We start from the raw sequence: 113,430 nt of genomic DNA, 5'->3' as shown, positions 1-113,430 counted from the left end.
TCCTGACCTCTCTACGTTTGATCCCGAGGTTAGCATGGTCAACCTCAATAAATCCTCAACGGCCTGCGGCTAGAGCTTCTCCACCAACGCTTTCAGCTGCGCCAGGGTCTGCTGCCGGTCCTCCGGGGCGGCGAGCGGCCACGCCGACTGGCGCACGATGAGCCGGGTCGGCAGCAGCTCGCGGATCCGCAGCTGCGGGGCCGCCATCAGAGCAATCAGCCGCTCCACGGCCCGCTTGCCCAGCAGATCGAAGTCCTGCGCCACCGTGGTGAGCGGCGGCTGAAAGTAGAGACTGTCGGCGGTGTCGTCATAGCCGGTCACCGATACCGCCTGGCTGCCGCTGCGATTGAGCTGGGCCAGCGCGCTGAGTACCCCGAGCGCCATCTGATCGTTCGCCACCACAATGGCGCTGATCCGCGGCTGCAGGTGCAGCAGTTCAAAGGTTTTCTGCCAGCCGCTGGCGGCGCTCCAGTCACCGAACACCGTGGTTGAACGGGCGATATTCAGACTGTGCAGCGCCTCGCGCCAGCTGGCGAGACGCAGACGGGCGGAAACCGAACTTTCCGGCCCTGCCAGCAGGCCAAATTCGCGATGCCCCAGCTCCCACAGATGGCGCACGCACGCCCCACAGCCGTCGCGATGATCGAAGCGCACGCAGCAGACATCGGCCTCCGGGGAGACGTCCAGAAACAGGCAGGCCATATCCGGGTTCTCTTTAACCAGTCGCTCGGCGGTAGCGCTTTCCAGCGGCAGACTAACGATCACTCCGCGAATATGCTGGGCGCGCAGTTCGTCCAGCCGGGCCTGCAGCGCGGCGAAGTCGGCCTGCGCCGGCATCGCTATTGCCACCTCCAGCTGGTGCAGGCTGGCATGGCTCTTTACCGCGGCGGCGATCTGCGAGGGAGCATGCAAGGTCAGCGAGGCAGTGATAAGCCCAATGGAGGGCGCTGCTTTGCCGGCGAGCAGCTGCGCCGAGCGGTTAGGTACGTAGTGCAGCGCCTGCATCGCGCGGATTACCTGCTCGCGGGTGCGGGCTGACACCACTTCAGGACGGTTCAGGACCCGGGAGACGGTCTGTTGGGAAACCCCGGCCGCGCGAGCGACATCCTCCAGGGTAGCGGTACGACGCGGCATTTTTTCTCCTCAGCAATAACAATGTCGTGCGCTAACATTTTATGTTTAACGCGCGACAAAAAACAGCGCTTTACCCTCGCTTTCGTGATCGTCTGTTAATTTCATTTCCGCCGTCGTTGCTGGACAAAACAAATTATCCGATAACGTTCTTTATCCTGTTTAGCGATCGACATTTTCTGACTTACCGGGGATTACTATGCCAATAAGCGATACCAGTCGCCGCCACGCGCCTGACTTCCACGCCGTCCTCGCCCGCGAAGACTGGCAGAACCAGACCATTACCCATCTCAACCGCCTGCCAGCGCATCCCGCGTTCGCCAGCTGGCGCGATGAGCTTGCCGCCCGCGATAATCGCCCTTCGCCTCGACGTCGTCAGCTGGACGGCGAATGGCAATTTGCTTACGCCCGCAGCCCGTTTGCCGTCGATGCGCAGTGGCTGACGCAGGACCTGCCAGGCAGCCGCGGGACGCCCGTGCCCTCCAACTGGCAGATGGAGGGCTATGACGCGCCGATCTACACCAACGTCCGCTACCCCATCGACACCATCCCGCCGCGGGTGCCGGAGGATAACCCAACCGGCTGTTACTCCCTGCACGTTGCGATCGATGACGCCTGGCGCACGGACGGACAGACGCAGATTATTTTCGACGGCGTCAACTCAGCGTTTCATCTGTGGTGCAACGGCGCCTGGGTCGGTTACTCCCAGGACAGCCGCCTGCCAGCGGCGTTCGATCTCAGCCCCTTCCTGCGCCCGGGCGGCAACCGCCTGTGCGTGATGGTCATGCGCTGGAGCGCCGGCAGCTGGCTGGAAGACCAGGATATGTGGCGAATGAGCGGTATTTTTCGCTCGGTGTGGCTGCTGAATAAGCCGCACCAGCGGCTATGCGACGTGCAGCTGACGCCGACCCTTGACGCCCTCTGCCGCGACGGCGCTCTGCAGGTTCAGGCGACCGTCGAAGCGACAGAGGCGGCGCTTGCCGGGCTCTGCGTCGGGGTTAGCCTGTGGCGCGGCGAGCAGCCTGTCGCCGCCCATCGTCAGCCGTTAGGCACCCCGGCGGTGGATGAGCGCGGCCACTATGCCGAACGGGTCGATTTCTCCCTGGCGGTAGCGGCGCCGGCGCACTGGAGCGCGGAAACCCCGAACTGTTATCGCGCCGTGGTCACCCTGTGGCGTGGCGACGAACTGCTGGAGGCCGAGGCGTGGGATATCGGTTTTCGCCGCATCGAGATCGCCGACGGTCTGCTGCGCCTTAACGGCAAACCGCTGCTGATCCGCGGCGTTAACCGCCATGAACACCACCATTTGCGCGGTCAGGTGGTCAGCGAGGCGGATATGGTGCAGGACATTCTGTTGATGAAGCAGAACAACTTTAACGCCGTCCGCTGCTCACACTACCCCAACGCGCCGCGCTGGTATGAGCTGTGCAACCGCTACGGTCTGTACGTGGTCGATGAAGCCAATATTGAAACCCACGGCATGGTGCCGATGAACCGGCTGTCCGACGATCCGGCGTGGCTGCCAGCCTTCAGCGCCCGCGTCACCCGGATGGTACAGAGCAACCGCAACCATCCATGCATTATCATCTGGTCGCTGGGTAACGAATCTGGCGGCGGCGGCAACCATGAAGCGCTGTACCACTGGCTGAAGCGCAACGACCCGAGCCGTCCGGTGCAGTACGAGGGCGGCGGCGCGGATACCACCGCTACCGATATTATCTGTCCGATGTACGCCCGCGTCGAACGCGACCAGCCGATCCCGGCGGTACCGAAGTGGGGGATCAAAAAATGGATCAGCCTGCCCGGCGAGCAGCGGCCGCTGATCCTCTGCGAGTACGCCCATGCGATGGGCAACAGTCTCGGCAACTTCGCCGATTACTGGCAGGCCTTCCGCGAGTATCCGCGGCTGCAGGGCGGGTTTATCTGGGACTGGGCCGACCAGGCGATCTGCAAAACCTTTGACGACGGCAGCGTCGGCTGGGCCTACGGCGGCGACTTTGGCGATAAGCCGAACGATCGCCAGTTCTGTATGAACGGCCTGGTGTTCCCCGATCGCACGCCGCATCCGTCGCTGATCGAGGCGAAGCACGCCCAGCAGTATTTCCAGTTCGCCCTGCTGTCGACCTCGCCGCTGCGCGTGCGCATCGCCAGCGAATACCTGTTCCGCCAGAGCGATAACGAAGCGCTGCGCTGGCAGGTGCAGGCGGCCGGTGAAACCCTGTATCACGGCAACCTGACGCTGGCGCTTCCCCCGGAGGGCAGTGACGAGATAACGCTGCTTGATGACCTGATTATACCGCCAGGCGCCCGCGCGGTGTGGCTGACGCTGGAGGTGGTCCAGCCCCGGGCGACCGACTGGTCCCCGGCGGACCATCGCGTCGCCTGGCAGCAGTTTCCCCTGCCCGCCCCGCTGGCGCTGCCGGCGCCCACGGTGCCTGCCGGCGCCCCGGATCTGGTCGTCAGCGAGGAGGCCTGGCAGATCCGCGCCGGCACGCAGTGCTGGACCGTCGATCGGCGGACCGGTTTGCTGAGTAGCTGGTCGCTTGCCGGTCAGGAGCAGCTGCTGACCCCCCTGCAGGATCAGTTTATCCGCGCGCCGCTCGACAATGACATCGGGGTCAGCGAAGTGGAGCGCATCGATCCCAACGCCTGGGTGGAGCGCTGGAAAAGCGCCGGCCTGTTCGACCTTGAGGCGCGCTGCGTGCAGTGCGATGCCCAGCGCCTGGCGAATGAGACCCTTGTCGACAGCCGCTGGCACTACCTGCGCGGCGACGAGGTGGTGATTGTCAGCCACTGGCGCATGCGCTTTACTGCGGACGGAACGGTACGGCTGACGGTGGACGGCGAGCGCGCGGAAACGCTGCCGCCGCTGCCGCGGGTCGGACTGCATTTCCAGGTGGCGGATCAGCAGGCGCCGGTGAGCTGGCTGGGGCTGGGACCGCATGAGAACTACCCCGACCGGCGGAGCAGCGCCTGCTTCGCCCGCTGGGAGCAGCCGCTGGCGGCGATGAGCACGCCCTACATCTTCCCGACGGAAAACGGCCTGCGCTGTGATACCCAGGCGCTGGACTGGGGACGCTGGCACGTCAGCGGTCATTTCCACTTCTCCGTTCAGCCATGGAGCACCCGTCAGCTAATGGAGACCGACCACTGGCACAAGATCCAGGCCGAAGACGGGGTGTGGATCACCCTCGACGGCCTGCATATGGGAGTGGGGGGCGATGACTCCTGGACCCCAAGCGTGCTGCCGCAGTGGCTCCTGACCCAAACGCGCTGGCAGTACGAGGTCTCATTGCGTTGCCTTTAATCCGTGGGGGCGGCAGCCCCCACCCTACAAACAGAATAACAAGGGATCATGGTGATGAAATTCTCTGAACTGGCGCCGCGAGAACGGCATAATTTTGTCTATTTCCTGCTGTTCTTTTTCTTTTACTATTTCATTATGTCGGCCTATTTTCCTTTTTTTCCGGTGTGGCTGGCGGACGTTAACCATTTAACCAAAACGGAAACCGGGATCGTCTTCTCCTCCATCTCGCTGTTCGCGATTATTTTTCAGCCGGTATTTGGTCTGATGTCGGATAAGCTTGGCCTGCGCAAACATCTGCTGTGGACCATCACGGTACTGTTAATTCTGTTCGCGCCGTTCTTTATTTTCGTTTTCTCCCCGCTGTTGCAGATGAATATTATCGCCGGTTCGCTGGTGGGCGGGATCTACCTGGGGATTGTTTTCTCCAGCGGCTCCGGGGCCGTGGAAGCCTATATCGAGCGCGTCAGCCGGGCAAACCGCTTTGAATATGGCAAAGTGCGGGTCGCTGGCTGCGTCGGCTGGGCGCTGTGCGCCTCGATAACCGGCGTGCTGTTCGGCATCGACCCCAATATTACCTTCTGGATCGCCTCCGGCTTTGCGCTGGTGCTAGGTCTTCTGCTCTGGCTGTCGCGCCCGGAAAGCAGCAACAGCGCCCAGGTTATTGAGGCGCTGGGAGCCAATCGCCAGGCCTTTTCGCTGCGCACAGCGGCCGAGCTGTTACGTATGCCGCGTTTCTGGGGCTTTATCGTCTATGTGGTGGGAGTCGCCAGCGTCTACGACGTGTTTGATCAGCAGTTCGCCAACTTTTTCAAAAGCTTTTTCGCCAGTCCGCAGCGCGGTACCGAAGTGTTTGGCTTCGTCACCACCGGCGGCGAGCTGCTCAACGCGCTAATTATGTTCTGCGCCCCGGCCATCGTTAACCGCATCGGCGCCAAAAACGCCCTGCTGACCGCCGGGATGATCATGTCAGTGCGCATTCTCGGATCGTCGTTCGCCTCATCGGCGGTAGAGGTGGTGATCCTCAAGATGCTGCATATGTTTGAGATCCCCTTCCTGCTGGTCGGGACCTTTAAATATATCTCCTCCGCCTTTAACCCGCGGCTCTCGGCCACCCTGTTCCTGATCGGTTTTAACCTGTCGAAACAGCTGTCCGGGGTGGTCCTTTCCGCCTGGGTGGGCCGGATGTATGACACCGTCGGCTTCCATCAGGCCTATCTGATCCTCGGCTGCATCACCCTGAGCTTCACCCTGCTCTCGTTCATCACCTTACGCGGCGGCAAAAGCCTGCTGCCAGCAGCGGAGACGCAGACCCCCGCCTGATCCCGGCGCTCCCGTCAGGGATGACGGGGTTTACGCCACAATGCGCGTTTCTCCGCCGCTATTCTCCAGCGCATAGCGCTGACAGGGCGCCCCAGCGGCGATAAGCTCCGCCAGTTCAGCCGAGTGGCTGGTCAGCCAGATCTGGCTGTAGCGGGAAGCCTCGATTATCAGCCGGGCCAGCGCCGGGAGCATGTCGCGATGCAGGCTGTTCTCCGGCTCATTGATCGCCAGAAACGCCGGCGGGCGCGGGCTGAGCAGCGCGACGGCGAGACAGAGAAAGCGCAGCGTGCCATCGGACATCTCCGCCGCCAGCAGCGGACGGCGGATCCCCTCCCGGCGCATTTTCAGGGCGAAACGCGAGTGCTCGTTTTCACAGTAAAACTGGCAGCCGGGAAAGGCGTCGGCGAGGATCTCGTGCAACATCTCCTCCGCGCCAATCTCGACAATGGTCTGAAAGGCGGCGGCCAGATTATGGCCATCGCTGTCGAGCACCGGCGAACGATACCCCACGGCCGGCTGGCGCAGCGGCGAGTGGCGACCAATGGCGAACTCATGGTAAAACCGCCAGCGGCGCAGGGTCTCCCGCACCCGCGACACTTCGGGAAAACGGTGCGGCTCGCCAAGCTGACCGAACACCGACTCGTTTTCATAAATACTCTCGGTGAAGGTGCTTTTCTCCCCGGTGACATCGACGAGGAACGCCGCCTGATTCTTGCGCTGCAGTACGCGGGAGGAAGGCCGACGGGAGTAGCCTGCCAGCCAGATGTGCTCTTCTTTGACGATGGGATCGAGCATGAACTGCGTCGGATAGGGTAATTTTTCCGGGAAACCTACCTGCAGTTCATAATCAAAGCTCTCCGTCCGACAGGCGATTTGCAGCCGGCGGGGATGGCGATCGAGGGGGGAACGATCTCCGGACCACATCATATTTTCCAGGCCGCCCTCTGCGCTGATAAACCCCGACAGCCTGCCGTCGGCAGCCGCGGTCAACAGATGGATGGCGTTGTAAATATTGGATTTGCCGCAGCCGTTAGGACCGAAGACAATGTTCAATGGCCCCAGCTCCAGTTCGATATCCCTGACTGAGCGAAAGTTTTGTATATGGATGTACTGAATCATGATGCGTCCTGGCCCGGAGAGAGAAGGCTGCCACAGTAGCAAAGCCGCGGCATGGATACTATCGCATCCCCTCACTCCGCCCGGGTTCAACAGAACATTTTTTTCATTCCACGGGTCAGCGCCACCCGCGTCAGCTTATCGCTATCCTGATGGGCGTCACTAAAGACGCCAAAGAAATAGCGTTCATCGTCAATGGTTTGACTTACGATACGATAGCTGAGCGGTTGCCCGGACGGCGCACCGTATTGCGCAGGCGTCACCGAGACCTCGGTCGCATCGTCGGCGACGCTGACCAGCAGTCCATCCGCCTTACCGCCCACCAGCATGACCTTAATTATCGGGTGCACCAGTTCCTCCCGGGATGGCATAGATCATTGGCAAACCGCGCAGCGCGGCGGGCGTATCGTCAGCAATCAGCGGCGCCAGCCAGCGTGCGGTCTTAAGTACTTTCTTATAGTTCATTGCGGCCTTGAGTCAAAAAATAGCGTGCTTAGGCTGAGCTAAATATTGATTATTCGAAATAAAAGATGACAAATGATGAAGGAAAAAAGAGGAATTGTGAATCAGCAAAATACCGGGTTATTCTTATTCGTCACACCTTTTCTCGCCTTTATCGGCCCTTACACAAGGAAGTATTACGGTTATGCGTTATGTTCGTCTGTGCCTTATCTCCCTGATTGCCGCCCTGCCACTGGCGGTATTCGCCAGCCCTCAGCCGCTTGAGCAGATTAAAATCAGCGAAAGTCAGCTGGCGGGCCGGGTGGGCTATGTTGAAATGGATCTGGCCAGCGGCCGCACGCTGGCCGCCTGGCGCGCCAGTGAGCGCTTTCCGCTGATGAGCACCTTTAAAGTGCTGCTCTGCGGCGCGGTGCTGGCCCGGGTGGATGCCGGCGACGAACAGCTGGATCGGCGGATCCACTACCGCCAGCAGGATCTGGTGGACTACTCCCCGGTCAGCGAAAAACACCTTGCCGACGGGATGACCGTTGGCGAACTCTGCGCCGCCGCCATCACCATGAGCGACAACACCGCCGGCAATCTGCTGTTGAAGATCGTCGGCGGCCCCGCGGGATTGACCGCTTTTCTGCGCCAGATCGGTGACAACGTCACCCGCCTTGACCGCTGGGAAACGGAACTCAATGAGGCGCTTCCCGGCGACGTGCGCGACACCACCACCCCGGCCAGCATGGCCACCACCCTGCGCAAGTTGCTAACCACCCCCTCTCTGAGCGCCCGTTCGCAGCAGCAGCTGCTGCAGTGGATGGTGGACGACCGGGTGGCCGGCCCGTTGATCCGCGCCGTGCTGCCGGCGGGCTGGTTTATCGCCGATAAAACCGGGGCCGGTGAGCGGGGCTCACGCGGCATTGTCGCCCTGCTCGGCCCGGACGGCAAAGCGGAGCGTATCGTGGTGATCTATCTGCGGGATACCGCGGCGACCATGGCCGAACGTAACCAGCAGATCGCCGGGATAGGCGCGGCGCTGATCGAGCACTGGCAGCGCTAGCCCGGCGAAGGCCGCGCGCCTTACCCGGCGCGCAGCACCTCGCAGGCGTGCCGGGTGATATGGGCGGCGGCGGCATCGGAGAGATGCCGGTCGGTAATGATGGTGGTAAAGCGAGTCAAGGGCAACGCCATAAACGTGGCCACCTGATTGTATTTCGAACTGTCGCACAGCAGGATGCTTCTGGCGCTAACCTGGCTGACGGTCTCCTTGACGGTGACTTTGTTCTCATCAGGGGTGAAAATTCCGCGGCTGTCCCAGCCGCTGGCGGAGATAAAGGCCGTATCGATAGCCAGGTGGCGCAAGGTGCGCGCCGCCGACTCGCCGACGCAGGAGCGGTTCTCCCGGCACAGGGTGCCGCCGGTGTGGATCACCCCGCACTGGCTGGCATCTATCAGCAGCTGGGTTATCTCAAAATCATTGGTGACCACCTGCAGGTCGTCCCGGTCGAGGATGGCCCGCGCCAGCGCCAGAGTGGTGGTGCCGGCATCGAGATAGATGCAGCTGTTTTTGGCAATGAGACTGGCCGCCAGCGCGCCGATGGCCTGCTTCTCTTCACTCTGCAGGGTGCTTTTCACCAGATGACTGGGCTCTGCGGCCAGCCGGCTGACGGCGCGCACGCCGCCCGAGACGCTGACCAGCAGCCCCTGTTCTTCCAGCTTACTGACGTCCCGACGGATAGTCATATGGGACACGCCGAGGATCTCCGTCAGCTCATTAATGCTTACCGCCCCACGCTGCTCCACCAGGGCTAAAATACGCTGATGACGTTCAATTGGAATCACCGCTCTCCCCTTACCATTTTTTCACACCAGACCACACCTCTTACGCCGGTAGCCTGACGATACCCTGTACTGTTATTGCGCTTGACCGCTGTTTTTACGCTATTTTAGGGCAAGAATCGCCGTCGCGCAGCCACTTTCCGCCTGTGAATTATTTATATTCATGTGGGTTATTCGTGATAACTCTCACATAATTTCACATGATAACGCTTTATTCTATCATTAAATCACATTAATTAACGAATATTCACAAGGAGACCATCATGACTGCACACACTAACGTCTGCGTGATTGGACTGGGTTCGATGGGCATGGGCGCCGCTCGCGCCTGCCTGCAGGCGGGCCTGAACACCTGGGGGGTGGACATCAACCCCGACAACTGCCGCGCGCTGCTGGAGGCGGGCGCCCAGGGCGCAGGCTCCAGCGCGGTGCCTTTCGCCGCTGAGCTGGATGCGGTCGTACTGCTGGTGGTCAATGCCGCCCAGGTGCGGGGGATCCTGTTCGGCGAGAGCGGCCTCGCCGCCCATCTGAAGCCGGGCACCGCGGTGATGGTGTCGTCAACCATCGCCGCCTCCGATGCCCAGGCGATAGCCGTAGCGCTGGCAGAATACCAGCTCTTGATGCTCGACGCGCCGGTATCGGGCGGCGCAGTGAAAGCGGCCGCCGGCGACATGACGGTAATGGCCTCCGGGAGCGATGCCGCCTTCGCCCGCCTCGCGCCGGTGCTGGATGCGGTGGCCGGCAAAGTCTACCGCATCGGGAGCGACATTGGCCTCGGTTCGACGGTGAAAATCATCCATCAGCTGCTGGCCGGGGTGCATATCGCCGTCGCCGCCGAAGCGATGGCCCTCGCCGCCCGCGCCGGCATCCCGCTGGAGACGATGTACGACGTGGTGACCCACGCGGCGGGTAATTCGTGGATGTTTGAGAATCGTATGCAGCACGTCCTGGATGGCGATTACTCGCCAAAATCCGCCGTCGATATTTTTGTCAAAGATCTCGGTCTGGTGAATGACACCGCCCGGGCGCTGACCTTCCCGCTGCCGCTCGCGACCACCGCGCTGAATATGTTCACCTCCGCCAGCAACGCCGGATTCGGCCGGGAAGATGACAGCGCGGTGATCAAGATTTTCAACGGCATTACCCTGCCGGGCCATAAACAGTGAGGAGAGACAAGATGCAGCTTGGTGTCATTGCCGATGACTTTACCGGCGCCACGGATATCGCCAGCTTCCTCGTGCGCAACGGCATGCCGACCGTGCAGCTAAACGGCGTACCGCCCCACGAACTGCCGTTGACCAGTGAAGCGGTGGTGATCAGTCTGAAAACGCGATCCTGCCCGGTGGAAACCGCCGTCAGCCAGTCCCTGGCGGCCCTGCGCTGGCTGCAAGCCCGGGGCTGTCAGCAATTTTATTTTAAGTATTGTTCCACTTTCGACAGCACCGCGCAGGGTAACATTGGCCCGGTACTGGATGCGCTGCTGGCAGAGCTGGGCGAGACGCGGACGGTGATATCACCGGCGCTGCCGGTGAACGGCCGCACGGTCTATCAGGGGTATCTGTTTGTCGGCCAGCAGTTGCTCAATGAGTCCGGGATGCGCCACCATCCGGTGACGCCAATGGAGGATGCCCACCTCGGCCGCTTAATCGAACGCCAGGGCGGCGGTAAAGCGGCGCTGATAGCCTGGCCGATTGTCGATCAGGGGCCGGAAGCGGTCGCTGCCGCGCTGGCGGCCATCAGCGATCCGGCGGTGCGCTATGTGGTGCTCGATGCCCTTAGTGAACAGCATTTGCTGACCCAGGGGGCGGCGCTGCGGGAGATGAAGCTGGTCTCCGGCGGCTCTGGTCTCGCCATCGGCCTCGCCCGCAACTGGGCGCAGCGCCACGGAACCCAGGGTGAAGGATCCCTGGCGGGCATGCCGCTGCCCGGCCCGGCGGTGGTGCTCTCGGGCTCTTGTTCGCTGATGACCAACAGCCAGGTGGCGGCCTATCGTGAACAGGCTCCCGCCCGCGCCGTTGACTTAAGCGCCTGCTTTACCGATCTCGAAGGCTATGTCGGGACGCTGGCAGCCTGGGTGGACGCAAACCGCGATGCGCCGCTGGCGCCGATGGTCTATGCCACCACCGAGCCGCAAACGCTGCAGCGGATCCAGGCGCAATATGGCGACAAGGCCAGCAGCGAAAGGGTGGAACAATTGTTCGCCGCCCTCGCCGCCGCGCTGAAAGCGAAAGGATTCACCCGCTTTATTGTGGCCGGAGGGGAAACGTCGAGCATCGTGGCGCAGACGCTGGGGGTAGAGGCGTTCCATATCGGGCCGACGATCTCTCCTGGAGTTCCCTGGGTGCGTGACACCCGCCAGCCGCTCTCCCTGGCGCTGAAGTCAGGGAATTTCGGCGATATCTCGTTTTTTGCCCGTGCCCAGCAGGAGTTTTGTCATGACTGAGCAACAGCTGCGAGATGAGATGGTGCAAATTGGCGCCTCGTTGTTTAACCGCGGTTATGCCACCGGCTCCGCCGGCAATCTGTCGCTGCTGCTGCCGGACGGCAACCTGCTGGCGACGCCGACCGGCTCCTGCCTGGGCGAGCTGCAGGCGCAGCGGTTGTCGGTGGTCACCCTGCAAGGCGAATGGCTCGCCGGCGACAAACCGTCGAAAGAGGTCGCTTTTCACCGGGCGGTCTATTTGCATAACCCGGCCTGCAAGGCGATCGTCCACTTGCATAGCCACTATTTGACCGCGCTCTCCTGCCTGCAGGGGCTCGATCCGCACAATTGTATTCGCCCCTTTACTCCCTACGTGGTGATGCGGGTCGGCGACGTCCCGGTGGTTCCCTACTACCGACCGGGTGACGACCGCATTGCCGAGGCGCTGGCCGGGCTGGCGCCGCGCTATAACGCCTTTTTACTGGCCAACCATGGTCCGGTGGTCACCGGCTCATCGCTGCGCGAAGCCACCAACAATACCGAAGAGCTGGAAGAGACCGCGCGGCTGATGTTTACCCTCGGCAATCGCGAGATCCGTTACCTGACCGCTGACGAAGTGGATGAACTGAGATAAAACCATGCCAAAATTCGCTGCAAATTTATCCATGCTGTTTACCGAGCTGCCGTTCCTGGACCGCTTTGCCGCCGCCGCCCGCGCCGGTTTCGAAGCCGTGGAGTTTCTGTTCCCCTATGAGTATGCCGCCGGGGAAATTAAACAGCGCCTGCAGGAAAACCAGCTGCAGCTGGTGCTGTTTAATACCCCGCCCGGCGACGTTAATGCCGGGGAGTGGGGTCTCGCCGCCCTGCCGGGCAGGAGCGCCGAGGCCCGGCGTGATATTGAGCTGGCGCTGGAGTATGCCTGCCAGCTGGATTGTCCGCAGGTGCATATCATGGCCGGCGTGGTGCCGCCGGGGATGGATCGCGCGGCCTGCGAGGCCGAGCTTGTCGATAACCTGCGCTACGCCGCCGAGTGCTTTGCCCGCCACGACAAGCGAGTGCTCATTGAAGCCCTGAATCCGCAGACCAAACCGGGCTATCTCTACCACAGCCAATATCAGACGCTGGAGATAGCGAAGCGGGTCGACCGGCCAAACATCGCGGTGCAGTTAGATCTGTTTCATGCGCAGAAAGTGGACGGTAATTTAAGCCATCTTATTACTGAGTATGCCGGTCAGTACCGCCATATTCAGATAGCCTCCCTGCCCGACCGCCATGAACCGGACGAGGGCGAGATTAATTATTCATGGATCTATGCGTTACTGGATAAAGCGGGCTATGACGGTTGGATCGGCTGCGAATATATCCCCAGGGCGGATACCCTTTCCGGACTGGAATGGTTTTCGCCCTACCGGAAAAAATAAAGCGCGGTTCTAAAAATATAACTCTCTGTATACCTGTTAATACCCGAGGCAAAACTATGTCGACATCGGCGCTGTTACTTATTGCGTTAGCCAGCGTAGTGCTGTTGCTCCTGCTGGTGATCAAAGCTAAAGCGCATCCTTTTGTGGCGCTCCTGATCGTCAGCCTGCTGGTGGCGTTCGCCACCGGCATTCCGGCGGATAAGATCATTACCACCATTGAAAAAGGGATGGGCGGCCTGCTCGGCCATATCGCCAGCATTATTATTTTGGGATCAATGCTGGGGGTGCTCATTGAAATATCCGGCGGCGCCGAATCGCTGGCGAAAACGCTGACCGGCGTGCTGGGTTCTAAACGGACGATTGCCGCCTTAACCATCGTCGCTTTTATTCTCGGCACGCCAGTCTTCTTTGAAGTCGGCTTTATTATCATCATTCCGTTAATTTACGGCTTCAGTAAAGTCGCTCATATGTCGCCGTTGAAGTTTGGCCTGCCAATGGCCGGAGTGATGTTAACCGTCCACGTGGCATTGCCAACCCACCCTGGCGCGGCGGCCGCGGCAGGTATTCTGCATAGCGATGTCGGCTGGCTGATGCTGGCGGGGATTGGGGTGTCGGTCGTGGTGGGTATCGTGGGTTATTTTGTCGCCCGGTCGATCAATCAGCGCCATTATCATCTGTCGATTAACGTGCTGGAACAGCAGCAAACGGCCGAGGTGCCCGACCTCTCCGTCAACGCGCAGCAGACCCGACTGGCGCCGCCGAATGCGCTGGTTATCGGCGGGCTGATCGTGGTGCCCATCGTGCTGATTGTTTCCGGAACGCTCTGTCAGGCCTTGCTGCTGCCGGAAAACGCGATTCGCCAGCTGATGACCGTCATTGGCACCCCGCCCGTCGCCCTGCTGATCTCCCTGGGGCTGGCCAGCTGGACGCTGGGCATCCGGCGGGGTATGAACCTGAAAAAACTGGGAGAAGTGACCGGCAGCGCGATCCCCTCCTCGGCGGACGTTATCCTTGTCGCCGGCGCCGGCGGCGCCTTTGGCGGGGTGCTGGTCGCCTCCGGCATCGGCAATGCCTTAGCCGAGGCGCTGGAGACGATTCATCTGCCGCTGATGCCCGCCGCTTTCCTGCTGTCGCTGGTGCTTCGGGCCTCGCAGGGCTCGGCCACCGTGGCGATCCTCACCACCTCCGGCCTGCTGTCACAGGCGGTTGCCGGGCTGGAGCCGCTCCAGCTGGTGCTGGTGACGCTGGCGACCTGCTTCGGCTCACTCGGATTGTCACACGTCAACGATGCCGGATTTTGGGTGGTCACGCGCTATCTGGGGCTCTCGGTGCCGGACGGACTCAAAACATGGACCGTACTGACAACCATCATGGGGGTGACGGGCTTCCTCATTACCTGGCTGCTGTGGTTTTTACTGTGAAGTTTATTTGGGTGGCTCCGGCCACCTTATTGGGTCCCCCTCGCGGGGACTGACTCATTATCGCTGCCCGGCTGCTGAGCCGCCGCTTTCAGCGTCACCGGTATAAAATAGCGTACGTGATAGCACCTCTCTTCTGTATCTCCGCCTTCCGTATGGCGTGCCATGAAACATTCTATGTCATACCCGTCGCGACGGCTTACCCCCAGCGTTGGCAGCAGATCCAGATAGAGATCGCTGGACAAACGGGCATAGCGTGACCAGCTGCCGTAGAAATCAACTCCGACATAGAGTCCCGACCGGGCGGTCAACGTGGACGATGGCTTTCGCGTCTCATGACAACCAACAAAGGCGTTAATCTCGACGTTAAGCTCATTTTGACGCGCCGCGGCGTAATCAGAGAGTATGGAAAGCGAGCCTTCTCCGGTGGTAAAAAAACGGTCAACCTTTTGTCTGATAGCCGTCTTGGCGGTGCGTTGCAGCACCATATCCGACAGGCGCAGTTCATACTTCATCGGGTAGCCATAATAGACCCGCTCCGGCAGGGAACAGATCCGCGCCAATGGCAGACGTTCATCATCAGGGGAGAATTTTTTTAACAGTTTTGCCGTATCCCAGTGCGCTGCGCATCGGTATTCCCGTGGCGAAAGCGAGAACCGTTTCTTAAACTCGCGGGAAAAGGTCTGCGGCGAATCGTAACTTAACTGCCAGGCTATAGCGGCGATCGGTTGCCGCGTTAAGCGCAGACTGACCGCTGCGATGGTCAAGCGCCGCAGGCGAATATACTGCCCGATGGGTAACCGGCCGTATTGATAAAACACCTCGTACACAAACCGACGGGAGTAGCCCATATACTGTGCCAGGTCATCGATCGCCGGGTTACAGTAGATATTATCCTCCAGCCACGCCAACATTTTTAAATAGAGTTTCTGCTTCATAAGCACTACATACTTCCTGTAATCTTGTCCTCCGCTAATTCTAACAACAGATACTGGCTATCACTAAGCTTTTTATGCATCGCAAAAATAAAAAATCATCAAAACGCTTAAAACGCTGATCGATATATCCTTAACATTTTGTTTATTAGGAACTTTCGCACACCAATACACCGATATCTCACTTTTCCAGGCAGATATTGCATTAATGAAAAACATCCCTTAGATTACCCCGGCTAAAAAACGTCTGCACCTCACCATTATATTCTTTAATTTATTCTGACACCTTTTTTAATACCCAACAGGGAAGTTATATGACGAATTTTTTGATCAATATAAAAAATCACTATTTGCGGGTTGCTATTGCGGAACTGGTGGATGAAGCGATGAAGACCTACGGGGGATCAGAGTATCAGTTTTCTCAACAATGGAACGCGGATGGGATGGCGCAAGCTAATGTGATCTTCACGGAAATGGTGGCGGGAGAATGGTACCTGTGTCATGACCTGTTTCAGCATGCCCCAGAGCAATACACGCTTTTTATTTTTCAGGATAATGAACAAGCTACCGCCGAAGAGGGTTTACCCAACTGTCTGCGGCAGGCGGTGTTTATGCCTCCCCACGCTCCCGTTCAGCTTCTTAAAGATGAGATAGCCAGCGCGATTCAGCGCTCCCTGCCACCTCATCATGACCCATCCTTCAATCGCCTGCGGCGTTGCATCAATTGCGCCTGCAAGACGGTCAGCGATGCGCAAACCAAAGTCATTTACGCATTTAGTATTGGATTAAGTCCGCATGAAGTCGCCGCGGCGCTTAAAATTAGCCATAAAACAATTCATTCGCATAAAAAGAATATTATGTGCAAGTTCAATTTAAACAGCCGCCAGCAATTTAACAACCTCGTAAAACTACTCGCAAGACGTTAATACAATCGCCATTGTATTACCTCTGCAGATTATCTTCTGGAGCGGAAGACGTAGCGTCTTTTGCGTCTTTCCCGAATGTAAGAAACACCACTCCACAAAGAAATAACGGGACAGAGAATCAGGCATAAAATAATAAACAAGTCACTCATAGCAGACCTAAAAAAAGAAATTTAACTTACGTTGATAATATGCATTTGCTTTTAATCAGGCAAGACCAGCATCTCTTTTTGAGAGCGGGCAATATAATGGCAGGATAATTCCTGGTGGCGAATGTTAACCGATAATTTAAGGCGGTGGACCAATACCGCAAGCGGAATGAGCGGCCTGTTTGCCCTTTTTTGCATTGGGAATGAGAAAATGATAGCTAAACCTCAGATTCCCTGTAGAGTGAAGGTAATCACAAAGTGAAGCTCCCGTTCCGCGTAGCGGACATCACGGTTGGTTAAATGTCATAAAAAACAGCCTCCCTTCTCCGAGGGTCTGGCCATACCTCCCTAAATACGCGCTGTGCGGACCATTACGCGCTGCCGCAGCGACCGGAATGATTATGCTAACCACCCTGATATACCGCAGCCAGGTTAATCCTGCCCGCCCGCTCACCGATCTCGACGCTTTAATTCATCGCGCCTGCGGGAAAAATACGCCCCTTGGCATCACCGGCATTCTGTTGTTTAACGGCCTGCAGTTCTTCCAGGTGCTGGAAGGGAGCGAGGAGAGTCTGGAGTCGTTATTCCACGAAATACAAAGCGATCCGCGCCATCGCGATGTGGTTGAGCTGATGCGCGACTATTCGGCCTACCGTCGCTTTCGCGGCACCGGGATGCGCATGTTGGATCTCCGTCTGTACGATAACGATGGCGCGCTGGAGGAGATCCTGCGCATTAGCTCGTTCGGGGTCACCGAGCCAATCAACGACCGGATGTTCCGACTGATTAACGCCTTTATCGCTAACGGTGGGCGCTATTGTCTTCCCGAGCCGTTGCAGCCTTCTCGCTGGACGATGAAGGCCGCCGCGGGCACAGCCACGCCGCGTCATCTTCCCGATCAACCGTGCCAGTTTGCCTTGCAGGCTATCGTCGAACCAGCGAAAAAGCGAATCTCCTCCTTTGAAGCGCTGATCCGCAGCCCCACCGGCGGATCCCCTGTGGAGATGTTTGCCGCCATCCCGGCGGAGGATCGTTACCGTTTCGACCTCGAGAGCAAAGCATATGCCTTCTCTCTCGCCGGTCAGCTACCGATTGGCAAACACCAACTGGCCATTAACCTGCTGCCCGGTTCGCTGTATAACCATCCTGACGCCGTCGGCTGGCTGATGAACAGCCTGCTGGCGGCCGGCCTCAGGCCGGACCAGGTGCTGATAGAGGTCACCGAAACGGAGGTGATCACCTGCTTCGACCAGTTCCGCAAGGTGCTCAAAGCGCTGCGCGTCGCGGGCATGAAGCTGGCCATCGATGACTTTGGCGCGGGTTACTCCGGCCTGTCGTTACTGACCCGCTTTCAGCCTGACAAAATTAAAGTGGACGCAGAGCTGGTGCGCAACATTCATATCAGCGGCACCAAGCAGGCGATTGTCGCCTCGGTCGTCCGCTGCTGCGAGGATTTAGGCATCACGGTCGTGGCGGAAGGCGTTGAAACCCTGGAGGAGTGGTGCTGGCTACAGTCGGTTGGCATTCGCCTGTTTCAGGGCTTCCTGTTCTCCCGGCCTTGTCTGAATGGCATCGGGGAGATTCTCTGGCCGGTAGAGCGCCAGGCTGCGGATCTGTAAGGGCGCAGCGTCCGGTAGCGTCACTGCCAGTGGGCGAGTTTTTCGCCCAGCGCTGCCATGGCGAAGCGCACCGCTTGTGCCACCACTGCCTCGCAGTCACCGGTAAAGCGCATCCGTTGGGTTTCGATCTGGCCGCGAAAGTTCCATGCAAACCATACCGTCCCGGCGGGAGTTCCATCCTCCCCTCCTTCCGGCCCCGCATAGCCGCTGATGGCGATGGCGATATCGGCCCCGGCTAACGTCAAAATACCGGTCGACATTTCCTGAACGCACGCTTCGCTGACAGCGCTATGTACCGCCAGGGTTTCCGCGCGGACCTGGAGCACGTTGCGCTTGGCTTCATCGCTGAAGGTAACCACGCCGGTATCATAAAAGGCCGCGGTATCAGTCTGAGCACAGAGCGCCGCCGCCAGATTGCCACCGGTGCAGGATTCCGCCGTGGTCAATCGCCAGCCTCTCGCAATAAGCGCCCGGGCCACCCGAGCGGTCAATTCATGGGTATTTTGTGCGTCTTTATCGATTTGGTCCGTCATTCTGACACCTCGCCGACTTTTAGAAGGAACACAGCCTCACAGGCCCTGTTTACAGGATAGCATATCGATTTCTCTGATCGCCGGGAGGCCGTTTACGCCTCCTTTAGCGGATAATATAAAGGCCCGCAGCGCGGGCCTTGAAATGAACAACTTTAGGACAGAGACGCAATCAAACTTTATGCTCGATCACCCTGCCTTGATTCTCAATCGCAATTTTGCGCGGTTTTTCGCTCTCGGGTATTTCCTGATGGATAGCAATTTTTAAGATCCCGCTATCCAGCTGCGCCTGATTAATCTGGGCGTGTTCAGGAAGCGAGAAACTGAGCTGGAAATCAGCCCGACGAATGCCTTTATAAATCCAGCCCTGGCTGCCGCCGGAATGATTTTCGGTTTGCGCGCGTTTGCCGGTAATATGTAAATTACCGCCTACGGTCTCAATTTCCAGTTCATCATCTTTCCAGCCTGGTACGCTAACGCTGAGCAGAAAATTACTGTCATCCACTTTCTGTAAATCGTAGGCAGGTAAGGTACCCACCGGCGTATCGCCAGTTAACTGGCTGAAAAGACGGTCAATACGATTAAAGCGATCGGCAAAAAGGGAATCAGCAAATACCGGGAGTGCTGACAAGGTTTTGAGTGCCATCATTAACCTCCTGAATATCCATTCAAAAGCTCAACATAAAGGCAAGCATTGCTTGTCCGCTATATAAAATAATAGCTAAAGCGCGTTTTTCAAGACCTGAAATAAAAATTTTCTTCGTCAGTCACCGTGAGAAATAACCAGGTCAGGTGGCAAAGTAACCCCCGCCCGACGGCGGGGGTGTGGTGCTTCTGAGTCCCATAACTGATGCTGTTTAACATTCAATAAACAGAAGCGACATGTATATATAACTTGTACAATGGGATGTCAACGCCCGAAACACGACGCATCCCCCTGCCAGTGGCTTCCTGCAACAGCGCAGGGAGAAACACGGCTCCCCGCATTATCCCTCCGTCAAGAGCGGTGCCTCGATATGACATCCGCCTCGCTGGCGCCAGACGGAAAGACGCTGGTGAAAAGATAATCCGCCAGGTAAGGAACCTTTCTCGTCCCCCCGTGCCTAATAATCTGCATACGCACTTTCAGAGGCATCATAATGACCAGCATTTTTATCTCTACCACCCTGTTCGCCCTCTTCGCGTCGATGTTGATCGGTCTGGGGATGGTATGGAGAGGCATCTCCAACAACCCGGATAACTAATCTTTTTCTACGCCGTTGCCTTTCGTCTGTTGCAGCGGCGGGTAAACACCCCACCTTCAACTCCATCTACACGCCTTGTTCAGGCGACATATACTCAGTACTTGCGCCTGCGTACATTTTTCGCAATAGCAATTCACATAGTGAATACGTAACTTCAATTAATATATTTCAGGCCAGAATTATGGCCTGCAATATCGGCAACTTAAACAGTATGTGCCCAGGCGTCAGCCATACGCCTGAGGGAAGGGATCACAATCACATGATTTCAAAATCATTTCTCACAACGCCCCCTCCCTGATGAACTATACTTTCCTTTAGACATTATGCTGGAGGTGGCGATGTGCGGACGTTTTGCGCAAGCACAGACGCGGGAAGAATATCTGGCTTATCTTGCCGAAGAGGCTGAATACGATATCCCTTGGGACCCGGCGCCGATTGGGCGGTATAACGTGGCACCCGGGACAAAAGTGTTACTCCTGAGTGAAAGGAATGCGCAACTCCACCTCGATCCCGTTTACTGGGGTTATGCGCCAGGATGGTGGGATAAACCCCCGCTGATCAACGCCTGCGTTGAGACCGCAGCCACCAGCAGGATGTTCAAACCGCTGTGGCAGCACGGGCGGGCGATCTGCTTCGCCGACGGCTGGTTTGAGTGGAAAAAGGCCGGAGAGAAAAAGCAGCCCTACTTCATCCAGCGCAAGGATGGTCAGCCGATATTTATGGCCGCTATTGGCAGCACGCCCTTCGAACGCGGGGATAGCGCCGAAGGATTTTTGCTGGTGACCGCTGCCGCCGATCGCGGTCTTGTCGATATTCATGACCGCCGGCCGCTGGTCCTGGCGCCGGAAGCCGCCCGGGAATGGATGAGGCAAGAAGTCACCGGCGCGGAAGCGGTGGAGATTGCCAGGGACGGAGCCGTCACCGCCGACGATTTCATCTGGCATGCGGTATCGCGGGCGGTCGGCAATGTCAACAATCAAGGGCCAGAGTTAATTGAGCCAGTAGAATGAACGCATGATTCTGTGAGCGATCCCCACCTGATGCGCCGGCTGCGGTGCGATCCAGCCTTGCGAATAAGCGCCCGCGGGTTACCCCGACTGGCTTAACCACTCGCTTAAGGTCAACGAATAGAGCAGACTCGGCGGCGCATCTTTTACATCAGCAATATCGTTAATGTACCTCATCCCGGCTTTCTCGAGAACTTTCTGCGAAGCCAGATGGTTAGCCCGGACAACCGCTGACATCTCGGCAAGTTTAAGCGCCTCGAAGCCATATCTTATCGCGCCAATCGCAAACTCGGTGGCCAGTCCTTTTCCCCATGCCTCAGTGGAAAACCGATATCCGAGATTGTTAATGGTGACATCGTTATAACTGCGTAGACTTACGCCGCCAAAGCCAATGATTTTTTCCGGGGTATCACGCGCCGATATGGCCCAGTTGCCAAATCCGCGATCGTGCCAGTGCGCAAGCCAGCGCTGGAGAACCGTACTGGCATAGTCAATATCCGGATAGGGCCCTGCGGGGTTAAAGGTATTTGTCGCCGGATCGCCATAAATTCGGTATAGATCGACAACATCTTCAGCCATGACAGGGCGAAGACGCAGGCGATGAGTCTCAATATGCAAACGTATCTCCTTGACGAATGAGGTGGGCAGTGCTCCTCCCTGCCGATTAAAACCCCACGATGAGCTCAACCAGTGATGAGGAGCGGTCGAGGAACAGACCCTCGACAATTCTACAATAGTATCTGCCCGGCGATACGCCCAATCCCCATCGAAAAAAGCATGGCCAGCGAGCTCCAGAACGTAATTCTGATGATCGCCCTGACAGGCGGTGCGTTACTCACAACGGAAGAGAGATAGCCCAGCGCAGCCAGTGAAAAAAGTGTAGAAAAGAAGATAGAGATGGATATCAATTTTGCTGGCGATAACAAGGCAACGATCAAAGGCAACCCCGCCCCGGCGGAAAAACTCACTGCCGAAAAGAGAGCCGCCTGCAAAGGTCGCGCAGAAAGGACATCCGTTAACCCCAGTTCTTCGCGGGCATGAGCCTCCAGGGCGTCTTTAGCCATAAGCTGCTCTGCTACCTGCCGGGCAAGCGCTGGCTCCACACCACGTTGGATATAAAGTGATGTCAACTCCCGCACCTCTCCCTGATAATCGGCGTCAAGCTCGCTTTTTTCCTGGGCAAGCGCCGCGGCTTCGGTATCCGCCTGGGATGATACCGAAACATATTCTCCTGCGGCCATAGACATGGCGCCAGCAACCAGCCCGGCGACCCCCGCCAGTAGTACACCCGAAGAGCCGCTGTTTGCAGAGGCGACGCCGAGCACCAGGCTTGCGGTTGAGACAATCCCGTCATTTGCTCCCAGAACCGCAGCCCTTAGCCAGCCGACGGTTTCGATGCTGTGTCGTTCAAGATGCATGTCGTTTCCCTTTAAATACGCATCCTCATCGGAATTAGAAAGTGCAGAACATTAATCAATAATCGCTTGTTTCCTTTGACGGCGAAAGGAGAGAAAGATATGCAGCACTCCCATCGCACCATGTGCCCAGAAATATGTTTCAATGAACACCGTCAGAAACTTATGCCAATGAAGGACTGTTTCCGCCAGCGACGGTGACGCCCATGACGCGGTGTCCAGTACAAACCAGAGTCCACCACAGAGTGCGACCGCTAACAGTGCCAGTACGCCAAGCCCCTGGATCATTGCCGCTATGCCCCCGGCATGGGCTTCAGGAAGACGAAATGTCATCAGCTGTTTACTGTCTTCAACCACACCACGAAAATCAAACGTCGACCAGGCAAAATAGTATCGAAACCCGCGCGTATTAAGCATCCAAACCAGCATCACCGCACCAAGCGCAATCAGCGCTAATCCCGAGACAATATGAAACCATGTGACGACCCCGGTAATATTCAGGTCGCGAAGCGCCTCACTTTCAGTGAAATTAGAGCTAATAATCTGCAGCAGAATCAGGGTGGCGACAATAATATGCAGCATGCGGAAAAAAGGGGTGTCTTTATGCGGTAGTGCATTACGTAACTGTTCGTTCATGATTTGGCCATTTTATGAGAGGATTGGCGAGGTCAGTATCCTGCCTGTTTGTTAATTAAACCTTAACACCCGTGTTTGCAGGGAAATAAGTGGCGCCTGATGTCCTCTTTTTCTGTGTTTGGAAAACGGACAAAGTCGCTGTCACCTGTGCCGCCCCGTTACTGCGACGGAAATATCGCCGGTATAGTTTTTTCTCAGAATTTGAGGGGGGACTGGGGAGAACAGTGTGGAGACATTTGAGGAACAAAAAGGGGTCAATAAACCGGGCATCGCGCCCGGTTATCGTGTCAGCCCGAAATGACCCTACGCACTCAGCCCACGGTTTTCCAGCATCGGCTCAATCTGTGGATCGTGTCCGCGCCACTGGCGATAAAGTTCAGCTAAATCAGTGCTATTGCCGCGCGACAGAATCGCTTCCCGGAAGCGCTGACCGTTCTCACGGGTCAAACCGCCCTGCTCCACGAACCACTGATAGCCGTCATCGGCCAGCATCTGGGTCCACAGATAGGCGTAATAGCCTGCCGCATAGCCCCCGCCGAAGATATGGGAGAAGTAGCTGCTGCGATAGCGCGGGGGAACGGCCGCCAGATCCAGTTGCTCATCCCGAAGTATTTTCTGTTCAAACGCATCCACCTCTTCCGGTAACGAAGTGGTCGACAGCGTGTGCCAGCGCATATCGAGCAGCGCGGCGGCTAGCAGCTCGCTCATGTCATATCCTTTATTGAAAGTTGCCGCACGCAACATATTGTCGCGCAGCGCCTCCGGCATCGGCTCTCCGGAGCGATAATGCTTCGCATAATGGGCAAATACCTGCGGATGGCTGGCCCAATGTTCGAAGATTTGCGACGGGAACTCGACAAAATCCCGCGGGGTATTGGTGCCGGAGAGGCTGGCATAACGCTGGTTGGCGAACAGCCCGTGCAGGGCGTGGCCAAACTCATGGAACAGGGTGATCACCTCATCCCATGACAACAGCGCGCTCTGCTCGCTCTGCGGCCGGGTGTAGTTGCAGACGTTATAGATAACCGGGCGCCGCTCCCGCAGGGTCGACTGTTCGACAAACACGTCCATCCAGGCGCCGCCGCTCTTTGAATCGCGCGCGAAATAATCACCATAAAACAGCGCCATCCCTTCGCCATTGTGGTCGAAGATCTCCCAGACCCGCACATCCGGGTGGTACACCGGGATGTCAAAGCGCTCCACGAAGCGGAGCCCAAAGAGCTGCGATGCCGTCCAGAAGACGCCGTCCTGCAGCACGCGCTCGAGGGCAAAATAGGGTTTAAGCTGCGCGTCATCAATGGCATAGGCAGCCCGCCGCACCTGCTCGCTGTAGTAAAGCCAGTCCCATGCCTGCGCGTGAAACGCCCCGCCTTCGTTGTCGATCACCTGCTGGATGTCCGCCAGCTCACGTTCCGCCCTCGCCCGCGCCGCCGGCGCGATCTGACGCATAAAGCCCAATGCCTCCGCCGGGGAAGCCGCCATTTGATCGGTCAGCGCCCAGCTGGCGTAATCTGCCGCCCCCAGCAGTTCCGCCTGCTGCGCGCGGATCGCCGCCAGCCGCAGCACCAGACGACGGGTATCATGCTCATCGCCCTGCTGATTGCGCGTCCAGCCGGCGGCGAAAAGATTTTCCCGCGTTTGCCGGTCGCGCAGCGCAAGCAGCTGCGGCTGCTGGGTGGTGTTGGTCAGCGTCAGCAGCCAGCGATCGCTGAGCCCTTTTTCGCGCGCCGCCTCGGCAGCCGCCGCTATCTCCTCATCGTTCAGGCCATCCAGTTGATGCCGGTCATCGACCACCAGGCCGCCGCTTTTCGCCGCCCCCAGCAGCCGCTGCTGGAACTGACTTTGCAAAGTGGCCGCTTCAGTGTTCAGCGCGCGCAGCACCGCCTTCTGCGCCGGGTCCAGCGTTGCCCCGGCGTGAACAAAACGTTGCCATGTCAGGGTCAGGAGACGCAGGGATTCGCCGTCAAGCGCGAGCGTCTCGCGCTGTTCGTAGACGCGGTTCACCCGCTGGAATAAGGCCTCGTTGAGCCAGATGTCATTCCCCAGCCCGGCGAGCTCGGCGGAAAATTGTTCATCCAGTGATTGAAGATAAGGGTTGGTATGGGCGCCGGCCATGGCGAAAAAGACCCGCGTCACCCGCGCCAGCAGCTGTCCGCTCTGCTCCAGCGCCTCGAGCGTGTTAGCGAAACTGGCCGGCTGCGGATTGTCGATAATGGCGCGGATCTCCTCGCGCTGCTGCCGAACGCCCTCATCAAACGCCGGCCGATAGTGACTGTCTTCGATCAGGTCAAACCGCGGCGCCTGGTAAGGCAACAGACTGACGCTAAAAAAGGGGTTTTGTTCGGACATCTTTCTCTCCTGCACAGGCTAATCCTGTAAGATTAGGCTTCTCCTTAAGGGGTCGCAATGATTTCCGTTACCGGTCGCCGCCTGTGCGTGCTATGGTATGAAAACACAAAAAGCGTTGAGGAACAGTAAGATGATTATCATGGTCACCGGCGCCACTGCCGGTTTTGGTGAAAGTATTACTCGCCGTTTTGTCGCTAACGGTCATAAAGTGATTGCCACCGGACGTCGCGAAGAGCGCCTGAAGACGCTGAAAGACGAGCTGGGCGATAATCTTTATATCGCGCAACTGGACGTCCGCAACCGCGCCGCTATTGAGACGCTGATTGCCGACCTGCCCGCCGAGTGGCAGGCTATCGATGTGCTGGTGAACAACGCGGGTCTGGCGCTCGGCCTGGAGCCGGCGCACCGCGCCAGCGTGGAAGACTGGGAAGATATGATCGACACCAATAATAAAGGGCTGGTGTACATGACCCGCGCCGTCCTGCCGGGCATGGTGGCGCGCAATCGCGGCCATATCATCAACATCGGCTCCACGGCGGGCAGCTGGCCTTATGCTGGCGGTAACGTCTATGGGGCGACCAAAGCCTTTGTGCGCCAGTTCAGCCTCAATCTTCGCACTGACCTGCACGGCACCGCGGTGCGCGTCACCGACATCGAGCCGGGCCTGGTGGGCGGCACCGAGTTCTCTAACGTCCGCTTTAAAGGCGATGACGCCAAAGCCGGTAAAACCTACGAGAACACCGAAGCCCTGACGCCGGAAGATGTGACCGAGGCGGTCTGGTGGGTGGCCACCCTACCGAAACACGTCAACATCAACACCCTGGAGATGATGCCGGTGAGCCAGAGCTTTGCCGGGCTCAGCGTTCACCGCCAGGGCTAACCGTCAGCCACCCGGCCTGATGGCCGGGTATGGGCGGAACCGCAAAAAACGCGTAAAATAGTGCGCATAACCCCATAAAAAGTAACCATCAATGGCCGCAGAATCGCAACTGAATCCGACGCAACCCGTTAATCAGCAAATTTATCGCATCCTCCGCCGGGATATCGTTCACTGCCTCATCCCGCCTGGCACGCCGCTGTCGGAGAAAGAAGTCTCCGTGCGTTTTGCGGTATCTCGTCAGCCGGTGCGCGAGGCCTTTATTAAGCTGGCGGAGAATGGACTTATCCAGATCCGTCCCCAGCGCGGCAGCTACGTCAACAAAATCTCCCTGTCTCAGGTGCGCAATGGTTGCTTTGTCCGCCAGGCGATTGAGTGCGCGGTGGTCCGCCGTGCCGCTGGCATGATTAACGATGAGCAAGTCTATCAGCTGGAGCAGAATCTCCATCAGCAGCGTATTGCCGTCGACCGCCAGCAGTTAAACGATTTTTTCCTGCTTGATGATGAATTTCACCAGAAGCTATCGGTTATTGCCGATTGTCAGCTGGCCTGGGATACGGTGGAAAACATCAAAGCCGCCATTGACCGCGTGCGCTACATGAGCCTTGACCATGTCTCCTCCCCGGAGATGCTTCTGCGCCAGCATCACGAAATTTTTACCGCGCTGGAAAAACGCGACGCTGAGGCAGTCGAGAAAGCCATGAGTATTCATTTGCATGAAATCAGCGAATCTGTGCTGCTGATCCGCCAGGAGAATCGCGACTGGTTTAGCGAAGAGTAAGGACCAGACGGCTGCGAAATAAGGCTGACGCAGCCGTCGTGACGGAGGGGATTATCTGACCACCAGCACCGGCGTTTTGGCGTAGCGCAAAATGGACTCGGCGTTGGATCCCAGCAGATGGGTGGAGAGCCCCGGTTTGCGGGAGCCAATCACTATCACATCGAACGCTTCGTTGTTACTGATAGCCAGAATTTCATCGCGCACGTTACCAAACACGACCCGGGTATGGATCCGTGACATTGGCAGGTCGAACAGTCGCGCCACCTCGCGCATCTTTTTCTCTGACTCTTCCTGCATATAGGCTTCGAATTTACGAATATCCGCCGTAAATCCGCGTAATAACGAACGGCTGCTGTTCGGCAGGACGTTGAGCAAGGTGATCTCGCCATTTTCCGCCGATGCGAGAAATTCCGCGTGACGCACTGCCTTATCGCTTAAATCCATTTCAAAAACATCAACAGGCAATAAAATCTTTTTATACATGGCCCGCACTCCTTTTCCAGAGAAAATGATTTTTCAATAACTTAACTATGCCATTTTTGCGGTGAATGACCAGCCATTATTCGGAAAAATAACAGCTAATTATCTTTAGTAAATCAGGGAAATATAGAGTTATGTAAGGACATTGCGTTCGATCATATTTTTAGCCTGCTAAAAGCGATCAACAGCAAAAAAGATTTATCAGCGGAACCGTGCAGAAACAGCAGAAGAGCCGGTGTCGACCCCATGACCGACACCGGGAACGAATGATTATTGCGCCTCAGCCCATGCGGCAACGGTGGCTTTCGCCCCCTGACGCTGTAGCGCTACATAGGCGCGGGTCACCGCCGAGACGAACCGCGCTTCCTGCGGCAGCTCCCGGCCAAAGATGGCCTCAATGCCCAACAGCGCTTTGACGCGCGCTTCGCCATCGGCGCTGGCGGCTACCGCCTGCTGGATCACCGGCAGCAGCGGATCGCAAATTTCGATTGCCTGGCCGGCGTCGTCAACACCGCCGACATAGCGCATCCACCCCGCCACGCCCAGCGCCAGCAGCGTGAAGTCATGCTGGTGCGCCAGATGCCAGCGTACCGAGTCCAGCATGCGCTGCGGCAGCTTCTGGCTACCGTCCATTGCAATCTGCCAGGTACGGTGTTTGAGCGCCGGATTGCAGTAGCGGTCAATCAGCAGACTGGCATAGTGTGACAGATCCACCCCCTGCACTTTTAAGGTCGGGGCCTGCTCGTCCAGCATCAGCGCCAGCGCCGCGCGGCGGTAGTTGTCATCCTGCATACAGTCGTTGATATGCTGATAACCGGCCAGATAGCCGAGATAGGCGAGGAACGAATGGCTGCCGTTAAGCATCCTCAGCTTCATCTCTTCGAAAGGCACCACATCGGCGACCAGCTCCGCCCCCGCTTTCTCCCACTGTGGACGTCCGGCGACAAAATTATCCTCAATCACCCACTGGCGGAACGGCTCACAGGCCACCCCAGCCGGGTCGCGCACGCCGGTCAGCTGTTCAATTTTATCGAGGGTTTCCGCGGTCACCGCCGGGACAATGCGGTCCACCATGGTCGACGGAAAGGTGACGTTCTGTTCTATCCATGCAGCGAGGTCCGCGTCCAGCGCCCGGGCGTAGGCGCAAACAACGTTGCGCATCACATGACCATTTTCCGGCATGTTATCGCAGGACATCACGGTAAAGGCAGGCAGCCCTGCCGCCCGGCGGCGCGCTAAAGCCTCCACCACCACGCCCGCTGCCGATTTCGGCTGGCGCGGGTTAGCGAGATCGGCGGCGATCAGCGGGTGATCGAGCTGCAGCTCGCCGCTGGCGGGCGAATGGCAATAGCCTTTCTCGGTAATGGTGAGGGAGACAATGGCCACCTGTGGCTCACACATCGCCGAAAGCACGGCCTCGAGACCATCGACCTGGGCATGCAGCGCCTGCTTCACCACCCCGACCACGCGCGCGGTCCACGCGTCGGCGGACATTTCGGCCACGGTATACAGCAGATCCTGCTGCCGGAGATCGGCGATCTGCTGCTCGCCGCCAATCAGGTTGACTTCAGTGTAGCCCCAGTCACTGCCGTACTCGCTGGCCAGTATATCGGCGTATACCGCCTGATGGGCGCGGTGAAACGCGCCAAAACCCAGATGGACGATACGGGGGACCAGCGCGTGGCGATCGTAGCCGGGCAGGATGGCGTTAGCGGTTAAGAGGGTGTTTTCCATGGTAACTCTCGTTGTTATGTGGCTCATCAACCATTCTCTGGGAGAACTCTCGAGGAGAATGCCTTTGTGCCTCAACCATCTCACGCAATTGGTATAACATCTTTGATTTCTGTCAACTACCATACAAGAAGCTTTTGCCGGGTTGTGCTCGCTGGCGAGCGGTCACAAAATCTCTGAGATGGCAGGAGAAAATCCGCCACGAAGCGGTAAGAGAAGACGGATCATGGCGCAGGCCACGCCTCCCTGCGGGCCTGTTGCATAACGACCGGTTAATCGATGCGGGTTTTGACGATAAAGAAGTAGCACAGCGCCCCGGCGAAGGTCACGCCGGCGGCGATCACCAGCGCCAGATTGAAAGAGTGGGTGGTATCCACAACCCAGCCGGTGACGATCGGCGCGAAGGAGGCAAACACAAAGCTGCCAAAGTTCTGGATCGCCGCCACCGACGCCACTTTATGTTCCGCCACCAGCACCTGTACCAATCCCCAGGCCGAGGTGCCAGCGAAATGGACGCAGAACAGCGCCATGGAGATAAACGCCACCGCCTGGGTCGGCGAGTTTGATTGCACCACCAACAGCGTGCCGAGCGCGGAAAGCACCAGTCCGGCTACAATCGCCGTTTTGCGGGTTTTCGCCAGATCGTAGCCTCTGCGCGCCAGCGCATCGACCACCAGCCCATTGACCCACATGCCCACCGCCGCAGCGAGAAACGGGATCGCCGCCACCCAGCCGGTTTTAGCAAGGCTCAATCCCTGCTGCGCCTGCAGATAACCCGGCAGCCACGCGATATACAGCCAGCCGGTATAGTTCACCCCGGAGAAGCCGAGGATCATCCCCCAGGTGGTACGTCGTTTAAACAGCGCCAGCCATTCGCTCAGTTTCAGCGCCGGTCGGGCCGCCTCCTCGCTGGCCAGATAGCGTTGCTCCTCCTCCTGCAGGGTGAATTGCCGCCGGTTACGGTATCCCACATACCAGCACAGGCCGACCAGGATACCGGCTAAACCAATCACCACAAACATTGTCCGCCAGCCCCAGGCCAGCTGCATGATGACCAGCGCCGGCGGGGCGATGGCCTGACCCAGCACCGTCGAGGAGTTAAATATCCCCACCGCCGTGCCGCGCTCTCGTTGCGCATACCAGTCGTTGATCGATTTCACGCCGGCGGGCATAAACGGCGCTTCGCCGATCCCGAGGCCAATGCGCAGCAGAATAAAATGCGAGAACGAATTGACTATCCCGGTCAGGGCCTGCATCGCAGACCAGAATATTAGCCCGGCGCCCAGCACAACCCGCGGCCCGAGGCGATCCAGCAAAATGCCCGAGGGCAGTTGCGCGAAGCCGTAGGAGAGCGAAAAAGCGGAGAGCAGCACCCCGAACTCGGTGGCGCTCAGACCCAAATCGGCGCGTATCGCCTCCCCGGCGACGCTCAGGGAAGAGCGGTCCAGAAAGTTAACGATACCGGCGATAAACAGCAGCGTCAGGGTGATCTTCTGCACCCGACGGATGCGCAGCGGCGTTGCACCCGCCTGTGGGGCAAATGTCTCAATAGCCATCGTTGTTCCTTACAGAGTCATAACCCAATATGATGTCTGATAAGTAAGGCAACAGGTCGACTACCATACAAGAATTAGGGTTTAAAAAAGTGGCAGGGATCACATTAGACGGGCTTATGCCCGTCCCCAGCCCGCCACGATGATCAGCATCCCGCACAGCGCGATGGCCGCCCCCGCCCAGTCATAATGGGTTAATTTGACTCCGTCAACGACCCGCAGCCAGAGCAATGCGGTACAAACATACACGCCACCGTAGGCGGCATATACCCGCCCGCTGGCGGTTGGATGGAGCGTCAGGAGCCAGACGAACAGCCCCAGCGCCAGGCCGGCGGGGATCAGCAGCAGCGGCGTGGCCCCGCGTTTTAACCATAGCCACGGCAGATAGCAGCCGACGATTTCACACAGAGCGGTGGCAAAGAACAGCAGCGTGGTTTTGAGCATTAAAAGATTCGTAAAAGAGACAAAGCGTTGAACTATTCTACGCGATAATAGCCCTTTCCCTACGCTGTTTTGTCGGCTATGCCCGGCAAAACAGCTGTAGTAAACTTAACCTGAGGGTTAACCCATCACCTAAAGGAAATCGTGATGAACATGACACTGAACAAACGCTGGTGCCTGACCGCCATTCTGGCGTTAAGCGCCGTGGTCTATACCTCCAGCTCATTCGCAGCCACCGACCGGCTGGTGATTGAGTCAGGCGACAGCGCGCAAAGCCGTCAGCAGGCGTCGATGGAAAAAGAGCAATGGAACGACACCCGCAGCCTGCGCCAGAAGGTGAACAAACGGGCGGAAAAAGAGTGGGACAAAACCGATGTCGCCTTTGACGCGCAGGATAACTGCCAGAAGAGCGCCAACGTCAATGCCTACTGGGAACCAAACACCCTGCGCTGCCTTGACCGCCGTACCGGCCGGGCGATCAATCCCTGAGCACGCTGGCGCCTGCGGGCGCCGCCTTTCCGTCCCCTCTTGTCCGCTTTGACCACAGGAATTCCCATGACCGACGCGCTACACGTCAGACTCCGCCCCCTTGAGCGCGAAGATTTGCGCTTTGTTCACCAGCTCGACAACAACGCCAGCGTGATGCGCTACTGGTTTGAAGAGCCCTATGAAGCCTTCGTTGAGCTTTCCGATCTGTACGACAAGCATATTCACGACCAAAGCGAGCGTCGCTTTGTGATCGAATGCAATGGCGATAAAGCCGGACTGGTGGAGCTGGTTGAAATCAACCATGTGCACCGCCGGGCCGAGTTCCAGATCATCATCTCGCCCGACTTCCAGGGAAAAGGCCTCGCCACCCGCGCCGCGCGGCTGGCGATGGACTATGGCTTTACCGTGCTCAATCTGTATAAGCTGTATCTGATTGTCGATAAAGAGAATGAAAAAGCGATCCATATTTACCGCAAGCTCGGCTTTATGGTCGAGGGTGAACTGATCCATGAGTTTTTCATTAACGGCGAGTATCGCAACACCATCCGCATGTGTCTGTTCCAGCATCAGTATCTGGCGGAACACAAAACGCCGGGGCCGTCCCTGCTGAAGCCGACGGCTCAGTAATAATCAATGCGGTTTTTAATCGTGTAGTGGCGGGTCAGCGGCGGCTGGACGCTTTCATCGATCACCTGCAGCTCACAGCTCAGCGGATTGTCATGGCGATCGTAGTCGCAGGTCTGGCGCACTGTGCCCAGCGTGCGGTCGTTGAAGGTGCTGATGGCGGTATAGTCCATTTTCTTGCGCGGATCCTTCGACGGCGTTGAGGCAACGGTAAATCGCTCCTCTTTGGCGGTGGTGGTTTTCCCCAGCGGATAGCCATCGCTGTCGTAGCGGTAGGTGGCGGTGGTCTCTTTGCCGCGGGCGCTGATAATAAAGCCGTTATCATCCGTTTCCCAGCTCACGCCGGTGGCGGGCATCTCCGCCAGCTGACATTTCCCCTGCAGACGCAGCCGCTTCTCATGGGTGCGGCCATCGACGTAATAGTTGGCGTCCAGCAGCAGCGTCGCGCCGGTGTTATTCTCCACATCCTCCAGCGTCAACAGATCGAAACATCCCTCTTTTGACAGCTGCGCGCTCACCTTTTTGACCACCACATCGTGTTCGTCCAGTAGCGTCTGGCTAAAATCTTTCACCGGTCCGCGCAGCGGATCGAACTCAAACTCATTGGAAAAACTCGCCATCTCCGGGGTGAAGGCTTCCGGGACGCTTTCGCGGTCGCACGCCGTCAGCAACAGCGCGGTCGGGATCAGCCAATACAGTCTTTTCACAGGTGATTCCTTTTGTGTACATCCAATCATATTAGCAAATACAATTGTTTACACCAGTTCTGCTATGCTTAAATCTGGATAACATCGATAAGGAGCGTAAGATGAAACTATCCCTCAGGACAGGCGCCGCGCTGCTGCTGTGCTCCACGACCGTACTGGCGGCCCCCGACTCCTGTGAACGGGTCAAAAATGATATTCAACAGAAGATCATGAACAATGGCGTACCAGAAACGGCCTTCAGTCTGGCCATTGTGCCCAACGACCAGGCGGACCAGCCCGGCGCTCAGGTGGTCGGTCATTGCGCCAATGACACCTTCAAAATCACCTATACCCGTAACAGCGACAGTCCCGCCGAAAACGACGCTCAGTAAGCCCACTTCGCTTTCAAACGAAAGATCTTATCCCTGCATTGACCAGGGATAAGATCTGCCGGCTACCCATAACGTATTATCGCTCACCCCGGCGTCTGTTAATGACGCGGCGGCCCTTCTCCGCCCAGCATAACCATCATGGAGTGAGCAATGTCGAATCAGGAATCTTCCGGCGGCGTCACCCGACGCGCGTTACTTAAATCCACAGCCCTCGGTTCTCTGGCGCTGGCCGCCGGCGGGCTTCCCCTCCCCTTTACGCTGCGCAGCGCCGCGGCGGCAGTACAACAGGCTGCCGGCGACAACACCCGCATTGTCTGGGGCGCCTGTTCGGTCAACTGCGGCAGCCGCTGCGCCCTGCGGTTACACGTGCGTGATGATGAAGTGGTGTATGTCGAAACGGATAACACCGGCGACGACCGCTATGGCGATCACCAGGTCCGCGCCTGCCTGCGCGGGCGTTCGATTCGCCGGCGCATCAACCACCCGGATCGCCTTAACTATCCGATGAAGCGTGTGGGAAAACGCGGAGAAGGTAAATTTGAGCGTATCAGCTGGCAGGAAGCGCTGGATACCCTTGCTGACCGCCTGAAGCGCGTCGTCGCGGAATATGGCAACGAAGCCGTGTACATTAACTACTCATCAGGAATTGTCGGCGGGAACATCACTCGCTCCTCGCCTTCCGCTTCGCCGGTGGCGCGGCTGATGAACTGCTACGGCGGCTCGCTTAACCAGTACGGTACCTACAGCACCGCGCAGATCGCCTGCGCCATGCCCTACACCTACGGCAGTAACGACGGCAACAGCACCTCAGATATTGAAAACAGCAAGCTGGTGGTGATGTTCGGCAACAACCCGGCGGAAACCCGCATGAGCGGCGGCGGCATTACCTGGTATCTGGAACAGGCCCGCGAGCGCTCCAACGCGCGGATGATCGTTATCGATCCGCGCTACACCGATACCGCCGCCGGTCGCGAAGATGAGTGGATCCCCATTCGCCCCGGCACGGACGCCGCGCTGGTCGCCGGTATCGCCTGGGTGTTGATTAACGAGAATCTGGTGGATCAGCCGTTCCTTGATAAATACTGCGTCGGCTACGATGAGAAGACGCTGCCGGCCGGGGCGCCTGAGAATGGCCACTATAAAGCCTATATCCTCGGCGAAGGCGACGACGGCGTCGCCAAAACGCCGCAGTGGGCCTCGCGTATCACCGGCATCCCAGCCGATCGCATCATTAAACTGGCGCGCGACATCGGCATGATCAAACCGGCCTATATCTGCCAGGGCTGGGGGCCGCAGCGCCAGGCCAACGGCGAGCTCTCGGCCCGGGCAATCGCCATGCTGCCGATCTTAACCGGCAACGTCGGCATCAACGGCGGCAACAGCGGCGCCCGCGAATCGACCTACACCATCACCATCGAGCGTCTGCCGGTGCTGGAAAACCCGGTGAAAACCGCCATCTCCTGCTTCACCTGGACCGACGCTATCGCCCGTGGTCCGGAAATGACCGCCACCCGCGACGGTGTGCGTGGCAAAGAGAAGCTGGATGTGCCAATCAAATTCCTGTGGAACTACGCGGGCAACACCATCATCAACCAGCACTCCGACATCAATAAGACGCACGATATTCTGCAGGACGAGAGCAAGTGCGAAACCATCGTGGTCATCGACAACTTTATGACCTCGTCGGCGAAATACGCCGACCTGCTGCTGCCCGACCTGATGACCGTTGAGCAAGAGGATATCATTCCCAACGATTACGCCGGCAATATGGGCTATCTGATTTTCATCCAGCCCGCCACCTCGGCGAAGTTTGAACGCAAACCGATTTACTGGATCTTAAGCGAAGTGGCGAAACGGCTCGGCGACGATGTCTACCAGCGTTTTACCGAGGGGCGCACGCAGGCGCAGTGGCTGCAGCATCTGTACGCCAAAATGGTGGCGAAAGATCCGGCGCTGCCGGCCTACGAGGAGCTGAAGCGAATGGGCATCTACAAACGCAAGGATCCGAACGGCCACTTCGTCGCCTATCGCGACTTCCGCCGCGATCCCGAAGCGCATCCGCTCAACACCCCGTCCGGCAAAATTGAGATCTACTCCAGCCGGCTCGCCGAGATTGCCGCCCGCTGGCAGCTGGAGAAAGACGACGTCATCAGCCCGCTGCCGGTCTACGCCTCCACATTTGAAGGCTGGGACGATCCGCTGCGCAGTCAGTATCCGCTGCAGCTGTTTGGATTCCACTATAAGGCGCGTACCCATTCCAGCTACGGCAACGTGGATGTGCTGCAGGCCGCCTGCCGTCAGGAAGTGTGGATCAACCCGCTTGACGCAGAAAAACGCGGGATTAATAACGGCGATCTGGTGCGGGTGTTCAACCAGCGCGGCGAAGTCCGGCTGCCGGCGAAAGTGACGCCGCGCATCATGCCGGGCGTGTCGGCGATGGGCCAGGGCGCGTGGCACGACGCCAATATGGCCGGCGACCGGGTTGACCATGGCGCCTGCATGAATACCCTGACCACCCAACGCCCGTCGCCGCTGGCGAAAGGGAATCCGCAGCATACCAACCTGGTCGATATCGAGAAGGTTTAAGGAGTAAACCATGAGCACGCAATATGGATTCTTTATCGACTCCGCTCGCTGTACTGGGTGCAAAACCTGCGAGCTGGCCTGTAAGGACTATAAAAACCTGACCCCGGAAGTCAGTTTCCGTCGCATCTACGAGTACGCCGGCGGCGACTGGCAGGAGGACAACGGCGTCTGGCAGCAGAACGTTTTTGCCTATTACCTCTCCATCGCCTGTAACCACTGCGCCGATCCGGCCTGCACCAAAGTCTGCCCGAGCGGGGCGATGCACAAGCGCGAAGACGGTTTTGTGGTGGTGGATGAAGAGGTGTGCATCGGCTGCCGCTACTGTCATATGGCCTGCCCGTACGGCGCGCCGCAGTACAATGCCGACAAAGGCCATATGACCAAGTGCGACGGCTGTCATGAGCGCGTCGCCGAGGGGAAGAAGCCGGTCTGCGTCGAGTCCTGCCCGTTGCGGGCGCTCGATTTCGGGCCGATTGCTGAACTGCGTGCTAAGCACGGCCAACTGGCGGCGGTAGCCCCGCTGCCCTCGGCGCACTTCACTCAGCCGAGCATCGCGATCAACCCTAACCGCAACGCCCGGCCGTGTGGCGATACCACCGGTTATCTGGCAAACCCGAAGGAGGTGTGAGATGGGAAGCGGATGGCATGAATGGCCGCTGGTGCTGTTTACGGTACTGGGGCAATGCGTGGTGGGCGCGACACTCTTCAGCGGTCTGGTCTGGCTCGAGCTGGCGGACCAGCGCGAAGCGCGGCAGCGTCTGGTGCGCAGCATGTTTTTTATCTGGCTACTGATGGGGATCGGCTTTCTCGCTTCAGTTATGCATCTCGGTTCGCCACTGCGCGCGTTTAACTCGCTGAACCGCGTCGGCGCCTCGGCGCTGAGCAACGAAATCGCCAGCGGCGCCTTGTTTTTCGCTGTGGGCGGATTCTGGTGGCTGCTGGCAGTGCTGGAAAAAATGCCGGCGGCGCTGGGCAAAATCTGGCTGGTGATCACCCTGCTGTTGGGGCTGCTGTTTATCCTCGCGATGACCCGGGTTTATCAAATCGATACTGTACCGACATGGTACACTGGCTACACCACCAGCGCCTTCTTCCTGACGGTACTCCTTAGCGGGCCGCTGTTCGCCGCCCTGCTGTTGCAAATGGCGAAAGTCGACGTTAACGGCTGGTTTATTGCTGGGTTGAGCATGGCCGCGCTGGTCATCAGCGCCGCGGTGATCGTCATGCAAAGCACCGGGCTCAGTACTATTCACAGCTCCGTTCAGCAGGCGGCCAGCCTGTTGCCGAATTACGGCAGACTGCAGGCCTTACGCCTGATCCTGCTGGCGCTGGGACTCGGCTGCTGGCTGTGCCCGCTGATCCGTCGCCAGCCGCCGCGCGCGGTGGGGCTACTGGCCGGTCTGGTGCTGGTCTTGATTGCTGAATGTATTGGCCGCGGCCTGTTTTATGGGCTACATATGACCGTCGGTATGGCGGTTGCCGGTTAATGAGACGGCGCGCCGGCGCGCGCCGCAGAAAGGAATAAGTGATGATGCCGTTCCCACACCGCGACGCCGTCGCGTTAAGCGCCCGTACCCTGGGCGCGTTGTTCTCTTATGCGCCGAATAACGCGCAAATCGCGCCGCTGGTCGCCGCCTTCCAGGACGGCAGCTGGCAGCAACAGTGGCCCTACCCGGTTGCCGCCCCGCTGGCATCGGGGTTTGCCGCGTCGGCTGAAGAGTCGTTGCCGGAAGCCTGGCAGCGCCTGTTTATCGGACCATGGGCCCTGCCGGCGCCGCTATGGGGATCCGTCTGGCTGGATAAAGAATCGGTGCTGTTCGGCGAATCCACGCTGGCCCTGCGCGAATGGATGCGCGCGAACGGCATCGCACTGGACGCCGATCGCAACGAGCCGGAAGACCATTTCGGCACCCTGCTGCTGCTGGCGGCGTGGCTGTGCGAAACGGAGCAGGAGGTGTTGTTTGGCCAGCTGCTGGCCTGGCATCTGCTGCCGTGGTCCGGACGCTTCCTGAGCGTCTTTGTCGAACGCGCTGCCCACCCCTTCTACCAGGCGCTGGGTCAGCTGGCGCAGGCGACCCTGGCGCAGTGGCAGGAGAATCTGCCGATCGCCGTGGCGGAAAAGCCGCTCTATCGCTAATCCCTTTACCGCGCCGGTAGTCGGCGCGGTTTCCTTATTTGCACGCCTGACCGTGACCCGCACTTATCGCTTTTGCATATAAGGTTATTCCCTATCACAATAAGGCCATGTTTTCCGACTCTCGCCATGACCGATGCACCGTCTTCATCCCTATCCTGACGTGCAGGTGATGTTTCGTCGCCTGCTGATCGCCACGCTGATTGGCCTGCTCGCCGCCCTGGCGGTGGCCCTGTTTCGCCATGCCATGGTGGTGCTGGAAACGCTGTTTCTCGGTAACGACAGCGGGAGCCTGGTCAACGCCGCGCAGTCGCTGCCGGCGTGGCGGCGGCTGATTACCCCGGTGCTGGGGGGACTGGCGGCAGGGACACTTCTCTGGCTCTGGCAGCGGCGCAGCATTGCCCGCCCGCACGCCGCCACCGATTATATGGAAGCCCTGGAAACCGGGGACGGTTGCTTCGATACGCCGGCAAGCCTGGTGAAGTCGCTGGCCTCGCTGCTGGTGGTGGTCACCGGCAGCGCGATTGGCCGGGAAGGCGCCATGATCCTGCTGGCCGCGCTGGCGGCCTCGCTGTTCGCCCGCCGCTTCACGCCGCAGGCAGAATGGAAGCTGTGGGTCGCCTGCGGCGCCGCCGCCGGGATGGCCAGCGCCTATCATGCCCCGCTGGCCGGCAGCCTGTTTATCGCTGAAATTCTCTTTGGCACGCTGATGCTGGCCTCGCTTGGGCCGGTTGTCATCTCGGCGGTGATCGCCCTGCTGCTCACCCAGTTTCTCAACGGCGGCGCCGCGCCGCTGTACCATGTCGTTCTGCAGAAGGACCTCAGCGCGCTGCACTATGGCCTGATGCTCGCCACCGGACTGCTGGCCGGGTTGTGCGGGCCGCTGTTTATCTGGCTGATGGACTACAGCCACCGCGGGTTCGTCAGGCTGAAGCTGGCGCCGCCCTGGCAGCTGGCGCTGGGCGGGCTGATAGTCGGCGGCTTATCGCTCATCACTCCGGCGGTGTGGGGCAACGGCTACAGCGTGGTGCAAAGCTATCTCCTGCTGCCGCCGCCCGGCGCGCTGCTGGTGGCGGTATTCCTGTGCAAACTGCTGGCGGTGCTGGCCAGCAGTGGCTCCGGCGCGCCGGGCGGGGTGTTTACCCCCACGCTGTTTGTCGGTCTGGCGATGGGCATGCTGTTTGCCCGCTTCAGCGAGCTGTGGCTACCGGGGGATCAGGAGATGGCTTTGATGATGGGACTGACCGGCATGGCGACGTTTCTTGCCGCCACCACCCATGCGCCCATTATGTCGACCCTGATGATTTGTGAGATGACCGGGCAGTATACGCTGCTGCCCGGCCTGTTGATCACCTGCGTGGTGGCGTCGGTGCTGTCGCGGACGTTACGCCGGGATTCGATCTATCGCCATCACGTTGCCGAGCATGTCTAAGTCGACGTAGCGGCTTAGCTCACGCTGCTCGGCGCGCGGCAGATACGGCAGCTCGCCAATGAGCGGCGCCGGCAGCTTTTTGCTGAGCACATCGATGATTTCGGCGTAGTGCGCCAGACCGGGGTTAATGCGGTTGGCCACCCAGCCGATCAGCGGTAGCCCGTCATTGGCGATCGCCTGGGCCGTCAGCAGCGCATGGTTGATGCACCCTTCCTGGATCCCCACCACCATCAGCACCGGGAGCTGCTCCTGTACCACCCATTCGGAGAGCGGTCGCAGGTCGTTCATCAGGCTGCGCCAGCCGCCGGTGCCTTCAACCACCACATGTTCAACCTGCCCGGTCAGCCGCTGCAAACCATCCGACAGCAGACCGTAGTTGATCGGGCAGCTGTGCGCCACGCTGCTTTCGTCTTCGCTTAAGGCGATGGGATTGACAGCCTCATAGGGTAACGCCAGCGTGGAGACGCTCTGCAGCACCAGCGCGTCTTTGTTACGCAAACCGTCCGGCGTCTCTTTGCTGCCCTTCGCCACAGGCTTGTACCCGGCCACGCTTTTGCCTCTGGCAGCAAGTGCCTGCAACAGCGCACGGGAAACCACTGTCTTCCCGACAGAGGTGTCTGTACCTGTAATAAAGAAACGCTTAAACATCACTAACCCCACAGTTTTGTCGATGAAATATACGGGAGAGAAATAATCAACAGTGGGCAAAGTCTACGTGAAGCCGCTGGGGGTCAGCTTGAGATAGCGCAATTTTTGGTGTGACTATGAAAAAATGTTAACCCTGTAACAGTCGTATGAGTAAGGATCCGTTATAGAGCGCATCCTTGACCAACGCCGCGCCAGCCATCGTTCCGCGGTTGGAGAACTGGGTGCTTTCAACCGCGATATGCTGGCTGTAGGCCGGGAGTGATTGTTGCCGAATGCAGCTGGAAATTGCCGGAAAAAGAATGTCTGCCGCCAGGTTAAACGGCGAGCCAATCAGGATTTTCTGCGGGTTAAACAGATTGACCATGATCGCCAGAATGCGGCCGACGTGATTACCGACGCCGCTGATAATGTCCCGGGCCAGCAGATCGCCCTGCAGCGCCGCCTGACATAGCCACTCCACGCTCAGCGGACGCTGATGCAGTAGCGAGCTCATCGACTGCGCCATCCGCATCTGCGCCAGCTCCAGCACGCTCTCCACGCTGGCGATCGTTTCCAAACAGCCATGGTTGCCGCAGTAGCAGCGTTTGCCGTAGGGGTCGACCTGGGTATGACCGATCTCCACGAGACTGCTGCTGCCGGCGTGCAGCAGACGTCCATCGGTGATAACCCCGGCGCCAACGTTGTGATCGATCACTACCTGAATGACATCCCGGGCGCCGCGCGAGGCGCCAAACAGCGATTCCGCCATGGTCCAGGCGCTGATGTCATGCTGAATATAGACCGGCACCCCGGTATGGTTGGCCAGCGTTTCGCCCAACGGGACGTCTTTGACTTCTTCATAAAACGGCATGCGATGAATAATGCCGTTTTCAGTATCAATGATACCCGGCATCGTGATGGCGATGGAGGTGAGACGTTCCAGCTTTTTCTGGTGGCGAATAAAGAAGCGATCGATATGGTCGATAATCCGCGTCAGAAACGGCGTGCTGTCGGCAAGCGCCAGCTCCAGCTGCTCCTCCACCACCAGCTGGCTGCTTAAATCACGCAGCGAAAGGTGGATCTCGCCGCGGCTGATGCGCACCGCCAGATAGTGCCATGCCTCGGTTTCCACCATCAGCCCCACCGCCGGCCGCCCGCGGCTGCCGGGCTCCTGAATTTCGGTCTCCTGCACCAGGTGCGCTTCCAGCATTTCGCGGACAATTTTGGTGATGCTGGCGGGCGCCAGTTGCGCAAATCGGGAGAGGTCGATACGCGATACCGGGCCGAGCTGATCAATCAGGCGATAGACGGCGCCCGCATTGGTCTGCTTGATTTGATCGATATGGCCTGGTTGACTATCCGCTACCACCATTGACTCCCTTTATTTTCGCGCTTCGAAATAAACTTTCGGCTATGGTGAAGCACTTCGATGGTGAACGTCAAATTTTTGCTTAGCCTTGTGATTTACCGCACATTTCCAGCCCATTTTTGCTTCAATTGCGCTCGCTTTTCCAGGCCAGCAGCGTGTCACGAAAGCGTTTTGCCAGCGCTCCCTGATCATGGTGTTTCGACCACACCAGCCACATCTCTGACACCGCATCCTGTTCGTCGATCGGCAGCCAGCGCATTTCGCTGAGCTGCACGCGCTGAAAGGAGGCCGGCAGGATCGACACCCCCAGCCCGGCGGCCACCAGGCCAATAATGGTCATCGCCTCCCCCACCTCCTGGGCAATCACCGGCGTATGGCCGTAGCGGCGCAGCAGGCCAAGGATATCGTCATACAGGCCGGTACCGACATGCGGGTCGAAAAAGACGAACGGCTCCCGCGCCAGCGCCGCCAGGCTGACCGAGGGCAGGCGGGCCAGCGGATGGTCCGCCGGGACCATCGCCAGCAGCGGCTCACGCAGGACCCGCTGCCACGCCAGGGTGTCCGGCAGTTGAGTATTACGCAACAGGCCAAGGTCGAGGGCCCCCTCGCTCAGCGGGACAATCTGTTCGCGGGTATTGGTCTCGCGGGTGAGAATATGCACATCCGGGTAACGCTGACGAAACAGCGACAGCGTATCGGATACCGCCTTGATGAAAGGGGCCGAGGAGGTAAAGCCGATACGCAGTTCGCCCGTTTCCCCATGGTGCAGGCGGGCGGCGCGGGCGGCGGCGTCCTCCACCTGGGCGAGAATTTGTCGGCTGTCGGCGAGAAACTGTTTGCCCGCCGCCGTCAGGCTGACGCTGCGGTTGGTGCGGGCGAACAGGCGGGCGCCGGTCTGCTGCTCGAGGATCTGAATTTGCTGGCTTAACGGCGGTTGAGAGATGTTCAGTCGCGCCGCGGCGCGGCCAAAATGCAGCTCCTCGGCGACGGCGACAAAGTAGCGCAGATGACGCAACTCGATATTCATATTTAAAACGTCTTATTTGAGATTATTAATATATTAGACAGAATATTTACATTTTCATACCCTAAAAATGTGAGCTGAATGGTCACAACACTCTGTTGGTAAGCAGCAACTTCTATCCAAGGAATTCTCTGTGAGTCGTACAACAACCGTTGACACCGTGCCGGCGGACGAGGTCAGCGTCGCTGGTGCATCCCGCCCGGATCAATTTATTAAGCGCGGCACCCCGCAGTTTATGCGCGTCACTCTCGCGCTGTTCTCCGCCGGTCTGGCCACCTTTGCCCTGCTCTACTGCGTGCAGCCGATCCTGCCGGTGCTGTCGAACGAGTTCGGCGTATCGCCGGCCAGCAGCAGTATCTCTCTCTCCATTTCCACGGCGATGCTGGCGGTGGGCCTGCTGTTTACCGGCCCACTATCGGACGCCATTGGCCGCAAGCCGGTGATGGTCACCGCCTTGCTGCTGGCCGCCTGCTGCTCGCTGTTGTCGACCATGATGACCAGCTGGCACGGCATCTTGATTATGCGCGCCCTGATCGGCCTGTCGTTGAGCGGCGTGGCGGCGGTCGGCATGACCTACCTGAGCGAGGAGATCCACCCCAGCTTCGTGGCCTTCTCCATGGGACTCTATATCAGCGGCAACTCCATCGGCGGCATGAGCGGCCGCTTGCTCACCGGGGTCTTTACCGATTTCTTCGGCTGGCGCGTGGCGCTGGCGGTGATCAGCGGCTTCGCTCTGGCAGCGGCGATTATGTTCTGGCGTATCCTGCCCGAGTCGCGCCATTTCCGCCCGACCTCGCTGCGGCCAAAAACGCTGCTGATTAATTTCCGCCTGCACTGGCGCGATCGCGGCCTGCCGCTGCTGTTCGTCGAAGGTTTCCTGCTGATGGGGGCCTTTGTCACTCTGTTTAACTACATTGGCTACCGTCTGATGATGTCGCCGTGGTCGTTAAGCCAGGCGGTGGTGGGTCTGCTGTCGGTGGCGTATCTCACCGGAACCTGGAGCTCGCCGAAAGCGGGCGCCATGACCGTACGCTATGGCCGCGGTCCGGTGATGCTCGGCTTTACCGGCGTGATGCTTTGCGGACTGCTGATGACGCTCTTTTCTTCCTTGTGGCTGATTTTCATCGGCATGCTGCTGTTCTCCGCCGGCTTCTTCGCCGCGCATTCCGTCGCCAGCAGCTGGATTGGCCCACGCGCGCGCCGCGCCCGCGGTCAGGCGTCATCGCTATATCTGTTCAGCTATTATCTTGGCTCAAGCCTGGCGGGGACGTTAGGCGGGGTGTTCTGGCACCGCTACGGCTGGAACGGCGTCGGCGGATTTATCGCGCTGCTGCTCCTTGCCGCGCTGTTGACCGGCACTTGCTTGTATCGCCGACTAAAATAATCGCCCGTGACGTGACCTGCGGGCCACGTTTCACCACATGCCCATGATAGATGACAAGCCCATCAGCTCTCTGACGGCATCAACGGACAGTAAGGCAATAAACAGCCAGGTGAACGGATTCATAAACCACCCCCGAACCTCCAGACCTGTGTAATCGATCACAGTTTAGTCACGATACGTTACCGATTTCTGCAATACCGCTCACAGAGCCACGCTTTTTTTCCTGCTATCACCCGGCTGATGCTATACCACGCCTCCTGCGCGCAACGCTCGACCCGCCAGGCGTATCAGGATAGTGTAGAGGCATACCGATAATCTGTTCATTCACCTGTCACGGACCGAACGCTACTATGACTGAAAATACGCCTTATCAGCAGCTTACCCGCACCTTTCAGCGCCTGTCGCGCTTTTCGCATCTCTCCGCCATCGCCGGCTGGGATATGTTCGCCATGATGCCTCCGGGCGGTAGCGCCGCCCGCGGCGAAGCGCTGGCGGAACTCGGCGTGCTACAGCATCAGATCCTGACCGATAAAAAAGTGGGCCAATGGCTGCAGGCGGCCCGCCAGCAGGATCTCAACGACCTCGAACAGGCCAACCTCCGGGAAATGCAGCGTCAGTACGATCAGGCGGCGCTGCTGCCGGAGAGTCTGGTGGAGGCCAAATCACTGGCCGGTAGCCGTTGCGAACATGCCTGGCGCAGCCATCGGCCGGCTAACGACTGGGCTGGCTTTGCCGAAAATTTGCGCGAGGTGGTCAGACTGAGCCGCGAGGAAGCGCAGATCCGCGCCGACGCCCGGGGAGGCTCACGCTATGACGCGCTGCTTGATATTTTCGAACCGGATATGACCAGCGCCCGGCTGGACAGCCTGTTTGCCGACCTCAAGTCATGGCTGCCGTCCCTGCTGCGGCAAGCAGTCGACAAGCAGGCGACGCGAACCTTGATCGCCCCGCAGGGGCCGTTCCCGATCCCTGAGCAGCGCGAGCTGGGTCTGCAGGCGATGCGTATCCTCGGCTTTGACTTTGACGGCGGGCGTCTGGACATCAGCGCCCACCCGTTCTGCGGCGGCGTCCCTCAGGATGTGCGCATCACCACCCGCTACAACGAAAACGACCTGCTCAGCGCCCTGTTCGGCGTGATCCACGAGACCGGCCACGCCCGCTATGAGCAGAACCTGCCCCGCCCTTGGATCGACCAGCCGGTAGGACTGGCCCGCTCTACCGCCATTCACGAGTCGCAAAGCCTGTTCTTTGAAATGCAGCTGGGACGCAGCGAGCGCTTCCTCAACCGCCTGTTGCCGGCGGTGCGCGAACGCTTTGGCGATCGGCCGGCCTTTAGCGAGGAGAATTTTGTCGCCTGGAACCAGCGGGTGAAACCAGGCTTTATTCGCGTTGATGCCGATGAGGTCAGCTACCCGGCGCATGTGATCCTGCGTTATGAAATTGAACGCGCGCTGATCGACGGCGAGATCGAGGTGGAAGATATTCCGTCGCTGTGGGATGAGAAAATGCAGCACTGGCTGGGACTGTCGACCACCGGCAACTACCGGGACGGCTGTATGCAGGATATTCACTGGACCGACGGCGGCTTCGGCTACTTCCCTTCCTATACGCTGGGGGCGATGTACGCCGCGCAGCTGATGGCCGCCGCCCGCCGCGCGCTGCCGACGTTAGACCGCGATATCGCGGAAGGGGATTTCAGCGCCCTGTTTGACTGGCTGCGGCAGAATATCTGGCAGCATGGCAGCCGCTTCACCACCTCGCAGCTGATCCAGCAGGCCACCGGAGAGGATCTTAACAGCCGCTACTTCCGCGACCACCTTACCGCCCGCTATCTGTAATCGTCCGCGCCGGGCTGCCCGGCGCGTCCTTCGCTCCTCGCCTTGTACATTCGGTTACACGCCGATACCAAACACTCACGGAAAGCCCGAAAAGACAAGCATATAGTAATTTCACCGGCCCCGCAGTGGGGTTGAAATTAAGAAAACTTTTCGAGGATATCAGAATGAAAAAAGTATTAGCTCTGGTCGTTGCCGCTGCTATGGGTCTCTCTTCCGCCGCTTTCGCTGCTGACGCAGTAAGCACCACTCAGGCGCCTGCTGCTACCCACAGCACTGCTGCCAAGACCACCCATCACAAAAAACACCATAAAGCCGCAGCAAAACCAGCTGCAGAGCAGAAAGCTCAGGCTGCCAAAAAACACAAGAAAGCAGAAGCGAAACCAGCCGCTGCCCAGAAAGCCCAGGCCGCTAAAAAACACAAAAAAGCAGAAGCTAAACCAGCCGCTCCGCAGAAAGCCCAGGCCGCTAAAAAGCACCACAAAGCTGCCGCTAAACCGGTAGCCCAGAAAGCCCAGGCAGCGAAAAAACACCACAAAACCACCAAACACCAGGCCGCTAAACCTGCTGCACAGCCGGCAGCATAATTCCTCCCGGTGAACCAACCTTCTTAAATAATCGGCGCTGTTTCAGCGCCGTTTTTTCTGGAGAGCACTATGCTGCGGCGCTATCGTTTTGAGCTCATCCTGATCCTGTTAATCATTTGCGCAGTGGTTGCGACCCGCTTTTTCCTCTATTAATTGTTTCGCCCCCTCTCCCTTTTTGCCGCCTGGCGCAGACTTCCCGGAAGGTGAATGTCGCGTAAATATTATTGCCTGCCTCTTACCACTCTCTGTACCCTGCCGCTGCCAGCGGCGCAAATAATGCCCGGCGCCCGAAGACGCCAGACACGTTAGCAAGAAACCATCGCGCGCCTGGCTCCCACGCGGCGGCCAGACTCATCACAAAGCACGTACCGCTTCCATCACCAGATAGCCGGTTGCGCCCCAGATGGCCACGGAGACCAGGGAAACATACACCAGTGCGCGAATACCTTTTTTAGACATATACCCTCCGAACGCCGGGGAAATAGAATTCAGGCTATCATCGCCGGTATTACCTCTCTATTTACTCAACGGCGGGGTGACGATAACAATGTTTTCGGTGAGAAAATGTTTCGCATTGAAAATTATTACGTGAGGCGTAAAGAAGTGCGAATTCTGGTGAAGTTCTGGCGGGTAAACGTATTATTTTTGCGCATTCCGCTGACAAACCAGGAATAACCTTAAAGAAGTGTTGCTGCATTATTCGCCAATTTCAGTACGTTCTGATACACGAATGTTCTTGCGCCAGACCGCGCTTTCTGCGGAAATAGCAGCAGAAGGTTACTGGTATTAACCGATTGAAATCAGACGGTTTTACCCGCGCCAGGGCCCGCCGCGCGCAGATGAGACATGCCGTTTGGCCTGATAAGAATTATTGTTTACTTTCATAAACTTAAATCTCCTGCTACTGTCAATAGACATCATAGCCTCCCCAGAGAGTGATATGTGTAGAAACGTTCTGTTATTACTGTGTTCATTTTATCTGTTACCTCTGGGCGCACATGCCGATGATAACGGACTGAGCGCCAAAGATATTAAGACGTTGTTTTTCGGTCACGATGACCGTAAAGCGGTGAGCCGTCCGGAGGAGAGCCCGTGGGACGCGATTGGCCAGCTGGAGACCGCCAGCGGCAATCTGTGCACGGCGACGCTCATCTCCCCCAACCTGGCGCTGACCGCGGGCCACTGCCTGTTAACGCCCCCGCGCGGCAAGCCGGACAAAGCGGTCGCTCTGCGCTTTATTTCCCGCAAGGGAAACTGGGTGTATGAGATCCACGGCATTGACGGACGAGTGGATCCCGGGTTAGGCAAGCGCCTGAAAGCCGACGGCGACGGCTGGATCGTTCCCTCCGCCGCGGCGCCCTCGGATTTTGGCCTGATCGTGCTGCGCTATGCTCCCTCGGGCATCACGCCGATCCCGCTCTTCCCCGGCAGTAAGGCCGATTTAACCGCGGCGCTGAAGGCGGCGGACCGGAAAGTGACCCAGTCAGGTTATCCTGAAGATCATCTGGATAATCTTTATAGCCACCAGGACTGCATCGTCACCGGCTGGGCGCAAAACAGCGTCCTGTCGCACCAGTGTGACACCCTGCCCGGCGACAGCGGCTCGCCGCTGCTGCTGAAAACCGCAGACGGCTGGCAAGTGATCGCCGTGCAAAGTTCGGCTCCCGGCCCGCAGGATCGCTGGCGAGCGGACAACCGTGCCATCGCGGTGACCGGCTTTCGCGATAAGCTGGAGGCGCTGGCCGGAGAGTAATTACCCCTGCTGCTGGCGCCGCTGCAGCAGGTCGGCGATCGGCATCGGTTTACTGAAGTAAAAGCCCTGTAGCCGGTCGCAACCGGCCCGCCGCAGCAGCGCCAGCTGTTGCGGATCTTCAACCCCCTCAGCCACGACCGTCATCCCCAGCGCGCGGGCGATGCGCACCGTGCCGCGCACCATCTCCGCCGCCTGCGCATCACAGTCCACCCGCCCGGCGAGGGATTTGTCAATCTTCAGGCTGTCAAAACGAAAGCGGCGTAAATAGCCGATGCTCGAATAACCGGTGCCAAAATCGTCCAGCGCCACGGCGATGCCCTGGGCCTTCAGATTCTCCACCACCGCCTGCGAACGTTCCGGATTTTCCAGCACATAACTCTCCGTCACCTCCACTTGCAGGCGCGACGGCGGAAATCGGCAGGCAGCGACCGTCTCCATCACCCGGCTTTCAAAAGCCGGATCGCGAAATTGCGCCGGGGAGATGTTCACCGACAGCAGCAGATCGCTCACCGGCTGCAGGTCGCTGCAGGCACGTTGCAGAACGAACTGGCCGAGGGTGTCAATCAGGCCGCTGCTCTCGGCAATGGCGATAAATGCATCCGGCGCCAGCGCACCCTGCGGGCGACGCGGCCAGCGCAGCAGCGCTTCAACACCGGTCATCGTCAGGGTATCGGCATCGACTACCGGCTGATACCAGACCTCAAATTCATCCTGCTCCAGCCCCTGACGGATGCCATTCTCGATCATCAGCTGATGACGTCGCACGGCATCCAGCGCATCGTCATACCAGGCCGTCTGCCCCTTGCCGCTCTTCTTGGCGTGGTACATGGCGATATCCGCCCGGCGAAACAGTTCGGTACTGGAGCATTCCGCCGGGGTTCCGCTGGCGATGCCGATGCTGGCGCCGATATAAATTTTGCGTTTGCTCAGTGCCACCGGCGCTTTCAGCAGCTCCAGCGCCGCCCAGGCGAACGCCGCCGCCCGGTCGATCGCTTGTTCGCCGCTCACCGCCATGGCGAATTCATCCCCGCCCATTCTCGCCAGCATGGCCTCCGCCGGCACCCGTTTTTGCAGCGCGCTGGCGATATGGCGGATCAGGGCGTCGCCCACATCGTGGCCATAGTTATCATTCACATCCTTAAATCCGTCCAGATCGATAAACACCACGCACTGCATGTCGTGCTTACTCGTGTCGCACACCTGGCTTAACCGCAGCAGCAGCGCTCGTCGGTTGGGCAGCCGGCTGAGCCAGTCAATCAGGGCGATCTCCCGCGCCTGACGTTCGCCGCGGGCCAGCTTATACATGCCGAGGCTGCTGAACAGAATAAACAGCAGGATCAGGCTGGCGGCCACCCCGGCGATCAGCCGCATACTGCCTGATGAGGCCAGGGCCGCTTCGGCGCCGGGCAGACGCGGCTGCCACGCCAGATAGCCCAGCACCTCGCCTCCCTGCGTGCGCAGCGGAATACGGTGTTCGCCGGGGCTGTCGCTGAGATGGAGATGACTTATCTGGAAGGTGTCGCCTAAACGCTGCAGCAGCTGAGGACTGATGTGCCGGGTAATGACCAGATAGCGCCGGGTATCGTCAGCCACCTGCAGCCGGCCGGTCGTCGGCCGGATCAGGCCGATGCCGACGAAAGCGATCCCTGCCTCGGTGCGCGTGACGCCGGCGAAGGCGTTTTTGCCCTCGCGCAGAGCCTTTGCATGATAACGGATCAGGCTGGTCAGCCCGGCGCCGAGAAATGAAAGGTCTGTCCGGGGCATCACCTGACTCTGAAAGGCGCCCCACAGAATGTGATAATGTTCATCAAGGACAAAGGTGCCGTCGTACAGGTTATTGATTTTGAAGCCCGATCCCCAGGTGTCGTACAGCCATTTTTGATCCAGTCTGGGGGCGTAAGTCTGTGTCACCGCATCGTCCCAGATGGCATTGTCCAGCACCAGGGACAGCACCCGGTTGACCGATGTCTGCACCGCCCCTTCCACCGACAGGACCGAACGCTGCTGGTCAATTTCATTGGATTTGCTGGCAATGAGGTGTTGCGACAGGTAAAGCAGGGAGATCACCGACGCGGTGAGGCCGAGCCCGGCGAGAAAAATCATTATTGACAACGTCCTGGCGGAAGGAATTTTCCGCCAGCCGAAAGCTGTGAACATGCGCAGTCCTCATCGTCACCGGGCACAATAACTGCGGGGCCGGTCTTGAGGTAAGCATACTACAGCGGACCCGTTTTGCCGCCTGGCTTTGCAGGCGGCGCGACGTCAGGCGAGTTTAATTAACACCATGCCGGCAACCAACAGGATGACTCCCGCCCAGCCTTTGTTATTCAGGCGCTGGCCAAACAGCACCCAGCCGGCGGCGATGGTCGCCGCGATACCGAAGCCGCCCCACAGCGCATAGGCAACCGACAGATCGATGCCTTTTACCGCCTGCGAGAGGGCGCTGAATGCGCCCAGCACCGCCGCCAGCGACAGGATGCCATAGACCTTGCGGCGGAAACCGTCGGAAAACTTCAAAAAGACGTTGGCAATAATCTCCAGAACAATGGCGATAGCCAACCAGGCGGCGTGGATCCACTCAAACTGCTGCATGAGCCACCTCCTGCTTCGACGACGCTTTTTTCTGGGTGCCGGACTTAATCAGGACGATCCCCACCACCAGTGTGGTCAGACCGGCTATTTTCAGCAGCGACAAGCTTTCATCAAATAACAGAACGCTGAACAGGGTGATCAGCAAAATGCCAATCCCTTCCCATAACGCGTAAGCCACGCCGAGGGCAATTTTTTTAACTGCAAAGGCGAGAAAAATATATGACAGAGCTATCATGGCCAGCATTAAAATATAGCCGGTATGCCCACCGCTGATGCTTGCCCATTTCATCGACAACGTGCCGGTAATTTCAGCAACAATAGCTAAAGCTAATAAAATCCAATAAAACATGATCCCTTCTCCTGCTTGAGAATATAATCCATTACCGTTTACGCGACGCGTAAACCGGAAAATTTCTGACGTAGATTTCGCTGTGCGCTTGGCGCCAGCTCAGGCAGAAAGAAGGTGACTATAGGGCCGAATGCCAGTGCTGTTCGCCGGCAAAACGGGAAAAAGTGAGGGATACTGCGGGGTGATTTAAAATATACATCCTGAACTGATTGTCCATAAAATTACAATTATCCGCGGTGTTGCTTCTCGTCCGGTGCGGATGGAAATTGTCCTCAGTAGTTAAACACAGGTAGATTTGTAGCATAGTGCTACATTTAATTCAAAGACTTTGCAATTCTTTACGCCGCGGTTTTGCAGCAATGCGTTTTTTCTGAAAAAAAACGTCATTATGCTAATGTAACGCAACCTGTTAACAGGCAAGGAAGATTGAGGACGGGATCCTATGGCTAAACCTATTATTACACTTAACGGACTAAAGATGGTCATCATGCTGGGCATGCTGGTGATCATCCTGACCGGCATTCGCTTTGCGGCAGACATTATTGTCCCGTTTATTCTCGCGCTTTTTCTGGCGGTGATCCTTAATCCGCTGGTGCAGCTGCTGGTCCGCTGCCGAGTGCCGCGCGTGCTGGCGATCTCACTGCTGATAGGCCTTATCGTGATGTTAGCCGTTGTGCTGCTGGCCTCGCTGGGGACCTCGCTTAACGAGCTGGCGCGCACCCTGCCGCAGTACCGCAACTATCTCTACGAACCGATGCAAACCATCGCCCCCTGGCTGCAGCGCCTGGGTTTTACCGTCTCGGTGGTGGAGCTTAACAAATACATCGACCCCAACGCCGTGATGACCCTGGTCACCAGTCTGCTCACTCAGCTGTCGAACGCCATGTCCTCGATTTTTCTGCTGCTGCTGACGGTGGTGTTTATGCTGCTGGAGGTGCCGCAGCTCCCCGCAAAACTCCAGCAGCTGATGTCCCGCCCGGTAGAAGGCATGGGGGCTATCCAGCGCGCTATCGACAGCGTGTCGCATTATCTGGTGCTGAAGACCGCGATTAGCCTGGTCACCGGGCTGGTGGTCTGGGGAATGCTGGTTCTGCTGGACGTGCGCTTCGCCTTTATGTGGGGGCTACTGGCTTTCGCGCTGAACTATATTCCCAATATCGGTTCCGTACTGGCTGCCATCCCGCCGATCCTGCAGGTGCTGGTGTTCGGCGGCCTGTACGAGGCGCTGGTGGTGCTGGCCGGCTATCTGATCGTTAACCTGGTGTTCGGCAATATTCTCGAACCGCGGATCATGGGGCGCGGCCTGGGGCTCTCCACCCTGGTGGTGTTCCTGTCATTGATCTTCTGGGGCTGGCTGCTGGGTCCGGTCGGTATGCTCCTGTCGGTGCCGTTGACGATTATCGTCAAAATTGCCCTTGAGCAGACCAGCGGCGGGCAGAGCATCGCCTTCTTACTAAGTGATGTGAGCAAACAGTAACCCTTCCCCGGGCCGGTGGCTGACCGGCCCTCCTCTCCTTGTCAGCTGCCGTAGACCACTACGCCTTTTGTATTATTGATCCTCATCACAAAGGGCCACTCACCATTGTTACTCTGAGGCTAACGATTGGCCGCCGTGCTTAATTGATGCTCCGCGCCCCGCGTCGCACACTACCCTCCACCAGGACAAACAAAACGATTTGTCGAATCAGGAGGTTAATAATGAATGCCGAACAAACGACGGGGCGGGTCTGGAACCGTCGCCGGACGGAAAAGCAACGGCGGCTGGCCGAGGCCAACATCCCGGGCAAAGTCATCCCCACTGACCAGCTGGTCAGCGTACTGGAAAACCTGCTCGCCCCCGGCGACCGGGTGGTGCTGGAAGGCAACAACCAGAAGCAGGCCGATTTTCTCTCCCGCATGCTGGCGGAAGTCAATCCGCAGAAAATCCACGATCTGCATATGATCATGCCCAGCGTCGGGCGCAGCGAACACCTTGACCTGTTTGAAAAAGGCATCGCCCGTAAGCTCGATTTCTCCTTCTCCGGTACCCAAAGCCTGCGCATTTCGCAGCTGCTGGAAGATGGGCTGCTGGAAATCGGCGCCATTCATACCTATATCGAACTCTACTCCCGCCTGTACGTCGATCTGTCGCCTAACGTCGCGCTGATCGCCGGCTACAAAGCCGACCGCAAAGGAAACCTCTATACCGGGCCGAGTACCGAAGATACCCCGGCACTGGTGGAGGCCGCCGCCTTCCACGACGGCATTGTTATCGCTCAGGTCAACGAACTGGTGGACGACGAGTGCGATCTGCCCCGCGTCGATATTCCCGGCTCGTGGATTGATTACGTGGTGGTCGCCGACAAGCCGTTCTTTATTGAACCACTGTTCACCCGCGACCCGCGCCTGATTAAGCAAGAACACATTCTGATGGCGATGATGGCGATCAAGGGCATCTACGCAGAGCATCAGGTGCAGTCCCTCAACCACGGGATCGGCTTCAACACCGCCGCCATCGAACTGCTGCTACCGACCTACGGCGAACAGCTCGGCCTGAAAGGCAAAATCTGTAAACACTGGACCCTGAACCCGCATCCGACCCTGATCCCGGCGATCGAGAGCGGCTGGGTGGAGAGCGTGCACTGCTTCGGCGGCGAGCTGGGGATGGAAGAGTACATCCGCGCCCGCCCGGATATCTTCTTTACCGGCCCGGACGGCTCCATGCGTTCCAACCGCGCCTTCTGCCAGCTGGCGGGTCAGTACGCGGTGGATATGTTTATCGGTTCGACCCTGCAGTTGGATGGACTGGCTAACTCCTCGACCGTCACACGCGGCCGCCTTTCCGGCTTCGGCGGCGCGCCGAACATGGGCCACGATCCGCACGGCCGCCGCCACGCTACCCCTGCCTGGCTCAATATGATCACCGAGCCGGACCCAATGCAGCGCGGTAAAAAACTGGTGGTGCAGATGGTCGAAACCTTCCAGGCCGGCGTGAAACCGACCTTCGTTGAGACCCTCGACGCGGTCGACGTGGCCAAAACCTCCGGCATGCCGCTGGCGCCGGTGATGATTTACGGCGATGACGTCACCCACGTGCTGACCGAAGAGGGTATCGCCTATCTGTATCGTGCGGAAAGCCTGGAAGAGCGCCGGGCGATGGTCGCCGCAGTGGCCGGGATCACCGATATTGGCCTCGGGGTGGACGCAAAACGCGTGGCTGCCCTGCGTCAGAGCGGCAAAGTGGTCTACCCGGAAGATCTGGGTATTCGCCGCAGCGAGGCAACCCGTTCACTGCTGGCCGCCGGCAGCGTCGCCGACCTGGTGGAATGGTCCGACGGACTGTACAACCCACCGGCAAAATTCCGGAGCTGGTAATGAAAATTTTCTCTCCCCTGCACGCCGAAAGTCTTGTCAGCTGGCTGGCGGACACCGCCAGCGCCTGCCTGATTGACGAAGCCCGTCTGAGCCCGAAACCGGGTCTGGTCGACAGCCGCGGCAGTGGCGCGCATCAGGACCTCACGCTGGCGCTGATGGAACGCTCCGCCCGCAGCCTGCAGCCGACCTTCCACGCGCTGGCCCAGCAAAGCTGGCGCCGCCCGGCGGATATCGCGCTGCGCGAAACCGTCGGCCGCCTCGGTCGCGAAGGCGAAGCGCAGATGATGCAGGCCACCGGCGGGGTCAATACCCACCGCGGCGCCATCTGGGCGCTGGGGCTGCTGGTCAGCGCGGTGGCGATGTTGGGTGGAGAGGGTCAATCACAGACGATCGCCGACACCGCCGCCGCCCTCGCCCGCCTGCCCGACAGCCTGGCGCCGAAAAGCTTCAGTAAAGGGCTGCGCGCCAGCCGCCGCTGGCAGGTGCCTGGCGCGCGCGAAGAGGCGCAGCGCGGTTTCCCGCATATCACCGCCCTGGCGCTGCCGCAGTTACAGCAAAGCCGCGCCCGGGGCGCCAGCGAGCCGCAGGCGCGACTTGACGCGCTGATGGCCATCATGACCTCGCTGAGCGATACCTGCGTGCTGTCGCGCGCCGGCATGAGCGGCCTGCAGACCATGCAGCAGGGCGCCCGCGAGGTGCTGGCGGCCGGCGGTTGCGCCAGCGTCGCCGGACGCGCCGCCCTGGCGCGACTTGACGCGCAGATGCTGGCGCACAACGCCTCGCCGGGCGGCGCCGCCGATCTCCTTGCCGCCACCCTGTTTCTCGACCGGGTTGCCGGCTAACGCATTCAGAGGATGTTATGGAACAGATTACATTGTCATTTCCTGCCAGCCGCGCCCTCAGCGGCAGAGCGTTGGCAGGGGTTGTAGGTTCAGGCGATATGGAGGTGCTCTATACCGCCGCCGGGAGCGATACGCTCCGCGTGCAAATTACCACCTCGGTGGATAACAGCCAGGCGCGCTGGCAGGCGCTGTTCGACCGGCTGAACCTGATCAACGGCCTGCCCGCCGGGCAGTTGGTTATTCACGACTTCGGCGCCACGCCGGGCGTCGCTCGTATTCGTATTGAACAAGTATTTGAGGAGGCCGCTCATGCGTAACGATCGCAGCTTTATCGAACTGCGCGCTCGCGAACGCGCCCACGCCCTGCTGGACGACGGCAGTTACCGCGAACTGCTGGATCCGTTTGAAGGCATTATGTCGCCGTGGCTCGGCGCGCAGGGCATCGTCCCACAGTCCGACGACGGTATGGTGGTCGCCAAAGGCACGATCAACGGCCAGCCGGCGGTGGTGATTGCCATCGAAGGCACCTTCCAGGGCGGCAGTATGGGCGAAGTCTCCGGCGCCAAAATGGCCGCCGCGCTGGAGCTGGCGGCGGAAGATAACCGCAACGGTATCCCGACCCAGGCGGTGCTGTGCCTCGAAACCGGCGGCGTACGTCTGCAGGAGGCCAACCTCGGTCTGGCCGCCATCGCCGATATTCACGCCGCAATTGTCGACCTGCGCCGCTACACCCCGGTGGTCGGCATTATTACCGGTACCGTCGGCTGCTTCGGCGGTATGTCCATCGCCGCGGCGCTGTGCAGCTACCTTATCGTCACCCGTGAAGCCCGTCTCGGCCTCAACGGCCCACAGGTTATCGAGCAGGAAGCCGGCATTGAAGAGTACGACTCACGCAACCGGCCGTTTATCTGGAGCATGACCGGCGGCGAAATTCGCGCCGCCAGCGGCCTGGTCGACGCGCTGGTTAACGATGGCGTCAACGCGGTCAAAACCGCGATGAACGAGGCGATCGCCAAAGGCGTACCGGCGCAGCACCGCAGCGACAATTATGACGATTACCTGCGCCGTTTAAGCCAGTTCGACACCCGCCAGCAGGCGGATACCGCGCAGATTAAACAGCTTTTTGCCCGGGAGGAGAAATAATGAGCCAGTTCCCAAACCGCGCCGCGCTGTGGCTGAACAAACTGGCGCCCGACGCGCCGCTGATGAGTGGTCTGTGCCCTTCGGTGCAGGTCGCAGATGGCCAGATTGATGGCGAAAGCGTCCGCTTTATCGCCGTGGTACCTGACGCTAACAACCACTACCCGCGCGCCGCCGGCGGCGAAGTCGGCCTGCTGGAAGGCTGGACGCTGGCGAAAGTGGTCAACGAAACCATCGCCGCTGACGCCGATCAGCCTGTCAAACGGCCGATCGTCGCGGTAATTGATGTCCCGAGCCAGGCCTATGGCCGCCGCGAAGAAGCCTTTGGTATTCACCAGGCGCTGGCCGGAGCGGCAGGTGCCTACGCCAAAGCCCGTCTGGCCGGCCACCCGGTGATTGGCCTGATTGTCGGCAAAGCGATGTCCGGGGCGTTTCTGGCCCACGGCTATCAGGCCAACCGCCTGATAGCCTTTAACGATAGCGGCGTGCTGGTTCACGCGATGGGTAAAGCATCGGCAGCGCGCATTACGCTGCGTACCGTAGAGGCGCTGGAGAAACTGGCGGCGACCATCCCGCCGATGGCCTACGACGTCAGCAACTACGCTACGCTCGGCCTGCTCTCCGCCCTGCTTGATATCAACCATCCGGATGCGCCAGACGAAGGCGATCTGTCACTGGTCAGCCGTACCCTGCGCGACGCCATCGCTGACGCGCGCCAGGATCCCTCGCTGAAGTGCCGCCTGGGTGCGGAAAACCGCCGCAGTTCGCAGCAGGTCCGCGACCTTATGCGCGCCAGCTGGTAAGACGTTCGTTCGTACGTAAGTAGTAGAAGAAAACCTGCCGGAAGCCGTCCCCCGGAGCGCGTAATAACCGCGCCGGGCAGGGACGGCTTTTAGAAAAAATAACAATCGCGCCAGTACTCTATTTTATTTACAGGTGATTTATGACTTATGTGATTATTCATGCTCTTGCCCCGATTTTCGTCATTATGCTGCTGGGCTTCTGGGCCGGTAAGGCCGGGATGGTAGATAACAAAAACGTCTCGCTGCTTAATATTTTTGTAATGGATTTCGCCTTACCCGCCACGCTGTTTAGCGCGACGGTACAAACGCCGTGGGCCGGTATCGTCGCCCAGTCGCCGCTGGTGCTGGTGCTGACCGGGGCGATGTGGATCACCTATGCCGCGATCTACTTCCTCGCCACCAGCGTGTTCAAACGCACCCCGCAGGATGCCGCGGTGCTGACCCTCACCGTCGCCCTGCCAAACTATGCCGCGTTAGGTCTGCCGATCCTCGGCAGCGTGCTGGGTGAAGGCGCGTCAACCTCGCTGTCGGTGGCGGTCTCTATCGCCTGCGGCTCGGTACTGATGACCCCGTTCTGCCTGCTGATTCTGGAGCGTGAAAAAGCCCGCGCCGCGGGTGAAAACAGCGGTTCTACGCTGGCGATGCTGCCGGTGCTGATGTGGCGTTCAGTGAAAAAACCGATCGTCTGGGGCCCGCTGCTTGGGGTGGTGCTTTCCGCGATCGGCATTAAAATGCCGGACCTGCTGCTGGCCTCCATCAAACCGCTGGGCCTGGCCGCTACCGCAGCAGCGCTGTTCCTCACCGGGGTAATCCTCTCGGCGCGTAAACTGCAGCTCAATGCGCTGATCGCCACCTCCACCCTCGTAAAACTGCTGGTACAGCCGTTTATCGCCTGGGGTCTGGTGATGCTGCTGGGTCTGCATGGCTCCATCGCGATTACCGCGATCCTGATGATTGCCCTGGCCGCCGGCTTCTTCGGCGTGGTGTTCGGCAACCGCTTCGGCGTGCAGTCCCCGGATGCTGAAGCCGTGCTGTTGTTAAGCTCGGTTCTGTGTATCCTGTCGTTACCGCTGTTTATCTCTTTGACTTCAGGACTGTAAACCATGTCATCAACGCCGCGTCCCCACGATTTAGTTTGGTTAAACCACGCCAGCGCCCTGGAAGATATTGCCGAGCCGTGGGTGGTTCAGCAGTGGCGAGCCGCGCTGCCGGTGGTGGTGAGGCGCGACGTTGACGGCCAGGCCCGCATCCCGGTTGGGGTGCGGGGCATGAAGCGCGAGCAGCGCGCCGCCGGCTGGGTACAGGCGCAGAATATCGTGCGCAGCGTCACCCCGGAGATGCTGGTGGAGCGCGAGCGCCTGCTGGGCTCTCCTTTTGTTTCGCAGCCGCCGGTGCAGGCGGCTATCGCCCTGACGCTGGACGACTGGCCCTGGCGCTGGGGCGTCACCGGCAGCACTGGCTACGCGCTGGCGACCGAAATCCCGGTACTCCATGCAGCAAGCGATTTGGATCTGCTGATCCGCGCGCCGCAGCCGCTGGCCCGCGAGGCGCTGCTGGAATGGCAGTCCCGGGTGGCCAAGCTCCCGTGCCGCGCCGATACCCAGGTCGAAACGCCGTACGGCGCCTTCGCCCTCAATGAGTGGCTACGCGATGGGCGGGCGCTGCTGAAAACGTCACACGGTGCGCGCTTAACTACTGCGCCGTGGCGCAGGGAGGAATGATGAAGATTTTGTTTACTTTTCCCGGACAGGGCGCCCAGCGTCCCAACATGCTGGCGGCTATCCCCGACCGCGAAGCGATCCTCAGCCAGGCGCGCGCCGTGCTGGGGGATGAAGTCGAGACTCTCGATAGCGCTGATGCGCTAAAACACACCCGTGCGGTCCAGCTCTGTCTGCTGATCGTCGGGGTAGCCTGGGCGCGCGAGCTACAGCGCCAGGGCGTTAATCCGCAGATGGTCAGCGGCCTCTCCATCGGCGCCTTTCCCGCAGCGGTCATTGCCGGCGCGCTCGATTTCGCCAGCGCGCTGCGGCTGGTAGCCCTGCGCGGCGATCTCATGGAACAGGCCTATCCTGAAGGTTACGGGCTGACGGCGATTATGGGCCTGACCCGCCCGCGGGTTGAGGCGCTGATGCAGGGCCACGAGGTCTATCTCGCCAACCTCAACGCCGAAACGCAGATTGTAATCGCCGGACGCGATGAAGCCATGGCCGAAGTGGCACAGCTGGCGCTGCAGGCGGGCGCCAGCAAGGCGCAGCGGCTGGCGGTCAGCGTGCCATCGCACTGTGCGCTGCTGGATAAACCCGCCGCAGCGCTGGCAAAAGCCTTTGCCAACCTGACCTTAACGCGCCCGCAGTGCGCCTATTTAAGCGGCTCGACAGCGCGCGTGCTGTGGGAGCCGCAGCGGATCGCCGACGATCTGGCGATGAACATGGCGCGCACCGTCCACTGGCAGGAGGCGATGATCGCCGCCGATGAGCGCGACGCGCGCTTAGCCATTGAGATGCCCCCCGGCGGGGTATTGACCTGCCTGACCCGCCAGGCGGGCTGGCGCGGGGAGACCCTTTCGCTGGAACGCAGCGGCGTGGACGTTGCCCGCCATCTGGCGCAGCGGCTTAACGAATAAGGCTCCGGGCGTACATCCTTCCTTCCGCCGCCAGCGCCAGCAGGTCGGCATCGCGCTCGCGATGGTGTGAATAGACAATCGAGATCAGCTGGCGCATCTGGTACGGTTCCGCCAGCTTTAACAGCTGTACATCTTTTTCATAGACTTTCTTCATTCGCCCCGGCAGCAGCGCAAACCCGACGCCCGCCTGCACCAGGCTAATCATCGAAAAGATGTCATTCACCCGGGTGACGATCTCCGGCTCGAAACCAGCGATATGGAATGCTTCCCGAAATCCGGCATAGGTGGCGAACCCCTCCGCCAGCGACACAAACTTGCGATCGGCGTAATCGCGCAGGTCGGCGAGTTGTGAGGCATCCAGCTGCTCCGTCGCCGGGGCGGCGAGAAAAATATCGTCCTCAAACAGCGGCACCACGTCGAAAGCGGTATTATTGAATTCCCCTTCATTGGTGGCGATCAGGATAGCGTCGAGAGCGTCGTCTTCCAGCATATCCAGCAGCATCTGGTTAGAGCCCATGGTCAGATCCAGCTCCAGCTCAGGGCGCCGCAGCTTCATGCCCATGATAATGCGCGGGACGGTTTCCAGGGTCAGGGAATAAAGAGTGCCGATGCGCAGCCGCCCCTGGCCGACGCCGGCGACTTTGCGCGTCGCCTCAAGCCCCCGGCTCATCAGACTCATCACATCCTGACAATATTCCAGCAGCGTCCATGCCGCCTGCAGCGGCAGTAAATTGCGCCCTTTGTGAACAAACAGCGGGCAGCCCACCCCCTCTTCCAGCGTATGCAGCGCGCGGTGGACGCTGACGCTGCTGAGCTTCATCGCTTCGGCGGTTCTGGCGATATTGCCTTTCGCCATAAACATCATAAAGACCGACAACTTGCGGAAGGTGATCTCCTGGTTGATATCGTCTTGCATAGCCCTTCCACACTCCTGATTTGCTTTTCTTTTTCAATTCAAATCAGTATATCGTTTATGACGGCAAAGTTGCAGGCAGAGCGCGGCGCAGGCGGGGAATGGACGCAAAAAAGGGAAGACCGTGGTCTTCCCTTTTGTTCACTTTCAAGTTTGCTTTTACAGCGCCATATCATGCTGCGGCGAGGCGTCGCGCTGAGGCTCAACCGGCTCCGCGGTCGCGGTGGGCGCAGCCGCTGGCATCTGGATCACCGGCGGTTTCGTCAGCTGCAGGGTCGCGGCGGTATCATCCCAAACCTGCTGGGTCTGCGCCACGTTGCCGTTCAGCTTCTGGCCGTAGCTCGGCACGATCTGGTGGATACGGGTCTGCCACTCCGGCGAGTTAAACTGCGTCGGGAACATCTGCTTGAGCACATTGAGGGTGATCGGTGCAGCGGTGGAAGCCCCCGGCGACGCGCCAAGCAGCGCGGAAATGGTTTTCTGCTGATCGACCACCACTTCGGTGCCCAGTTTCAACACGCCGCCCTTCTCTGCGTCTTTCTTAATGATCTGCACGCGCTGGCCGGCCTGGATCAGCTTCCAGTCCTCTTTACGCGCGTCAGGGTAGTACTCTTTCAGCGCGGCGAAGCGGTCATCATCGCTGAGCATCACCTGGCTGACGAGATATTTCACCAGATCGAAGTTGTCGAGACCGACGTGGGTCATCGGCAGCACGTTGTCAGTGGTAGTGGTGCTCAACAGGTCGAAGAAGGAACCGTTCTTCAGGAACTTGGTCGAGAAGGTGGCGAAAGGCCCAAACAGCACCACGCGCTTGCCATCGAGGTAGCGGGCGTCAAGGTGCGGTACCGACATCGGTGGTGCGCCGACCGAAGCCTGGCCATACACTTTCTCGAGGTGCTGCGCGGTGACCGCCGGGTTCTCGGTCATCAGGAACGAACCACCCACCGGGAAGCCAGCATAGTTGTCCGCTTCCGGAATACCGGTTTTTTGCAGCAGCTTCAGCGCACCGCCGCCGGCGCCAATAAAGACGTATTTCGCATCGATGGTCTGCGCCTCGCCGCTCTGCACGTTCTTAATGGTCACGTGCCAGGAGTTATCGGCATTGCGTTTGAAATCGGTGACCTCAGAGGAGGTTTGCAGGGTGAAATGGCTGTTTTTCTTCAGGCTGCCGATCAGCTGCCGGGTGATTTCGCCATAGTTAACGTCGGTACCCACCGGCGTCCAGGTGGCAGCCACTTTCTGCTGCGGATCGCGGCCTTCCATCACCAGCGGCGCCCACTGTTTAATTTGCGCGTGGTCGGTGGAGAATTTCATCCCCTGGAATAAGGTGGTCTGCTGCAGCGCGGTATAACGCTTCTGCAGATAGTCGACATTATCGCCCCAGACGAAACTCATATGCGGCGTGGAATTAATAAAGGAGTGCGGGTCGTGCAAAATACCGCGCTTCACCTGTGCCGACCAGAACTGACGGGAAATCATGAACTGTTCGTTAATATCCAGCGCTTTGCTGACGTCAATCGATCCGTCCGCCCGCTCCGGCGTATAGTTCAGCTCCATATTCGCCGAGTGACCGGTACCGGCATTATTCCAGCCGTTGGAGGATTCCAGGGCCACGCCGTCCAGTTTCTCCACCATCGTCAGGTTCCAGTCCGGCTGCAGCGCCTGCAGCCAGGTGCCAAGCGAGGCGCTCATGATCCCGCCGCCAATCAGCAGGAAGTCGGTTTTTTTAGAGGTATCCGCTTCAGCATGCGTCGCCGCGCTGACGAACATCGCTAATGCGGTAAAGGAAATAATCGTTTTTTTCATTGCAGGCATAATAGAATTATCACGTAGCACACGGTAATAAGAGGCAGCATATTAACGCACTTTTACTTTATTTTAAAATATCATTTACACTCTCGCATTTTTAATCAAATAATTATTTAACTTAAAAAATCAGAGCGGCACTAAAAAATAAGCGTCGGCGTAAAATCTCACTGAAAATTCAGCGCAATTACCGGAATAAATAGAGGAGAGGAATTTCTTTAGTTAATAAAGTGCAGGCGCGCATACCGTTTGTGCGCGCCTGGCTAAAGGCTTAATGGGCGGGAGTGACAGCGCTGCGCTGGGCTTCGCGCAGGGCGAGACGCAGATGATCGTGATGTTTGGTCAGCAGCTCCCGCGCGTGCCAGGCGTCCAGCCCGCTGAGCAGCATCAGGATGGCGGTGCGGCACTGGTGGTGGCAGCTGGTCAGCGCGGCTTTCGCTTCGCTGCGCGTGCAGTCGGTGGCCGCCATGACAATCGCCACCTGCCGCTCCGCCCAGTGTGGACTGTCAGCCTGCAGATCCACTCGCAGGTTGCTGTACACCCGGCCGTCACGGATAGCGAGGCCCGTCGACACCATGTTAAGGATCTGCCGCTGGGCCAGCCGGGCCTTCGGATTGGTCAAGCCCGCCACCGCTTCCGGCCCGGTTTGCGGAGCAATAATAATATCCGCCAGCTGCGCCGCCTCGCTGGCCGCCTGCTGAGTCACCACCGCGATCGGAGCCCCCAGCGACCAGGCGTGGCGCATCGCCCCCCAGACCCATGGGGTCTTGCCGCTAACGGTAAGCGCCAGCAGCATATCGTGGCTGGAAAAGTCCAGCGACTGCAGCTCGAAGGCGCCTAGATCGTAATTATTCGCCGCGGTCTCCCGCTCGGCCATCGCCGGCGTCTGTCCACCTGCAATCAGCCCCACCAGCGCGTGTTTGCCTTCCGGAGAGTAGTCGCTGACCGCCTGGACAGCCGTGCGGCCTGATTCCCCGGCGCCGATAATAACCAGACGCCCTCCCCGGCTCATTGTCGCGGTGGCAATATCAATCAACCGGGCGATATCCGGCAAACAGGCGCCAACCGCCTCCGATATCTGCTTATCATCCTGATGCAGCATCGCCAGCATGTCGGCGGTGGCGAGGCGATCGATGTGGGTGGTATCCGGGTGACGACGTGCCTGCATTGACGCGGTTAGCGAACTGCTCATAACAACCTCCATTTACGACAGAAAAAGCGCATCTCGGCGAAATCAGCGGCCTGATGCATATCCTTATATTCATCAGGACTATTTAACCTCTGTCGCCACTATAAGGGGAATCTTCCGCGCTTTACCGCCGTCGGGGTCACAGTTTACCGTCCCGATCGCCCGTTCACGGGCAATTGCCGATTATCTGAACAATCCTGTCTCAGCTCTCATCTTCGCCGTCCGCCTGCATGGCCAGCCAGAAGGATTGCTGACAGAGGTTATAAAATTGTTTGCACATTGGCTGCACCACCAGGCCGGCGCTATCGATAACCTGCCACTCGATCCAGCACTCCGGGCAGGAGGCGGCATCCTGTTGCGGAAGTTCGAGTTCGTAGCGGTGCTGGATCACCACCCCGCTGCGATGTCGCCAGCGCGCGATCTCCCACTCTGCTTCCGCTTCATGGTCCTGTTCACGATGCTGCGCCAGTTGTTCAACGTGCTGTTGCCGGAGAATATCCCGGACCAGAGATGCCAGTTCCATCATGTCTGCCTTAAGCCTGTGGCGAAAAGCGACAGTTTATCGTGGACGGGACAGGGCTACCGTAGCAAAAGCGGCCTTTTGCTTTGATTACACGGCTTTATGAATGCCACGCTATCAGCGATAATAATCGTTTACTGACTCTATCCGGGATCGTCATGAAGGCATCAGAGCACCCGCCTCGCGTTCGTCAACGCGCCTTACCGCTAAAGCTGAGCACCGCCGTCTCCTTGATGATCGGCAGCGTGATCGGCGCCGTGCTGCTGCTGGTCTATGCCCTGTGGTATATGCAGATCAGCAATGCCACTCGCGATGGTCTGAAAGAGACCGCGCTGGCGGTGGCGCGCACCATGGCCGATATGCCGCAGGTGAAGCGCGGACTGGAGGCGCCGCCGCAGCAGCAGATAATTCAGCCGCTGGCGCAGGCCATCACCCGACGCAACGACCTGCTGTACGCTATCGTCACCGATATGCAGGGTATTCGCTATTCGCATCCGGACAGCTCAATTATTGGCAAACCCTTCATCGGCCACGATATCCAGCCGACGCTGCAGGGAAAAGAGAACGTGGCCATTAACCACGGCGTGCTGGCCCCGGCGCTGCGGGTGTTTACCCCGGTGTTCAACGATCAGCATCAGCAGATTGGCGTGGTGGTGGTCGGCATTTCGCTGAGTAAAGTGGACGAGCAGATCGCCAACAGCCGCTGGGACGTGCTGCTGACCATCCTGTTCAGCGCGCTGGTCTGCGCCCTCGGCACCTGGAGCCTGGTGCGCGGCCTGAAGCGCGTCCTGCTGGGACTGGAGCCGCACGAAATCTCCACTCAGTTTCAGCAGCGTCAGGCCATGCTTCACGCCCTCAAGGAGGGGGTGGTGGCCGTCGATGCCCATGGTGAGGTTAACCTGATCAACCCGGCGGCGCGCGAGATCCTCTTTTCCGGGCCGGACAAGACGCTCGCTCATACCCCGCTGCTCGCTGACCTGCAGACGGTTTTGCACAGCGGCGAGCCGATGTACGACCGCGAGCTGGGATGCAATGGCCTGTTGCTAATCAGCAACACGGTGCCTATCCGCAGCCAGGAGGCCGTGGTCGGCGCCATCTGTACCTTCCGCGATAAGACCGAAGTCAGCCAGCTGCTGCAGCGGCTGGACGGTATGATGAGCTATGTCGATGCCCTGCGCACCACCTCCCATGAATTTATGAATAAACTGCACGTGATCCTCGGCCTGCTGAATATTAAAAGCTATGGCAAACTCGAGGAGTACGTGCTGCAGACCGCCCATCGCTACCAGGCGGACATCGGCGATATTCAGCACCGCATAAAATCCCCGGTGGTCGCCGGCTTTCTGATAAGTAAAATGCAGCGCGCCACCGAGTGCGGCTTTACCCTTAAGCTGGCGGAAGAGAGCCTGGTGCCGGATTGCCCGAACGAGAAGCAGGTCACCGTGCTGGTGACGGTGCTGGGCAACCTTATTGAGAACGCGCTGGATGCCATGAACGGTCAGGCGGAGGGCGAGATCGGCCTGCTGCTGCACTATCAGGACGGCTGGCTAAGCGGTGAAGTGAGCGACGACGGGCCGGGGATCCCGGAAAACAACATCGACGCTATCTTTAACAAAGGCTTCTCCACCAAAGGCGAGAATCGCGGCGTCGGGCTGTTTCTCGCCAACCAGCAATTACGCGAGCTGGGCGGCACACTCGCCGTCGAGTCGGAACCCGGCGTATTTACTCAATTTTTTGTTCATCTCCCCTGGGATAGTAAAAGGAAACGTGCGTGATAAATGTGTTGATTGTTGACGATGATGCCATGGTGGCCGAACTGAATCGCCTGTACGTGGCAAGGGTTCCCGGCTTTCGTTGCAGCGGGAGCGCTTCGACGCTCAGTCAAGCCCAGGAGATGATTAACGATCCGCAACAGGAGATCGATCTGGTGCTGCTGGATGTCTATATGCAGCAGGACAGCGGGCTCGATCTGCTGCCGACTATCCGTCAATCGGGGCGCGCCATTGACGTCATCATGATCACCTCAGCGGCGGATGCCGCCACGGTGCAGACCGCCATGCATTACGGGGTAGTCGATTACCTGATCAAACCCTTCCAGTTTCCCCGTTTTGAAGAGGCGCTCACTACCTGGCGGGAGAAGCGCAAGCTGATAACCGGCCAACCCTATTACGAGCAGGCCGACGTTGACCGCCTGCTGCACGGCGGCACGCCGGAGGCCAGCGACGCGCGCAAGCTGCCCAAGGGGCTGACCGCGCAAACCCTGCGCACGCTGTGCCAGTGGATTGACGCCCACCCGGACGTTGAATTCTCTACCGATGAGCTGGCGGCGGCGGTGAATATCTCCCGCGTTTCCTGCCGTAAGTATCTGATCTGGCTGGCGCAGATCAATATTCTCTATACCACTATCCACTACGGCGCCACCGGGCGGCCGGTCTATCGCTACCGGCTGGTGGCCGAACAGTACAGTTTGCTTAAGCAGTACAGTCAATAACGCGGTAGCCGCTATCCAGCGCCGCAAAGCGCAATCGCTGCGGCGATGAAAGTATAATGTCGCGATTTTTGGTGACGAAAATCGCGTCGATATCCTGCCGTTGACGCAGCGCTGCACAGCCTTTCTCGACGCCGAGACCGAACAGCAGCGTGGTCCAGATATCGCCGTCTAAAGAATCAGTGGAAATCACCGTGACGCTGTCGAGTTCGTTATCCAGCGGGTAACCGCTGCGCGGGTCGAGAATATGGTGCCAGCGCCTGCCATCCTGCTCGAAATAACGTTCGTAGGTGCCCGAGGTGACCACCGACTGTCCGTTAACCGTCAGAGAGCCGATCAGCGCCTGCGCATCGGCAAACGGTTTTTTCAGGCCAATGGCCCATTCGCCAAGGGTATGCACGTTGCCGCCGAGGTTGATCAGCGCCTTTTCCACCTGCTGCTGACGGAGATAATCACGCACCCGGTCAGCGATATAGCCTTTGGCGATCGCCCCAAGATCCAGCTCCATCCCCGGCTGCTGAAGAAACACGCTGCAGGTTGCCTCATCCAGGATCACCTCTTGCGGGCGGGTCAGCGCCAGCCGGGCCCTGATTTCGCCGGCGTCAGGCACGCTGTGTCCCTGAAAGCCAATTCGCCACAGCTTCACCAGCGGCCCAATCGCGAGGTTAAAGGCGCTGTCGCGCACCATGCTGGCGGCTTTGGCGCACTGAATGAGCTGAAAGACCGGGCGGCTGACCGTCACCGGGTGACGTCCGGCGGCGTGGTTGATATCCATTACCTGCGACTCGACGCGGTTAACGGTAAGCAGATCTTCGTAGCGTTTGATTAACTGAAATACGCGGGAGGCCAGCGCCTCATCATGGTTGCAGAGTTTGAGCAGGATGGGAGAACCCATCAGAACGGTGGAGTAGCTATAGACGCGGTTATCAGACATCGGGCTCTCCTTAGAAGGGATAAGCCGGGCGGCGAGAGCGCCAGCCCGGCATCAGCAATTACGTCTTATCCTCTGGCGCGTTTCGCCGCCTGGCGACCCGCGAGGGTGCCGAAGATGATGATATCCGCCACCGCGTTACCACCGATACGGTTGCCGCCGTGGATCCCGCCAACCACCTCACCGGCGGCGTAGGCGCCGCGGATCGGCTGCCGGGCAACGTCCAGCACTTCGCCATCGGTGTTAATGGTCACGCCGCCCATGGTGTGGTGCACCCCCGGGGCGATACGGATGGCATGGAACGGACCTTCGTTAATCGGCGCGCGCAGCGCGGTGGTACGGCCAAACTGTTCATCATGCTGTTTTTCCACCGCCCCGTTGTAGCACTCGAGGGTGGCGAGGAAGGCATGGTAATCCATCCCCAGTTTATCCGCCAGTTCACGCGGCGAGCTGGCGCTGGTGACGAAGCCTTTGGCGATGTACTCATCGGCGGCTTTGTTTTTCGCCCGCACATGTTCGTCAAAGACGATGTACGCATAGTGTTCCGGTAGGGCGATAATCGCCGCGGAGACTTTATCGCGGGTCTCCATTTCGTTGAAGAAGCGGTTACCCTGCTGGTTGACGAGGATCGCCCCGCCGCCACGAATCGACTCGGAAATCAGATAGGAGGTCTGCTGTTCAACGGTCGGGTGGATTTGAATTTCGCCCATATCCACGGTACCGGCGCCAATGCGCTCCAGCAGCGCGATACCGCTCCCGGTGGCCCCTTTGTGGTTGGTGGTGACGAAGCCTTCGAGGTCAGGACGATACTTCACCACCATCGCGCTGTTGGCGCTGAAGCCGCCGGTGGCCACCACAATGCTTTTAGTCTGGACCTCTACGATCTCGTTTTCGTCGTTGATCAGACGCACACCGCTGACTTCATCGCCGCTCATCAGGATCTCTTCCACCGAGGTATCCAGCAGGACGTCGATGCCGCGTTTGGTGATGTTGCGCACCAGGCCGCTAATCAGATAGCCGCCGACCGCTGACCCGTCGCGCGGACGGTGGGTGCGGTCAATGCTCATCCCGCCGGTGGTAGTGATATCGTTGAGCATAATGCCGCGGTCCGCCAGCCATTCAATGGCTTGCGGGGCATTCTCCACAAAGCGGCGCAGCAGCTGCGGATTGTTTTTATTGTGCCCGCCCCTCAGGGTTTCCTGATAGAACAGCTCTTTGCTGTCCTGAATGCCTTTCACGCGCTGGAAGCGGGTCTCCGCGGCGTTCATCCCGGCGGAAGCCTTGATGGTGTTCCCGCCAATGGTCGGCATTTTCTCGACGATCAGCACGCTGGCGCCTTCGTCGTGAGCCTGAATGGCGGCCGCCAGGCCGGCGCCGCCGCTGCCGACGACCACCACATCATAGCTTTTCGGCGCAGCTTCATTGCCGCCCTCTTCCGCCGCCAGCGCTTTGCTCGATTTCAGCATCGCTTTGGCGACCGCTTTTTTCACCGCCTCGCTCTGGCTGGTGGCCCCGGAAATGGCGTCGACGTGCGGGGTATTGGCGGTGAGAATACGTTCGCGGATCTCTTCGAAGCTGGTGGTGAACTCCACGGTCTGCACCGGGCTCGCCGCCAGTTCGATATCGGCGATATGGTCATTTTCGAGGCTGACGTTGATCACCAGTTCATTGGCGTCATCCTGAACGGTTTCAACAAACATCCCCGGCTTAAATTTAGCGTCGCCCATGCTCATGTCGCGGATCATCGCTTCCACCAGTGAGAAGCGCCACAGCGGTTCCGGAATGTGCAGCGCTTCGCGCTGGGTGCTGTCGATAAACAGCTCCAGCTCTTCACCCGCGGCGATACGAGCCGCCCAGTCAGGATAGGCGATGCAGGCGCGGCCCACAGCGATCAGGTCATAGCCGTGATCGAGGCCCAGCTCGGCATCGGCAACGTTAACCACCCCGCCGACGCCCATCACCGGCACCTGAGCCAGAGTGTCAGAGCGCATGGCGCAGTATTTCTCGATCAGCGGCGTCGGGTCGCTGGTATCGACGATAGAGGGACGCAGGGTCGCGCCCACCGAGAAGTGCAGATAATCGACGCCGCGAGCGGCCAGTTTTTCCAGCAGATACATGGTGTCATCGAAGCGGATCCCCGGGACCTCCATCTCTTCTGGCGAGAAGCGGTAGCCGATGATAAAGGCATCGTCAGCGTACTGGCGGGCCATTTTATGGGTGATGTCGAGAACCGCCAGCGGGAAACGGGCGCGATTGTCGCGGCTACCGCCCCATTCGTCGTCGCGCTGGTTGGAGTTTGGCGAATAGAACTGCTGAATAAGGTAGGTGTTGGCGCCGTGAATTTCGACCCCATCGAAGCCGGCAAGGATAGCGCGGCGGACGCCCTCGCCAAACTTGGCGATCATCCCCTCCACTTCTTCTCCGCTCAGCGCCCGCGGCATCGCGGCGCCCTCACGCGGGGCGGCGATGGCGCTCGGCGCCACGGGCTGACGTCCGCCAATCAGCTGCGGGTCGACCATGCGGCCGCCGTGATAGATCTGCAGAATCGCTTTCGAACCTTCCGCTTTAATTGCTTCAGCGATTTTCGCCAGGCCGGCGATTTTTTCATCGTTATCGATACCGATAGCGCCCGGGAAGGCCAGACCGTAGTCATCAATAAAGCAGCACTCAACAATAATGGTGCCGATACTGCCGGCGCGGGCGCGGTAGTACTCCACCAGCTCGCTGGTGACAGTCCCGTCGAAATAACCGGTGCAGGTGGTCATCGGCGCCATCAGCAAACGGTTTTTCAGCTCCGTACCATTTGGTAAAGTAAATGGCTGCAAAATACGTTCGTTACTGGTCATAAGTTACGCTCCAGATTTTGAAATATTAAAAATTCAGAATGGGGTGACGGAATCATTAATGGTTGTGGTTTTTTAATTCCTGTTGTCATGCTAATAATATAGCGACTTTTTTAGTTACTAAATCAATTACGTTAGTTATAAAACTATTTAACCCCAGCAATAACATCGCCACCCCTATTGTATTATTAAAATAATAAATAGCATTTACATAATACAAATGAAGGATAACATTTTAGATACTTCCGTTAACATTCAAAGCGACCAGCCATCAAGATTATTTGTCTTTATTTCATATACATACACAGATATCGAGTAAAAACAGCATTAATTGTACATTTTTATTTTAACATTTATCGATATTTTCGCCAAAATAACACCTCATCAGATAGGGTTATATCGAAAATAAAAAAATAGTGAAATCACCTGCTTTTCTTGATCTCGATCAATTGCAACGACCATTGAAAGCGCAATATATAAATAACCAACAAATTTAATTTAACGCCCATCAAACCGCGTTAAATAATCGCCACGACGATACTCAGAAACGCAAAATAAAAACTAAAGTAACTTTTGTAATTAAAGAAGTCACTGAGTTCATCGCTGGCGGAAACGTTATTTTCAACAACTTGCAGATACTCATTATGAAAGAGAAAAAGACAACCATACCGCCTGCCGGTGCAGTCAATCCAACGACTGCGAATAAAAAACGTCTCCTGATGATGGCGCTGCCGATTATCGTTGCTGTGCTGTTACTTTTCGTCCCGGTCCCGGACGGCCTGCCGCCGTACGCCTGGCACTACTTCGCTATCTTCGTCGGGGTGATCGTCGGGTTGATTTTTGAACCACTGCCTGGCGCCGTTATCGGCATCACCGGCGTGGTGGTCATCGCCCTGTGCAGTCAGTGGCTGCTGTTCAGCCCGGAACAGATGGCCGCACCCGGCTTCAAAATGGCTGGCGCCTCCTTTAAGTGGGCGGTGAGCGGCTTCGGCAACTCCACCGTGTGGCTTATCTTCGGCGCCTTTATGTTCGCCGCCGGCTACGATAAAACCCAGTTCGGCCGCCGCCTGGCGCTGATTCTGGTGAAATATCTCGGCCGTCGCAGCCTGACGCTGGGCTACGCCATCACCTTCGCGGATCTGCTGCTGGCGCCGTTTACGCCGTCGAATACAGCGCGCAGCGGGGGCACCATTTACCCAATTATCGCCAACCTGCCGCCGCTGTACGGTTCAAAACCGAACGATCCGAGCGCGCGTAAAATCGGTTCCTATCTGATGTGGGTAGCGATCACCGCCGCCTGTATCACCAGTTCGATGTTCCTGTCGGCACTGGCACCGAACCTGCTGGCGCTGGCGCTGGTAAAAAGCATCGTCGGTATCAACATCTCCTGGGGCACCTGGTTCATCGCCTTCCTGCCGCTTGGCGTACTGCTGATCCTGACCATGCCGCTGCTGGCCTACTGGTTCTACCCGCCGGAAGTGAAAGTCAATAACGAAGTGCCGCTGTGGGCCGCTCGTGAACTGGAAAAACTGGGCAAACTGTCGCGCAATGAGATCCTGCTGCTGGTGTTCGTCTGCTTCGCGCTGATGATGTGGATCTTCTCCGCCGACTGGATTGAACCGGCCCTGGCCGCCCTGCTGGTTATCGTGCTGATGCTGTGGACCGGCGTGCTCTCCTGGAGCGATATCACCAACAATAAAGCGGCGTGGAACACCTTTGTCTGGTTCGCCACCCTGGTGGCGCTGGCCGACGGCCTCTCATCCACCGGCTTTATCGCCTGGCTGGGTAAAGAGGGCGGCGCGCTGATGAGCGGTATCTCCCCGGGGATGGCGACCATCGTCCTGCTGCTGGCGTTCTACCTGCTGCACTATCTGTTTGCCAGCACCACCGCGCACACGACCGCGCTGCTGCCGGCCATGCTGACCATCGCCGCCACCATTCCGGGAATGAATATGGAAGTGTTCGTTCTGCTGATGGTGACCTCGCTGGGCGTGATGGGGATCATCACCCCGTACGGTACCGGCCCGAGCCCGATCTACTACGGCAGCGGCTATCTGCCGACCAAAGATTACTGGCGCCTCGGCACCATCTTTGGCGCCATCTTCCTGGCCGCCCTGCTGCTGATTGGCTATCCGTGGATGTCCATGATGTTCTGATTCATAACCGCCGGGAGCACCCCGGCGGTTTTTATCTTTATGGAGTAAGTGATTATGTCGACTAAACCGTTTGTTTATCAGGATCCATTCCCGCTGGCGCACGACGATACCGAATACTATCTGCTCAGCAAAGAGCACGTCTCCGTCGCCGAGTTTGACGGCCAGGAAGTGCTGAAAGTGGAACCGCAGGCGCTGACCCTGCTGGCGCAACAGGCCTTCCACGATGCCGCCTTTATGCTGCGCGTCTCCCATCAGCAGCAGGTGGCCTCGATTCTGCTCGACCCGGAGGCCAGCGATAACGATAAGTATGTCGCCCTGCAGTTCCTGCGCAACTCGGAAATCGCCGCCAAAGGCGTCCTGCCCACCTGTCAGGACACCGGCACCGCCATCATCATGGGTAAAAAAGGCCAGCGCGTCTGGACCGGCGGCGGCGACGAAGCCGCCCTGGCGCAGGGCGTGTACAACACCTATATCGAAGATAACCTGCGCTACTCCCAGAACGCCCCGCTGGATATGTATAAAGAGGTCAACACTGGCACCAACCTGCCGGCGCAGATCGATCTCTACAGCGTCGACGGCGACGAATATAAATTCCTGTGCATGGCGAAAGGCGGCGGTTCCGCCAATAAAACCTATCTCTATCAGGAAACCAAAGCGCTGATCACCCCGGCGAAACTGAAAAACTATCTGGTCGAGAAGATGCGCACCCTCGGTACCGCCGCCTGCCCGCCGTACCACATCGCCTTTGTCATCGGCGGGACTTCGGCGGAAGCGACGCTGAAGACCGTCAAGCTGGCCTCCACCCGCTACTACGACGGCCTGCCGACCGAAGGCAACGAGCACGGTCAGGCGTTCCGCGATGTGCAGCTTGAACAGGAACTGCTGCAGGAAGCGCAAAACCTCGGCCTCGGCGCGCAGTTCGGCGGCAAATACTTCGCCCACGATATCCGGGTGATCCGCCTGCCGCGCCACGGCGCCTCCTGTCCGATCGGCATGGGCGTCTCCTGCTCCGCCGACCGCAACATCAAAGCCAAAATCAACCGCGACGGCATCTGGATTGAGAAGCTGGAGAGCAATCCGGGGAAATATATCCCTGAACATCTGCGTCAGCAGGGCGAAGGCAAGGTGGTCAGCATCAACCTGAATCAGCCGATGAGCGAGATCCTGGCGCAACTATCTGCCCATCCGGTTTCCACCCGCCTGAGCCTCAACGGCACCATTATCGTCGCCCGCGATATCGCGCACGCTAAGCTGAAAGAGCTGCTCGACAACGGCGAGGAACTGCCGCAGTACGTGAAAGATCATCCGATCTACTACGCCGGCCCGGCCAAAACGCCTGCCGGTTACGCCTCCGGCTCCCTCGGCCCGACCACCGCTGGCCGCATGGACTCTTACGTCGATCTGCTGCAGTCCCACGGTGCGAGCATGGTGATGCTGGCGAAAGGCAACCGCAGCCAGCAGGTCACCGACGCCTGCCACCAACACGGCGGCTTCTACCTCGGCAGCATCGGCGGCCCGGCGGCGGTGCTGGCGCAACAGAGCATCAAGAGCCTCGAGTGCGTGGCCTACCCGGAACTGGGGATGGAGGCTATCTGGAAAATCGAAGTGGAAGATTTCCCGGCGTTTATTCTCGTCGACGATAAAGGCAACGATTTCTTCCAGCAGATCCAGAACAAGCAGTGCGCTGGCTGTAAACAGCACGGCTAACACCCCCTTCTGGCGCTAACAGCAGGCCGTCGCCGTTCAGGTGACGGCTTTTTTTATGCCCGCGCCGCGCCAGCTTGAATTCACTTCCTGCCAGGCTATGCTCAACTACAAGTCCTACCTTGCTTGCTGAAAAATAACAATAATTCTCTTTCTCAGGTGCTTCTATGAACAGGATAAGCGTGGTTATCCTCTGGGTACTGGCGCTGCTCGCGTTACAGCCGGCGCTGGCCGCAGAGCCTCGGCAGCAGCCAACCGCTCGCGAAAAGGCGCGCACGGTATATATTTTCCACCAGCCGGTAGTGATGTTGCAGGCGACCTTTGGCCAGACCACGCCAGAAGAGCGCGTTTTGCGCACCCGCAGCGCCCTGCGCGCATTTACCGAGGATGATATTCGCCAGCCGCTGCGGGTCGTGCCGGTTGTTCGCTATGGTCAGCCGGGACGGCTGTTTCTGATGAACGGCAAACCGGTGCTGCTGTTGAGCCAGGCGGATCTCGACGAAGGTGATGATTTAACCCTCGACCAGGCGGCCCAGCGGGTGCTGGCGCGGATGGAAGCCCAGCGCACCGGCCTGCAGGAACAGTTCAATCAACGCTATCTGCTGATCTCCGCCGGTAAGGCCCTCGCCGGGGCGCTGCTGCTGGCGCTGTTTTACTACGGCGCCTTCCGCACCTGGCGGCGGGTACGGCGCTTTTTCCAGCTGCGGATCCTCGAAAAGCGCAGCGCTATTCCCCAGCACTGGCGGCGCTTTCTCGGCAATATCGAGGTCCGATTGTATGCCGCGCTGGCGATCTTCGTCGGTGTCCTGGCCTGTTACATCTGGCTGAGCTGGGCCTTCAGTCTGTTTCCCTGGACGCGCGTATGGAGTGAATCGCTGGGTGACTGGTCGCTGGGGGTAATCCGCGATATCTCGCTGTCGATTGTCGCTTCCCTGCCGGGGCTGATGATCGTGGTGCTTATTTTTCTCATTACCTGGCTCATCATTCGCCTGGTGAAGGTGGTTCTCGACCAGGTCGCCGCCGGCCGCATTCAGGTTCCCGGCATTCATCCGGAGACTGTGAGCGCTACCCGTCGGCTTATCTCGGTGGTCATCTGGTTGTTCGCCCTCTCCGCCGCCTACCCTTTTCTTCCCGGCGCCAACTCCCTTGCCTTCAAGGGCATCAGCGTGTTCTTCGGCCTGATGCTGACCCTCGGCTCGACCGGGGTAATGAACCATGCGATGAGCGGCCTGGTGCTAATCTACTCCAGGGCGCTGCGTAAAGGCGACTGGATCCGCCTCGCTGACAATGAGGGACAGGTCAGCGAGATTGGCGTCCTGGCGACCAAGATCCTCACCCGTGAGAATTACATCGTGACGGTACCGAACGCGGTGGTGGTGAGCGGCAAGATTGTCAATCTCAGCGCCGAGAGCAGCGACGGCGGGTTCAATCTCACTACCAGCGTCACCATCGGGTACGATACGCCCTGGCGCCAGGTTCATGCGCTGCTGGAGCTGGCGGCGAGACGCACCCCCGGGGTCGATCAGCAAATTGCGCCGGTGGTGCGTAAGCTGGGGTTGCTCGACTGGTACACCTCGTATGAGCTGCAGGTGCGCTTATTACCCGCGACGAAGCTGCCAGATGGCCGTAACGCGTTACACAGCAGCATTATCGATGTGTTTAACGAATTCGGGGTGCAGATTATGTCGCCGAACTATGTGATGCAGCCCCGAGCCGCAGTGGTGGTGCCGCAGGAAGCCTGGTACGCCGCCCCGGCTGTCGCGCCGCAGGAGCCTGAGAAATAAGGGTTAACGTATCGGGAATGTCGCCGGGTGGCGGCTGCGACTTACCCGGCCTACAGGATCCTCTCACAGGCTTACACCTCGCAGACCCGGCAAGCGCTGCGCCGCTGCGCAATCTATCGGCGCCGTACCCGCCATTATGCCGGGTGGCGGCTACGCCTTACCCGGCCTACGTACGTACGACCTGCCGTTAATTTATTCACCATTGTTGCTGAAACTGCCGATGCTGGCGGCCTCAACATCGCTGAGACGTTCCCGGAAGGCCGGGGCAGCCCGCATGGATGCGGGCTGAGGGCCGTGTTTTGCAGGGACGCTGCCTCGGCCCGACCCGATGCCTGCAGGGATAAGTCGAAGGCACCACGCAGTGGCGATTTTGCTGGCCGGAGCCCGGGGGTACAGGGGGCGGCGGCGACTGGCCGCCCCCTGTGCGCTCCCTGCGCCATAAGAGACATAACGCAGAAGATCAACCGGGAGCACAATCTGCCCGAAATTAACATAGACGTTGTAGCCCTGCCAAACGTTGTGGCCCTGCCAAACATAGTGCGAACAGGGACATTTCCGGTTGTGCCGTTATTTCGCCGGGTGGCGGCTACGCCTTACCCGGCCTACGGGGTCTACAGGCTATCTTCGCTTCCCAGGCCCGGCAAGCGCTGCGCCGCCGGGCAATCTATCGGCGTCATACCCGCCATTATGCCGGGTGGCGGCTACGCCTTACCCGGCCTACAACAACTGCCGGGCAATCCGACTCGGACGACGACTTAACCCCGCCCGGCGTCGATGTCGTCAAACACCTGCTGCGCCAGATGCATCGTGGCATTGGCCGCCGGCAGCCCGCAATACAGCGCAGAGTGCATGATCAGCTCTTTCAGCTCATCGCGGGTCACCCCGTTGTTAAACGACGCGCGTAGATGCATCTTCAGCTCCGCCTCGCGATTGAGAGCGATCAGCATGGCAATGGTGATCATGCTGCGGGTGTGGTGGTCGAGCCCCGGACGCGTCCAGGTCTCACCCCAGGCGTAGCGGGTGATAAAGTCCTGAAACTCGTCATTCAACGGCGTCAGATGCTGCAGGGTACGGTCGACGTGGGCGTCGCCCAACACTTTGCGCCGCACCGCCATTCCGTCCTGGTAGCGCTGTTTATCCTCCATGGCGTTCTCCCTGGAAAAAGCTCAGCAGCGCTGAAGTAAAGCTTTTCGCCGCCTCAATGTTTGACAGATGCGATGCCGGCAGAACCACCACCTGGGAAGCGGGGATCTGCTGCTGCAGAAAATTGGCGTCAGCGACCGTGGTGACAGGGTCACTTTCACCGGCGATGATTAACGTCGGCAGCGGGATCTGCCCCACTTCGCCCCGCAGGTCGGCGGCGGCCAGCGCCTCACAGCAGGCGGCATAGCCTTCGGCATCGGTATGGGTCAGCTGGTGACACAGGGCCTCCACCACCTCCGGCGCCTTCTGGCGAAACGCGTGGGTGAACCAGCGGTCCGCCGCCCCTGCGGCCACCACCGCCATTCCTTCCTGGCGTACCGCCCGCGCCCGCGACAGCCAGCTGGCCTGATCGCCGATGCGCGCCGCGGTGTTGGCGACGGCCAGACCATAAAAACGCTCTGGCGCAAAGCGGCCCAGCCACAGACCGGTCAGACCGCCCATCGAAATCCCGCAGAACCAGGCCCGGTCGATATTCAGATGATCGAGCAGCGCAATTACATCTTCCCCCAGCTGGGCGAGGGTCACTTTGCCATTTTTCGTCGTTTTACCGTGGCCGTGGGTGTCGTAGCGCAGCACTCGGAAATGGGCGGTTAGCGCCTCAATCTGCGGCTGCCACATCGCCCGGGTGGTGCCCAGCGAGTTGGAGAGAACGATAACCGGCGCACCTTCCGGTCCGTCGAGTTGATAATCAAGATTCATCATGTTGCTCCTGATAACGCGCCAGCACCTGGCGCACAAAGCATTCGGCGCTGCCGGTCGCCGTTGCCGGGTCCAGCAGCGTGGTTAAACGTTCGCGGGAGAGATACTGGCTGACCTGCGGATCCGCCGCGAGCAGATCGACCAGCGGACAGTGGCGGTCCAGCGCCTGACGGCACAGCGCCTCAATATGATGATGCGCCTCGGCTTTGCCGATGAATTCCGCCAGCGCCAGGGTCACCGCCTCAGCCATGATCAGCCCGTGGGTAATATCGAGGTCGGCGCGCATCTTCTGCGGGAAGACCTGCATGTCGCGCACCAGCGCCTCGCTTTGCGCCAGCGCCCCGCCCACCAGGGTAATCAGCTCCGGCAGCGTCTCCCACTCCGCCTGCCAGCCGCCCAGCGCCCGCTCGTGCTGCTGAATCTGGCTGGCGTAGAGGGTCGCCATCAGCCCCGGCGTGCGCTGGGCGGCGGTCAGGATCGCCGCGCAGGCCACCGGATTACGCTTATGCGGCATCGTCGACGAGCCGCCGCGCCCTTCCGCTACCGGCTCGCCCACCTCAGCCACTTCGGTCTGCATCAGCAGGGAGAAGTCGTTAGCGAATTTCCCCAGGGTGCCGCAGACGCCGGCGAACCAGGCGCCCGCCTCCAGCAGCCGATCGCGCTGGCTGTGCCACGGGGTATCCGGCAGCGTCAGACCAAGATTCTGCGCCAGCGCCTGGCCAACCGCCGGCCCTTTCTCTTTTAGCGCGTCCAGGGTCCCCGCGGCGCCGCCGAACTGCAGCACCAGCAGACGCGGACGCATCTCGCGCAGCCGCTGCTGCCAGCGCAGGAGCGCGTCGAGGGTACCCGCCAGCTTCAGGCCAAAGGTCACCGGCAGCGCGTGCTGCATCCAGGTCCGGCCCGGCATCACGGTATCGCGATAACGATCCGCCTGCCCGGCGAGGGCCGCCAACAGCTGCTCAAGCAGGGTCTCAGCGGCCTCCAGCGCCCCGCGCAGCTGGAGCACCAGACCTGTGTCGATGGCGTCCTGACTGGTGGCGCCCCAGTGAACGTAGCGCGCGGCGTCCGGATCGCGCGCTTTTACCTGGGCCGTCAGCTGTTTCACCAGCGGGATCGCCAGGTTACCCGCCCCCACCGCCGCCTCGCCGAGGGCGGTAAAATCGATCGCCTCGTGGCGGCAGGCGGCGACAATCGGCCCGACCGCCGCCGTCGGCACCATGCCGCAGGCGGCCTGCGCCTGGGCCAGCGCCGCTTCAAAATCCAGCATGCCCTGCACCCGCTGCGCGTCGCTGAACCAGTCGGTCAGCGGACTGCTGCGCAGCATCGGGGTCAACAAACTCATTCTGGCTCCTTAAGCACGTTCAATAATCAGGGCGATCCCCTGCCCGACGCCGATGCACATGGTGCACAGCGCGTAGCGGCCGCCGGTCCGTTTCAGCTGGTAAGCCGCGGTCATCGCCAGGCGGCCGCCGGAGGCGCCGAGCGGATGCCCCAGGGCGATCGCCCCGCCGTTGGGGTTCACATGGGCGGCATCGTCCGGTAAGCCCAAATCGCGGGTCACCGCCAGCGCCTGGGCGGCGAAGGCTTCATTCAGCTCGATGACATCCATCTGGGCTAACGTCAGGCCGGTCTGCGCCAGCACCTTCCGCACCGCCGGCGCCGGGCCAAAGCCCATAATGCGCGGCGCCACCCCCGCCGTCGCCACGCCGACCACCCGGGCCAGCGGTTGAAGATCGTTGGCCGCCAGCGCGGTTTCGCTGGCCAGAAGCAGCGCGCAGGCACCATCGTTAACGCCGGAAGCATTCCCGGCGGTGACGCTGCCGTCGGCGCGCACCACGCCGCGCAGTTTAGCCAGCGCCTCCAGCGAGGTGCTGCGCGGGTGTTCATCGCGGCTAAACCGCAGCGGCTCGCCTTTGCGCTGCGGTACCTGGACGGCGATCAGCTCATCGGCGAAACGTCCCGCCTCCTGGGCCGCGGCGGCGCGCAGTTGACTGCGCAAGGCGAACGCGTCCTGATCGGCGCGGGAAATGGCAAACTCATCGGCGACGTTTTCCGCCGTCTCCGGCATGGAATGGACACCGTACAAGGCTTTCATCTGCGGGTTAATAAAGCGCCAGCCGATGGTGGTATCTTCCATCTGCATGTTGCGGCTAAAGGCGCTCTCCGCTTTACCCATCACAAACGGCGCCCGGGACATGCTCTCCACCCCGCCGGCGATCATCAGCTGCGTTTCACCGCTTTTAATCGCCCGCGCCGCGACGCCGATCGCGTCGAGGCTGGAGCCACACAGGCGGTTGATGGTGCTACCGGGCACGCTCTCCGGCAGCCCGGCCAGCAGCAGCGCCATGCGCGCCACGTTGCGGTTGTCTTCCCCGGCCTGGTTGGCGCAGCCCAGAATCACATCGTCAATGCGCGAGGGATCCAGCCCCGGGTTACGCTCCAGCAGCGCTTTCAGCGGCAGCGCCGCGAGGTCGTCGGCGCGCATCGTCGCCAGAGTACCACCAAAACGGCCAAAGGGTGTACGCACCGCATCACAGATAAATGCCTGATTCATCATAGGTTCCTTACGCGCTTTCCGCCAGTTGTTCAAAGGTCAGCGTCACCGGAGTGATGCGCTGCAGCTCTTCAAAAGAGAGACCGTTAAAGATTTCCCGCACCACCGGGCCGCGGTCGGTAATGTCGATCACCGCCAGGTCGGTATAGATCCGGCTAACGCAGCCGACCCCGGTCAGCGGATAGCTGCACTGTTCCACCAGCTTGCACTCGCCGTCGCGGGTCAGATGGTCCATCATCACAAACACCTGGCGAGCGCCGATGGCCAGATCCATCGCCCCGCCGACCGCCGGGATAGCGTCCGGCGCGCCGGTGCTCCAGTTGGCGAGATCGCCGCTGGCGGAGACCTGATAGGCCCCCAACACGCAGATATCGAGATGGCCGCCGCGCATCATGGCAAAGGAGTCGCCATGGTGGAAATAGCAGCCGCCCTGCAGGAGGGTGACGTACTCTTTTCCGGCATTGATCAGCTCCGGATCTTCTTCGCCAGGCAGCGGTTTCGGCCCCATGCCCAGCAGGCCGTTCTCGCTATGCAGGAACACCTCTTTGTCGGCGGGCAGGTAATTGGCAATCCGGGTCGGCAGGCCAATACCGAGGTTAACGTAAGCGCCTTCGGGGATATCGCGGGCCACGCGCTGGGCCATTTCGTCACGGGTCAGTTTTTGCATCTCGGGCTCCTCAGGCGCGTTGTGCGGCAGTCAGGTTTTCCAGCGAGAAGAGGCGCTGGACGAAAATGCCGGGGGTGATAATGTGTTCAGGGTCGAGGTCGCCCAGCGACACCAGCTGCGAGACTTCAACGATGGTGGTTTTCGCCGCCGTCGCCATAATCGGACCAAAGTTGCGTGCCGCCTTGCGATACACCAGGTTGCCCCAACGGTCGCCCTGGTGAGCTTTAATCAGCGCGAAATCGGCTTTGATCGGATACTCCAGCACATAGTGGCGGCCGTCGATTTCCCGTGTCTCCTTCCCTTCCGCCAGCGGCGTGCCGTAGCCGGTGGGGGTAAAGACCGCGCCCAGCCCTGCGCCGGCGGCCTGGATCCGCGCCGCGAGGTTGCCCTGCGGCACCAGCTCAAGCTCCACTTTGCCGCGGCGATAGAGGTCATCAAAAATCTGTGAATCGACCTGGCGCGGGAAGGAGCAGATCATTTTGCGCACCCGGCCAGCCTTCAGCAGCGCCGCGAGCCCCACTTCTCCGTTGCCGGCGTTGTTATTAATGATGGTCAGGTCGCGGGCGCCCTGGTCAATCAGGGCGTCAATCAGAAAGGTCGGCTGGCCGGCAGGACCAAAGCCGCCGATCATAATAGTCGCCCCGTCGTGGATCCCGGCGATGGCCTCGCTCAGCGTCGATACGCTTTTATCAATCATCAGGTCGCTCCATTGATGTGCGGTAATCGCACTTTTATTCGTTGTTCGCACAAAATGTGACCCGCTTAACGATGTCGGTCAAGGGCGATAATCGAAATATGGTGCGATAATCGAACATCGGTTATCTTTAGCGAAAGAATGTGATCGATGGCAAATATGGGGAACAGAAATGGATAAGCATCCAGACGATTTACTGACCGGCGACGGCGATCCGTTTAAGGGCGATCCTAACTTTATGGCCTCGCTGGCGCGCGGCCTGGAGGTCATTCAGGCATTCACGCCGCAGCGGCCCCTGCTGTCTATCTCACAGATCAGTCAGAAGACCGGTATTCCGCGCGCCGCGGTGCGCCGCTGCCTGTATACCCTGAGCAAGCTGGGGTTCGTCTATGCCGAAGACGGTAAAAACTTTCAGCTACGGCCGCGGATCCTGGCCCTCGGTCACGCCTGGCTGGCCTCGACGCCGCTGGCGCGTTCGGCGCAGCCGGTGCTGCGGCATCTGAGCGAAATGCTCAACGAGTCCTGCTCCATCGCCACCCTCGATGGCGACGATATTCTGTATATCGCCCGCGCCTCCAGCTCGCGGATCATGACCATCGACCTCGATATCGGCAGCCGCCTTCCGGCGTGGGCGACCTCGATGGGCCGGGTGCTGCTCAGCCATCAGCCAGAGGAGAAGCTCAACGATATGCTGGCCAGGGTAACCATGATCCGCTATACCCCGCAGACGGTGGACTCGGTGGCGAAGCTGCGCACCGAGCTGAAACGGGTGCATCAACAGGGGTATGCCCTCAACGATCAGGAGCTGGAGATGGGCCTGCGCTCCCTCGCGGTACCGCTGTTTAACGCCCAGGGTCAGGTGCAGGCGGCGCTGAACGTCGGGGTGCATGCGGGCCAGATGTCGGCCCGCGAAATGATCGACCGCGTGCTGCCGGAGCTGCAAAAAGCCGCCCGCGAGCTGACGCTGCTGATGCGCTAACGGCTGCGCTTGGCGTGCTGCTCCCAGGTTTCCTGCTTCGCTTCGGCCGATTTACGCAGCGCGACATAGCAGGCGCCGCTGCCGCCGTGGTGCGGAAGCGCGGCGCAGAAGGCCTGCACCTCCGGCAACTCTTCCAGCCAGCGCGCCAGATAGCTGCGGATGATATTGGCGTGGGACTGATCGTCGCGGCCTTTGCCGTGAACGATCAGCACATTGCGTAACCCCTCTTTCTGCGCCTGCACCATAAAGGCGAAGAGCATCTGCCGGCACTGCTCCACCGGCTGGCGCAGCAGGGAGAGGCTCGCCTGCTGGCCGTATTTCCCCCGCCGCAGCTTATCCAGCACGCCGCTCTGCAGCCCTTCGCGCTTAAACTCCAGCGGCGTGGCGAGCGGTACGATATCGAGATAGCCGGTAGTGAGAAAATTATCCAGTTGCAGGGTGTCGACGCGCTGCGGGGCGCGACTGTTGCGCCCGGGATGCCAGTGCACGTCATTGTTACGTTTCAGGGGCTGGACATCTTCCATGGCGTCAAGAAACAGGGATTTGTCATCAAGGTTCATGGGCTCTCCTCCAGCGACTGTCGCCAGCTACTATAGCCGCCTCGCGCTCCCCCCTCAATGCGTTTATCCCCGTCTGCTGGCAAAGTGAGCGCGACGGGCGGTTAAGGAAACCATTGTCGACTCTGGCGGCGAAACAGGGTGATCAATGACGCCGTTAGCGGCGTCTGTCGGGTGTCGCGCCGCTGGATCAGAAAATAGGCCGCCGTCGGCAACGCTTCGCGGACGGGGATCATCATCAGCTTGTCCGCCATCAGCGGATCGTTGCCGAGCTCCACCGGCAGGATACTGAGAAAATCGCTTTTCACCACCAGGCTGATGCACGACGAGAAGGTCTCGCACACAATATTCACCTTTGGCGCCAGCCCGGCCTGATTAAACCTGTCCTGCAGCTGTTTAAAGTAGCTGCCGCGCGGCGTCGGCATGGTCCAGTGGTGATCCATCAGCTCCACCAGCGAGGTGGCCTGCGCCGCCGGATGCCCCGCGCGAGCGAACACCGCGAACGGTTTCTCAAACAGTTTTTCAAAGCTGAACTCATGGTCGTACGGCCCGGGATAGTAGGTATTGATGGTGAAATCCAGCTCTCCCTGGCGCAGCTCATTGATCATCGCCAGCAGCTGGCCCTCCATGATCCGCACCTTCACCTGAGGATGCTGCTGATGAAAGCGGCAGATCACCGACGGCATCAGCGACCGGGCGACGCTGGCGCCAAGGCCAATATTGATCTGCCCGGCCTGCTCTCCCTGACGCTGCAGCAGTTCATCCTGCGCCGCCCGCAGCTCCTCAAGGATCAGGCTCGCATGTTGATAAAAACTTTCGCCATTGTCAGTCAGCGCCACCCCCTGGCGGCGGCGGACGAACAACTGAGCGGAAAGCCCCTCCTCGAGCTCTTTAATCGCTTTGGTCAAGGCCGGCTGCGAGATCGCCAGCGAGCGGCTGGCGCCGCGAATACTCCCTTCCCGGGCCACCTCGACGAAGGCGCGAATTTGATGAAATTTGATCTGAAAGGCCATGCTTTTGGTGATAACCGTTGTTTATCAGACGCAAGAAAATGACATCTACTGTAATCCATCAGGCTGTGGCAGGTTAAGAGCGTTAAGGCCTGTAGCGTGTCAGTGATAAATAAAAGCTATCACATCGTGAACGCCATCACATTTTTTACTTATGACAGGATAAGCTATGCCGCAACTTGATGAATACCTGCGCCAGCTGGCGCCAGCCATGACCCAATGGCGCCGCGATTTTCACCTGCACGCTGAATCCGGCTGGCTGGAGTTTCGCACCGCCAGCAAGGTGGCGGAGATCCTCGACGGACTCGGCTACCAGCTGGCGCTTGGGCGTGACGTCATCGATGCCGACAGCCGGATGGGGCTGCCGGATGAGGAGACCCTGACCCTTGCTTTCGAGCGCGCTCGCGAGCAAGGGGCGCCGGAACGCTGGTTGCCGGCGTTTGAAGGCGGATTCGCCGGCGTGGTGGCGACGCTCGACACCGGACGTCCCGGCCCAACCCTGGCCTTTCGCGTCGACATGGACGCCCTCGACCTCAATGAGCAGCACGATGACAGCCACCGCCCCCATCGCGACCATTTCGCCTCCTGCAACGCCGGCATGATGCACGCCTGCGGCCACGATGGACATACCGCCATCGGGCTGGGGCTGGCGCATGTGCTCAAGCAGTATGTCGCCCAGCTCAATGGCGTCATTAAACTGATTTTCCAGCCTGCTGAAGAGGGTACCCGCGGCGCCCGCGCGATGGTGGCCGCCGGCGTGGTGGACGAGGTGGACTATTTTACCGCCATCCATATCGGCACCGGCGTCCCGGTCGGCACCGTGGTGTGCGGTGGCGACAACTTTATGGCCACCACCAAATTCGATGTGCAGTTCAGCGGCGTGGCCGCTCATGCCGGCGGCAAGCCTGAAGATGGGCGCAACGCGCTGCTCGCCGCCGCCCAGGCCGCCCTTGCCCTGCACGCCATCCCACCGCACAGCGCCGGCGCTTCGCGGGTCAACGTCGGGGTGATGCAGGCCGGCACCGGACGCAACGTGGTGCCCTCCTCGGCTCTGTTAAAAGTGGAAACCCGCGGCGAAAGCGAAGCCATCAACCAGTATGTTTTTGACCGGGCGCAGCACGTCATCGCCGGGGCCGCGGCGATGTATCAAGCCGGGTACGAGTTACGCATGATGGGGGCCGCCACCGCCAGCGCCCCGTCGCCGGCGTGGGTGGCGTACCTGCGCGAACAGGCCGCGCGGGTGCCCGGCGTGCAGCAGGCGGTGGATCGCATCGCCGCCCCGGCGGGATCGGAAGACGCCACCCTGATGATGGCCCGGGTCCAGGCGCGCGGCGGCCTTGCGTCATACATGATATTCGGCACCGAACTGAGCGCCGGTCATCACAACGAGAAGTTTGACTTCGACGAGAGCGTAATGACGGTCGCGGTCGACACCCTGGCGCGCGTCGCGCTTAACTTTCCCTGGCAGCGGGGGGTGTGATGGACCCGATTTTTCAGTTTGTTGAAGAGGTAATTGAGGCAAGCCGCGAGACCTATTGCGCCATCGCCGATGATATCTGGGACCACCCGGAGACGCGCTTTGAGGAGTTCTGGTCCGCCCGGCGGCTGGCGGACGCCCTGGAAGCGGAAGGTTTCCAGCTAACCCGTGATGCTGGCGGGATCCCCAATGCTTTTATCGCCAGCGTCGGCGAGGGCCAACCGGTTATTGCCCTGCTGGGCGAGTTTGACGCCCTGGCGGGTCTCAGCCAACAGGCCCATTGCGCGGAGCCGACATCGTCAACGCCAGGGGGCAACGGTCACGGCTGCGGGCACAATCTGCTCGGGACAGCGGCTTTCGCCGCGGCGGTTGCCGCCAAAAAATGGCTGCAGCAGCACGGCGGCGCGGGCACCCTGCGCTTCTACGGTTGCCCGGGGGAAGAAGGCGGCTCGGGCAAAACGTTCATGGTGCGCGAAGGGCTGTTTGATGACGTCGATGCGGCCCTTACCTGGCATCCGGAGGCCTGGGCCGGGATGTTCAGCACCCGCACTCTCGCCAACATTCAGGCGGCGTGGCGCTTTACCGGCACCGCCGCCCACGCCGCCAATTCGCCGCACCTGGGGCGAAGCGCCCTGGACGCAGTCACCCTGATGACCACCGGCAGCAACTTCCTGAATGAACATATTATCGAGAAGGCGCGGGTTCATTACGCCATTACCGATACCGGCGGCGTCTCGCCCAACGTCGTCCAGGCCCAGGCGGAAGTGCTGTATCTGATCCGCGCCCCGGAGATGGCAGATGTAGAACAGATCTTCGCCCGCATTGAGAAGATTGCCCAGGGGGCCGCGCTGATGACCGAGACCCACGTCAACTGCCGCTTTGAAAAAGCCTGTTCCAGCTATCTGCCCAACCGCACGCTCGAAGCGGCGATGTATCAGGCGGTAGCGCATTACGGCACGCCGGCATGGAGCGACGACGATCGCGCCTTTGCCGCGGCGATCCGCGCCACTCTCAGCGCCAACGATATCAACAACAGCCTGAACAATATCGCCGGCACCGGCGGCGAGGCGGGGAAAACCTTCGCTCGTCGCCACCGCGATACGCTGCTGATTGATGAGGTGGCGCCGTGGGCGGCCACGGATACGATTCTCGCCGGCTCCACCGACGTCGGCGACGTCAGCTGGAAAGCGCCGGTGGCCCAATGCTTCAGCCCCTGCTTCGCGGTGGGTACCCCGCTGCACAGCTGGCAGCTGGTGAGCCAGGGACGCACCGCCATCGCCCATAAAGGGATGCTGCTGGCGGGGAAAGTCCTCGCGGCGACGGCGATCCGTTTATTCAGCGACCGCGCGCTGCTGGAGGCCAGCCAGCGAGAGCTCAGGCAGGCGCTGGCCGAACATCCTTACCGCTGCCCGATTCCGGCGGAGGTGAGACCGTCGGTTTTACGATAACCATAAGACCAGACCGCTCCTGACAGACGCTGACCGGCATAGCGGCACGCACCGACCATAATAACCGCCGGCAGTACGGGAGCAGGCCTGCCCAACACAACAACGACAACAGAGGAACGCCCATGAGTATGTCATCCATACCGTCGCCTTCCCCCGCCGGAAAGCGCTATGGCTGGGTAGAGAAGATCGGTAATAAGATCCCGCACCCGTTTTTGCTGTTTATCTATCTTATCGTGGCGCTGATCGCCGCCACGGCGATACTCTCCGCCTTCAACGTCGGGGTGCAAAACCCGGCGGACGGGTCGCGGGTGGTGGTCAAAAACCTGCTCAGCGTGGAAGGGCTGCACTGGTTTTTACCGAACGTGATTAAAAACTTCAGCGGTTTCGCGCCGCTGGGGGCGATCCTCGCCCTGGTGTTGGGCGCCGGCTTTGCCGAGCGGGTGGGCCTGTTGCCCGCGCTGATGGTCAAGATGGCCTCCCACGTTAGCGCCCGTTATGCCAGCTATATGGTGCTATTCATCGCCTTTTTCAGCCATATCTCTTCCGACGCCGCGCTGGTGATCATGCCGCCGCTGGGGGCGCTGATGTTTCTCGCTGTCGGTCGGCATCCGGTCGCCGGCCTGCTGGCGGCGATAGCCGGCGTGGGCTGCGGCTTTACCGCCAATTTACTGATCGTCACCACCGACGTGCTGCTCTCCGGGATCAGCACCGAGGCGGCCAAATCCATCGATGCCTCTCTGCACGTCAGCGTGATCGACAACTGGTACTTTATGGCGACCTCGGTGATCCTCCTGACCCTCGTCGGCGGTTTAATCACTGACAAGCTGGTGGAGCCGAGGCTGGGACAGTGGCAAGGCAGCCGCGACGAAAAGCTGCAAACCCTGACCACTGAGGAGCGTTTCGGCCTGCGCATCGCCGGCGTGGCGACGCTGGCGTTTGTGGCGGTCATCGCCCTGATGGTGGTTCCTGAAAACGGCATTCTTCGCGATCCGGTTCAGCACACGGTGATGCCCTCGCCGTTTATCAAAGGCATCGTGCCGCTGATCATCTTTTTCTTCTTTGTCGTGTCGCTGGCTTACGGCATCGCCACTGGCAAAATTCGCCGTCAGGCCGATCTGCCGCAGTTGATGATTGAGCCGATGAAAGAGATGGCTGGATTTATCGTGATGGTCTTCCCGCTGGCGCAGTTCGTGGCGATGTTCAACTGGAGCAATATGGGCAAGTTTATGGCCGTTGGCCTGACGGACCTGCTGGAGAGCGCCGGCATGAACGGCGTCCCGGCGTTTGTCGGTCTGGCGCTGCTGTCGGCGTTTCTGTGCATGTTTATCGCCAGCGGCTCGGCCATCTGGTCGATTCTGGCGCCGATCTTCGTGCCGATGTTTATGCTGCTGGGCTTCCACCCGGCGTTTGCGCAGATCCTGTTTCGCATCGCCGATTCATCGGTGCTGCCGCTGGCGCCGGTTTCACCGTTTGTACCGCTGTTTCTCGGTTTTTTACAGCGCTACCGACCCGACGCCCGCCTCGGGACTTACTACTCGCTGGTGCTCCCTTACCCGCTGATTTTTCTCGCCGTCTGGCTGCTGTTGCTGGTGGGCTGGTATCTGGCAGGACTGCCCATCGGCCCTGGCATTTATCCGCGGCTCCCTTAAGCCGTTGAAGCGCCAGGGACGGCTGCTTACTCTTAACGCGGCACCTTCATTTTGACCTTACGGGGGACATCTGCGGCTCCGGCGAAGAAGCCGAAAAGCGCGCGATACCCGCGTTCGAGCAACAGCGTGAGGCCGTGGATAACCAGGCCGCTGAAGATCAATACGATTACACCAGTCAGTATATATTGCATAGCCCCACCTCTGAGTTATTAACCGCGCCGCGACGACGCGGTGGCACCTTCCCGGGCGCGCAAAGCGGCGCGGAGGACCGGCGTCGTCAGCTTAAAAGTAGCAAAAACCATGCCCGATAACCCGCCAGGATCGATCCAAAAATAAATCAACGTACAGGCCGCAGGAAGCCGGCCGGGAATACGGGTTTATCTTTTGGGAGTATAGTTGACCGCCGCCGGCGCGTGGTATCGTGTGGCCCTCGTGTACGATGGTGGATGACCGAAACGATGTTGACCTTGCTGCAGGATAAAATGGATACCCCGCTGGGGGCGCTGTGGGTACTCTGCGACGAACAGTTTAATTTACGCGCCGTCGAGTGGGACGAGCACCGCGATCGGATGGAAACCCTGCTCGACGTACACTATCGCCGGGAAGGCTATCAGCGCGTTGACTGCCGCAATCCGGGCGGTCTCAGCAGTAAGCTGAACGACTATTTTGCCGGCAACCTGGCCGTTATCGAGACCCTGCCTACCGCCACCGCCGGCACCCCTTTCCAGCGCCAGGTCTGGCAGGCGTTGCGCGATATCCCCTGCGGCCAGGTGATGCACTACGGTCAGCTGGCCGAAGCGCTCGGTCGTCCCGGCGCGGCACGCGCGGTGGGGGCCGCCAATGGCGCCAACCCGGTGAGTATTGTGGTGCCTTGCCATCGGGTCATCGGACGTAACGGTACGATGACCGGCTATGCCGGCGGCGTGCAGCGTAAAGAGTGGCTTCTGCGCCACGAGGGCTATCTGTTGCTTTGACTGAAAATGCCTTTTCTGGAATTTTCAGGTAATTTTACAATCAAATGTGGCTGAATAATCTATTTTTAATCAAGCAGATATCAGCCTGTTTTGATTTCCCCTGCTGATATTACGTGTTTCAGAGCCTGAAGACTTACCTGCTCATCAAAAAGATGTTAAAATTGACCAATATCAATTAAGGCCTGAGCAGACATATGATCCCTGAGAAGCGAATTATTCGACGCATTCAGTCTGGCGGTTGTGCTATCCATTGTCAGGATTGCAGTATCAGCCAGCTCTGCATCCCCTTTACTCTGAACGAGCACGAGCTTGATCAGCTGGATAATATTATCGAGCGGAAAAAGCCCATCCAGAAAGGTCAAACCTTGTTCAAAGCCGGTGATGAGCTGAAATCGTTGTATGCCATTCGCTCCGGGACCATCAAAAGCTACACCATCACCGAGCAAGGCGATGAGCAGATTACCGGCTTCCACCTGGCGGGCGATCTGGTGGGCTTTGACGCCATCGGCACCGGCCTGCACCCGAGCTTCGCCCAGGCGCTGGAAACGTCGATGGTATGCGAGATCCCCTTTGAAACCCTCGACGATCTTTCCGGAAAAATGCCGAATCTGCGTCAGCAGATGATGCGCCTGATGAGCGGTGAGATCAAAGGCGACCAGGATATGATCCTGCTGCTTTCCAAAAAGAACGCCGAAGAGCGCCTGGCCGCGTTTATCTATAACCTGTCCCGCCGTTTCGCGCAGCGCGGTTTCTCTCCCCGTGAGTTCCGTCTGACCATGACCCGCGGCGACATTGGCAACTATCTCGGCCTCACCGTCGAAACCATCAGCCGTCTGCTGGGGCGTTTCCAGAAGAGCGGCATGCTGGCGGTGAAAGGCAAATACATCACCATTGAAAACGGCGACCTGCTGGCCCAGCTGGCCGGTCAGGCGCGTAACGTCGCTTAATCTCCGCGCAACACCTGGTCAGGATCGGCAATTTTTTCAGATTTGTTGATCTGACCAGGCTCCTCCCCTGTTTCAATTCATCCATATAGGTTATCTTTTTAATAACTGACGGTAGCTGCAGTTGTAAGGAGACCCTGTATGGCGAAGTATCAGAGCATGCTGGTAGTAATCGATCCTAACCAGGACGACCAGCCGGCACTAAGGCGAGCGGTGTACCTGCACCAACGGATTGGTGGACGCATCAAAGCCTTTTTGCCGATCTATGATTTTTCTTATGAAATGACCACCCTGTTGTCGCCGGATGAACGGACGGCGATGCGTCAGGGCGTCATTGCCCAACGAACGGCCTGGATCCGCGAGCAGGCGAAATTCTATCTTGAATCCGGTGTGCCGATTGACGTGAAGGTGGTGTGGCACAACCGCCCCTTCGAAGCCATTATTCAGGAAGTGATCAGTGAGAAACACGACCTGCTGCTGAAGATGGCCCACCAACACGACAAGCTGGAAGCGGTGATCTTCACCCCGACCGACTGGCATCTGCTGCGTAAGTGCCCTTGCCCGGTCTGGATGGTGAAAGACCAGCCATGGCCAGAAGGCGGTAAAGCGCTGGTCGCCGTCAATCTGGCCAGCGAAGAAAATTATCACAACACCCTCAACGAGAAGCTGGTGCGCGAGACCCTGTCGCTGGCGGAAGAAGTCAACCACACTGAAGTGCACCTTATCGGCGCCTATCCGGTCACCCCGATCAATATCGCGATTGAGCTGCCGGATTTCGATCCCAGCGTCTACAACGACGCCATCCGCGGCCAGCATCTGCTGGCGATGAAAGCCCTGCGGCAGAAGTTTGGCATTGACGAGAAATTCACCCACGTGGAAAAAGGGTTGCCTGAGGAGGTGATCCCGGATCTCGCCGAGCATCTGCAGGCGGGGATCGTGGTGCTGGGTACGGTCGGACGAACCGGCCTCTCCGCGGCGTTCCTTGGCAATACCGCGGAGCAGGTTGTCGACCACCTGCGCTGCGATCTGCTGGTGCTTAAACCAGAGGCCTATCAGACGCCGGTGGAACTGGACGACGACGACGACGATTAATCTTCCCTCCCGGAACGTTCATCATCCCCCGCCTCGCGGGGGATTTTTTTGCCCGCTTTCCCTCAGGCACAAAAAAGGGCCGCTTGCGGCCCCGTCATGGCATGGCGACCCTGAACGACTCAGTGGATACCCAGACGCCAGGCCAGATCGATCTCTTCTTTCAGCTCCAGCGAGGAGAGCGCCATCAGGTCAGCAAACTCCAGTTCCAGCAGTTTAAGTTTTTTCAGATACTGCGCTGGAGTCATGACGGTGGTGTCGCGGCGTAAGAATTCGATGGCCATCTGCGTTGGGGTTAACTCGGTATCCATAATATCCTCTGTCTGATGTAAGAACCGGAACATTATATCACCTTTTACCGCTTATTTTATGAACAATCCCTGGCATCCTTGTGCATATAAAAAAGCCGTCTCACAGGAGACGGCTTATAAACAAACGTTGTAAAACAATAATGTTACATTACAGCGCTTTCAGGATCGCATCGACGCTGGCTTTGGCATCACCGAACAGCATATGGGTGTTCTCTTTAAAGAACAGCGGGTTCTGTACGCCGGCGTAACCGGTGTTCATCGAACGCTTAAAGACCACCACGTTCTGCGCTTTCCACACCTCAAGCACCGGCATGCCGGCGATCGGGCTCTTCGGATCGTCCTGCGCCGCCGGGTTGACGGTATCGTTAGCGCCGATGACCAGCACGGTGTCGGTATCGCTGAAATCATCGTTGATCTCATCCATCTCCAGCACGATGTCGTAAGGCACTTTAGCCTCCGCCAGCAGGACGTTCATATGTCCCGGTAGACGGCCGGCGACCGGGTGAATGCCAAAGCGCACCTTAATGCCACGCGCCCGCAGCTTCTCGGTAATTTCTGCCACCGGATACTGCGCCTGGGCCACCGCCATACCATAGCCCGGGGTGATGATGACCGAGTGCGAATTTTTCAGCATCTCCGCCGTCTCTTCGGCGCTAATTTCGCGGTGCTCGCCCACTTCTTCATCGCCACCGCTGGAGGAGCCATCGGTGCCGAAGCCGCCGGCGATCACGCTGATAAAGGAGCGGTTCATCGCCTTACACATAATGTAAGAGAGGATGGCGCCGGAAGAGCCCACCAGCGCACCGGTGACGATCAGCAGGTCATTGCTCAGCATAAAGCCCGCCGCCGCCGCCGCCCAGCCCGAGTAGGAGTTGAGCATCGAGACCACCACCGGCATGTCCGCGCCGCCGATGGAGGCCACCAGGTGCCAGCCGAAGGCCAGCGCGATCGCGGTCATCACCAGCAGGCACAGGACCTGGGTGCCGGTGCTGTCGGAGCGCACAAAAATCACCATCAGGATGAAGGAAACCACCAGCGCCGCCAGGTTAAGCTTATGGCGATTAGGCAGCATCAGCGGTTTGGAGGAGATCTTGCCGCGCAGTTTACCAAACGCCACTACCGAACCGGTGAAGGTCACCGCGCCGATGAAGATGCCGAGGAACACTTCGGTCAAATGGATATTGACCAGAATCTGCTCCATGCCGGTTTCATGCTGCAGGTAGCTGTTAAACCCTACCAGCACCGCCGCCAGGCCCACGAAGCTGTGCAGGATGGCCACCAGCTCCGGCATCTCGGTCATTTCGACCTTCTTCGCCAGACGAATACCGATTGCCCCACCGATCACCATCGCGAGGATAATCCAGCCGACGTTGCCGGCGTCCGGACCCAGAATAGTGGCGATCAGGGCGATGGCCATCCCGGCGATGCCGAAATAGTTGCCCTGCTGCGAGGTTTCGTGTTTCGACAGACCCGCCAGGCTGAAAATAAACAGGATTGCAGCAACAATGTATGCAGCTGTAACTAATCCACCAGACATGTGCTACCCCTTATCCTTTGCGAAACATTTTCAGCATGCGCTGAGTCACGGTAAAACCACCGAAAATATTAATGCTGGCGATCAGTACCGCGATAAAGCTCAGGAAGCTGACCCAGCCGCCGTGGCCTATCTGCAGCAACGCGCCAACCACGATAATGCCCGAAATGGCGTTCGTCACCGACATCAGCGGCGTATGCAGCGCATGGGAGACATTCCATACCACGTAGTAACCCACCACGCAGGCCAGCGCGAAGACAGTGAAATGGCCGAGGAACTCTTTAGGCGCCACGTTGGCCAGCCAGCCGAAGAGAATAATCGCCAGCGCTATCAGCGCATATTTGCGCCACGGCGACGCCGGTTTCACCTCTTCTTTCGGCGCTTCCACTTTTTTCGCCGCGGCCTGCGGCTGAGCGGAGACCTGAATCGGCGGCGCCGGCCAGGTGATTTCGCCTTCACGCACCACGGTCACACCGCGCACCACCACGTCATCGAAATCGATGACGATATTGCCGTCTTTCTCTTTGCACAGCAGCTTCAGCAGGTTCACCAGGTTGGTGCCGTAGAGCTGGGAGGACTGGGTCGGCAGACGGCCTGGCAGGTCGGTATAACCGATAATTTTCACGCCGTTGGCGGTGGTCACCACTTCGCCCGGCACGGTGTACTCGCAGTTGCCGCCGTTTTGCGAGGCGAGATCGACCACCACGCTGCCCGACTTCATGGCGTCAACCATTTCCCGGGTGATCAGCTTCGGCGCCGGCTTGCCCGGAATTAACGCCGTGGTGACGATAATATCGACCTCTTTCGCCTGGGCGGCGAACAGCGCCATTTCGGCCTGAATAAAGGCCTCGGACATCACCTTGGCATAGCCGTCGCCGCTGCCCGCTTCCTCTTTAAAATCCAGTTCGAGGAATTCGGCGCCCATACTCTGCACCTGCTCCTTCACTTCCGGACGGGTATCGAAGGCGCGAACAATCGCCCCCAGGCTGTTGGCGGCGCCAATCGCCGCCAGACCGGCCACCCCGGCACCGATAACCATCACCTTGGCGGGCGGAACTTTGCCTGCCGCGGTAATCTGCCCGGTAAAGAAACGGCCGAATTCATGGGCCGCTTCAACGATAGCGCGGTACCCGGCGATATTGGCCATTGAGCTGAGCGCATCCAGCGACTGGGCGCGGGAGATACGCGGCACCGAATCCATCGCCATCACGTTGATATTGCGGGCCGCCAGTTTTTCCATCAGCTGCGGATTTTGCGCCGGCCAGATAAAACTAATCAGCGTGGTTCCTGGATTCAACAGGGCAATTTCATCGTCATTCGGGGCATTGACCTTGAGAATGACATCAGACTGCCACACCTCGTCGCCGGTCACGATCTCAGCCCCCGCCTGGGCGAAGGCCTCATCGTCAAAGCTGGCCAGCTTCCCGGCGCCGCTTTCTACCGCGACGCTAAAGCCGAGTTTGAGCAACTGCTCAACGGTCTTCGGCGTGGCGGCGACCCGGGTCTCCTGGGCTAGCCTTTCTTGTGGTACACCAATACGCATAGTTTTCCCTTCCATCGGTTTTTGATGATGGTTTACTTTTCTGACCAACAACGACAGGACGGCAAAATCGTCCTCGCCGTCTTTCGCTGTCTGCAAAATGAAACAGTAACAAACTTTTTATAACCTACTGAAAATAGCGATTGTGATCTACAGCGATAAAACAGAAATTTTGATTTTATTGCTTATTGTCAGCACAGATGGTTCCGGGCAGCAATATTTACCTGAATTTGCCTTTCAGGCCTGATAATCCGCTTATCCAGTGGTATAAAACGCCATTTATCGCCATTGAGATCATTGTATTAACATTACATTAACTAATAAAAGTGGTATCGATTATCGTTTTTGCTGGTCAAGCGGCTGTTTTTTCAACATATCGAAAAATGTTATCTTTCCGTGGTATACGATTCGGGCGGCAAGCAAAAAATGACGCAGACAGTCACAGCGATTAAATGCAATAATCAAACGTTTTCAGTCAACAACAACACCAGTATATGGTTTGCGCAAGGCAAAGGATTATTTTTATGAAGCTTAAAAACACCCTCCTGGCGTCTGCTCTCCTGACAACCGCCACGTTGTCTGCCCACGCAGCGACCGAGTTGACCCCGGAGCAGGCGGCTGCGCTGAAGCCCTACGATCGCGTTGTCGTCACCGGCCGGTTTAATGCCATTGGCGACGCGGTGCAAGCGGTATCGCGCAAAGCTGACAAAGACGGCGCGGCCTCATTCTATGTTGTCGACACGTCGGATTACGGCAATGGCGGCAACTGGCGCGTCACGGCTGACCTCTATAAAGACGACGCGCCGAAAGCGGATGCGCCGAAAAATCGCATCATCAATGGCGTGATGGAGCTGCCGAAAGATCAGGCCGTTGAGCTGATGCCTTACGACACCGTCACCGTCCAGGGCTTCTATCGCAGTCAGCCGGAAGTGAACGACGCCATCACCAAAGCGGCGAAAGCGAAAGGCGCCTATGCGTTCTTCATCGTCCGCCAGGTGGACGCCAACCAGGGCGGCAACCAGCGCATTACCGCCTATATCTATAAAAAAGATGCGGAGAAACGCGTTCTGCAGAGCCCGGACGCTATCCCGGCTGATTCTGAAGCCGGCCGCGCGGCGTTGGCCAAAGGCGGCGAAGCGGCGAAAAACGTCGAAATCCCGGGCGTCGCCACCACCGCGGCGGTTGGCTCCGGCACCGGCGTAGGTCGTTTTTTCGAGACCCAGTCGTCGAAAGGCGGACGTTACACTGTCACGCTGCCGGACGGCACCAAAGTTGAAGAAGTGAACAAAGTGACCGCGGCGCAAATGGTGCCGTTCGATAACATCAAGTTCACCGGCAACTATGGCAACATGACGGAAATCTCTTATCAGACGGCGAAACGCGCGGCGAAGAAAGGGGCGAAGTACTACCACATTACCCGCCAGTGGCAGGAACGCGGCGGCAACATCACCATCAGCGCCGATTTGTACAAATAATCGCTGCTGACTGGCTAAAAAGGCGGCGCATCGCCGCCTTTTCATTTTTTTTCATCCCCCGCCATTGCATGGCCCCCGGACACTCCGTAAAATCCCGCGCCTTAGCGCAATCCTCCATTTTTATGCGATTTCGCAAAATAAATATTCTGGAACAGCCATTTTCACCTCGGGAATGCAATGGAAAAGAAACTGGGCCTGAGCGCCCTGACCGCCCTGGTCCTTAGCTCAATGCTCGGCGCTGGCGTATTCAGTTTGCCGCAAAATATGGCGGCCGTGGCCAGCCCTTCCGCTCTGCTCATCGGCTGGGCGATCACCGGCGTCGGGATCCTGTTCCTCGCCTTCGCGATGCTGCTGTTGACCCGTATTCGCCCCGACCTCGACGGCGGGATCTTCACCTACGCCCGTGAAGGGTTCGGCGAGCTGATCGGCTTCTGTTCCGCGTGGGGCTACTGGCTGTGCGCGGTGATCGCTAATGTCTCCTATCTGGTGATCGTCTTTTCGGCGCTCAGTTTCTTCACCGATACCCCTGAGCTGCGCCTGTTTGGCGATGGCAACACCTGGCAGTCGATCGTCGGCGCTTCAGTTCTGCTGTGGGTAGTCCACTTTCTGGTCCTGCGTGGGGTGCAGACGGCGGCGGGGATTAACCTGGTCGCGACCCTCGCCAAGCTGTTGCCGCTGGGGGTGTTTGTCGCCCTCGCCGCCCTGGCCTTTCAGCTGGATACGTTCCGCCTCGATTTCAGCGGCCTGGCGCTGGGCGTACCGGTGTGGGAGCAGGTTAAAAACACGATGCTGATCACTCTGTGGGTGTTCATCGGCGTCGAAGGCGCGGTGGTGGTCTCCGCACGCGCGCGTCACAAGCGCGACGTTGGGCGCGCGACGCTGCTGGCGGTGCTTTCGGCCCTCGCGGTGTATCTGCTGGTCACCCTGCTGTCGCTGGGCGTGGTGCCGCGTAGCGAACTGGCCGAAATGCGCAACCCGTCGATGGCGGGACTGATGGTCAGACTGATGGGCTCGTGGGGTGAAATTGTGATTGCCGCCGGGCTTATCGTGTCGGTGTGCGGCGCCTATCTCAGCTGGACCATCATGGCCGCCGAAGTGCCTTACCTCGCGGCCACCCACAAAGCCTTCCCGCGCCTGTTCGCCCGTCAGAACCGCAACAACGCCCCCTCCGCCTCGCTGTGGCTGACCAATATCAGCGTTCAGGCGTCGCTGGTTTTGATCTGGCTGACCGGTTCGGACTACGGCACCCTGCTGACTATTGCGTCAGAGATGATCCTCGTGCCCTATCTGCTGGTCGGCGCCTTTTTGCTGAAAATCGCCACCCGTCCGCTGCATCAAGCGGTGGGTATCGGCGCCTGCATTTATGGCTTATGGTTATTATACGCGTCGGGACCTGTGCATTTGCTGTTGTCGGTGGTACTTTACGCTCCGGGTCTTCTGGTCTTTTTGTACGCGCGGCGTACGCACCAGCACGATCGTTCGCTCAAACGCCGCGAATTGGCGCTAATTGGTTTATTGCTGGTTGCCGCTGTGCCGGCAACGTGGATGCTGGTGGGGTAAGCGGTCGCCCTGCCGCCTAAATCAAAGGAGATACCCATGGCTGAACTACAGCCCCGCCCGGTTCTGATCACAGGAGGAGGCCGCCGCATCGGCCTCGCGCTGGCGCACCATTTTCTGCAGCAACACCAGCCGGTCATCGTCAGCTATCGCACGCCCTATCCGGCGATCGATGACCTGCGCCAGGCAGGCGCTCTCTGTCTGCAGGCCGACTTCAGCAGCGATGACGGCATTCTGACCTTTGCCGAAGCGGTTAAATCGCATACCAGCGGCCTGCGGGCCATCATCCACAACGCCAGCGACTGGATGGCGGAGAAGCCGGGAGTACCGCTCAGCACGGTGATCAACCGCATGATGCAGATCCACGTCCATGCCCCCTATCTGCTCAACCACGCGCTGGAAGAACTCCTGCGCGGTCACGGCCATGCCGCCAGCGACATTATCCATATCACCGATTACGTGGTGGAGCGCGGGAGCGATAAACATATCGCCTACGCCGCCAGCAAGGCCGCGCTGGACAACATGACCCGCTCCTTCGCCCGCAAGCTGGCGCCGGAGATCAAAGTCAACGCTATAGCCCCGTCGCTGATCATGTTCAATGAAGGTGACGACGAGGCCTATCGTCAGCAGGCGCTGGATAAATCGCTGATGAAAATCGCCCCGGGCGAGAAAGAGATCAGCGACCTTATCGACTATCTGTTTACCAGCCGCTACGTGACCGGCCGGTCATACGCCGTCGACGGCGGTCGCCCTCTGCGTTAGTGGAAGCGGCTCCAGCCAACAATCAACAGCCAGGCGCACAGCCCCCAGCACCCCACTGCGCCTGCCAGCGCTAACGGCAGGCGCATGATGCCGGTGAAGTACCACAGCGACAGCAGATAGATAAAATAGGGAACGATCGACCACATGCCGAACACGATAGTGGCGCGCAGGGCTTCAATACCACGCTCGCTGGCAACAATATAGTGGGCGATGAGCGCAAAGGTGGGAAACAGCGGAATAAGCCCGGCGATGGCGTAGTTTTTGGTTTTCGCCAGCACGCCAATCAGCACCACCACCAGCGCGCCCAGCAGCCCTTTGATTAACAGCCCCATGTCCATATGCCTTAACAATGAATCAACAAGTTAGCGCAGCATAGCGGAATTAGCGCTGTTTATAAAACAGGAATGGCGGGTAAAATAGCCGCGGTGTATGTTACTTCTTTTACTGATGTGCAATAGACATGAATAAAATCGTTTTTGTTGAGGATGATCCTGAGGTAGGAGCGCTGATCGCCGCCTATCTCGGCAAGCATGATATGGAGGTGGTGGTCGAGCCTCGCGGCGACCGCGCAGAGGAAGTGATCGCGCGGGAGAAACCGGACCTCGTGCTGCTGGACATTATGCTGCCCGGCAAGGACGGAATGACCCTCTGTCGCGATCTGCGTGGGCAATGGCAAGGGCCGATTGTTCTGCTGACCTCGCTCGACAGCGATATGAACCATATCCTCTCCCTGGAGATGGGTGCCAGCGATTATATCCTGAAGACCACACCGCCGGCGGTGCTGCTGGCGCGACTGCGTCTGCATTTGCGCCAGCATATCGCCCCGGCGGGTACAGGCGCGCCTTCGACGCTGACCCCGCACAAGACCATCTCCTTTGGCTCACTGACCATTGACCCGGTCAACCGCCAGGTGCTGCTCGGCGGAGAAAGCGTCGCCCTGTCCACCGCCGATTTCGACCTGCTGTGGGAACTGGCCACCCACGCCGGGCAGATTATGGACCGCGACGCCTTGCTGAAAAATTTACGCGGCGTCACCTACGACGGGATGGATCGCAGCGTTGACGTCGCTATCTCGCGCCTGCGCAAAAAACTGCTCGATAACGCCACCGAACCCTACCGGATTAAGACGGTACGCAACAAAGGCTACCTCTTCGCCCCCCACGCCTGGGATAACTGAGCGGTCCGTCTGCGGCCCTGAAAGGGGCCCGTTTCACCGCCTGTTCCCCGGCGGCAAGCGCATCACATTTTTCCGCCGCCTTCGCGCTGGCTGACCGCCGCCCATTTGTCATATTGAGTAAATCAATATGTTTCGCCGTACAGAAGCCCATCACATAACCCCTCAATATGATTGTGCTCAAGGACTTAGCGTTATCAGAGTGGCATAAAGCCTGAAAACACAGGACTTTTGCATGATGAAATACGTTGTACTTTTGGCACTTACTCTCTTCACGTCACTCTCTGGCTGGGCTTTTTCTCTCGACAACGCCGATATCCGGCTCCTCTGTCCACAGCGCGGGCAGATTAAGGTGCTTCTTCACCGCTATCAACATACCCAGCAATCCTGGGGAGATCACCATTTCGAAACCGGCGGCGGATACGTGCGCCAGGGGCCGCTGCTGGTGATCCCGTTTGCTAATCTTGATCAGATGATTTACCACCAGACCACCGGCGAATTTGCTTACTGGTATGCCGAAGCAGAACAGCTGGTGCGCTGTCGGCTGCTGAGCCTGGCCACCCTCTATCCGGTGGATATACCCTACTATCGCGAGTAGCGCCCAGCGGCGCGCAGAATACGCTGGCCACAATCCTGGCCTCATGCAGACGTAAGCCCGCAATGAGTGACACTGTCACATTTTTAACGACGTAGCTCCCCCCGGCTGGCTATTGTCAGGGGGCATAAACCCTGCTTTGATAGCGTATCGGTTATGCCCGCGCGGGCTTCGGCTCGCCCCGGTAAATCCGTGACGTTTTCGCCCTGCCCTGCAGATGGTCCGGGGCGCCGGCAGGTTTCTCTTTTTGAATATGCGGTAATGTAATGAAAAAGCTGTTCGTGCAGTTCTATCTTCTGCTCTTCGTCTGCTTTCTGGTGATGACCATGCTGGTGGGCCTGGTCTATAAATTTACCGCTGAACGCGCCGGAAGGCAGTCGCTTGACGATCTGATGAAAAGCTCACTGTATCTGATGCGCAGCGAGCTGCGGGAAATTCCGCCTCGCGACTGGAGCAAGACGCTTAAAGAGCTGGACCTTAATCTGTCGTTCGACCTGCACATCGAGCCGATGAGCAAATTTAAATTGTCGGAAAGCTCGATGCAGCACCTGCGCGCTGGGGATATTGTTGCGCTCGACGACCAGTACACCTTTATCCAGCGCATCCCCCGCAGCCACTATGTGTTATCCGTGGGCCCGGTACCCTATCTCTATTTTCTGCATGAAATGCGCCTGCTGGACGTGGCGCTGATGGCGTTTATCGCTATCTCGCTGGCCTTCCCGGTGTTTATCTGGATGCGTCCGCACTGGCAGGACATGCTGCGCATTGAGACCGCCGCCCAGCGCTTTGGCGAAGGCCACCTCAGCGAGCGTATTCATTTTGACAGCATGTCCAGCTTTGAGCGGCTCGGGGTGGCCTTTAACCAGATGGCCGACAACATTAACGCCCTCATTGCCAGCAAAAAGCAGCTGATTGACGGCATCGCCCATGAGCTCAGGACGCCGCTGGTGCGACTGCGCTACCGTCTGGAGATGAGCGAAAACCTCACCGAGGCGGAATCGCAGGCGCTAAACCGTGATATCGGCCAGCTGGAAGCGCTCATTGAAGAGCTCCTGACCTACGCCCGTCTCGATCGCCCGCAGACGGAGCTCAGCCTGACCACCCCCGATTTTCCCGCCTGGATCAGCGACCACGTCGAGGATATCCAGATGGTCAACCCGCAGCGCGAGGTCGGCCTGGCGACGCTGACCCGCGGCAACTATGGCGCGCTGGATATGCGGCTGATGGAGCGGGTGCTGGATAATCTGGTGAATAACGCCCTGCGCTACAGCAGTCAGCGGGTGGCGGTCAGCCTGACCCTGCAGGGTTCCCGCGCGTCGTTGCAGGTCGATGATGACGGCCCGGGCATTGCCCCCGAGGAGCGCGAGCGGGTGTTCGAGCCTTTTGTTCGTCTTGACCCCAGCCGCGATCGGGCGACCGGAGGCTGCGGCCTCGGCCTGGCCATCGTCCACAGTATCGCCCAGGCGATGGGAGGCGAGGTTCGCTGCGAGGCCAGTCCTCTCGGCGGCGCCCGTTTCTGCTTTAGCTGGCCGGTCTATCATCAGTTGCCCGATTTTACCTCTGCCTGAATAAAACTTGCACAGCGGCCGCGGGCTGGGTATGCTGTAAAAATCGAATAGTATGTTGTAACTAAGGTGAATGCGATGGCCAGCTACGACCTCGTTGAACGTCTGAATGATACCTTTCGCCAGATCGAGCTGGAGCTGCAGGCGCTGCGCCAGGCGTTAACGACCTGTCGACTGCTGGCGGGCCGGGTGTTTGAGCTGCCGGCAATCAGTAAAGATGCCGAGCATGACCCGCTGGCGAACATTACTGTCGTCCAGCACACCGGGGAGGCGGCGCTGGATCTCGCCCTGCGACACTATGGCCATCTGTTTATCCAGCAGCAATCGGAAACCCGCAGCAGCAAAGCCGCCGTCCGCCTGCCGGGTGCTATCTGCCTGCAGGTCACCGCCGCGGAACAGCAGGCGCTGCTGGCGCGCATTCAGCAGATCAACACCCTTAAGGCCACCTTCGAGAAAATCGTCACCGTCGACTCTGGCCTGCCCCCCACCGCCCGCTTTGAGTGGGTGCATCGCCATTTGCCTGGATTAATTACCCTCAGCGCCTATCGCACGCTAACGCCCCTTCTCGACCCGAGCACTATCCGCTTCGGTTGGGCCAATAAGCACGTGATCAAAAACCTGACCCGCGACCAGGTGTTGATGATGCTGGAGAAAAGCCTGCAATCGCCGCGGGCGGTGCCGCCCTGGACCCGCGAGCAGTGGCAGAGCAAACTGGAGAGGGAGTATCAGGATATCGCCGCCCTGCCGCAGCGGGCACGGCTGAAAATTAAACGGCCGGTGAAAGTACAGCCGATTGCCCGCGTCTGGTATGCCAGCGAGCAGAAACAGGTGCAGTACGCCTGCCCCAGCCCGCTGATCGCCCTGATATCCGGCAGCCAGGGGGTCAGCGTGCCGGATATTGGCGAATTGCTCAACTACGATGCCGACAACGTGCAATACCGCTACAAACCGGAGGCGCAGTCGCTGAGATTACTGATCCCTCGCCTGCACCTCTGGCTGGCTAGCGAGTAGCCAGGCTGCCGACCATCAGCTCCGGGCGCACCCAGCTGTCGAATTCGGCTTCCGTCAGGTAGCCCAGCGCCAGCGCCGAGGCCTTCAGGGTCAGCCCCTCATGGTGCGCTTTTTTGGCGATCTCCGCCGCTTTATCATAGCCGATATGGGTATTCAGCGCGGTCACCAGCATCAGCGACTCGTTGAGCAGCTGGTTGATCCGCTCGCGATTCGGCTCAATCCCCACCGCACAGTGCTCGTTAAAGCTCGCCATGCCGTCCGCCAGCAGACGCACCGACTGCAGGAAGTTGTGAATGACCATCGGCCGATAGACGTTGAGCTCGAAGTTACCCGAGGCGCCGCCGATATTCACTGCCACATCGTTACCCATCACCTGGCAGCAGACCATGGTCAGGGCTTCGCACTGCGTCGGGTTGACCTTGCCGGGCATAATCGATGACCCGGGCTCGTTTTCCGGGATGGCGATTTCCCCAATCCCGCAGCGCGGCCCGGAGGCCAGCCAGCGGACATCGTTAGCGATTTTCATCAGCGAGGCCGCCAGACCTTTCAGCGCGCCGTGGGCATGGACCAGGGCATCGACGGTGGCCAGCGCTTCGAATTTGTTCGGCGCGGTGACAAACGGCTGTCCGCTGAGCGAGGCCAGTTCGGCCGCCACCCGCACGGCATATTCCGGATGAGTATTCAGCCCGGTACCCACCGCCGTCCCGCCCAGCGCCAGCTCGGCGAGATGCGGCTGGCTGGCGTCAAGATGCTTCAGGTTATGGTCCAGCATCGCCACCCAACCGGAGATTTCCTGGCCTAAGGTGAGCGGCGTGGCGTCCTGCAGATGGGTGCGACCGATCTTAACGATATCCCTGAAGGCCACCGCTTTTTCGTTGAGCGTGGCCCGCAGCGCCTGCAGCGGCGGGAGCAATTTTTCCCGCAGGGCAATCAGCGCCGCGACGTGCATGGCGGTGGGGAACACATCATTCGAGCTTTGGCTTTTATTGACATCGTCATTGGGGTGGATTTTTCGCGCCATCCCCCGCTCACCGCCGAGCAGTTCACTGGCGCGGTTGGCCAGCACCTCGTTCATATTCATATTGCTCTGGGTGCCGGAACCGGTCTGCCAGATAGCCAGCGGGAACTCCTGGGGGTGTTTTCCGGCCAGCACTTCGTCAGCGGCGGCGACGATCGCCCCGGCTTTCTCCGGCGTCAGCAGGCCAAGATCCTGATTGACCTTCGCCGCCGCCCGCTTGGTCAGCGCGAGGGCGTATATCAGTTCTCCGGGCATTTTTTCGGTCGAGATGCGAAAATGCTCCAGAGAACGCTGGGTCTGGGCGCCCCAGAGTTTATCGGCCGGGACGTCGATGGCGCCCATCGAGTCTTTTTCACTGCGATGCGTTGTCATTACTTTCTCCTTGGATGAAAAGTGCGTCATAGCGACAAAGCTCACCTGCTTAAAAGAGTAAGTATTGGCCAGATTGAAAAGTTGTTTTGGTGGTTCGTGCCGCGAAGCGGCATAAAAAAACCGCCCCGAAGGGCGGCCAGGTTTACTTCACGCAGCGGGCGCACTGCGACGTCTGGATCTGCTGGAAGAAGTCGTTGCCTTTATCATCGACGAGAATAAACGCCGGGAAGTCTTCCACGTCGATTTTCCAGATAGCCTCCATCCCCAGTTCCGGATACGCCACGCACTCAAGGCTGCGGATGCTCTGCTGAGCCAGTACCGCCGCCGGGCCGCCGATGCTGCCGAGGTAGAAGCCGCCGTGCTTGTGGCAGGCGTCGGTGACCTGCTGGCTGCGGTTGCCTTTCGCCAGCATGATCTTGCTCGCGCCGTGCGACTGCAGCAGATCGACGTAAGAGTCCATGCGCCCTGCGGTAGTCGGGCCGAGGGAGCCGGAGGCGTAACCGTCCGGCGTCTTGGCCGGGCCGGCGTAGTAGATCGGGTGATCTTTGACGTACTGCGGCAGGGCTTCGCCATTATCAATAAGCTCTTTCAGCTTGGCGTGGGCGATATCGCGGGCCACGATAATAGTGCCGCTCAGCGACAGACGCGTGGACACCGGGTACTGCGACAGCAGCGCCAGGATCTCGCTCATCGGCTGGTTAAGATTCACTTTCACCGCTTCGCCTTCCCCAGCCTGGCGCAGATGCTCAGGGATATATTTCCCCGGATTGCTCTCCAGCTTCTCAATCCAGATGCCGTCGCGGTTGATTTTGGCTTTGATGTTGCGGTCGGCGGAACAGGAGACGCCCATCCCTAACGGGCAGGAAGCGCCGTGACGCGGCAGACGGATCACGCGGATATCGTGGGCGAAATATTTGCCGCCGAACTGCGCGCCGAGGCCGAGGTTCTGCGCTTCCAGCAGCAGTTCTTGCTCCAGTTGCACGTCGCGGAAAGCCTGCCCATGTTCGTTACCTTCGGTCGGCAGGCCATCGTAGTATTTGGTGGAGGCCAGCTTGACGGTTTTCAGCGTCGCTTCCGCCGAAGTCCCGCCGATGACAAAGGCGATATGGTACGGCGGACAAGCGGCGGTCCCCAGGGTGCGCATCTTCTCGACCAGATAGTTTTTCAGCTTCGCCGGGGTGATCAGCGCTTTGGTTTCCTGGTACAGATAGGTTTTGTTAGCCGAGCCGCCGCCCTTGGCGATGCAGAGGAATTTATACTCATCGCCATCGGTAGCATAGAGGTCAATCTGCGCCGGCAGGTTGGTGCCGGTGTTAACCTCTTTATACATATCCAGCGGGGCGTTCTGCGAATAGCGCAGGTTGTCCTGGATATAGGTGTTGTACACCCCCTGCGCCAGGGCGGCCTCATCGCCTCCGCCGGTCCAGACGCGCTGACCTTTTTTACCCATGATGATCGCGGTGCCGGTGTCCTGACAGGTGGGCAGAATGCCTTTGGCGGCGATATCGGAGTTGCGCAGGAACTGCAGGGCGACGTATTTGTCGTTTTCGCTGGCTTCCGGGTCGTTCAGGATATCCGCCACCTGCTGCTGATGCGCCGGGCGAAGCATAAAGGAGGCGTCGTGGAAGGCATGTTGCGCCAGAAGGGTCAGCGCCTGAGGGTCAACTTTTAGCACTTCCTGGCCGGCAAATTCGGCGACGGAGACGTAATCACTGCTGAGGAGATAATACTCGGTGTCATCCTTTTTGAGGGGAAAAGGATCCTGGTAAACAAACGGTTTATTCGACATTGTACTCTCACTTACTGCTTTGGCTGATTATATTTCAGGCAGGGACTCCATGTGCCTGTAGAAAAGCGAGTCGATCAATCTTACACAATTTTTTAACAAAAACTGAGACAGGGACGACTTTTTCTTTCAGCAGTTGCTTCTCCAGCGTTTGCTGGTTTAATAGGGCGATAATTTTACTTTGATTGATACAGGGAATGAGAATGCAAAAGCTGATCAACGCCGTACAGAACTATGCCTGGGGAAGCCATACCGCCTTAACTGAACTGTATGGCATCGCCAACCCGGACAACCAGCCGATGGCAGAGCTGTGGATGGGGGCGCATCCGAAGAGCAGCTCGCAGGTCCTGACGGCCGATGGCCAGCCGCGTTCGCTGCGCGAGGTGATTGACGCGGATAAAGCCGCCCTGCTCGGCGAAAAAGTGGCGCAACGCTTCGGTGAGCTGCCGTTCCTGTTTAAAGTGCTGTGCGCCGCGCAGCCTCTCTCCATTCAGGTCCATCCTAACAAGCAGGCCTCCGAAGAGGGTTTCGCCCGCGAGAACGCCGCCGGCATCCCCCTCTCCGCCGCCGAACGTAACTACAAAGATCCGAACCACAAGCCGGAGCTGGTCTTCGCCCTGACCCCGTTCCTGGCGATGAACGCGTTTCGCGAGTTCAGCGAAATTGTCAGCCTGCTGCAGCCGGTGGCCAACGCACACCCGGCGATCGGCGCCTTCCTGCAGCAGCCGGACGCGACTCGCCTGAGCCAGCTGTTTGCCAGCCTGCTGAATATGCAGGGCGAGGAAAAAGCCCAGGCGCTGCAGGCGCTGCGCGAGGTGCTGGACCGTGAGCAGGGCGAACCGTGGCAAACCATCCGCCTGATCGCGGAATTCTATCCCGACGACAGCGGCCTCTTCTCCCCACTGCTGCTGAACGTGGTGAAGTTGAATCCTGGCGAAGCGATGTTCCTGTTTGCCGAAACGCCGCACGCTTATCTGCAAGGGGTAGCGCTGGAGGTGATGGCCAACTCGGATAACGTGCTCCGCGCCGGCCTGACGCCGAAGTACATTGATATCCCTGAGCTGGTGGCCAACGTTAAGTTCGAGGCTAAACCGGCGGGTGAGCTGCTGACCCAGCCGCAGCGCCACGGCGCGGAACTGGACTTCCCGATCCCGGTGGAAGATTTTGCCTTCTCGCTGCACGATCTCTCCACCGAGGCCAGCGATCTGGCCCAGGCGAGCGCGGCGATCGTTTTCTGCGTCGACGGCGAAGCCGTGCTGCGCAAAGGCGACCAGAGCCTGACCCTCAAGCCGGGCGAATCGGCCTTTGTGGCCGCCAATGAATCGCCGGTGCAGGTCAGCGGCCATGGCCGCGTGGCGCGCGTGTTCAATAAGCTCCAGTAAACGACTGACCTTTCAGGTCTCGCTTACTGATTATGACAACTCAGCCAGGCGGTCTCTCCGCCTGGCTTCATTTATGGACAAATGCTATGAAAAAATCGCTGGTCGCAGCAGGAATCATCGTGGCGCTGGGCGTGGTATGGACAGGCGGCGCCTGGTACACCGGTAAACAGCTGGAAGGCCGAATTGCCGATATGGTGCAGCAGGCTAACGCACAGCTACGCAGCAGCGCGCCGGAGTCAGGTCTGGAGCTGAGCTATCAGGACTACCAGCGCGGGCTGTTCAGCAGCCATCTGCAGCTGGTGGTGAAGCCCATCGCCGGTCAGGCTAACGGCTGGCTGGCCGCCGGACAGAGCGTGGTGCTTGACGAGGTGGTCGATCACGGCCCCTTCCCGCTGGCCTCGTTAAAAACCTTTAATCTGGCTCCGGCGATGGCTTCGGTCCACACCACGCTGGTGAAAAACGACGCCAGCCAGGCATTGTTCGAGATAGCCAAAGGCACTACCCCCTTCACCGTTGATACGCGCATCGCCTACAGCGGCGACAGCCAGTCGGCGATCGTTCTCAATGCCCTCGACTACGCCAAAGGGGATGAGAAAGTCACCTTCAGCGGCGGCCAGTTCCAGCTCGACGCCGACCGCGACGGCAAAAACATCAGCCTGAAGGGCCAGGCCGGCAGCGGTCAGATCGATGCCCTCAACGAATATAACCAGAAGGTGCAACTGCGCTTCGTCAACCTGACCACCGACGGCGCCACCGAGCTGGCCAGCTTCAACGAGCGTATCGGCCAGCAAAAAATGACCCTCGATAAGCTGGCCATCAGCGTCGAAGGCAAAGAGCTGGCGCTGGTTGACGGCATGGCGCTGGACGGCGGCTCGACGTTGACCAAGGACGGCAAAGGCGTGAACAGCCAGGTGAACTACACCGTCAACAGCCTTAAGCTGCAGGGTCAGGATATGGGCAGCGGCAAACTGACGCTGAAAGTGGATAACGTCGACGGTCAGGCGTGGCACCAGTTCAGCCAGCAGTACAGCGCGCAGTCTCAGGCGCTGCTGGCGAAGCCAGAGCTGGCGCAGAACCCGGAGCTGTACCAGCAGGTGCTTACCGAAACCCTGTTCAATGCGCTGCCGATCCTGCTTAAGGGCAATCCGTCGGTGACCATCTCCCCGCTGAGCTGGCGCAATGCCAAAGGCGAAAGCACCCTCAACCTCTCGGTTCTGCTGAAAGATCCGGCCCAGGTGACCGCTCCGCCGCAGACGCTGGCGGACAGCCTGGATCGCGTGGTGCAGTCCCTTGACGGCAAAATGGTGATCCCGGTGGATATGGCGACGGAGTTTATGACTAAGATCGCCGGTCTGGAAGGCTACCAGCCAGCCGACGCCGCCAAACTCGCCGATCAGCAGGTCAAAGGCCTGGCGGCGATGGGCCAGATGTTCCGCATCACCACCATGGAAGATAACGCCATCAGCAGCAGCCTGCAGTACGCGAACGGCCAGGTGACGCTGAACGGCCAGAAAATGCCGCTGGAGGATTTTGCCGCGATGTTTGGTCTGGAAGCGCCTTCGCTACCGGACGGCGCGCCGCAGGACGGCCAGCCGCAGCAGGATGACGCCGCGCCTCAGCAGGACGACGCCGCCCCGCAGCCGTAACGTATCGGCTCAGGAGACGGCCACCGCGCGCCGTCTCCGTCATTTTCTCGTCACCAGCCGCGGGGGCATGATCTGGTTTCGCGTCTCGCCCGCGCCCTCCTCCAGCCGCCGCAGCATCGACTCCGCCAGCGTTTTGCCCATCTCGCGCGCCGGGGTAGTGACCCAGGTAAGCGGCAGGTCGTCAAGTGCGGCCTCGGGCACATCGGCGAACGCCGCCAGCGCCACCCGCTGCTCGAAGTAGCTGTCGACGCCATCTTCCCCGCTCTGCCTTCCAGCCCGCAGCAGACCGAACCACGCGCCGGTCGCCACCACGTTGTTGTAGCACACCACCGCGGTGATGGTCGGATTTTGCCCCAGCAGCGCGCTCATCGCCTCCGCCGCCTGCTTCTGGCTCGACTCGCACTCCAGCACCCATTCGCTGTGAAACGGCAGACCGTATTTCAGCAAGGTGGCGCAATAGCCGCCGACCCGCTCGGCGCGGGTCAGCGACGAGCTCTGGCCGCCAAGCCAGGCGATCCGCTGATGGCCGCGGCGGATCAGATGCTCGGTCACCAGCTGCGCCGCCTGCATGTTGTCCGGGCGGATCAGGTCGACATCGTCGAGATAGCTGGCGCGGGAAGCGAACACCAGCGGCACCCCCGCCTCCGCCGCCCGCTCGCGCAGCTCGCTGCCGCGGTCGATGGCCCCGGCGATGATCACCCCGTCCACCCCCTGCGCCGCCAGCGTATCAAACCGTTGAGCCATCTTCTCGCCGCTGCGTCCCCCCTGGGTGAGAAACACCATTTTCCCCTGCCTCTCCAGGGCATCGGTGAGGCCGGCGGTTAACTCGGCATAGAACGGTTTAGAGAGATCGCTGACGATAAGGCCAATCACCCCGCTCTGTCCGCCGCGCAGCGAGGCGGCCTGACGGTTGCGCACAAATCCCAGCTGCTCGATGGCCTGATTAACCCGCTCGCCGGTGGCGCTGGAGATGCGCCCTTTGCCGCTCAGCACCAGCGAAACGGTGCTCACGGAGACGCCGGCGGCCAGTGCCACATCATTGATGGTGATCTTTTTTGCGATTGCCATAACCTGCTGGCTGACTCCCTTGCCTGTCGATAAAACGTTTTATCATTGTGCGATCTTTATAAACCTTATTATCGCTTGAATATGTGATTTTTATCGCACTAAAAAGTGGTAAAACGTTTTATCTTGCCGTGGCGTTAGTTCTTCCCGACCACTTGAGAATCAGGAACCGTGCTATGACGGCGAAAACCGCACCAAAAATCACCTTGTGGGAATTTTTCCAGCAGCTGGGAAAAACCTTTATGCTGCCCGTGGCGTTGCTCTCGTTTTGCGGGATCATGCTGGGGATCGGCAGCTCGTTAAGCAGTCAGGATGTTTTGACCCTGCTGCCGTGGCTGGATATGCCGCTGCTGCAGGCCATCTTTATCTGGATGAGCAAAGTCGGCTCCTTTGCCTTCAGCTTCCTGCCGGTGATGTTTTGTATCGCCATCCCGTTGGGGCTGGCACGGGAGAACAAAGGCGTCGCCGCCTTCGCCGGTTTTGTCGGCTACGCGGTCATGAACCTGGCGGTCAACTTCTGGCTGACGGCGAAAGGCATTCTGCCCACCACCGACGCCGCGATCCTTAAGGCCAACAATATCCAGAACATCATCGGTATTCCATCGATCGATACCGGGATCCTCGGGGCGGTTATCGCCGGGATTATCGTCTGGCTGCTGCATGAGCGCTTTCACAACATTCGCCTGCCGGACGCCCTGGCCTTCTTCGGCGGCACCCGCTTCGTGCCGATCGTCACCACCGTGGTGCTGGGTCTGGTCGGGCTGGCGATCCCGCTGGTGTGGCCGGTCTTCGCCATGGGGATCAACGCCCTCGGGAAGATGATCAATAGCGCCGGCGATTTTGGGCCGATGATCTTCGGCACCGGCGAGCGACTGCTGCTGCCGTTTGGCCTGCACCACATCCTGGTGGCGCTGATCCGCTTCACGGAAGCCGGCGGCACCCTTGACGTCTGCGGCCACAGCGTTAGCGGCGCGCTGACCATCTTCCAGGCGCAGCTGAGCTGCCCGACCACCCACGGCTTCGCCGAAAGCGCCACCCGCTTCCTGTCGCAGGGTAAGATGCCGGCCTTCCTCGGCGGTCTGCCGGGCGCCGCGCTGGCGATGTACCACTGCGCCCGTCCGGAAAATCGGCATAAAATTAAAGGCCTGCTGATCTCCGGGGTGATCGCCTGCGTGGTGGGCGGCACCACCGAGCCGCTGGAGTTCCTGTTCCTGTTCGTGGCGCCGGTCCTGTATGTCATCCACGCCCTGCTGACCGGTCTCGGCTTTACCATCATGGCGGTGCTTGGCGTCACCATCGGCAACACCGACGGCAATATTATCGACTTCGTGGTGTTTGGCATCCTGCATGGTCTGGCGACCAAGTGGTATCTGGTGCCGGTGGTGGCGGCAATCTGGTTTGCGGCCTACTATGCCATCTTCCGCTTCGCCATCACCCGCTTCAATCTGAAAACGCCGGGCCGCGATATCGACACCGCCGCCAGCGTGGAGAAAGCGGTCGCTGGCACCATTGGTAAATCCGGGTATAACGTGCCGGCGATTCTGGCGGCCCTCGGCGGCGCCGACAACATTGTCTCGCTGGATAACTGCATTACCCGTCTGCGTCTGTCGGTACACGATATGAGCAAAGTGGACGCTGCCGCGCTGAAAGCCCACCGCGCCATCGGGGTGGTTCAGCTCAACCAGCATAATCTGCAGGTGGTGATTGGCCCGCAGGTGCAGTCGGTAAAAGATGAAATGGCCACGCTGATGAATACCGTTCAGGCCTGATCTCACCAGTCCCCTTCCGGCACGGAAGGGGACCCTTGCTAAGGAAGTTCCGATGTTTGATTTTTCCATACCCATCGACCGCCACGGCACCTGGTGCACGCAGTGGGACTATGTCGCCGACCGCTTTGGCGTCCCTGACCTGCTGCCGTTCACCATCTCCGATATGGATTTCGCCACCGCGCCCTGCATCCTCGACGCCGTCAGCCGGCGGCTGGCCCACGGCGTGTTCGGCTACAGCCGCTGGCAGAACGAGGCGTTTCTCGGGGCGATTGCCCACTGGTACGCCAGCCGCTTTCACAGCGTCATCGATCCGCAAACGGTGGTTTACGGACCGTCGGTTATTTATATGGTGGCGGAAACCATCCGCCAGTGGTCGCAAGAAGGCGACGGCGTCGTCGTCCATACTCCCGCCTACGATGCGTTCTTTAACACTATCACCGCTAACCGCCGACAGATCGCCCCGGTGCCACTGACCCTGACGAACAATCACTGGCACTGCGATATGGCGAGCCTGGAAGCGGCGCTGGCGGAGCCGAAGAATACCCTGCTGCTGCTCTGCAGCCCGCACAACCCAACGGGCAAAGTCTGGCGCCGCGAGGAGCTCCAGACCATGGCGGCGCTGTGCCAAAAGCATGGCGTCAGGGTGATTAGCGACGAAATTCATATGGACATGACCTGGGGCGACCACCGTCATATCCCGTGGAGCGAGGTGGCTCAGGGGCCGTGGGCGCTGTTCACCTCCGGATCAAAGAGCTTCAATATTCCGGCCTTTACAGGGGCCTATGGCTTTATCCCTGAGGCAAACTGCCGCGACAGCTATCTGCAGGCGCTGAAAGCGCGCGATGGACTCTCGTCGCCCTCGGTGCCGGCGCTG

Annotated in this window: 107 protein-coding genes and 1 pseudogene (1 of these 108 cut by a window edge); 59 read left to right on the top strand and 49 right to left on the bottom strand. The window is 59.4% G+C overall.

The window, feature by feature from the left end:
- Positions 1 to 69 precede the first annotated feature (69 nt).
- Complete coding sequence (locus CE636_RS27855) at positions 70 to 1,134, bottom strand: LacI family DNA-binding transcriptional regulator (protein WP_017900348.1); 1,065 nt, start codon at positions 1,132 to 1,134, stop codon at positions 70 to 72.
- A 196-nt stretch (positions 1,135 to 1,330) separates the two neighbouring features.
- Here CE636_RS27855 and CE636_RS29230 point away from each other — a divergent pair, with 196 nt between their 5' ends.
- Complete coding sequence (locus CE636_RS29230) at positions 1,331 to 4,438, top strand: beta-galactosidase (protein WP_017900347.1); 3,108 nt, start codon at positions 1,331 to 1,333, stop codon at positions 4,436 to 4,438.
- A gap of 54 nt (positions 4,439 to 4,492) precedes the next feature.
- Positions 4,493 to 5,758, top strand: coding sequence for an MFS transporter (locus CE636_RS27845; protein ID WP_004205989.1), 1,266 nt, complete (start codon positions 4,493 to 4,495; stop codon positions 5,756 to 5,758).
- Positions 5,759 to 5,788: 30 nt separating this feature from the next.
- On the opposite strand, the gene CE636_RS27840 is transcribed toward CE636_RS27845, so the two are convergent.
- The 3 genes from CE636_RS27840 to CE636_RS29530 all read right to left on the bottom strand — a co-directional run bounded on the left by CE636_RS27840 (position 5,789) and on the right by CE636_RS29530 (position 7,339).
- The gene (locus tag CE636_RS27840; RefSeq protein WP_004205990.1) at positions 5,789 to 6,877 is read right to left on the bottom strand and encodes an AAA family ATPase; all 1,089 of its coding nucleotides are present in this window, start codon (positions 6,875 to 6,877) and stop codon (positions 5,789 to 5,791) included.
- A gap of 86 nt (positions 6,878 to 6,963) precedes the next feature.
- Positions 6,964 to 7,224: a hypothetical protein gene (locus CE636_RS27835; protein ID WP_004205993.1), complete on the bottom strand. Its 261-nt coding sequence runs from the start codon at positions 7,222 to 7,224 to the stop codon at positions 6,964 to 6,966.
- A complete protein-coding gene (locus CE636_RS29530) occupies positions 7,208 to 7,339 on the bottom strand; it encodes a hypothetical protein (RefSeq protein WP_023318188.1) in 132 nt (43 codons plus the stop codon). The genes CE636_RS27835 and CE636_RS29530 overlap by 17 nt, the downstream gene beginning before the upstream one ends.
- 181 nt (positions 7,340 to 7,520) lie before the next feature.
- Between CE636_RS29530 and CE636_RS27830 the strand changes: the two genes are divergently transcribed.
- A complete protein-coding gene (locus CE636_RS27830) occupies positions 7,521 to 8,381 on the top strand; it encodes a broad-spectrum class A beta-lactamase OKP-B-8 (RefSeq protein ID WP_017900346.1) in 861 nt (286 codons plus the stop codon).
- A 20-nt stretch (positions 8,382 to 8,401) separates the two neighbouring features.
- Here CE636_RS27830 and CE636_RS27825 read toward each other — a convergent pair whose 3' ends face one another.
- Positions 8,402 to 9,163, bottom strand: coding sequence for a DeoR/GlpR family DNA-binding transcription regulator (locus tag CE636_RS27825; RefSeq protein ID WP_004205996.1), 762 nt, complete (start codon positions 9,161 to 9,163; stop codon positions 8,402 to 8,404).
- A 260-nt stretch (positions 9,164 to 9,423) separates the two neighbouring features.
- On the opposite strand from CE636_RS27825, the gene ltnD reads away from it, so the two are divergent.
- Genes ltnD through CE636_RS27800 form a run of 5 tightly spaced genes read left to right on the top strand, consistent with a single transcriptional unit; the run spans position 9,424 to position 14,424 of the window.
- Positions 9,424 to 10,326: an L-threonate dehydrogenase gene (gene ltnD, locus CE636_RS27820; protein WP_017900345.1), complete on the top strand. Its 903-nt coding sequence runs from the start codon at positions 9,424 to 9,426 to the stop codon at positions 10,324 to 10,326.
- A gap of 11 nt (positions 10,327 to 10,337) precedes the next feature.
- The gene (otnK, locus tag CE636_RS27815) at positions 10,338 to 11,603 is read left to right on the top strand and encodes a 3-oxo-tetronate kinase (RefSeq protein ID WP_017900344.1); all 1,266 of its coding nucleotides are present in this window, start codon (positions 10,338 to 10,340) and stop codon (positions 11,601 to 11,603) included.
- A complete protein-coding gene (locus tag CE636_RS27810) occupies positions 11,596 to 12,216 on the top strand; it encodes an aldolase (protein WP_017900343.1) in 621 nt (206 codons plus the stop codon). Before otnK ends, CE636_RS27810 begins: the two co-directional genes overlap by 8 nt.
- Positions 12,217 to 12,220: 4 nt before the next feature.
- Positions 12,221 to 13,003 (top strand): HPr family phosphocarrier protein, encoded by a 783-nt coding sequence (locus CE636_RS27805; RefSeq protein WP_017900342.1) that lies wholly within the window; start codon positions 12,221 to 12,223, stop codon positions 13,001 to 13,003.
- A gap of 56 nt (positions 13,004 to 13,059) precedes the next feature.
- The gene (locus CE636_RS27800; RefSeq protein ID WP_004206005.1) at positions 13,060 to 14,424 is read left to right on the top strand and encodes a GntP family transporter; all 1,365 of its coding nucleotides are present in this window, start codon (positions 13,060 to 13,062) and stop codon (positions 14,422 to 14,424) included.
- Between the two features lie 26 nt (positions 14,425 to 14,450).
- Here the strand turns inward: CE636_RS27800 and CE636_RS27795 are convergent, their stop codons facing one another.
- A complete protein-coding gene (locus tag CE636_RS27795; RefSeq protein ID WP_004206007.1) occupies positions 14,451 to 15,359 on the bottom strand; it encodes a helix-turn-helix domain-containing protein in 909 nt (302 codons plus the stop codon).
- A gap of 311 nt (positions 15,360 to 15,670) precedes the next feature.
- Here CE636_RS27795 and kbvR point away from each other — a divergent pair, with 311 nt between their 5' ends.
- On the top strand, positions 15,671 to 16,282 hold the full coding sequence (gene kbvR / locus CE636_RS27790; RefSeq protein ID WP_004206009.1) for a LuxR family transcriptional regulator KbvR: 612 nt from the start codon (positions 15,671 to 15,673) through the stop codon (positions 16,280 to 16,282).
- 29 nt (positions 16,283 to 16,311) lie between these two features.
- Here the strand turns inward: kbvR and CE636_RS29105 are convergent, their stop codons facing one another.
- Entirely contained in the window at positions 16,312 to 16,431 is a 120-nt protein-coding gene (locus tag CE636_RS29105) for a small membrane protein (protein WP_138100189.1), read from the bottom strand.
- 398 nt (positions 16,432 to 16,829) lie between these two features.
- Here CE636_RS29105 and CE636_RS27785 point away from each other — a divergent pair, with 398 nt between their 5' ends.
- A complete protein-coding gene (locus CE636_RS27785; RefSeq protein WP_017900341.1) occupies positions 16,830 to 18,047 on the top strand; it encodes a diguanylate phosphodiesterase in 1,218 nt (405 codons plus the stop codon).
- A 20-nt stretch (positions 18,048 to 18,067) separates the two neighbouring features.
- Here CE636_RS27785 and CE636_RS27780 read toward each other — a convergent pair whose 3' ends face one another.
- The 3 genes and pseudogenes from CE636_RS27780 to CE636_RS29100 form a co-directional block, all read right to left on the bottom strand.
- Positions 18,068 to 18,580 (bottom strand): 2-oxo-tetronate isomerase, encoded by a 513-nt coding sequence (locus tag CE636_RS27780; protein WP_017900340.1) that lies wholly within the window; start codon positions 18,578 to 18,580, stop codon positions 18,068 to 18,070.
- A gap of 169 nt (positions 18,581 to 18,749) precedes the next feature.
- Positions 18,750 to 19,223, bottom strand: a complete 474-nt coding sequence (locus CE636_RS27775; protein ID WP_017900339.1) for an Hsp20 family protein — start codon at positions 19,221 to 19,223, stop codon at positions 18,750 to 18,752.
- A 450-nt stretch (positions 19,224 to 19,673) separates the two neighbouring features.
- A pseudogene (locus CE636_RS29100) lies at positions 19,674 to 19,766 on the bottom strand (hypothetical protein); the annotation flags it as partial.
- Here CE636_RS29100 and CE636_RS29600 point away from each other — a divergent pair.
- Together CE636_RS29600 and CE636_RS27765 are read left to right on the top strand one after the other, a co-directional pair.
- Positions 19,726 to 19,821, top strand: a complete 96-nt coding sequence (locus CE636_RS29600) for a YnaM/YnfT family protein (RefSeq protein ID WP_272481999.1) — start codon at positions 19,726 to 19,728, stop codon at positions 19,819 to 19,821. The pseudogene CE636_RS29100 and the gene CE636_RS29600 sit on opposite strands and share 41 nt — an antisense overlap.
- Before the next feature lie 338 nt (positions 19,822 to 20,159).
- Positions 20,160 to 20,831 carry an SOS response-associated peptidase gene (locus CE636_RS27765; RefSeq protein ID WP_017900337.1) on the top strand — a complete coding sequence of 224 codons (672 nt, stop codon included), beginning with the start codon at positions 20,160 to 20,162 and terminating at the stop codon, positions 20,829 to 20,831.
- A 78-nt stretch (positions 20,832 to 20,909) separates the two neighbouring features.
- On the opposite strand, the gene CE636_RS27760 is transcribed toward CE636_RS27765, so the two are convergent.
- The 4 genes from CE636_RS27760 to dcp all read right to left on the bottom strand — a co-directional run bounded on the left by CE636_RS27760 (position 20,910) and on the right by dcp (position 25,228).
- Entirely contained in the window at positions 20,910 to 21,446 is a 537-nt protein-coding gene (locus CE636_RS27760; RefSeq protein WP_004206018.1) for a GNAT family N-acetyltransferase, read from the bottom strand.
- 110 nt (positions 21,447 to 21,556) lie between these two features.
- Positions 21,557 to 22,246, bottom strand: a complete 690-nt coding sequence (locus CE636_RS27755) for a VIT1/CCC1 transporter family protein (RefSeq protein ID WP_017900336.1) — start codon at positions 22,244 to 22,246, stop codon at positions 21,557 to 21,559.
- A gap of 51 nt (positions 22,247 to 22,297) precedes the next feature.
- Positions 22,298 to 22,879 (bottom strand): cytochrome b/b6 domain-containing protein, encoded by a 582-nt coding sequence (locus tag CE636_RS27750; RefSeq protein ID WP_004206021.1) that lies wholly within the window; start codon positions 22,877 to 22,879, stop codon positions 22,298 to 22,300.
- A gap of 303 nt (positions 22,880 to 23,182) precedes the next feature.
- Positions 23,183 to 25,228, bottom strand: a complete 2,046-nt coding sequence (dcp, locus tag CE636_RS27745; protein ID WP_017900335.1) for a peptidyl-dipeptidase Dcp — start codon at positions 25,226 to 25,228, stop codon at positions 23,183 to 23,185.
- A 130-nt stretch (positions 25,229 to 25,358) separates the two neighbouring features.
- Here dcp and ydfG point away from each other — a divergent pair, with 130 nt between their 5' ends.
- On the top strand, positions 25,359 to 26,108 hold the full coding sequence (gene ydfG / locus CE636_RS27740; RefSeq protein ID WP_004206024.1) for a bifunctional NADP-dependent 3-hydroxy acid dehydrogenase/3-hydroxypropionate dehydrogenase YdfG: 750 nt from the start codon (positions 25,359 to 25,361) through the stop codon (positions 26,106 to 26,108).
- A 91-nt stretch (positions 26,109 to 26,199) separates the two neighbouring features.
- Positions 26,200 to 26,886, top strand: a complete 687-nt coding sequence (locus tag CE636_RS27735; RefSeq protein ID WP_004206025.1) for a GntR family transcriptional regulator — start codon at positions 26,200 to 26,202, stop codon at positions 26,884 to 26,886.
- A 51-nt stretch (positions 26,887 to 26,937) separates the two neighbouring features.
- On the opposite strand, the gene CE636_RS27730 is transcribed toward CE636_RS27735, so the two are convergent.
- The 4 genes from CE636_RS27730 to CE636_RS27715 form a co-directional block, all read right to left on the bottom strand.
- Positions 26,938 to 27,369, bottom strand: a complete 432-nt coding sequence (locus CE636_RS27730; protein WP_017900334.1) for a universal stress protein — start codon at positions 27,367 to 27,369, stop codon at positions 26,938 to 26,940.
- Between the two features lie 267 nt (positions 27,370 to 27,636).
- Positions 27,637 to 29,100: a mannitol dehydrogenase family protein gene (locus CE636_RS27725; RefSeq protein ID WP_004206030.1), complete on the bottom strand. Its 1,464-nt coding sequence runs from the start codon at positions 29,098 to 29,100 to the stop codon at positions 27,637 to 27,639.
- 269 nt (positions 29,101 to 29,369) lie between these two features.
- The gene (locus tag CE636_RS27720) at positions 29,370 to 30,653 is read right to left on the bottom strand and encodes an MFS transporter (protein ID WP_017900333.1); all 1,284 of its coding nucleotides are present in this window, start codon (positions 30,651 to 30,653) and stop codon (positions 29,370 to 29,372) included.
- A gap of 114 nt (positions 30,654 to 30,767) precedes the next feature.
- Positions 30,768 to 31,130 (bottom strand): YnfA family protein, encoded by a 363-nt coding sequence (locus tag CE636_RS27715; RefSeq protein ID WP_072140454.1) that lies wholly within the window; start codon positions 31,128 to 31,130, stop codon positions 30,768 to 30,770.
- A gap of 108 nt (positions 31,131 to 31,238) precedes the next feature.
- Between CE636_RS27715 and CE636_RS27710 the strand changes: the two genes are divergently transcribed.
- A complete protein-coding gene (locus tag CE636_RS27710) occupies positions 31,239 to 31,580 on the top strand; it encodes a DUF1283 family protein (RefSeq protein WP_004206035.1) in 342 nt (113 codons plus the stop codon).
- Between the two features lie 66 nt (positions 31,581 to 31,646).
- Positions 31,647 to 32,207, top strand: coding sequence for a spermidine N1-acetyltransferase (speG, locus tag CE636_RS27705; RefSeq protein ID WP_004206037.1), 561 nt, complete (start codon positions 31,647 to 31,649; stop codon positions 32,205 to 32,207).
- Here the strand turns inward: speG and CE636_RS27700 are convergent.
- Positions 32,201 to 32,911, bottom strand: coding sequence for a YnfC family lipoprotein (locus CE636_RS27700; protein ID WP_017900332.1), 711 nt, complete (start codon positions 32,909 to 32,911; stop codon positions 32,201 to 32,203). The two genes, speG and CE636_RS27700, sit on opposite strands and share 7 nt — an antisense overlap.
- A gap of 101 nt (positions 32,912 to 33,012) precedes the next feature.
- Between CE636_RS27700 and CE636_RS27695 the strand changes: the two genes are divergently transcribed.
- The 6 genes from CE636_RS27695 to clcB all read left to right on the top strand — a co-directional run bounded on the left by CE636_RS27695 (position 33,013) and on the right by clcB (position 39,434).
- Positions 33,013 to 33,282 carry a DUF1161 domain-containing protein gene (locus CE636_RS27695; protein WP_017900331.1) on the top strand — a complete coding sequence of 90 codons (270 nt, stop codon included), beginning with the start codon at positions 33,013 to 33,015 and terminating at the stop codon, positions 33,280 to 33,282.
- Between the two features lie 150 nt (positions 33,283 to 33,432).
- Positions 33,433 to 35,868 carry a selenate/tellurate reductase subunit YnfE gene (gene ynfE / locus CE636_RS27690; protein WP_017900330.1) on the top strand — a complete coding sequence of 812 codons (2,436 nt, stop codon included), beginning with the start codon at positions 33,433 to 33,435 and terminating at the stop codon, positions 35,866 to 35,868.
- Positions 35,869 to 35,878: 10 nt separating this feature from the next.
- Positions 35,879 to 36,496: a DMSO/selenate family reductase complex B subunit gene (locus tag CE636_RS27685; protein WP_017900329.1), complete on the top strand. Its 618-nt coding sequence runs from the start codon at positions 35,879 to 35,881 to the stop codon at positions 36,494 to 36,496.
- 1 nt (position 36,497) lies between these two features.
- A complete protein-coding gene (locus CE636_RS27680) occupies positions 36,498 to 37,355 on the top strand; it encodes a DmsC/YnfH family molybdoenzyme membrane anchor subunit (protein ID WP_017900328.1) in 858 nt (285 codons plus the stop codon).
- Between the two features lie 41 nt (positions 37,356 to 37,396).
- Positions 37,397 to 38,005: a Tat proofreading chaperone DmsD gene (gene dmsD, locus CE636_RS27675; protein WP_017900327.1), complete on the top strand. Its 609-nt coding sequence runs from the start codon at positions 37,397 to 37,399 to the stop codon at positions 38,003 to 38,005.
- Between the two features lie 133 nt (positions 38,006 to 38,138).
- Positions 38,139 to 39,434 (top strand): voltage-gated ClC-type chloride channel ClcB, encoded by a 1,296-nt coding sequence (gene clcB, locus CE636_RS27670; RefSeq protein WP_017900326.1) that lies wholly within the window; start codon positions 38,139 to 38,141, stop codon positions 39,432 to 39,434.
- Here clcB and bioD read toward each other — a convergent pair.
- From bioD to CE636_RS27655, 3 genes are all read right to left on the bottom strand, one after another.
- On the bottom strand, positions 39,387 to 40,082 hold the full coding sequence (gene bioD / locus CE636_RS27665) for a dethiobiotin synthase (RefSeq protein ID WP_004206045.1): 696 nt from the start codon (positions 40,080 to 40,082) through the stop codon (positions 39,387 to 39,389). The genes clcB and bioD overlap by 48 nt on opposite strands.
- 127 nt (positions 40,083 to 40,209) lie before the next feature.
- The gene (gene mlc / locus CE636_RS27660) at positions 40,210 to 41,430 is read right to left on the bottom strand and encodes a sugar metabolism global transcriptional regulator Mlc (protein WP_004206046.1); all 1,221 of its coding nucleotides are present in this window, start codon (positions 41,428 to 41,430) and stop codon (positions 40,210 to 40,212) included.
- 124 nt (positions 41,431 to 41,554) lie between these two features.
- The gene (locus CE636_RS27655; protein WP_017900324.1) at positions 41,555 to 42,457 is read right to left on the bottom strand and encodes a LysR family transcriptional regulator; all 903 of its coding nucleotides are present in this window, start codon (positions 42,455 to 42,457) and stop codon (positions 41,555 to 41,557) included.
- A gap of 130 nt (positions 42,458 to 42,587) precedes the next feature.
- Here CE636_RS27655 and CE636_RS27650 point away from each other — a divergent pair, with 130 nt between their 5' ends.
- Positions 42,588 to 43,838 (top strand): MFS transporter, encoded by a 1,251-nt coding sequence (locus CE636_RS27650; protein ID WP_004206049.1) that lies wholly within the window; start codon positions 42,588 to 42,590, stop codon positions 43,836 to 43,838.
- A gap of 30 nt (positions 43,839 to 43,868) precedes the next feature.
- On the opposite strand, the gene CE636_RS29485 is transcribed toward CE636_RS27650, so the two are convergent.
- On the bottom strand, positions 43,869 to 43,961 hold the full coding sequence (locus tag CE636_RS29485) for a KPN_01571 family protein (RefSeq protein ID WP_004206050.1): 93 nt from the start codon (positions 43,959 to 43,961) through the stop codon (positions 43,869 to 43,871).
- A 227-nt stretch (positions 43,962 to 44,188) separates the two neighbouring features.
- On the opposite strand from CE636_RS29485, the gene CE636_RS27645 reads away from it, so the two are divergent.
- The 3 genes from CE636_RS27645 (at position 44,189) to CE636_RS27630 (ending at position 48,013) form a co-directional block, all read left to right on the top strand.
- The gene (locus CE636_RS27645) at positions 44,189 to 45,676 is read left to right on the top strand and encodes a carboxypeptidase M32 (RefSeq protein WP_017900323.1); all 1,488 of its coding nucleotides are present in this window, start codon (positions 44,189 to 44,191) and stop codon (positions 45,674 to 45,676) included.
- A gap of 164 nt (positions 45,677 to 45,840) precedes the next feature.
- The gene (gene asr / locus CE636_RS27640; protein WP_004206052.1) at positions 45,841 to 46,260 is read left to right on the top strand and encodes an acid resistance repetitive basic protein Asr; all 420 of its coding nucleotides are present in this window, start codon (positions 45,841 to 45,843) and stop codon (positions 46,258 to 46,260) included.
- Positions 46,261 to 47,200: 940 nt separating this feature from the next.
- Positions 47,201 to 48,013, top strand: a complete 813-nt coding sequence (locus CE636_RS27630; RefSeq protein WP_017900321.1) for a trypsin-like serine peptidase — start codon at positions 47,201 to 47,203, stop codon at positions 48,011 to 48,013.
- On the opposite strand, the gene CE636_RS27625 is transcribed toward CE636_RS27630, so the two are convergent.
- Positions 48,014 to 50,116, bottom strand: a complete 2,103-nt coding sequence (locus tag CE636_RS27625) for a putative bifunctional diguanylate cyclase/phosphodiesterase (protein WP_025999251.1) — start codon at positions 50,114 to 50,116, stop codon at positions 48,014 to 48,016.
- On the opposite strand from CE636_RS27625, the gene CE636_RS29480 reads away from it, so the two are divergent.
- Positions 50,088 to 50,201 (top strand): ArsR family transcriptional regulator, encoded by a 114-nt coding sequence (locus CE636_RS29480; RefSeq protein WP_224052065.1) that lies wholly within the window; start codon positions 50,088 to 50,090, stop codon positions 50,199 to 50,201. The genes CE636_RS27625 and CE636_RS29480 overlap by 29 nt on opposite strands.
- 74 nt (positions 50,202 to 50,275) lie before the next feature.
- On the opposite strand, the gene kpnF is transcribed toward CE636_RS29480, so the two are convergent.
- The 3 genes from kpnF to CE636_RS29720 all read right to left on the bottom strand — a co-directional run bounded on the left by kpnF (position 50,276) and on the right by CE636_RS29720 (position 51,258).
- The gene (kpnF, locus tag CE636_RS27620; RefSeq protein WP_004206057.1) at positions 50,276 to 50,605 is read right to left on the bottom strand and encodes a multidrug efflux SMR transporter subunit KpnF; all 330 of its coding nucleotides are present in this window, start codon (positions 50,603 to 50,605) and stop codon (positions 50,276 to 50,278) included.
- Positions 50,592 to 50,954, bottom strand: a complete 363-nt coding sequence (gene kpnE / locus CE636_RS27615; protein ID WP_004206058.1) for a multidrug efflux SMR transporter subunit KpnE — start codon at positions 50,952 to 50,954, stop codon at positions 50,592 to 50,594. Before kpnE ends, kpnF begins: the two co-directional genes overlap by 14 nt.
- Before the next feature lie 118 nt (positions 50,955 to 51,072).
- A complete protein-coding gene (locus tag CE636_RS29720; RefSeq protein ID WP_004148297.1) occupies positions 51,073 to 51,258 on the bottom strand; it encodes a hypothetical protein in 186 nt (61 codons plus the stop codon).
- Positions 51,259 to 51,396: 138 nt separating this feature from the next.
- Between CE636_RS29720 and CE636_RS27610 the strand changes: the two genes are divergently transcribed.
- The 9 genes from CE636_RS27610 to mdcH all read left to right on the top strand — a co-directional run bounded on the left by CE636_RS27610 (position 51,397) and on the right by mdcH (position 59,716).
- Positions 51,397 to 52,431, top strand: coding sequence for an AI-2E family transporter (locus tag CE636_RS27610; protein WP_004206059.1), 1,035 nt, complete (start codon positions 51,397 to 51,399; stop codon positions 52,429 to 52,431).
- A 221-nt stretch (positions 52,432 to 52,652) separates the two neighbouring features.
- Positions 52,653 to 54,308 (top strand): malonate decarboxylase subunit alpha, encoded by a 1,656-nt coding sequence (gene mdcA, locus CE636_RS27605; RefSeq protein ID WP_017900319.1) that lies wholly within the window; start codon positions 52,653 to 52,655, stop codon positions 54,306 to 54,308.
- Positions 54,308 to 55,150 (top strand): triphosphoribosyl-dephospho-CoA synthase, encoded by an 843-nt coding sequence (locus tag CE636_RS27600; protein ID WP_017900318.1) that lies wholly within the window; start codon positions 54,308 to 54,310, stop codon positions 55,148 to 55,150. Before mdcA ends, CE636_RS27600 begins: the two co-directional genes overlap by 1 nt.
- A gap of 17 nt (positions 55,151 to 55,167) precedes the next feature.
- Entirely contained in the window at positions 55,168 to 55,467 is a 300-nt protein-coding gene (gene mdcC / locus CE636_RS27595; RefSeq protein ID WP_017900317.1) for a malonate decarboxylase acyl carrier protein, read from the top strand.
- Positions 55,460 to 56,293 (top strand): biotin-independent malonate decarboxylase subunit beta, encoded by an 834-nt coding sequence (locus CE636_RS27590; RefSeq protein ID WP_017900316.1) that lies wholly within the window; start codon positions 55,460 to 55,462, stop codon positions 56,291 to 56,293. Before mdcC ends, CE636_RS27590 begins: the two co-directional genes overlap by 8 nt.
- Positions 56,293 to 57,093, top strand: coding sequence for a biotin-independent malonate decarboxylase subunit gamma (mdcE, locus tag CE636_RS27585; RefSeq protein WP_017900315.1), 801 nt, complete (start codon positions 56,293 to 56,295; stop codon positions 57,091 to 57,093). Before CE636_RS27590 ends, mdcE begins: the two co-directional genes overlap by 1 nt.
- 140 nt (positions 57,094 to 57,233) lie before the next feature.
- Positions 57,234 to 58,193 (top strand): AEC family transporter, encoded by a 960-nt coding sequence (locus CE636_RS27580; protein ID WP_017900314.1) that lies wholly within the window; start codon positions 57,234 to 57,236, stop codon positions 58,191 to 58,193.
- Positions 58,194 to 58,196: 3 nt separating this feature from the next.
- A complete protein-coding gene (locus CE636_RS27575; RefSeq protein ID WP_017900313.1) occupies positions 58,197 to 58,814 on the top strand; it encodes a malonate decarboxylase holo-ACP synthase in 618 nt (205 codons plus the stop codon).
- On the top strand, positions 58,814 to 59,716 hold the full coding sequence (gene mdcH / locus CE636_RS27570) for a malonate decarboxylase subunit epsilon (protein WP_017900312.1): 903 nt from the start codon (positions 58,814 to 58,816) through the stop codon (positions 59,714 to 59,716). Before CE636_RS27575 ends, mdcH begins: the two co-directional genes overlap by 1 nt.
- On the opposite strand, the gene CE636_RS27565 is transcribed toward mdcH, so the two are convergent.
- The 4 genes from CE636_RS27565 to CE636_RS27550 form a co-directional block, all read right to left on the bottom strand.
- Positions 59,706 to 60,632: a LysR substrate-binding domain-containing protein gene (locus tag CE636_RS27565; protein ID WP_004206070.1), complete on the bottom strand. Its 927-nt coding sequence runs from the start codon at positions 60,630 to 60,632 to the stop codon at positions 59,706 to 59,708. The genes mdcH and CE636_RS27565 overlap by 11 nt on opposite strands.
- Positions 60,633 to 60,788: 156 nt before the next feature.
- Positions 60,789 to 62,399 carry a malate dehydrogenase (quinone) gene (gene mqo, locus CE636_RS27560; protein WP_244609905.1) on the bottom strand — a complete coding sequence of 537 codons (1,611 nt, stop codon included), beginning with the start codon at positions 62,397 to 62,399 and terminating at the stop codon, positions 60,789 to 60,791.
- 307 nt (positions 62,400 to 62,706) lie between these two features.
- Entirely contained in the window at positions 62,707 to 63,627 is a 921-nt protein-coding gene (locus CE636_RS27555) for an N-acetylmuramic acid 6-phosphate etherase (RefSeq protein ID WP_017900310.1), read from the bottom strand.
- 199 nt (positions 63,628 to 63,826) lie between these two features.
- A complete protein-coding gene (locus CE636_RS27550; protein ID WP_180944510.1) occupies positions 63,827 to 64,150 on the bottom strand; it encodes a hypothetical protein in 324 nt (107 codons plus the stop codon).
- Positions 64,151 to 64,302: 152 nt separating this feature from the next.
- Between CE636_RS27550 and CE636_RS27545 the strand changes: the two genes are divergently transcribed.
- Positions 64,303 to 65,919: a sensor histidine kinase gene (locus CE636_RS27545; RefSeq protein ID WP_017900308.1), complete on the top strand. Its 1,617-nt coding sequence runs from the start codon at positions 64,303 to 64,305 to the stop codon at positions 65,917 to 65,919.
- Entirely contained in the window at positions 65,916 to 66,635 is a 720-nt protein-coding gene (gene dcuR / locus CE636_RS27540) for a two-component system response regulator DcuR (protein WP_017900307.1), read from the top strand. The genes CE636_RS27545 and dcuR overlap by 4 nt, the downstream gene beginning before the upstream one ends.
- Here the strand turns inward: dcuR and CE636_RS27535 are convergent.
- Both CE636_RS27535 and CE636_RS27530 read right to left on the bottom strand, forming a co-directional pair.
- The gene (locus CE636_RS27535; protein WP_017900306.1) at positions 66,616 to 67,566 is read right to left on the bottom strand and encodes an FAD:protein FMN transferase; all 951 of its coding nucleotides are present in this window, start codon (positions 67,564 to 67,566) and stop codon (positions 66,616 to 66,618) included. The two genes, dcuR and CE636_RS27535, sit on opposite strands and share 20 nt — an antisense overlap.
- 65 nt (positions 67,567 to 67,631) lie before the next feature.
- Positions 67,632 to 70,409, bottom strand: a complete 2,778-nt coding sequence (locus tag CE636_RS27530; RefSeq protein ID WP_017900305.1) for a flavocytochrome c — start codon at positions 70,407 to 70,409, stop codon at positions 67,632 to 67,634.
- Between the two features lie 641 nt (positions 70,410 to 71,050).
- Here CE636_RS27530 and CE636_RS27520 point away from each other — a divergent pair.
- From CE636_RS27520 to CE636_RS27510, 3 genes are all read left to right on the top strand, one after another.
- Entirely contained in the window at positions 71,051 to 72,562 is a 1,512-nt protein-coding gene (locus CE636_RS27520; protein WP_017900304.1) for an anion permease, read from the top strand.
- Positions 72,563 to 72,616: 54 nt separating this feature from the next.
- Positions 72,617 to 74,269: a class I fumarate hydratase FumA gene (gene fumA / locus CE636_RS27515; protein WP_094354850.1), complete on the top strand. Its 1,653-nt coding sequence runs from the start codon at positions 72,617 to 72,619 to the stop codon at positions 74,267 to 74,269.
- 164 nt (positions 74,270 to 74,433) lie between these two features.
- The gene (locus CE636_RS27510) at positions 74,434 to 76,050 is read left to right on the top strand and encodes a mechanosensitive ion channel family protein (RefSeq protein WP_017901347.1); all 1,617 of its coding nucleotides are present in this window, start codon (positions 74,434 to 74,436) and stop codon (positions 76,048 to 76,050) included.
- A 755-nt stretch (positions 76,051 to 76,805) separates the two neighbouring features.
- Here the strand turns inward: CE636_RS27510 and pcaC are convergent.
- Genes pcaC through CE636_RS27475 form a run of 6 tightly spaced genes read right to left on the bottom strand, consistent with a single transcriptional unit; the run spans position 76,806 to position 81,870 of the window.
- Positions 76,806 to 77,195, bottom strand: coding sequence for a 4-carboxymuconolactone decarboxylase (gene pcaC / locus CE636_RS27500; RefSeq protein ID WP_004886998.1), 390 nt, complete (start codon positions 77,193 to 77,195; stop codon positions 76,806 to 76,808).
- The gene (gene pcaD, locus CE636_RS27495; protein WP_004887001.1) at positions 77,185 to 77,952 is read right to left on the bottom strand and encodes a 3-oxoadipate enol-lactonase; all 768 of its coding nucleotides are present in this window, start codon (positions 77,950 to 77,952) and stop codon (positions 77,185 to 77,187) included. The genes pcaC and pcaD overlap by 11 nt, the downstream gene beginning before the upstream one ends.
- On the bottom strand, positions 77,942 to 79,294 hold the full coding sequence (locus CE636_RS27490; protein ID WP_017898693.1) for a 3-carboxy-cis,cis-muconate cycloisomerase: 1,353 nt from the start codon (positions 79,292 to 79,294) through the stop codon (positions 77,942 to 77,944). Before CE636_RS27490 ends, pcaD begins: the two co-directional genes overlap by 11 nt.
- Before the next feature lie 9 nt (positions 79,295 to 79,303).
- Positions 79,304 to 80,506 carry a 3-oxoadipyl-CoA thiolase gene (pcaF, locus tag CE636_RS27485; protein WP_017898694.1) on the bottom strand — a complete coding sequence of 401 codons (1,203 nt, stop codon included), beginning with the start codon at positions 80,504 to 80,506 and terminating at the stop codon, positions 79,304 to 79,306.
- Positions 80,507 to 80,516: 10 nt separating this feature from the next.
- A complete protein-coding gene (locus CE636_RS27480) occupies positions 80,517 to 81,173 on the bottom strand; it encodes a 3-oxoacid CoA-transferase subunit B (protein ID WP_004887008.1) in 657 nt (218 codons plus the stop codon).
- Positions 81,174 to 81,183: 10 nt separating this feature from the next.
- A complete protein-coding gene (locus CE636_RS27475) occupies positions 81,184 to 81,870 on the bottom strand; it encodes a 3-oxoacid CoA-transferase subunit A (RefSeq protein ID WP_004887011.1) in 687 nt (228 codons plus the stop codon).
- Between the two features lie 169 nt (positions 81,871 to 82,039).
- On the opposite strand from CE636_RS27475, the gene CE636_RS27470 reads away from it, so the two are divergent.
- The gene (locus tag CE636_RS27470; protein ID WP_017898695.1) at positions 82,040 to 82,846 is read left to right on the top strand and encodes an IclR family transcriptional regulator domain-containing protein; all 807 of its coding nucleotides are present in this window, start codon (positions 82,040 to 82,042) and stop codon (positions 82,844 to 82,846) included.
- Here CE636_RS27470 and smrA read toward each other — a convergent pair.
- Both smrA and CE636_RS27460 read right to left on the bottom strand, forming a co-directional pair.
- Positions 82,843 to 83,406 carry a DNA endonuclease SmrA gene (smrA, locus tag CE636_RS27465; protein ID WP_004887017.1) on the bottom strand — a complete coding sequence of 188 codons (564 nt, stop codon included), beginning with the start codon at positions 83,404 to 83,406 and terminating at the stop codon, positions 82,843 to 82,845. The genes CE636_RS27470 and smrA overlap by 4 nt on opposite strands.
- A gap of 101 nt (positions 83,407 to 83,507) precedes the next feature.
- Positions 83,508 to 84,416 carry a LysR family transcriptional regulator gene (locus tag CE636_RS27460; protein WP_004887019.1) on the bottom strand — a complete coding sequence of 303 codons (909 nt, stop codon included), beginning with the start codon at positions 84,414 to 84,416 and terminating at the stop codon, positions 83,508 to 83,510.
- Between the two features lie 166 nt (positions 84,417 to 84,582).
- Between CE636_RS27460 and CE636_RS27455 the strand changes: the two genes are divergently transcribed.
- From CE636_RS27455 to abgT, 3 genes are all read left to right on the top strand, one after another.
- The gene (locus tag CE636_RS27455; RefSeq protein ID WP_017898696.1) at positions 84,583 to 85,893 is read left to right on the top strand and encodes a M20 family metallo-hydrolase; all 1,311 of its coding nucleotides are present in this window, start codon (positions 84,583 to 84,585) and stop codon (positions 85,891 to 85,893) included.
- Positions 85,893 to 87,338 carry a M20 family metallopeptidase gene (locus tag CE636_RS27450; protein WP_004887024.1) on the top strand — a complete coding sequence of 482 codons (1,446 nt, stop codon included), beginning with the start codon at positions 85,893 to 85,895 and terminating at the stop codon, positions 87,336 to 87,338. The genes CE636_RS27455 and CE636_RS27450 overlap by 1 nt, the downstream gene beginning before the upstream one ends.
- A gap of 122 nt (positions 87,339 to 87,460) precedes the next feature.
- Positions 87,461 to 88,987, top strand: a complete 1,527-nt coding sequence (abgT, locus tag CE636_RS27445) for a p-aminobenzoyl-glutamate transporter (protein ID WP_004887026.1) — start codon at positions 87,461 to 87,463, stop codon at positions 88,985 to 88,987.
- A 32-nt stretch (positions 88,988 to 89,019) separates the two neighbouring features.
- On the opposite strand, the gene CE636_RS27440 is transcribed toward abgT, so the two are convergent.
- Positions 89,020 to 89,178, bottom strand: coding sequence for a hypothetical protein (locus CE636_RS27440; RefSeq protein ID WP_004887027.1), 159 nt, complete (start codon positions 89,176 to 89,178; stop codon positions 89,020 to 89,022).
- A gap of 267 nt (positions 89,179 to 89,445) precedes the next feature.
- On the opposite strand from CE636_RS27440, the gene ogt reads away from it, so the two are divergent.
- From ogt to uspE, 3 genes are all read left to right on the top strand, one after another.
- Complete coding sequence (gene ogt / locus CE636_RS27435; RefSeq protein ID WP_025999092.1) at positions 89,446 to 89,961, top strand: methylated-DNA--[protein]-cysteine S-methyltransferase; 516 nt, start codon at positions 89,446 to 89,448, stop codon at positions 89,959 to 89,961.
- 194 nt (positions 89,962 to 90,155) lie between these two features.
- Positions 90,156 to 90,908 (top strand): fumarate/nitrate reduction transcriptional regulator Fnr, encoded by a 753-nt coding sequence (gene fnr, locus CE636_RS27430; protein WP_004887031.1) that lies wholly within the window; start codon positions 90,156 to 90,158, stop codon positions 90,906 to 90,908.
- A gap of 138 nt (positions 90,909 to 91,046) precedes the next feature.
- Positions 91,047 to 91,997: a universal stress protein UspE gene (uspE, locus tag CE636_RS27425; protein ID WP_004887033.1), complete on the top strand. Its 951-nt coding sequence runs from the start codon at positions 91,047 to 91,049 to the stop codon at positions 91,995 to 91,997.
- 119 nt (positions 91,998 to 92,116) lie between these two features.
- Here uspE and CE636_RS27420 read toward each other — a convergent pair whose 3' ends face one another.
- The 3 genes from CE636_RS27420 to pntA form a co-directional block, all read right to left on the bottom strand.
- Positions 92,117 to 92,305: a YdiH family protein gene (locus CE636_RS27420; RefSeq protein ID WP_004887037.1), complete on the bottom strand. Its 189-nt coding sequence runs from the start codon at positions 92,303 to 92,305 to the stop codon at positions 92,117 to 92,119.
- A 148-nt stretch (positions 92,306 to 92,453) separates the two neighbouring features.
- Positions 92,454 to 93,842 (bottom strand): Re/Si-specific NAD(P)(+) transhydrogenase subunit beta, encoded by a 1,389-nt coding sequence (pntB, locus tag CE636_RS27415; RefSeq protein WP_004887040.1) that lies wholly within the window; start codon positions 93,840 to 93,842, stop codon positions 92,454 to 92,456.
- A 10-nt stretch (positions 93,843 to 93,852) separates the two neighbouring features.
- On the bottom strand, positions 93,853 to 95,382 hold the full coding sequence (gene pntA / locus CE636_RS27410; protein ID WP_017898698.1) for a Re/Si-specific NAD(P)(+) transhydrogenase subunit alpha: 1,530 nt from the start codon (positions 95,380 to 95,382) through the stop codon (positions 93,853 to 93,855).
- 521 nt (positions 95,383 to 95,903) lie between these two features.
- Here pntA and ydgH point away from each other — a divergent pair.
- The 3 genes from ydgH (at position 95,904) to folM (ending at position 99,173) form a co-directional block, all read left to right on the top strand.
- Positions 95,904 to 96,854 (top strand): DUF1471 family protein YdgH, encoded by a 951-nt coding sequence (ydgH, locus tag CE636_RS27400; RefSeq protein WP_004887044.1) that lies wholly within the window; start codon positions 95,904 to 95,906, stop codon positions 96,852 to 96,854.
- A gap of 177 nt (positions 96,855 to 97,031) precedes the next feature.
- On the top strand, positions 97,032 to 98,414 hold the full coding sequence (locus tag CE636_RS27390) for an amino acid permease (RefSeq protein ID WP_017898699.1): 1,383 nt from the start codon (positions 97,032 to 97,034) through the stop codon (positions 98,412 to 98,414).
- Between the two features lie 36 nt (positions 98,415 to 98,450).
- Complete coding sequence (gene folM, locus CE636_RS27385) at positions 98,451 to 99,173, top strand: dihydromonapterin reductase (protein ID WP_004887050.1); 723 nt, start codon at positions 98,451 to 98,453, stop codon at positions 99,171 to 99,173.
- Here folM and CE636_RS27380 read toward each other — a convergent pair.
- Positions 99,170 to 99,505, bottom strand: a complete 336-nt coding sequence (locus tag CE636_RS27380) for a GlpM family protein (RefSeq protein WP_004887053.1) — start codon at positions 99,503 to 99,505, stop codon at positions 99,170 to 99,172. The two genes, folM and CE636_RS27380, sit on opposite strands and share 4 nt — an antisense overlap.
- Before the next feature lie 128 nt (positions 99,506 to 99,633).
- On the opposite strand from CE636_RS27380, the gene rstA reads away from it, so the two are divergent.
- The 4 genes from rstA to tus all read left to right on the top strand — a co-directional run bounded on the left by rstA (position 99,634) and on the right by tus (position 103,518).
- Positions 99,634 to 100,350, top strand: a complete 717-nt coding sequence (rstA, locus tag CE636_RS27375) for a two-component system response regulator RstA (RefSeq protein WP_017898700.1) — start codon at positions 99,634 to 99,636, stop codon at positions 100,348 to 100,350.
- 232 nt (positions 100,351 to 100,582) lie between these two features.
- Positions 100,583 to 100,945: a hypothetical protein gene (locus tag CE636_RS27370; protein WP_004887058.1), complete on the top strand. Its 363-nt coding sequence runs from the start codon at positions 100,583 to 100,585 to the stop codon at positions 100,943 to 100,945.
- 263 nt (positions 100,946 to 101,208) lie between these two features.
- A complete protein-coding gene (rstB, locus tag CE636_RS27365) occupies positions 101,209 to 102,510 on the top strand; it encodes a two-component system sensor histidine kinase RstB (RefSeq protein ID WP_017898701.1) in 1,302 nt (433 codons plus the stop codon).
- A 75-nt stretch (positions 102,511 to 102,585) separates the two neighbouring features.
- Positions 102,586 to 103,518, top strand: a complete 933-nt coding sequence (gene tus, locus CE636_RS27360; RefSeq protein ID WP_017898702.1) for a DNA replication terminus site-binding protein — start codon at positions 102,586 to 102,588, stop codon at positions 103,516 to 103,518.
- Here tus and fumC read toward each other — a convergent pair.
- Together fumC and fumA (CE636_RS27350) are read right to left on the bottom strand one after the other, a co-directional pair.
- A complete protein-coding gene (fumC, locus tag CE636_RS27355) occupies positions 103,508 to 104,908 on the bottom strand; it encodes a class II fumarate hydratase (protein WP_004887066.1) in 1,401 nt (466 codons plus the stop codon). The two genes, tus and fumC, sit on opposite strands and share 11 nt — an antisense overlap.
- A 142-nt stretch (positions 104,909 to 105,050) precedes the next feature.
- A complete protein-coding gene (fumA, locus tag CE636_RS27350) occupies positions 105,051 to 106,697 on the bottom strand; it encodes a class I fumarate hydratase FumA (protein WP_017898703.1) in 1,647 nt (548 codons plus the stop codon).
- A gap of 200 nt (positions 106,698 to 106,897) precedes the next feature.
- Here fumA (CE636_RS27350) and manA point away from each other — a divergent pair, with 200 nt between their 5' ends.
- Together manA and CE636_RS27340 are read left to right on the top strand one after the other, a co-directional pair.
- The gene (gene manA / locus CE636_RS27345) at positions 106,898 to 108,076 is read left to right on the top strand and encodes a mannose-6-phosphate isomerase (protein WP_004204108.1); all 1,179 of its coding nucleotides are present in this window, start codon (positions 106,898 to 106,900) and stop codon (positions 108,074 to 108,076) included.
- Positions 108,077 to 108,162: 86 nt separating this feature from the next.
- Positions 108,163 to 109,722, top strand: coding sequence for a YdgA family protein (locus tag CE636_RS27340; RefSeq protein ID WP_017898704.1), 1,560 nt, complete (start codon positions 108,163 to 108,165; stop codon positions 109,720 to 109,722).
- A gap of 39 nt (positions 109,723 to 109,761) precedes the next feature.
- Here CE636_RS27340 and CE636_RS27335 read toward each other — a convergent pair whose 3' ends face one another.
- Entirely contained in the window at positions 109,762 to 110,790 is a 1,029-nt protein-coding gene (locus CE636_RS27335) for a Mal regulon transcriptional regulator MalI (RefSeq protein ID WP_017898705.1), read from the bottom strand.
- Between the two features lie 173 nt (positions 110,791 to 110,963).
- On the opposite strand from CE636_RS27335, the gene malX reads away from it, so the two are divergent.
- A complete protein-coding gene (malX, locus tag CE636_RS27330) occupies positions 110,964 to 112,556 on the top strand; it encodes a maltose/glucose-specific PTS transporter subunit IIBC (RefSeq protein ID WP_017898706.1) in 1,593 nt (530 codons plus the stop codon).
- Positions 112,557 to 112,608: 52 nt separating this feature from the next.
- Positions 112,609 to 113,430, top strand: partial view of a MalY/PatB family protein gene (locus tag CE636_RS27325; RefSeq protein WP_017898707.1) — the 5' portion only. The gene runs 351 nt beyond the window's last position; only the first 822 of its 1,173 coding nucleotides appear in the window; its start codon is at positions 112,609 to 112,611; its stop codon lies beyond the right edge, outside the window.

The sequence above is a fragment of the Klebsiella sp. LY genome, from assembly GCF_004010915.1.
GTDB classification, from domain to species: Bacteria; Pseudomonadota; Gammaproteobacteria; order Enterobacterales; family Enterobacteriaceae; genus Klebsiella; species Klebsiella quasipneumoniae.
Note: the sequence above shows the minus strand (reverse complement) of the source record. Positions and strands in the feature narration are given on the sequence as shown.

Coding starts and splice junctions, on each gene's coding strand:
- CE636_RS27855 (WP_017900348.1), bottom strand. CDS start 1,134: ATGCCGCGTCGTACCGCTACCCTGGAGGATGTCGCTCGCGCGGCCGGG.
- CE636_RS29230 (WP_017900347.1), top strand. CDS start 1,331: ATGCCAATAAGCGATACCAGTCGCCGCCACGCGCCTGACTTCCACGCC.
- CE636_RS27845 (WP_004205989.1), top strand. CDS start 4,493: ATGAAATTCTCTGAACTGGCGCCGCGAGAACGGCATAATTTTGTCTAT.
- CE636_RS27840 (WP_004205990.1), bottom strand. CDS start 6,877: ATGATTCAGTACATCCATATACAAAACTTTCGCTCAGTCAGGGATATC.
- CE636_RS29530 (WP_023318188.1), bottom strand. CDS start 7,339: ATGAACTATAAGAAAGTACTTAAGACCGCACGCTGGCTGGCGCCGCTG.
- CE636_RS27830 (WP_017900346.1), top strand. CDS start 7,521: ATGCGTTATGTTCGTCTGTGCCTTATCTCCCTGATTGCCGCCCTGCCA.
- ltnD (WP_017900345.1), top strand. CDS start 9,424: ATGACTGCACACACTAACGTCTGCGTGATTGGACTGGGTTCGATGGGC.
- otnK (WP_017900344.1), top strand. CDS start 10,338: ATGCAGCTTGGTGTCATTGCCGATGACTTTACCGGCGCCACGGATATC.
- CE636_RS27810 (WP_017900343.1), top strand. CDS start 11,596: ATGACTGAGCAACAGCTGCGAGATGAGATGGTGCAAATTGGCGCCTCG.
- CE636_RS27805 (WP_017900342.1), top strand. CDS start 12,221: ATGCCAAAATTCGCTGCAAATTTATCCATGCTGTTTACCGAGCTGCCG.
- CE636_RS27800 (WP_004206005.1), top strand. CDS start 13,060: ATGTCGACATCGGCGCTGTTACTTATTGCGTTAGCCAGCGTAGTGCTG.
- CE636_RS27795 (WP_004206007.1), bottom strand. CDS start 15,359: ATGAAGCAGAAACTCTATTTAAAAATGTTGGCGTGGCTGGAGGATAAT.
- kbvR (WP_004206009.1), top strand. CDS start 15,671: ATGACGAATTTTTTGATCAATATAAAAAATCACTATTTGCGGGTTGCT.
- CE636_RS29105 (WP_138100189.1), bottom strand. CDS start 16,431: ATGAGTGACTTGTTTATTATTTTATGCCTGATTCTCTGTCCCGTTATT.
- CE636_RS27785 (WP_017900341.1), top strand. CDS start 16,830: ATGCTAACCACCCTGATATACCGCAGCCAGGTTAATCCTGCCCGCCCG.
- CE636_RS27780 (WP_017900340.1), bottom strand. CDS start 18,580: ATGACGGACCAAATCGATAAAGACGCACAAAATACCCATGAATTGACC.
- CE636_RS27775 (WP_017900339.1), bottom strand. CDS start 19,223: ATGGCACTCAAAACCTTGTCAGCACTCCCGGTATTTGCTGATTCCCTT.
- CE636_RS27765 (WP_017900337.1), top strand. CDS start 20,160: ATGTGCGGACGTTTTGCGCAAGCACAGACGCGGGAAGAATATCTGGCT.
- CE636_RS27755 (WP_017900336.1), bottom strand. CDS start 22,246: ATGCATCTTGAACGACACAGCATCGAAACCGTCGGCTGGCTAAGGGCT.
- CE636_RS27750 (WP_004206021.1), bottom strand. CDS start 22,879: ATGAACGAACAGTTACGTAATGCACTACCGCATAAAGACACCCCTTTT.
- dcp (WP_017900335.1), bottom strand. CDS start 25,228: ATGTCCGAACAAAACCCCTTTTTTAGCGTCAGTCTGTTGCCTTACCAG.
- ydfG (WP_004206024.1), top strand. CDS start 25,359: ATGATTATCATGGTCACCGGCGCCACTGCCGGTTTTGGTGAAAGTATT.
- CE636_RS27735 (WP_004206025.1), top strand. CDS start 26,200: ATGGCCGCAGAATCGCAACTGAATCCGACGCAACCCGTTAATCAGCAA.
- CE636_RS27730 (WP_017900334.1), bottom strand. CDS start 27,369: ATGTATAAAAAGATTTTATTGCCTGTTGATGTTTTTGAAATGGATTTA.
- CE636_RS27725 (WP_004206030.1), bottom strand. CDS start 29,100: ATGGAAAACACCCTCTTAACCGCTAACGCCATCCTGCCCGGCTACGAT.
- CE636_RS27720 (WP_017900333.1), bottom strand. CDS start 30,653: ATGGCTATTGAGACATTTGCCCCACAGGCGGGTGCAACGCCGCTGCGC.
- CE636_RS27710 (WP_004206035.1), top strand. CDS start 31,239: ATGAACATGACACTGAACAAACGCTGGTGCCTGACCGCCATTCTGGCG.
- speG (WP_004206037.1), top strand. CDS start 31,647: ATGACCGACGCGCTACACGTCAGACTCCGCCCCCTTGAGCGCGAAGAT.
- CE636_RS27695 (WP_017900331.1), top strand. CDS start 33,013: ATGAAACTATCCCTCAGGACAGGCGCCGCGCTGCTGCTGTGCTCCACG.
- ynfE (WP_017900330.1), top strand. CDS start 33,433: ATGTCGAATCAGGAATCTTCCGGCGGCGTCACCCGACGCGCGTTACTT.
- CE636_RS27685 (WP_017900329.1), top strand. CDS start 35,879: ATGAGCACGCAATATGGATTCTTTATCGACTCCGCTCGCTGTACTGGG.
- CE636_RS27680 (WP_017900328.1), top strand. CDS start 36,498: ATGGGAAGCGGATGGCATGAATGGCCGCTGGTGCTGTTTACGGTACTG.
- dmsD (WP_017900327.1), top strand. CDS start 37,397: ATGATGCCGTTCCCACACCGCGACGCCGTCGCGTTAAGCGCCCGTACC.
- clcB (WP_017900326.1), top strand. CDS start 38,139: ATGCACCGTCTTCATCCCTATCCTGACGTGCAGGTGATGTTTCGTCGC.
- bioD (WP_004206045.1), bottom strand. CDS start 40,082: ATGTTTAAGCGTTTCTTTATTACAGGTACAGACACCTCTGTCGGGAAG.
- CE636_RS27655 (WP_017900324.1), bottom strand. CDS start 42,457: ATGAATATCGAGTTGCGTCATCTGCGCTACTTTGTCGCCGTCGCCGAG.
- CE636_RS29485 (WP_004206050.1), bottom strand. CDS start 43,961: ATGAATCCGTTCACCTGGCTGTTTATTGCCTTACTGTCCGTTGATGCC.
- CE636_RS27645 (WP_017900323.1), top strand. CDS start 44,189: ATGACTGAAAATACGCCTTATCAGCAGCTTACCCGCACCTTTCAGCGC.
- asr (WP_004206052.1), top strand. CDS start 45,841: ATGAAAAAAGTATTAGCTCTGGTCGTTGCCGCTGCTATGGGTCTCTCT.
- CE636_RS27630 (WP_017900321.1), top strand. CDS start 47,201: ATGTGTAGAAACGTTCTGTTATTACTGTGTTCATTTTATCTGTTACCT.
- CE636_RS27625 (WP_025999251.1), bottom strand. CDS start 50,116: ATGATTTTTCTCGCCGGGCTCGGCCTCACCGCGTCGGTGATCTCCCTG.
- kpnF (WP_004206057.1), bottom strand. CDS start 50,605: ATGCAGCAGTTTGAGTGGATCCACGCCGCCTGGTTGGCTATCGCCATT.
- kpnE (WP_004206058.1), bottom strand. CDS start 50,954: ATGTTTTATTGGATTTTATTAGCTTTAGCTATTGTTGCTGAAATTACC.
- CE636_RS29720 (WP_004148297.1), bottom strand. CDS start 51,258: ATGCTACAAATCTACCTGTGTTTAACTACTGAGGACAATTTCCATCCG.
- CE636_RS27610 (WP_004206059.1), top strand. CDS start 51,397: ATGGCTAAACCTATTATTACACTTAACGGACTAAAGATGGTCATCATG.
- mdcA (WP_017900319.1), top strand. CDS start 52,653: ATGAATGCCGAACAAACGACGGGGCGGGTCTGGAACCGTCGCCGGACG.
- CE636_RS27600 (WP_017900318.1), top strand. CDS start 54,308: ATGAAAATTTTCTCTCCCCTGCACGCCGAAAGTCTTGTCAGCTGGCTG.
- mdcC (WP_017900317.1), top strand. CDS start 55,168: ATGGAACAGATTACATTGTCATTTCCTGCCAGCCGCGCCCTCAGCGGC.
- CE636_RS27590 (WP_017900316.1), top strand. CDS start 55,460: ATGCGTAACGATCGCAGCTTTATCGAACTGCGCGCTCGCGAACGCGCC.
- mdcE (WP_017900315.1), top strand. CDS start 56,293: ATGAGCCAGTTCCCAAACCGCGCCGCGCTGTGGCTGAACAAACTGGCG.
- CE636_RS27580 (WP_017900314.1), top strand. CDS start 57,234: ATGACTTATGTGATTATTCATGCTCTTGCCCCGATTTTCGTCATTATG.
- CE636_RS27575 (WP_017900313.1), top strand. CDS start 58,197: ATGTCATCAACGCCGCGTCCCCACGATTTAGTTTGGTTAAACCACGCC.
- mdcH (WP_017900312.1), top strand. CDS start 58,814: ATGAAGATTTTGTTTACTTTTCCCGGACAGGGCGCCCAGCGTCCCAAC.
- CE636_RS27565 (WP_004206070.1), bottom strand. CDS start 60,632: ATGCAAGACGATATCAACCAGGAGATCACCTTCCGCAAGTTGTCGGTC.
- mqo (WP_244609905.1), bottom strand. CDS start 62,399: ATGTTCGTCAGCGCGGCGACGCATGCTGAAGCGGATACCTCTAAAAAA.
- CE636_RS27555 (WP_017900310.1), bottom strand. CDS start 63,627: ATGAGCAGTTCGCTAACCGCGTCAATGCAGGCACGTCGTCACCCGGAT.
- CE636_RS27550 (WP_180944510.1), bottom strand. CDS start 64,150: ATGATGGAACTGGCATCTCTGGTCCGGGATATTCTCCGGCAACAGCAC.
- CE636_RS27545 (WP_017900308.1), top strand. CDS start 64,303: ATGAAGGCATCAGAGCACCCGCCTCGCGTTCGTCAACGCGCCTTACCG.
- CE636_RS27535 (WP_017900306.1), bottom strand. CDS start 67,566: ATGTCTGATAACCGCGTCTATAGCTACTCCACCGTTCTGATGGGTTCT.
- CE636_RS27530 (WP_017900305.1), bottom strand. CDS start 70,409: ATGACCAGTAACGAACGTATTTTGCAGCCATTTACTTTACCAAATGGT.
- CE636_RS27520 (WP_017900304.1), top strand. CDS start 71,051: ATGAAAGAGAAAAAGACAACCATACCGCCTGCCGGTGCAGTCAATCCA.
- fumA (WP_094354850.1), top strand. CDS start 72,617: ATGTCGACTAAACCGTTTGTTTATCAGGATCCATTCCCGCTGGCGCAC.
- CE636_RS27510 (WP_017901347.1), top strand. CDS start 74,434: ATGAACAGGATAAGCGTGGTTATCCTCTGGGTACTGGCGCTGCTCGCG.
- pcaC (WP_004886998.1), bottom strand. CDS start 77,195: ATGGAGGATAAACAGCGCTACCAGGACGGAATGGCGGTGCGGCGCAAA.
- pcaD (WP_004887001.1), bottom strand. CDS start 77,952: ATGAATCTTGATTATCAACTCGACGGACCGGAAGGTGCGCCGGTTATC.
- CE636_RS27490 (WP_017898693.1), bottom strand. CDS start 79,294: ATGAGTTTGTTGACCCCGATGCTGCGCAGCAGTCCGCTGACCGACTGG.
- pcaF (WP_017898694.1), bottom strand. CDS start 80,506: ATGAATCAGGCATTTATCTGTGATGCGGTGCGTACACCCTTTGGCCGT.
- CE636_RS27480 (WP_004887008.1), bottom strand. CDS start 81,173: ATGCAAAAACTGACCCGTGACGAAATGGCCCAGCGCGTGGCCCGCGAT.
- CE636_RS27475 (WP_004887011.1), bottom strand. CDS start 81,870: ATGATTGATAAAAGCGTATCGACGCTGAGCGAGGCCATCGCCGGGATC.
- CE636_RS27470 (WP_017898695.1), top strand. CDS start 82,040: ATGGATAAGCATCCAGACGATTTACTGACCGGCGACGGCGATCCGTTT.
- smrA (WP_004887017.1), bottom strand. CDS start 83,406: ATGAACCTTGATGACAAATCCCTGTTTCTTGACGCCATGGAAGATGTC.
- CE636_RS27460 (WP_004887019.1), bottom strand. CDS start 84,416: ATGGCCTTTCAGATCAAATTTCATCAAATTCGCGCCTTCGTCGAGGTG.
- CE636_RS27455 (WP_017898696.1), top strand. CDS start 84,583: ATGCCGCAACTTGATGAATACCTGCGCCAGCTGGCGCCAGCCATGACC.
- CE636_RS27450 (WP_004887024.1), top strand. CDS start 85,893: ATGGACCCGATTTTTCAGTTTGTTGAAGAGGTAATTGAGGCAAGCCGC.
- abgT (WP_004887026.1), top strand. CDS start 87,461: ATGAGTATGTCATCCATACCGTCGCCTTCCCCCGCCGGAAAGCGCTAT.
- CE636_RS27440 (WP_004887027.1), bottom strand. CDS start 89,178: ATGCAATATATACTGACTGGTGTAATCGTATTGATCTTCAGCGGCCTG.
- ogt (WP_025999092.1), top strand. CDS start 89,446: ATGTTGACCTTGCTGCAGGATAAAATGGATACCCCGCTGGGGGCGCTG.
- fnr (WP_004887031.1), top strand. CDS start 90,156: ATGATCCCTGAGAAGCGAATTATTCGACGCATTCAGTCTGGCGGTTGT.
- uspE (WP_004887033.1), top strand. CDS start 91,047: ATGGCGAAGTATCAGAGCATGCTGGTAGTAATCGATCCTAACCAGGAC.
- CE636_RS27420 (WP_004887037.1), bottom strand. CDS start 92,305: ATGGATACCGAGTTAACCCCAACGCAGATGGCCATCGAATTCTTACGC.
- pntB (WP_004887040.1), bottom strand. CDS start 93,842: ATGTCTGGTGGATTAGTTACAGCTGCATACATTGTTGCTGCAATCCTG.
- pntA (WP_017898698.1), bottom strand. CDS start 95,382: ATGCGTATTGGTGTACCACAAGAAAGGCTAGCCCAGGAGACCCGGGTC.
- ydgH (WP_004887044.1), top strand. CDS start 95,904: ATGAAGCTTAAAAACACCCTCCTGGCGTCTGCTCTCCTGACAACCGCC.
- CE636_RS27390 (WP_017898699.1), top strand. CDS start 97,032: ATGGAAAAGAAACTGGGCCTGAGCGCCCTGACCGCCCTGGTCCTTAGC.
- folM (WP_004887050.1), top strand. CDS start 98,451: ATGGCTGAACTACAGCCCCGCCCGGTTCTGATCACAGGAGGAGGCCGC.
- CE636_RS27380 (WP_004887053.1), bottom strand. CDS start 99,505: ATGGGGCTGTTAATCAAAGGGCTGCTGGGCGCGCTGGTGGTGGTGCTG.
- rstA (WP_017898700.1), top strand. CDS start 99,634: ATGAATAAAATCGTTTTTGTTGAGGATGATCCTGAGGTAGGAGCGCTG.
- CE636_RS27370 (WP_004887058.1), top strand. CDS start 100,583: ATGATGAAATACGTTGTACTTTTGGCACTTACTCTCTTCACGTCACTC.
- rstB (WP_017898701.1), top strand. CDS start 101,209: ATGAAAAAGCTGTTCGTGCAGTTCTATCTTCTGCTCTTCGTCTGCTTT.
- tus (WP_017898702.1), top strand. CDS start 102,586: ATGGCCAGCTACGACCTCGTTGAACGTCTGAATGATACCTTTCGCCAG.
- fumC (WP_004887066.1), bottom strand. CDS start 104,908: ATGACAACGCATCGCAGTGAAAAAGACTCGATGGGCGCCATCGACGTC.
- fumA (WP_017898703.1), bottom strand. CDS start 106,697: ATGTCGAATAAACCGTTTGTTTACCAGGATCCTTTTCCCCTCAAAAAG.
- manA (WP_004204108.1), top strand. CDS start 106,898: ATGCAAAAGCTGATCAACGCCGTACAGAACTATGCCTGGGGAAGCCAT.
- CE636_RS27340 (WP_017898704.1), top strand. CDS start 108,163: ATGAAAAAATCGCTGGTCGCAGCAGGAATCATCGTGGCGCTGGGCGTG.
- CE636_RS27335 (WP_017898705.1), bottom strand. CDS start 110,790: ATGGCAATCGCAAAAAAGATCACCATCAATGATGTGGCACTGGCCGCC.
- malX (WP_017898706.1), top strand. CDS start 110,964: ATGACGGCGAAAACCGCACCAAAAATCACCTTGTGGGAATTTTTCCAG.